The 115,343-nt window shown below is 42.3% G+C and carries 81 protein-coding genes and 3 tRNA genes (2 of these 84 cut by a window edge); 41 read left to right on the forward strand and 43 right to left on the reverse strand.

All coding sequences use genetic code 11. The features are described 5' to 3' along the window. From DCK90_RS07835 to DCK90_RS07860, 6 genes are all read right to left on the reverse strand, one after another. Nucleotides 1–476: the 5' portion of an OmpH family outer membrane protein gene (locus DCK90_RS07835; protein WP_108245628.1), read on the reverse strand. Its footprint begins 31 nt before the window's first position; the window shows 476 of its 507 coding nt (coding positions 1–476); it begins with the start codon at nt 474–476; its stop codon lies beyond the left edge, outside the window. A gap of 240 nt (nt 477–716) precedes the next feature. Beyond that, complete coding sequence (locus DCK90_RS07840; protein WP_108245629.1) at nt 717–1,547, reverse strand: class I SAM-dependent methyltransferase; 831 nt, start codon at nt 1,545–1,547, stop codon at nt 717–719. Beyond that, nucleotides 1,525–2,070: a hypothetical protein gene (locus DCK90_RS07845; protein WP_108245630.1), complete on the reverse strand. Its 546-nt coding sequence runs from the start codon at nt 2,068–2,070 to the stop codon at nt 1,525–1,527. The genes DCK90_RS07840 and DCK90_RS07845 overlap by 23 nt, the downstream gene beginning before the upstream one ends. A gap of 99 nt (nt 2,071–2,169) precedes the next feature. Further along, nucleotides 2,170–4,038, reverse strand: coding sequence for a tRNA uridine-5-carboxymethylaminomethyl(34) synthesis enzyme MnmG (gene mnmG, locus DCK90_RS07850; RefSeq protein WP_108245631.1), 1,869 nt, complete (start codon nt 4,036–4,038; stop codon nt 2,170–2,172). Between the two features lie 2 nt (nt 4,039–4,040). Continuing rightward, nucleotides 4,041–4,460, reverse strand: a complete 420-nt coding sequence (ybeY, locus tag DCK90_RS07855; RefSeq protein ID WP_108245632.1) for an rRNA maturation RNase YbeY — start codon at nt 4,458–4,460, stop codon at nt 4,041–4,043. Then, nucleotides 4,453–7,872 carry a hypothetical protein gene (locus tag DCK90_RS07860; protein WP_108245633.1) on the reverse strand — a complete coding sequence of 1,140 codons (3,420 nt, stop codon included), beginning with the start codon at nt 7,870–7,872 and terminating at the stop codon, nt 4,453–4,455. Before DCK90_RS07860 ends, ybeY begins: the two co-directional genes overlap by 8 nt. Nucleotides 7,873–8,036: 164 nt before the next feature. Here DCK90_RS07860 and gltX point away from each other — a divergent pair, with 164 nt between their 5' ends. Further along, complete coding sequence (gene gltX / locus DCK90_RS07865; RefSeq protein ID WP_108245634.1) at nt 8,037–9,533, forward strand: glutamate--tRNA ligase; 1,497 nt, start codon at nt 8,037–8,039, stop codon at nt 9,531–9,533. 93 nt (nt 9,534–9,626) lie between these two features. Further along, nucleotides 9,627–10,562, forward strand: a complete 936-nt coding sequence (locus tag DCK90_RS07870) for an SPFH domain-containing protein (RefSeq protein WP_108245635.1) — start codon at nt 9,627–9,629, stop codon at nt 10,560–10,562. Nucleotides 10,563–10,630: 68 nt separating this feature from the next. On the opposite strand, the gene DCK90_RS07875 is transcribed toward DCK90_RS07870, so the two are convergent. The 4 genes from DCK90_RS07875 to DCK90_RS07890 form a co-directional block, all read right to left on the reverse strand. After that, nucleotides 10,631–10,846 carry a DUF6327 family protein gene (locus tag DCK90_RS07875; RefSeq protein WP_108245636.1) on the reverse strand — a complete coding sequence of 72 codons (216 nt, stop codon included), beginning with the start codon at nt 10,844–10,846 and terminating at the stop codon, nt 10,631–10,633. After that, nucleotides 10,843–11,193 (reverse strand): phage holin family protein, encoded by a 351-nt coding sequence (locus DCK90_RS07880; RefSeq protein ID WP_108245637.1) that lies wholly within the window; start codon nt 11,191–11,193, stop codon nt 10,843–10,845. The genes DCK90_RS07875 and DCK90_RS07880 overlap by 4 nt, the downstream gene beginning before the upstream one ends. Before the next feature lie 3 nt (nt 11,194–11,196). Continuing rightward, complete coding sequence (locus DCK90_RS07885; RefSeq protein ID WP_108245638.1) at nt 11,197–11,526, reverse strand: YtxH domain-containing protein; 330 nt, start codon at nt 11,524–11,526, stop codon at nt 11,197–11,199. Between the two features lie 297 nt (nt 11,527–11,823). Continuing rightward, nucleotides 11,824–13,509, reverse strand: coding sequence for a glutamine--tRNA ligase/YqeY domain fusion protein (locus DCK90_RS07890; RefSeq protein ID WP_108245639.1), 1,686 nt, complete (start codon nt 13,507–13,509; stop codon nt 11,824–11,826). A gap of 267 nt (nt 13,510–13,776) precedes the next feature. On the opposite strand from DCK90_RS07890, the gene DCK90_RS07895 reads away from it, so the two are divergent. From DCK90_RS07895 to DCK90_RS07920, 7 genes are all read left to right on the forward strand, one after another. Next, nucleotides 13,777–16,035: a T9SS type B sorting domain-containing protein gene (locus DCK90_RS07895; RefSeq protein ID WP_108245640.1), complete on the forward strand. Its 2,259-nt coding sequence runs from the start codon at nt 13,777–13,779 to the stop codon at nt 16,033–16,035. A gap of 6 nt (nt 16,036–16,041) precedes the next feature. Next, nucleotides 16,042–18,114: a PorP/SprF family type IX secretion system membrane protein gene (locus DCK90_RS07900; RefSeq protein WP_108245641.1), complete on the forward strand. Its 2,073-nt coding sequence runs from the start codon at nt 16,042–16,044 to the stop codon at nt 18,112–18,114. A gap of 15 nt (nt 18,115–18,129) precedes the next feature. Then, on the forward strand, nt 18,130–32,406 hold the full coding sequence (locus tag DCK90_RS07905; protein WP_108245642.1) for a T9SS type B sorting domain-containing protein: 14,277 nt from the start codon (nt 18,130–18,132) through the stop codon (nt 32,404–32,406). Nucleotides 32,407–32,427: 21 nt separating this feature from the next. Beyond that, on the forward strand, nt 32,428–33,387 hold the full coding sequence (locus DCK90_RS07910) for a PorP/SprF family type IX secretion system membrane protein (protein ID WP_108245643.1): 960 nt from the start codon (nt 32,428–32,430) through the stop codon (nt 33,385–33,387). Between the two features lie 47 nt (nt 33,388–33,434). After that, nucleotides 33,435–33,791: a dihydroneopterin aldolase gene (folB, locus tag DCK90_RS07915; RefSeq protein ID WP_108245644.1), complete on the forward strand. Its 357-nt coding sequence runs from the start codon at nt 33,435–33,437 to the stop codon at nt 33,789–33,791. 64 nt (nt 33,792–33,855) lie between these two features. Beyond that, nucleotides 33,856–33,927, forward strand: a tRNA-Cys gene (locus DCK90_RS16975). 76 nt (nt 33,928–34,003) lie between these two features. Beyond that, nucleotides 34,004–34,074: transfer RNA gene (locus tag DCK90_RS07920), tRNA-Cys, on the forward strand. Between the two features lie 33 nt (nt 34,075–34,107). Here the strand turns inward: DCK90_RS07920 and DCK90_RS07925 are convergent. Genes DCK90_RS07925 through rnr form a run of 3 tightly spaced genes read right to left on the reverse strand, consistent with a single transcriptional unit; the run spans nt 34,108 to nt 37,689 of the window. Further along, nucleotides 34,108–34,770 carry a LysE family translocator gene (locus tag DCK90_RS07925; RefSeq protein ID WP_108245645.1) on the reverse strand — a complete coding sequence of 221 codons (663 nt, stop codon included), beginning with the start codon at nt 34,768–34,770 and terminating at the stop codon, nt 34,108–34,110. Nucleotides 34,771–34,772: 2 nt separating this feature from the next. Further along, nucleotides 34,773–35,453, reverse strand: coding sequence for a head GIN domain-containing protein (locus DCK90_RS07930; protein WP_108245646.1), 681 nt, complete (start codon nt 35,451–35,453; stop codon nt 34,773–34,775). A 52-nt stretch (nt 35,454–35,505) separates the two neighbouring features. Further along, the gene (gene rnr / locus DCK90_RS07935) at nt 35,506–37,689 is read right to left on the reverse strand and encodes a ribonuclease R (RefSeq protein ID WP_108245647.1); all 2,184 of its coding nucleotides are present in this window, start codon (nt 37,687–37,689) and stop codon (nt 35,506–35,508) included. A gap of 594 nt (nt 37,690–38,283) precedes the next feature. Here rnr and rpiB point away from each other — a divergent pair. From rpiB to DCK90_RS07950, 3 genes are read left to right on the forward strand one after another with little or no spacing between them, the layout of a single operon-like run. Then, complete coding sequence (gene rpiB / locus DCK90_RS07940; protein WP_108245648.1) at nt 38,284–38,715, forward strand: ribose 5-phosphate isomerase B; 432 nt, start codon at nt 38,284–38,286, stop codon at nt 38,713–38,715. 5 nt (nt 38,716–38,720) lie between these two features. Beyond that, a complete protein-coding gene (locus DCK90_RS07945) occupies nt 38,721–39,644 on the forward strand; it encodes a cation diffusion facilitator family transporter (protein WP_108245649.1) in 924 nt (307 codons plus the stop codon). After that, nucleotides 39,644–40,084 carry a GNAT family N-acetyltransferase gene (locus DCK90_RS07950; RefSeq protein WP_108245650.1) on the forward strand — a complete coding sequence of 147 codons (441 nt, stop codon included), beginning with the start codon at nt 39,644–39,646 and terminating at the stop codon, nt 40,082–40,084. The genes DCK90_RS07945 and DCK90_RS07950 overlap by 1 nt, the downstream gene beginning before the upstream one ends. Here the strand turns inward: DCK90_RS07950 and DCK90_RS07955 are convergent. Then, a complete protein-coding gene (locus DCK90_RS07955) occupies nt 40,081–40,689 on the reverse strand; it encodes a hypothetical protein (RefSeq protein ID WP_108245651.1) in 609 nt (202 codons plus the stop codon). The genes DCK90_RS07950 and DCK90_RS07955 overlap by 4 nt on opposite strands. Beyond that, complete coding sequence (gene dcm, locus DCK90_RS07960) at nt 40,667–41,914, reverse strand: DNA (cytosine-5-)-methyltransferase (RefSeq protein ID WP_108245652.1); 1,248 nt, start codon at nt 41,912–41,914, stop codon at nt 40,667–40,669. The genes DCK90_RS07955 and dcm overlap by 23 nt, the downstream gene beginning before the upstream one ends. A 233-nt stretch (nt 41,915–42,147) precedes the next feature. On the opposite strand from dcm, the gene DCK90_RS07965 reads away from it, so the two are divergent. Beyond that, nucleotides 42,148–42,729, forward strand: a complete 582-nt coding sequence (locus DCK90_RS07965) for a hypothetical protein (RefSeq protein WP_108245653.1) — start codon at nt 42,148–42,150, stop codon at nt 42,727–42,729. A 17-nt stretch (nt 42,730–42,746) separates the two neighbouring features. Here DCK90_RS07965 and DCK90_RS07970 read toward each other — a convergent pair whose 3' ends face one another. From DCK90_RS07970 to DCK90_RS07995, 6 genes are all read right to left on the reverse strand, one after another. Then, a complete protein-coding gene (locus DCK90_RS07970; RefSeq protein WP_108245654.1) occupies nt 42,747–43,703 on the reverse strand; it encodes a hypothetical protein in 957 nt (318 codons plus the stop codon). A 112-nt stretch (nt 43,704–43,815) separates the two neighbouring features. Continuing rightward, nucleotides 43,816–45,441 (reverse strand): S41 family peptidase, encoded by a 1,626-nt coding sequence (locus DCK90_RS07975; RefSeq protein ID WP_108245655.1) that lies wholly within the window; start codon nt 45,439–45,441, stop codon nt 43,816–43,818. Then, a complete protein-coding gene (locus DCK90_RS07980; RefSeq protein ID WP_108245656.1) occupies nt 45,425–45,868 on the reverse strand; it encodes a ribonuclease P protein component in 444 nt (147 codons plus the stop codon). Before DCK90_RS07980 ends, DCK90_RS07975 begins: the two co-directional genes overlap by 17 nt. Nucleotides 45,869–45,980: 112 nt before the next feature. Then, nucleotides 45,981–47,831 (reverse strand): M1 family metallopeptidase, encoded by a 1,851-nt coding sequence (locus DCK90_RS07985; protein ID WP_108245657.1) that lies wholly within the window; start codon nt 47,829–47,831, stop codon nt 45,981–45,983. A 3-nt stretch (nt 47,832–47,834) separates the two neighbouring features. Continuing rightward, nucleotides 47,835–49,484, reverse strand: coding sequence for a S8 family peptidase (locus DCK90_RS07990; protein WP_108245658.1), 1,650 nt, complete (start codon nt 49,482–49,484; stop codon nt 47,835–47,837). A 39-nt stretch (nt 49,485–49,523) separates the two neighbouring features. After that, nucleotides 49,524–50,381, reverse strand: coding sequence for an MBL fold metallo-hydrolase (locus DCK90_RS07995; RefSeq protein WP_108245659.1), 858 nt, complete (start codon nt 50,379–50,381; stop codon nt 49,524–49,526). A gap of 210 nt (nt 50,382–50,591) precedes the next feature. Here DCK90_RS07995 and DCK90_RS08000 point away from each other — a divergent pair, with 210 nt between their 5' ends. From DCK90_RS08000 to DCK90_RS08010, 3 genes are all read left to right on the forward strand, one after another. Further along, nucleotides 50,592–52,445: a cation:proton antiporter gene (locus tag DCK90_RS08000; protein ID WP_108245660.1), complete on the forward strand. Its 1,854-nt coding sequence runs from the start codon at nt 50,592–50,594 to the stop codon at nt 52,443–52,445. 122 nt (nt 52,446–52,567) lie between these two features. Further along, nucleotides 52,568–54,337, forward strand: a complete 1,770-nt coding sequence (locus DCK90_RS08005) for an SLC13 family permease (protein WP_108245661.1) — start codon at nt 52,568–52,570, stop codon at nt 54,335–54,337. A 182-nt stretch (nt 54,338–54,519) separates the two neighbouring features. Beyond that, on the forward strand, nt 54,520–54,960 hold the full coding sequence (locus DCK90_RS08010) for a DIP1984 family protein (RefSeq protein ID WP_108245662.1): 441 nt from the start codon (nt 54,520–54,522) through the stop codon (nt 54,958–54,960). A 220-nt stretch (nt 54,961–55,180) separates the two neighbouring features. Here DCK90_RS08010 and lepA read toward each other — a convergent pair whose 3' ends face one another. After that, a complete protein-coding gene (gene lepA, locus DCK90_RS08015; protein WP_108245663.1) occupies nt 55,181–56,977 on the reverse strand; it encodes a translation elongation factor 4 in 1,797 nt (598 codons plus the stop codon). Between the two features lie 150 nt (nt 56,978–57,127). Between lepA and DCK90_RS08020 the strand changes: the two genes are divergently transcribed. Together DCK90_RS08020 and dusB are read left to right on the forward strand one after the other, a co-directional pair. Beyond that, nucleotides 57,128–59,548, forward strand: coding sequence for an outer membrane beta-barrel protein (locus DCK90_RS08020; RefSeq protein ID WP_108245664.1), 2,421 nt, complete (start codon nt 57,128–57,130; stop codon nt 59,546–59,548). A 52-nt stretch (nt 59,549–59,600) separates the two neighbouring features. Then, nucleotides 59,601–60,593 carry a tRNA dihydrouridine synthase DusB gene (dusB, locus tag DCK90_RS08025; RefSeq protein ID WP_108245937.1) on the forward strand — a complete coding sequence of 331 codons (993 nt, stop codon included), beginning with the start codon at nt 59,601–59,603 and terminating at the stop codon, nt 60,591–60,593. On the opposite strand, the gene DCK90_RS08030 is transcribed toward dusB, so the two are convergent. Next, nucleotides 60,590–61,792: an ABC transporter permease gene (locus DCK90_RS08030; RefSeq protein ID WP_108245665.1), complete on the reverse strand. Its 1,203-nt coding sequence runs from the start codon at nt 61,790–61,792 to the stop codon at nt 60,590–60,592. The genes dusB and DCK90_RS08030 overlap by 4 nt on opposite strands. A gap of 2 nt (nt 61,793–61,794) precedes the next feature. Further along, a complete protein-coding gene (gene rbfA, locus DCK90_RS08035; RefSeq protein WP_108245666.1) occupies nt 61,795–62,190 on the reverse strand; it encodes a 30S ribosome-binding factor RbfA in 396 nt (131 codons plus the stop codon). Nucleotides 62,191–62,292: 102 nt separating this feature from the next. Between rbfA and mce the strand changes: the two genes are divergently transcribed. From mce to DCK90_RS08075, 8 genes are all read left to right on the forward strand, one after another. After that, nucleotides 62,293–62,700 (forward strand): methylmalonyl-CoA epimerase, encoded by a 408-nt coding sequence (gene mce / locus DCK90_RS08040; RefSeq protein WP_108245667.1) that lies wholly within the window; start codon nt 62,293–62,295, stop codon nt 62,698–62,700. 59 nt (nt 62,701–62,759) lie between these two features. Beyond that, nucleotides 62,760–62,833 (forward strand) — tRNA-Ile (locus tag DCK90_RS08045). Nucleotides 62,834–63,196: 363 nt separating this feature from the next. Next, nucleotides 63,197–64,408, forward strand: coding sequence for an esterase (locus DCK90_RS08050; RefSeq protein ID WP_108245938.1), 1,212 nt, complete (start codon nt 63,197–63,199; stop codon nt 64,406–64,408). A 141-nt stretch (nt 64,409–64,549) separates the two neighbouring features. Next, nucleotides 64,550–65,641 carry a sensor histidine kinase gene (locus DCK90_RS08055; RefSeq protein WP_108245668.1) on the forward strand — a complete coding sequence of 364 codons (1,092 nt, stop codon included), beginning with the start codon at nt 64,550–64,552 and terminating at the stop codon, nt 65,639–65,641. 5 nt (nt 65,642–65,646) lie between these two features. Next, complete coding sequence (locus DCK90_RS08060; RefSeq protein ID WP_108245669.1) at nt 65,647–66,972, forward strand: sigma-54-dependent transcriptional regulator; 1,326 nt, start codon at nt 65,647–65,649, stop codon at nt 66,970–66,972. 205 nt (nt 66,973–67,177) lie between these two features. After that, a complete protein-coding gene (locus DCK90_RS08065; protein WP_159075793.1) occupies nt 67,178–67,594 on the forward strand; it encodes a GreA/GreB family elongation factor in 417 nt (138 codons plus the stop codon). 43 nt (nt 67,595–67,637) lie between these two features. Beyond that, complete coding sequence (locus DCK90_RS08070; protein ID WP_108245671.1) at nt 67,638–67,997, forward strand: hypothetical protein; 360 nt, start codon at nt 67,638–67,640, stop codon at nt 67,995–67,997. Between the two features lie 151 nt (nt 67,998–68,148). Continuing rightward, on the forward strand, nt 68,149–68,766 hold the full coding sequence (locus DCK90_RS08075; protein WP_108245672.1) for an MCP four helix bundle domain-containing protein: 618 nt from the start codon (nt 68,149–68,151) through the stop codon (nt 68,764–68,766). On the opposite strand, the gene DCK90_RS08080 is transcribed toward DCK90_RS08075, so the two are convergent. The 3 genes from DCK90_RS08080 to DCK90_RS08090 are packed head-to-tail and all read right to left on the reverse strand — an operon-like array spanning nt 68,763 to nt 71,928. Then, nucleotides 68,763–69,206 carry a 3-oxoacyl-ACP synthase gene (locus DCK90_RS08080; RefSeq protein WP_108245673.1) on the reverse strand — a complete coding sequence of 148 codons (444 nt, stop codon included), beginning with the start codon at nt 69,204–69,206 and terminating at the stop codon, nt 68,763–68,765. The two genes, DCK90_RS08075 and DCK90_RS08080, sit on opposite strands and share 4 nt — an antisense overlap. A gap of 7 nt (nt 69,207–69,213) precedes the next feature. After that, nucleotides 69,214–70,566 (reverse strand): sensor histidine kinase, encoded by a 1,353-nt coding sequence (locus DCK90_RS08085; RefSeq protein ID WP_108245674.1) that lies wholly within the window; start codon nt 70,564–70,566, stop codon nt 69,214–69,216. Between the two features lie 3 nt (nt 70,567–70,569). Continuing rightward, nucleotides 70,570–71,928 carry a sigma-54-dependent transcriptional regulator gene (locus DCK90_RS08090; protein ID WP_108245675.1) on the reverse strand — a complete coding sequence of 453 codons (1,359 nt, stop codon included), beginning with the start codon at nt 71,926–71,928 and terminating at the stop codon, nt 70,570–70,572. A 204-nt stretch (nt 71,929–72,132) separates the two neighbouring features. Between DCK90_RS08090 and DCK90_RS08095 the strand changes: the two genes are divergently transcribed. The 11 genes from DCK90_RS08095 to DCK90_RS08145 all read left to right on the forward strand — a co-directional run bounded on the left by DCK90_RS08095 (nt 72,133) and on the right by DCK90_RS08145 (nt 93,190). After that, nucleotides 72,133–73,467, forward strand: coding sequence for a TolC family protein (locus tag DCK90_RS08095; protein ID WP_108245676.1), 1,335 nt, complete (start codon nt 72,133–72,135; stop codon nt 73,465–73,467). A gap of 8 nt (nt 73,468–73,475) precedes the next feature. Beyond that, on the forward strand, nt 73,476–74,726 hold the full coding sequence (locus tag DCK90_RS08100; RefSeq protein WP_108245677.1) for an efflux RND transporter periplasmic adaptor subunit: 1,251 nt from the start codon (nt 73,476–73,478) through the stop codon (nt 74,724–74,726). Between the two features lie 65 nt (nt 74,727–74,791). Next, entirely contained in the window at nt 74,792–75,487 is a 696-nt protein-coding gene (locus DCK90_RS08105) for an ABC transporter ATP-binding protein (RefSeq protein ID WP_108245939.1), read from the forward strand. A 30-nt stretch (nt 75,488–75,517) separates the two neighbouring features. Then, on the forward strand, nt 75,518–77,899 hold the full coding sequence (locus DCK90_RS08110) for an ABC transporter permease (protein ID WP_108245678.1): 2,382 nt from the start codon (nt 75,518–75,520) through the stop codon (nt 77,897–77,899). A 24-nt stretch (nt 77,900–77,923) separates the two neighbouring features. Continuing rightward, nucleotides 77,924–80,341, forward strand: coding sequence for an ABC transporter permease (locus DCK90_RS08115; protein WP_108245679.1), 2,418 nt, complete (start codon nt 77,924–77,926; stop codon nt 80,339–80,341). A 24-nt stretch (nt 80,342–80,365) separates the two neighbouring features. Then, on the forward strand, nt 80,366–82,765 hold the full coding sequence (locus tag DCK90_RS08120; protein ID WP_108245680.1) for an ABC transporter permease: 2,400 nt from the start codon (nt 80,366–80,368) through the stop codon (nt 82,763–82,765). A gap of 10 nt (nt 82,766–82,775) precedes the next feature. Beyond that, nucleotides 82,776–85,142, forward strand: a complete 2,367-nt coding sequence (locus DCK90_RS08125; protein ID WP_108245681.1) for an ABC transporter permease — start codon at nt 82,776–82,778, stop codon at nt 85,140–85,142. 21 nt (nt 85,143–85,163) lie between these two features. Beyond that, nucleotides 85,164–87,596, forward strand: a complete 2,433-nt coding sequence (locus DCK90_RS08130; RefSeq protein ID WP_108245682.1) for an ABC transporter permease — start codon at nt 85,164–85,166, stop codon at nt 87,594–87,596. A gap of 22 nt (nt 87,597–87,618) precedes the next feature. Beyond that, nucleotides 87,619–90,057 carry an ABC transporter permease gene (locus tag DCK90_RS08135; protein ID WP_108245683.1) on the forward strand — a complete coding sequence of 813 codons (2,439 nt, stop codon included), beginning with the start codon at nt 87,619–87,621 and terminating at the stop codon, nt 90,055–90,057. A 47-nt stretch (nt 90,058–90,104) separates the two neighbouring features. Then, nucleotides 90,105–92,516: an ABC transporter permease gene (locus DCK90_RS08140; protein WP_108245684.1), complete on the forward strand. Its 2,412-nt coding sequence runs from the start codon at nt 90,105–90,107 to the stop codon at nt 92,514–92,516. Nucleotides 92,517–92,527: 11 nt separating this feature from the next. Further along, the gene (locus DCK90_RS08145) at nt 92,528–93,190 is read left to right on the forward strand and encodes an ABC transporter ATP-binding protein (RefSeq protein ID WP_108245685.1); all 663 of its coding nucleotides are present in this window, start codon (nt 92,528–92,530) and stop codon (nt 93,188–93,190) included. On the opposite strand, the gene DCK90_RS08150 is transcribed toward DCK90_RS08145, so the two are convergent. The 7 genes from DCK90_RS08150 to pdxA all read right to left on the reverse strand — a co-directional run bounded on the left by DCK90_RS08150 (nt 93,187) and on the right by pdxA (nt 99,379). Continuing rightward, nucleotides 93,187–94,305, reverse strand: a complete 1,119-nt coding sequence (locus tag DCK90_RS08150) for an NAD(P)/FAD-dependent oxidoreductase (protein WP_108245686.1) — start codon at nt 94,303–94,305, stop codon at nt 93,187–93,189. The genes DCK90_RS08145 and DCK90_RS08150 overlap by 4 nt on opposite strands. A 33-nt stretch (nt 94,306–94,338) precedes the next feature. Continuing rightward, nucleotides 94,339–95,697, reverse strand: coding sequence for an acetyl-CoA carboxylase biotin carboxylase subunit (gene accC, locus DCK90_RS08155; protein ID WP_108245687.1), 1,359 nt, complete (start codon nt 95,695–95,697; stop codon nt 94,339–94,341). 87 nt (nt 95,698–95,784) lie between these two features. Beyond that, complete coding sequence (gene accB / locus DCK90_RS08160; RefSeq protein WP_108245688.1) at nt 95,785–96,279, reverse strand: acetyl-CoA carboxylase biotin carboxyl carrier protein; 495 nt, start codon at nt 96,277–96,279, stop codon at nt 95,785–95,787. Nucleotides 96,280–96,304: 25 nt separating this feature from the next. Continuing rightward, nucleotides 96,305–97,300, reverse strand: a complete 996-nt coding sequence (locus DCK90_RS08165; RefSeq protein WP_108245689.1) for a beta-ketoacyl-ACP synthase III — start codon at nt 97,298–97,300, stop codon at nt 96,305–96,307. A 174-nt stretch (nt 97,301–97,474) separates the two neighbouring features. Continuing rightward, a complete protein-coding gene (gene rpmF / locus DCK90_RS08170) occupies nt 97,475–97,675 on the reverse strand; it encodes a 50S ribosomal protein L32 (protein WP_108245690.1) in 201 nt (66 codons plus the stop codon). 7 nt (nt 97,676–97,682) lie between these two features. After that, nucleotides 97,683–98,216 (reverse strand): YceD family protein, encoded by a 534-nt coding sequence (locus tag DCK90_RS08175; RefSeq protein WP_108245940.1) that lies wholly within the window; start codon nt 98,214–98,216, stop codon nt 97,683–97,685. Between the two features lie 110 nt (nt 98,217–98,326). Next, complete coding sequence (pdxA, locus tag DCK90_RS08180) at nt 98,327–99,379, reverse strand: 4-hydroxythreonine-4-phosphate dehydrogenase PdxA (RefSeq protein WP_108245691.1); 1,053 nt, start codon at nt 99,377–99,379, stop codon at nt 98,327–98,329. Between the two features lie 59 nt (nt 99,380–99,438). Here pdxA and DCK90_RS08185 point away from each other — a divergent pair, with 59 nt between their 5' ends. Then, nucleotides 99,439–100,029 (forward strand): riboflavin synthase, encoded by a 591-nt coding sequence (locus DCK90_RS08185; RefSeq protein ID WP_108245692.1) that lies wholly within the window; start codon nt 99,439–99,441, stop codon nt 100,027–100,029. Nucleotides 100,030–100,033: 4 nt separating this feature from the next. On the opposite strand, the gene DCK90_RS08190 is transcribed toward DCK90_RS08185, so the two are convergent. Further along, nucleotides 100,034–101,842, reverse strand: coding sequence for a sodium:solute symporter family protein (locus tag DCK90_RS08190; RefSeq protein WP_108245693.1), 1,809 nt, complete (start codon nt 101,840–101,842; stop codon nt 100,034–100,036). 70 nt (nt 101,843–101,912) lie between these two features. On the opposite strand from DCK90_RS08190, the gene DCK90_RS08195 reads away from it, so the two are divergent. Next, on the forward strand, nt 101,913–102,668 hold the full coding sequence (locus DCK90_RS08195) for a sulfite exporter TauE/SafE family protein (RefSeq protein ID WP_108245694.1): 756 nt from the start codon (nt 101,913–101,915) through the stop codon (nt 102,666–102,668). Nucleotides 102,669–102,947: 279 nt separating this feature from the next. Then, nucleotides 102,948–104,612: a SulP family inorganic anion transporter gene (locus DCK90_RS08200; protein ID WP_234414677.1), complete on the forward strand. Its 1,665-nt coding sequence runs from the start codon at nt 102,948–102,950 to the stop codon at nt 104,610–104,612. Nucleotides 104,613–104,692: 80 nt separating this feature from the next. Here the strand turns inward: DCK90_RS08200 and DCK90_RS08205 are convergent, their stop codons facing one another. The 8 genes from DCK90_RS08205 to DCK90_RS08240 all read right to left on the reverse strand — a co-directional run bounded on the left by DCK90_RS08205 (nt 104,693) and on the right by DCK90_RS08240 (nt 114,599). Next, a complete protein-coding gene (locus tag DCK90_RS08205; RefSeq protein ID WP_108245696.1) occupies nt 104,693–107,308 on the reverse strand; it encodes a M14 family metallopeptidase in 2,616 nt (871 codons plus the stop codon). 135 nt (nt 107,309–107,443) lie between these two features. Beyond that, complete coding sequence (gene arfB, locus DCK90_RS08210) at nt 107,444–107,851, reverse strand: alternative ribosome rescue aminoacyl-tRNA hydrolase ArfB (protein WP_108245697.1); 408 nt, start codon at nt 107,849–107,851, stop codon at nt 107,444–107,446. Continuing rightward, nucleotides 107,829–108,824, reverse strand: a complete 996-nt coding sequence (locus DCK90_RS08215; RefSeq protein ID WP_108245698.1) for an ABC transporter ATP-binding protein — start codon at nt 108,822–108,824, stop codon at nt 107,829–107,831. Before DCK90_RS08215 ends, arfB begins: the two co-directional genes overlap by 23 nt. A gap of 134 nt (nt 108,825–108,958) precedes the next feature. Next, complete coding sequence (locus DCK90_RS08220) at nt 108,959–111,115, reverse strand: prolyl oligopeptidase family serine peptidase (RefSeq protein WP_108245699.1); 2,157 nt, start codon at nt 111,113–111,115, stop codon at nt 108,959–108,961. A 76-nt stretch (nt 111,116–111,191) separates the two neighbouring features. Then, nucleotides 111,192–112,205 carry an aspartate-semialdehyde dehydrogenase gene (locus tag DCK90_RS08225; protein ID WP_108245700.1) on the reverse strand — a complete coding sequence of 338 codons (1,014 nt, stop codon included), beginning with the start codon at nt 112,203–112,205 and terminating at the stop codon, nt 111,192–111,194. Between the two features lie 184 nt (nt 112,206–112,389). Continuing rightward, nucleotides 112,390–112,800, reverse strand: a complete 411-nt coding sequence (gene mscL / locus DCK90_RS08230; protein ID WP_108245701.1) for a large-conductance mechanosensitive channel protein MscL — start codon at nt 112,798–112,800, stop codon at nt 112,390–112,392. 52 nt (nt 112,801–112,852) lie between these two features. Then, entirely contained in the window at nt 112,853–113,962 is a 1,110-nt protein-coding gene (alr, locus tag DCK90_RS08235) for an alanine racemase (protein ID WP_108245702.1), read from the reverse strand. Further along, nucleotides 113,955–114,599 carry a thymidine kinase gene (locus DCK90_RS08240; RefSeq protein ID WP_108245703.1) on the reverse strand — a complete coding sequence of 215 codons (645 nt, stop codon included), beginning with the start codon at nt 114,597–114,599 and terminating at the stop codon, nt 113,955–113,957. The genes alr and DCK90_RS08240 overlap by 8 nt, the downstream gene beginning before the upstream one ends. A gap of 155 nt (nt 114,600–114,754) precedes the next feature. Here DCK90_RS08240 and DCK90_RS08245 point away from each other — a divergent pair, with 155 nt between their 5' ends. Then, a protein-coding gene (locus DCK90_RS08245) for a hypothetical protein (RefSeq protein WP_108245704.1) crosses the window boundary here: on the forward strand, nt 114,755–115,343 show its 5' portion. It continues 104 nt past the right edge of the window; the window shows 589 of its 693 coding nt (coding positions 1–589); it begins with the start codon at nt 114,755–114,757; its stop codon lies beyond the right edge, outside the window.

The raw sequence follows: 115,343 nt of genomic DNA on the forward strand, positions 1-115,343 counted from the left end.
AAGATGGCATCCGTAACATCTTTTGTTTCGTCACCATAGATCACAGAACCGCCTTCGCCTCCACCAAGAATGTAGGTGTAGCCATTATCTTTTCCGTAAGCTCTGATTTCTTTTTTCACCTTCTTAACCAAAGAGTCCATTTGTTCTTGGCTGGTCAATTGCAATTGTTGCTCTTCTTGCTGTAATTGTTGGCCAATACGCTGTCCTCGTTGTTGCAATTCTGAATATTGCTCTTGTGCGTTTTGCTGGGACAGGCTTTGTGCCTTGCCTTGGAATTCCTGCAATTCCATTTGGAACGCTTGTGAGATGCTGTCACGTTTTCTACCCATGGTTTCGGCCTTTTTTTGGAACTTGGCCTCGACATCAACTTTCTCTTGATACTCGTCCATGATTTTTACGCTGTCCACATATCCAATTTTGTTTTGCTGACACGACATTGCCGTGATGGCAATTGCAAGCACTACTAATTTTTTCATCTTTTACTTTTTATAGATGCGCAAAAATAGAAAAGCTTTTGGAATGCGCCCATTAAGTTTTTGTGATGTAAAAATCAGGCCTAACCAAACCATAAATGTTTTCTATGGAAATACGACCACGGTATTTGTTATGTTTATTTTTTCGACAGTCAGAAACAAGCCGATTTGAGCGGTTCTCTTTGGTTTGATATGATTGTACATCCGAAAACGGATTCGTTCGGCAGCGGCCCTGAAAATCGCTTATTTCTTCTTTTTTAGAATGTAGATCAGCGAAGAATGCTCTTTGGTCAAGATGGCTTTGAGATTGGACCACAATCCTACAAAAAATGCGCTTACAAGGTACAGTTTGTTTCCTCGATACTTTTCGGACAGCATTGATACATAAAAAGCATCGAACCACATCGGTTCAATTTTTACCACTTCCATTTGATGTGGGACAAAAAGTTTGGAAATCGATGTTCTTGAAAAATGCCAAAGGTGTCTTGGAACGTCAAAAGCCGCCCAATGGGATGAATAGTATTTGGCATCATAGGATTTAAAGTTGGGGACAGCAATCACCAAGACACCGTCCTCTTCCAATAGTTGGACCAAGGTTTCTATCTGCTCTTTTAAATTGGGCAGATGTTCCAGAACGTGCCAAAGTGTGATTGCCTGGAATTTTTGTTCGGTCACATCCTCTACACTTGAAAATAGTCGGACTCCTTTTTGCTCAGCAAGTTTTCTTGCTTTGTCATTTGGCTCCACTCCTGTTGCTTGAAAACCTGAATTTTGAGCCGCAATCAAAAAATCACCGGTTCCCGCACCCAAATCGAGTAGATTTCTTGTCTCATCTAATTGATTTTCAACGGTTTGAATCTTATTTTTAAGATTTTTAGCTTTTACTGATTGATATAGCCTGTCCGTGAAGGAAGATTTGGAGTCTGTATGGGAAATATAGTCTTCGCTTTCGTAGTAAGGAGTCAAATTCTGGGGTTGCGGTTGGGTCACCAGCATATCCAATTCTTCATCCCAATGCAATTCGAACTGTTCTCCTGAAACAGAAAAGTCTTTAGTTTTTAAAAACAACTTCATTATAGTTATCGGTTGCCAAATATTCGTTTTTCAATTCCCGAAGATAGGACAAAACCATTTCTCTTGAAATTGAATCTTCAGATAAACAATCCTCTTCTGTATCACTAAAAACTTCCACGGCAATGTACCAGTTTCCAACTCGTGTGGCATAAGCATCTTCAAGAATCGGGTCCATATCTGCCGATTTGGTTAACGCCACATCTAAGGCCACGGGAATTAAATTTATGGTCTTCGTCGGAATCTCAACCTCGTAAAACGAAAAGTAAAATGTATTGTCATTGACCGAAAAGGGAACCTGTACATCTACATAATAATCGTCGAGTTGAAACTTTGTATTGATATATTCGTAAAATTCGTTCGCATCTTTCGGGTCTTCAAAAACGAAGACACTCTTCTTTGGAAGTCCCTTTTTAAAACGTTTGCCTTGGGTCAATTTATAGTCCTTTGTGTTTGGAGCAATCCGTAACGGAATACAAGAACTCAAAAGGACCAAAACAAAAATGGATGGTAAAAATCGTTTCATCTGGCGTAGTGTTAAGCCAAAAATGAAATCAAAAACTGAGCCATTTACATATAAGAGGAAAAACAAAAAATTGTGTTCCACGTGGAACAAGTCTTTGGATTATCTCCCCAAATACACCAAAAGAACGCTTATATCAGCTGGAGAAACTCCGCTAATGCGTGATGCCTGCGATATGGTAACCGGTCGAATGGCTTCCATTTTCTCCCTAGCTTCGTAGGACAGTGATTTTAGCTTTGAATAATCAAAGTTGTCAGGAATTCGAACATTCTCCAATCGCTGAAGTTTATCCGCATTTGTCTTTTCCTTTTCGATATAACCGGAATATTTCACTTGTATCTCCGCCTGTTCCAACACCTCTGTGTCCAAATCATTTTCTCTTACAAATTCAGAAACAGACTCCAATTGAAGCATGTGGTCCATGGTAACTTTTGGCCTTGAAAACACCTTGAACAATTTATCGGATTGCTTTACCAAAGACGAATCCAACGACTCCAAAATAGGATTTATCTCATCGGTTGTGAAGCTGGTTCTTTTGAAAAAATCGACAAAATTATCGGACTTGCTCATCTTCTCCTCCATTCGTTTAAGGCGCTCTTCTTTTGCCAAGCCTATTTCATATCCCTTTGGCGTCAATCTTAAATCGGCATTATCCTGTCGCAATAAGGTACGGTACTCTGCTCTGGAGGTAAACATTCGATAAGGTTCTTCTGTCCCTTTTGTAATCAAATCATCGACCAGAACTCCTATATAGGCCTCATCTCTTTTTAGGATAAATGGTTCCCTTTCATTAATTTTTAAGTGTGCATTTATACCGGCCATCAAACCTTGCGAAGCTGCTTCTTCATATCCGGTAGTGCCATTAATCTGACCGGCGAAATAGAGGTTATTGACCAACTTGGTTTCGAGCGTATGCTTCAATTGTGTAGGCGGAAAATAATCATATTCGATTGCATATCCCGGTCTAAAAAACTTGACATGCTCAAATCCTTTTACAGACTTCAAGGCCCTATATTGTACATCCTCTGGCAAGGAGGTTGAAAATCCATTTACGTATACTTCAACCGTATTCCAGCCTTCTGGCTCCACAAATATTTGATGGGAATCCTTATCGGCAAAGCGATTTATCTTATCCTCTATTGACGGACAATATCGTGGGCCTAAACTTTGAATTCTACCGTTGAACATAGGTGACCTATCGAATCCTTCTCGTAATAAATCGTGCACCAATTTACTGGTATGGGTCATATGACAATCACGTTGTGTTTGAAGAATAGGTGTATTTAAATAGGAAAACTTTTCTGGGTGGTCATCCCCTGGTTGAGGAATCATTTTGGAATAATCCAAAGACCTCCCATCCACCCGTGGAGGGGTTCCCGTTTTCATCCGTCCGCTATCAAAACCAAGTTCAACCAATTGCTCGGTTATTCCTGTTGCAGCTTTTTCACCAGCTCTACCTCCACCCAATTGCTTTTCACCAATATGAATCAATCCGTTCAAAAAAGTGCCATTGGTAAGCACTACCGCCTTGGCACGGATCTTTAATCCTAAACTGGTTCTTACCCCTACTACTTTGTCCCCTTCAATTAACAGACCGTTGACCATCTCTTGGTAAAAATCTGCATTTGGGGTATTCTCCAAAGCCATTCGCCATTCCTCAGCAAAACGCATACGGTCATTCTGTGCGCGTGGGCTCCACATTGCCGGCCCCTTGGATTTGTTCAACATCTTGAACTGTATGGCAGACTTGTCCGTAACAATTCCACTATATCCGCCAAGGGCATCTATCTCCCGAACAATTTGCCCTTTGGCTATACCACCCATAGCAGGGTTACAGGACATTTGCCCAATAGTTTGAAGGTTCATTGTAACCAACAAAGTACTAGAACCCATATTGGCCGCGGCGGCTGTTGCCTCGGCTCCGGCGTGTCCTCCTCCTACTACAATAACATCATACTCCTTTTCAAACATATCTATGGTTCCACGTGGAACATTTTAATCTTTTCATCTTCTTTATCACGCATCAACTTGGACTCTTCTATACTCTTGTCTCCATATCCCGCGAGATGCAAAATACCATGGCTCATCACCCGGCGGAGTTCGTTTAAAACATCTTCTTCAAACTCCTTGGCATTCTCTTTAACTCTATCAGTTGAAATAAAAATATCACCTGAAATGGTACTCCCATCTGTATAGTCAAAAGTAATAATGTCCGTGAAGGTATCGTGTTTTAAATACTCCTGATTCAGCTCCAACAAATATTCATCTGTGCAAAAAATATAATCCACTTGACCGACAGAAAATCCTTCGGATTGTATAACCCTATTTACCCAATCGGCATACTTGGATTTGTCCTCGATCAGCAAATCACTTTTAAAATGAAACTCAATCATTATCGAAATAAACCTTTACCTTCCTTTCAAAATTTTGCCGCAAAGGTAATGCTTGTCTATTTAATATTTCAATGCTATTCCTGTAATCTTGAAGTAGTTCTGGTTTGGTAGTAACGGGATTTACATATTGTTCTACGTTTGTGTTGCTTTCACGTTCCTTCTTTTGGCCTTGCTCCATGGAAGCGTTCTCCAGCTTCATCAATTGATGTTGAATATTGTTTGCCTTGCTCCGGGTTCGGTCTGTGATGCCATTCTCCAACAAATCGTTTTCAAAATCCTCCATTTGTTGGATTAATTTTTTAGCAAGATTCTTGTCGGACTGTTGCATCATATCTTCCAACTGCCGTTCCAAGTTTTCTCTTAGGAACTGCTGTTCCTTATAAATCTCATACACCTCATTAAGATTCATTTCATCAAGTCCATTTCCAGTTGATTGTCCTTCCTCACCCTGACCAGAGCCTTGACCTCTTTCTCCTTTATCACCTTCCTGTCCGTTCTCACCTTTACCTTGATTGCCTTGTTGACCTTCTTGTTGGCCCCCTTCATTTTCACCACTTTGTTGGCCTTGCCCTTCCGAGGGTTTACCCTGCTGGCCAGACCCATTCATTTTTTCCTGAATGCCTTGCTGACCTTTTATAATGTCTGGTAACTGAAAGTCTTGACCCTCTCCTCCACTTCCTTGACTAGGGTTCATATTCTGTTGCATGTTGTCCAAAATATTGGCCAGAAAATCTGCTAGTGCATTGGTGGCATTGATTACATATTGTTGATATGAAGCTCCCTGATAAATTTGATTCTCGGCAATACTTTCTAGTGATTTATCAATGTTATAATAAACTTCGGTAATCTGCTCGTTTACGAATTCAGACAACTCTGCCCTGCGTAGAGAAAGTGCGAAAAGACTATCATCCACATGTTCAAATAACCTCCTTAAGTTTTGCTGGTCCTTTACTGTGTGTGAAAACTGTGAAATGTCAACATCGGCAGTTTGTATTTTGTCAAAAAGGTTCTCTTGTTTAAAAGAAAATGTGACCAGATTATCCAAAATTTGACGGAGCATTTCAGCATCCTCAGCATCACTTTCTCCTCCACCCATGGAGCTAGACTTCATGGACTGGCTCATCTCACGCATTTTCTGTGCAGCAGATTTTTGCTTTTTGGTTGCATTGTTCTCCGCTTTTCTCTTATCATCGGACTGGGAGGATTGTTCCATTCCTTGGTGCTTATTGATTTCTTCCAAAGCATCCTTTAGATCCTCCTTTACTGCATCGGTCTTGTTCTTATCCGCATCTAATTCCAAAGGCTTTTGCAGTTGTTCGTTGTCCTTCTCCAATTCACGTATTTCCTTTTCCAGATCATTGAAATCCTCATTTAGCTTTTGCTGATCTTTATCTCTAAATTCTTGACCTATTTTTAACTCTGAAAGTGTTTCCTGTTTCTTGGCCAATTCATCCAGTTCTTTGGAAATTTGGGAAGCTTTCTCAGTAACATAATAGCGTTTTGTCAACTCTAAAATTTGCTCTAAGTTACGGGTGTTCTTGCCTTGATTGTTACCCAACTCTTCCAAGCGTCTTTGCAAATCTTCTTTATCGATTTTTTCAGCAATTTTTTCAAGCTCTTCGAGTAGGGCGGCATTCTTTTTTGCTTCCGCTTCTTGACGTTCCAAACGTTCTTGAAGCATCTTCTTCATTTCAGTGTCCTCAGAATTTTTATCAATGCTTTTGTTCAGATCTTGACTAAACTTCTGCATCAACTCTTCTTGCCTCTTCTGTTGTTGCAAGAAATTTTTAATCTGGCTTTTATCCTCAAAACTCAAAGACTTTTCTTCTTTCTGAAGATTGTTAAGCTCCGATAACTTTTCCTCTTGCTCTTTAAAAGATTTCAAAGACTCGCCCATTTTGTTCAAAGTGGTGTTCTGAAACTCTAATTCTTTGTTATTCAATTCGTTAACGTTATAAAGGGTAGCATCAAAGACAGCACTTTTAGTAACCTTTCCTCCCCTAACCCCATCATTATCAACAATTTCAAAGTACAACTTGTACCTTTTTCCAGGCTCAAGGGATAAGCCAGATGGAAATGTATAGTAGAACTGATAGACATTTGTATTTGGATGTTCTAGAGATAACCGTTGAATCGCATTGGCATCTTCGGATGGATAACAGACCAATCGAATCTCACTTAAACCATAATCATCGGCAGCTTGACCCGTATAGTATGATTCATTCGGGTTCAAAGAATCGAGAACCTGATCTACCTGGACGGTCGCCTTGGCATCCTTGACAACATTCAATCGATAAGCTAACCTCTCAAAATCCTGAACCCTTTTGTTCGAAGTGGTCAACTCATACTCAAAATCAGCATACAATCGTTTTGTATTGGAAAATAGATTATTCTCCTTTGTGAAAGAAAGCGTAGTATCCACCGAAATCATTTTAATATCTTCAACATAGTCCCCAAGGATCTTCCAAGTAACTTTGGTCCCTTCAGGAACTTCAGCATTACCCGTTCCAGTAATTGTTTCGGACATAAGGTTAAGATACTTCGGGTACTCCAATTCCAGTGTAAAGTCCACTAAAGTGGGCGTCCTAAAACTGCTTACATTATAGCTTCTGGAATTCCAACCGTTGGCCGACAAATAAAAACTCGTTTTAGGAACAGGTGGTTGAAAAGTATATTCATAATACGACCCTCTATTCTGCATTAAAAGTGCTTCTCCGTTCACCACAATATCAATATTGTCCGGACGCACATCCCCAACTGTCTTCACTTGTATCGTCAAAGCCTCATTGTCCATCACTTCCAATTTGGAGTTCAAAACCTGAAAGACAAATGGCGCTGGTCTTTCATAGGCCATATCGTAGTGCATTACCCTTTGATGGGAATTAAAAAAAGAAACGATGTCGCCTCCTATCCAAATCAAGGCAAAAATAAATATGGGAATTATGATGTATTTGGCATAGGCATAGCTTTCCTTGAAATTAACCGCCTCTGCAAACGGCACCGGCCCCAAACTGGATGCTCGCTGTTCGATACTGGCCAAAAGCAAATCGGACTTTTGTGGGTTTTCGGACAACTCTAATAAATTCAACAATTTGTCATCAACATCAGGAAAGTGCTTTCCTATCAACTTGGACGCGGCTTTATTATCAATCCCCTTTCTCATTCTGAAGAGGTACATCAACGGTACAACTACATATCGAAATAACAAATAGACTTCAACAATTACAAAAAGGACGAACAACATCAATCTCCAAGAATTATCCAACCAAAGGAGATATTCAAAAGAGGTAATGGCAATCCAAAACATGGTGCCCAAGGTTAAGAACAAGAAAATCCCCTTTATCAATTGCTTGGTATAAAACCTTTTGATAAAGCTTTCCAGCTTAGTCAATATGTTCTGATATGCACTCAAAATGATGAATTTGAATTACCAAATTACCCGATCCGTTGGAAAAGAGCAGAAAAAATTTGTTAAACCTCCTTTTACCAAACCTTTGGAAATATTGAAACACGCTGCTACAACCCTTTTCAATTCATCGGCATCAATGTATCTTTGCGTTCCAATACAGCCCTATTATGAATCAAAAAGTACGAGTTCGATTTGCACCAAGCCCAACAGGACCCTTACATATCGGTGGTCTTCGCACTGCTTTGTTCAACTATTTGTTCGCTAAAAAAAATGATGGTGACTTTGTACTTCGCATTGAAGATACAGACCAAAACCGCTTTGTTGAAGGGGCGGAAGATTATATTATAGAGGCATTGAACTGGTGCGGTATTCCTTTTGATGAAGGGCCTGGAAAAGAAGGCGACTTTGGACCGTATAGACAGAGCGAGCGCAAACAATTGTACAAATCATACGCTCTGGAGCTTATTCAAAAGGGTAAAGCCTATTATGCTTTTGATACCGCAGATGCTTTGGACCAACATAGGAAAGACCATGAGGCCAAAGGGAAAACATTTATCTATAATTGGCATAATCGTTTAAAACTGACCAACTCTCTTTCATTGACCAATGAGGAGGTCAAGGCTAAGATTGCTGCAGGTGAGGATTACGTAATCAGGTTTAAGTCTCCTGAGAATAAAGAATTACTCCTTAAAGATATTATCCGCGGAGAAATAAAAATAGATTCAAATATCCTTGATGACAAGGTGCTGTTCAAAAGTGATGGAATGCCCACCTATCATTTGGCCAACATTGTTGATGACCACTTAATGCAAATTACCCATGTTATCCGGGGAGAAGAATGGTTACCGTCCTTAGCGTTGCATTCCCTATTGTATGATGCTTTTGGTTGGGATGCTCCGGAATTTGCCCATCTTCCCTTGATCATGAAACCTGTGGGCAAAGGAAAATTGAGTAAGCGTGATGGAGAAAAAGGAGGCTTCCCTGTTTTTCCGCTCACGTGGAACCAATCCGAAGGATATCGTGAGGCCGGTTTCTTCCCTGAAGCCGTGGTGAACTTTTTGGCTTTGTTGGGATGGAATCCTGGAACAGAGCAAGAGATATTCACTCTAAAAGAATTGATAGACTCCTTTACTTTGGAACGGGTAAACAAATCAGGAGCGCGTTTCGACCCAGAAAAGAATAATTGGTATAATCAGCAATGGTTACAAATTAAGACAGATGAAGAGCTTACCGAACTGTTTTCAACTGAACTGAACGCAAAAGGGGTTTCAGTAGAGCAAAGCTATATCAAACAAGTAGTGTCGTCTATAAAGGAACGCGCAACCTTCGTGAAAGACTTTTGGGAGCTGTCAGATTATTTCTTCCAGGCCCCTACCTCCTACAACGAAAAAGCTGTCAAAAAACAATGGAAAGAAGATACTCCAGAAATTATGCAGCAGGTTGTAGAGGTTTTGGAAAACATCGAAGACTTTGAATCATCCAGAATTGAAGATACCGTTAAGGCCTGGATTGGAGAAAAAGAACTTTCCTTCGGAAAAGTGATGCCACCACTCCGTTTGGTGATTGTTGGTGACATGAAAGGCCCTCATCTTTTTGACATAATGGCCTTGATCGGCAAAACAGAAAGTATAGGCCGTATCAAAGCTGCCATAGAGCTACTTTAGAATTCAAAAGAAATGTAACATTATTTAACAATTGGCTACTAATACTTTAGTCAAGTTTCGTAATTTCCATTTCTAACATAAATTCTAAACACTATGGGCAACTATTTAATAATACCGATTGCGTTTGTAGCGCTTATTATCCTATTTAAATTTTTCTTTATTGTAAAACAACAAACGGCCGTTGCTATCGAACGTTTTGGTAAATTTCACAGCATTAGAAGTTCCGGGCTTCAAATGAAAATTCCGATCGTAGACCGTATAGCGGGCCGGTTGAGCCTTAAAATTCAACAATTGGACGTTATCGTTGAAACAAAAACCTTGGACGATGTTTTTGTCAAACTCAAGGTTTCCGTTCAATATGTAGTGATTCGAGATAAAGTATACGAAGCCTTTTACCAATTGGAATATCCGCACGATCAGATTACATCCTACGTGTTTGATGTAGTGCGCGCCGAGGTTCCCAAAATGAAACTGGATGATGTCTTCGTAAAAAAAGATGATATCGCCATTGCTGTTAAATCTGAATTACAAGATGCCATGTTGGATTATGGGTTCGATATTATAAAGACATTGGTAACCGATATTGACCCGGATGCACAGGTAAAAGCTGCCATGAACCGCATCAACGCTTCGGAACGAGAAAAAATAGCTGCCCAATTTGAAGGTGATGCCCAGCGCATCCTTATTGTAGAAAAGGCAAAGGCCGAAGCGGAAAGTAAAAGACTTCAAGGTCAAGGTATAGCCGACCAACGTAGGGAAATCGCCAGAGGTCTGGAAGAATCCGTAGAAGTGCTTAACAAGGTGGGAATCAATTCACAGGAAGCATCAGCGCTTATAGTGGTAACGCAACATTATGATACCCTACAAGCAATCGGTGAGGAAACTGACACCAACCTGATTCTATTGCCCAACTCACCACAGGCGGGCAGTGATATGCTGAACAATATGGTAGCTTCCTTTACTGCAAGCAATCAAATTGGTGAGGCTATGAAACGTAAACAGAACCAAAAAGATGCCGGAGATGCATAGATGGCTCTAAAAACCATAAAAAAGGCCGCTCTACTAAGCGGCCTTTTTGTTTTATGACAGATTCATAATCAACTGAATTTGTTCATCAGCTTTTTTGCTACAATGGTAAGTGCCAATTTTTGGAGCAATGGCGCCATGCCAGCTAATATATTGGTCGGGTACAGTTCCTCCTTGGTTTTTTGTAAGGACAACTTCACCTGTTCCTCATCTATCTGTCTTTGTAATTTTAAGATTTTAAGGTCCCTATCAATGTCTTCGAATGATGTGTATTGTGCTTTGATCATAATTCATCAAAATAAAATTTAGAAAACTTTTTTAGGAGTGGGCTTTCAAACTTCTTCCTTAACAAAAATAGAAGCAAACCAATCAGTACATAAAAACCTCCGACTATTAAAAAACCTTGCGAAGTACTTTCCAACAGTGTTCCCAGCCAAAATGCAGCACTCAATGAAAGAAACAGTAGGGCCAAAGAGGCCACACAACCAATTATTAGCACCTTGGTCGCCATGGTAACTCCTCTCATCATGGACTTAAAGCTTTGAAGCCTGTAAAAATCAAAACTGTTTTTTACATAGGACCTCACTCCTTCTTCTACATGGTCTATCTGTTCTTTAATTTCTTCGAAGGCCATATATTACTTCTGTAGTTGGGCATTCTTTTTTCTTAGATCTTCCAATTTCTTCTCAAGGGCCACCAAAATGTCATCTGCTTTATAGCTCATGCTAGAAAGCGTGTCTTCCAACTTTTCCTCGAATTCCACTTTTTTGGCATCGGCAGATTTGCTGAATTCCTCTTTGGCGTGTGTAAGACTTTGTGAAATATCATCTTTTGCCTTAACAGCACTTTTCTTAATTTTTTTTCTGGTTCTTTTTCCCTTATCTGGTGCGTAAAGAATTCCAACACCTGCTCCTACAAGAGCTCCTGTTAATAGTGCGGTTAGAACATTTCCTGTGTTATTTGACATAATATTGATTCTTTAAATTAAACTTGATTTTTAAATCGGGGGCCAGTGTGTTGCCCGAATCGATTTACTCAAAATTATATCACAACATACACAACGATCGATTCAATCGAACGAATGATTGACGCTTTAGCTATTTTTTGATGAAATAAGGCAAATAAAGGTCCGTAAGTCGCTTTTTTGACTTCCAATAAGGAAATTGTAAGGCCTTAAAATATTGGCAAATAAAACCCGCCTAATGAAGTCATTTTCCATAACAAACCTCAATGGCGGGTTTAAGTTCTATAAGAAAATATTATGCTACTCTTTTTGTTCCAATTTGGCCCAGGTATCCCTTAAAGTGACTGTTCGATTGAACACCAAATGTTCCGATGTTGAATCTTTGTCTACATTAAAATAACCCATACGTTGAAATTGAACCCGATCACCGATTTTGGCGTCTTTCAAACTTGGTTCCAAATAACCGGTTACTTTTTCCAACGATTCGGGATTAACAAAATCCATAAAATCCTTTTCCTTATGGCTATCCGGTGTCGCATCGGTGAACAAACGGTCGTACAATCTCACTTCAGCCGTTATGGCATGTGGTATGGAAACCCAGTGAAGGGTTCCTTTTACCTTTCGCAGACTTTCCTCTGTACCGGAACCACTTTTACTTTTGGGGTCATAAGTACATTGTACTTCCACAATGTTGCCGTTATCGTCCTTCGTGCAACTTTCCGCTTTAATGATGTATCCATTTTTTAAACGGACCTCACCTCCAAGCTTTAGCCTAAAGAATTTTCGATTGGCTTCCTCCCTGAAATCTTCCTGTTCAATATAAATCTCTCGGGAAAAAGGGACTTTTCTACTTCCAGCTGATTCGTCCTCGGGATTGTTCTCGGCATCCAACCATTCTTCCTTGCCTTCTTCATAATTGGTGATAACAACTTTTAAAGGGTTTAAAACAGCCATAACGCGCGGCGCTATCTTATTCAAATGCTCCCTAACATGAAAATCCAACAGGGAAACATCAACAACATTATCTCGCTTGGCTATTCCAATGGTATCGGCAAAATTCCTGATGGATTCTGGGGTAAATCCTCTTCTTCTCAATCCAGAAATTGTGGGCATCCGAGGATCGTCCCAACCCTCAACAACACCTTTCTCCACCAATTGAAGCAATTTACGTTTACTGACCACGGTGTGACTTAAATTTCTTCTAGCGAACTCACGCTGTTTAGGTCGTAATTTATCAGAAGATACCACTTGGTCCAAAAACCAGTCGTAGAGCTCTCTGTGTGGTAAAAATTCCAGTGTACACAAGGAATGTGAGACTTGTTCTATGTAATCGCTTTCACCGTGTGTCCAATCGTACATAGGATAAATACACCAATCGGTATTTGTTCGGTGGTGCGGTTTATGAAGAATCCTGTACATCACTGGATCACGCATTAACATATTGGAAGATGCCATGTTTATTTTGGCCCGAAGTACATGCGCACCATCGCTGAATTCACCGTTCTTCATTCCTTCAAAAAGTTCTAAATTCTCCTCAACAGAACGATTTCTATATGGACTTTCTTTGCCTGGTTCTGTTGGAGTTCCCTTTTGATTGGCTATATCTTCGGAAGACTGACTATCGACATAGGCTTTGCCATTCTTAATCAAAATAACGGCCCAATCGTAGAGCTGTTGAAAGTAATCGGATGCATAGCATTCTGTGTCCCATTCAAACCCCAACCAACTGACATCCTTTTTGATAGCCTCTACATACTCCTTCTCTTCTTTGGCCGGATTGGTGTCATCAAACCGAAGGTTTACAGGGGCATCGTACCGTAAGCCTAAACCAAAATTCAAGCAGATGGAGCTTGCATGCCCTATGTGTAAATAGCCATTCGGTTCTGGAGGAAAACGGAATCTTAACTCCTCCTTTTTGTAATCATTCTTTAAGTCGTCCTCAACAATATGTTCTATAAAATTGAGCGATCTAGCTTCTTCTGACATACCCATAATTTGATGCGCAAATGTAGTAAAATCCCTAGTTCATAGCTATTTTTCATGCTCTTGTGTATACAAACTAGGCGATTTCACAACAGTTTTGGTATCACCTACAACAATATCTTTCCTTTCGACGAAATTAGAGACATATTTGTTATTGGAATACTATATGATGAAAAGGCGCCTGAACACCGTCTTTTTGAATGAATTACAATTAAGGGGCACAAACTAACAGGGCTATTAAGCCCATAACCCTCTTAAAATCTAACGGTGATGAAAAAAAGTAATTCAACGTATAGCATTCTGGTCTTGGCCTTTGCCTTTATGCTGCTGGGCACTTTTGGAGTACAAGCCCAAGTGTTGTATAAACCAGAACCAGCTGCCAACCCCAACCTTGGGGGAAATGTTGCATGGGATGCCATCTGTGCTTCCAGTGAATTTAATCAATACTACGTCGGCTTTAACTGGGACCCGCCCTTGGTGGCCAGCAACAATAAGTTTATACTGGAGCTTTCGGATGCCAATGGCTACTTTTCCAACCCTACTGAACTTGCCAGTGTAAGTGACAAGAACCAGATTTTCGACTTTGTCTTTCAGTTTTCTCTTCCTTCGGATATAAGGGGAGATAATTATAAAATGAGGGTTCGGAGTACTTCTCCTGCCAAAACAAGTCCCGCTTCGGATGCCTTCACCATGTATTATATCGATTATAAAGCTCCTTTGCTCATCAGTGAAAACGGAAGCGGAAATATTCCTTCAGAAGGTAAAATACAAATTTGCGGAGGAGGCTCAGTAACTCTTAAGCCTCATAATATCCCCAATGCAGGAACATATATCTACAATTGGTACCGCAGTGGTACCCCACTTGCCGAAAAAACAGAAAGCATCACCGTTTCTGACCCCGGCATGTACTATGTAGAATTGGACTATGGGGATTGCTCAGGTTCTGCAAACACGATGTCCAATTATATTGAAATATCTACTGGTAACAGTGCTGGACTGGCCATTAATGGTGCAAGCAGTATTTCTCTTTGCCCAGGTGAATCCCATTTGTTGCAAGCTAACATCAGCGGCCAAGGGTTGACCTATAAGTGGTATAAAGATGGAGCGGTTATTAGTGGGCCCACTGTTGACGCCAGCAGTTTTACCGTAGATGCGGGAACCAGTGGTTTTGAAGGGTCTTATAAAGTTGAAATATCGGGTTCTGGTGTTTGTACCGAGTTGTCAGCTCCGGTTACTGTATCCAACTCAAGCTCATTCGAAATTACCTTGGACAACGAAGAGAATATTGTACTCCTTCCTGCCCAGACCAAAACATTATCAGTAAATACTACAGCATCCAATGCAACATATCAATGGTATAAAAACGGCGTTGCTATCACCGATGCCACCAATAGTACTTTAAATGTTGATACCATTGGGGAATATTACGTAACCGTTACCGACAATGGCGGGTCGTGTACCCCAGCACCAATAGCCTCGGCCACAACAAAAGTAGTATCGCCAGAATCGTTTGAGTTTGTAGTGGACTATATAGGAACTTACGGCTCTTGCGAAAGTGTTGATGCCACCTTGAGCCTTACCACTATCAATGCTGTTAGCGGCAACGGTTCCAAAACGGATGTAACCACAGACCTTCAAAACTCTTTTGATTATCAATGGAAACTGAACGGTAGTAATATTGCTGCGGAGACCGCCAAAACTATTACCGTTTCAAACCAAGAAGAAAATGGGGCGTATGTCCTGATCGGAACCCTGAACGCTTTCCAGGCCGCTTCCAACTCACTACAGGTAAAATTGGCTTCCAACGAAACACTTCAAATTACGGCAAACGGTACTGTATTCTGTGAAGGCGGAGAACCTATCGTGTTGGAGAGTACAACGGATTTGACCGACGAATCATTTGAATGGAAAAAAGACGGAACCGTAGTCAATACCTCATCACAAAACTTAACTATTAGCGGACCAGGTGTTTATCAACTTGTTATCACTTCCAACGATTGTCCATTAGTGTCAAATCAGGTAACCATTACCGCATTTGATGAATCATTATTGGTATTGGACAAATCAAAAGACCTCATCATTATTGAGGGTGAAACAGAAACGCTGACAGCAAGCGGAGCAGATTCATACGAATGGTACGATGCCGGTAACAACCTAATTTCTTCCAACAGTTATTACGACTTTACCGAAGAAGGTGAGTACCTGCTGGTCGCAACCTTTGGAACCTGTACCGTAAGCAAGGTCGTTACAATTACCTACAGGGATATGTTTGCCATACCGAACGTTATAACCGCCAATGGAGACGGTATCAACGACCTTTGGGTATTGCCAAACACCTATTCCCGTGACCCAAATGTTCTCGTCACCATATTTAATGAGCGAGGAGAACAAGTATTTAGCCAAGCGGGCTATGAAAATAATTGGCCACAATCCACCACTTCTTTCAACAAACAGAACATGATCTTCTATTACAAGGTCACACGTGGTGGCAAAAGCCTAAAACAAGGAACCATCACTGTTATTAAATAAGCAGCAATGCAGACCAAAAAACCTCTACTATTACTTGCCCTATTTCTACTTGTCTTTTCTGGAATGAGAGGACAGGAAGAAGGCGCATATGTACCTTATAACGTACCCTCCCAAAACCTTTTAAAGTTTAATAGGTTCTTGCTGAACCCAACTTTTTCCACAGTAAGGGAGGACAAGTCATACATCAACCTTTTTCATAGAAACCAGTCGGTATCTTTTGATGATAATAATCAGGTGTATTTCTTGAGTTATAGTGGTAGAGTAAGCGATAGGAGCGGTGTTGGTTTAAGCTTATTTACCAACCGTGAAGGGTTGTTCAACAATTTTGGAGTGCATGCCAACTATGCATATGGCGTGCGTCTGAGCCCAAAAAGCACCTTTACCTTTGGGGCAAACGTCAGTTACTATCAAAGTGCATTCAATCAAGATAGGGCCAATTCCGTCGATTTTGACCCACTGTTGGGTACTTTGGAAAGCAGTTCCTTGGTGAGCTTTCAACCAGGTTTCAACTTTTCCATTGGAAAGTTTGACATTGGTGGTTTTGCCGAAAACCTTTTTGATTACAACTTAAAAACAAGTGAGTCGGTAACCGACTTCAACGAAAAAACCTACTCCGGACACTTACAATATACCCATCAGTTTGAAAATGGTTCAGGTATAATGGAACAAGCAAGGCTGATGCCTTTGGCACGGGTTCGCAAGGTTGGAGAAGAAACCATAACCCTTGGAGGTAACCTGATTCTTGACCTTCCCAAATTGGGTTGGGTACAAGCTGGTTACGATGATTTTTATGGTGCTTCCGCTGGACTTGGTTTTAACCTCACCAAAAATATCTCACTCGGATATACCGTAGAAAAAGGCCTTTCCAACGAGTTTGAAAACTTTGGCGTTACCCACGAAATTTCATTGGCCTATTCGTTCACACCTAACCTGACCGAAGATCGTGTGATGCTGGAAAAAGAAGGTGAAGAATTAGTTTCCAATGATGAGAATGTTCCTCAAGATAGTTTGAACATCACCGATAAAGACCTTGAAATAGCCCGTTTGCAGGAAAAACTTGCCGAAAACGACGCTATTTTGGATGAGTTGCTGATGCGTCAGGATTCCATTGAGTCCACTCGTAAAAAGGACTTGGAAAGACGTTTTGAAACTGTTATGAAAATGGTACAGCGGGAAACCCGTGGCCAAAACCCCACATTGGAAGAAAAAGCCAAAGCGGTATATTTTGCCAATATGGATAGCGCAGATATCGTCACTCGAAGAAAGCAACCTGTTGCCAATCACGGGCTAACCAATGACACATCCACAAAAAAGGTTATAAAAATCAATGAGGCTAAGGATAATACCAAAGTCACATATGCCTCAAATACCGCTTCTGAAAAAGATAATACATACAGACCTACAAAAAGCAAAAAAACAACCGGGTTCAAATCCCACGTGGTTCCAAATGTGGAAAGCGGACACTACCTCATCGCCAATGTATTTAGGGACACAGATAACCTTAATGCGTTCATTGAAAAACTTAGGGCCCAAGGTATAGATGCCGACTATTTCCAGAACCCAAAGAACGGACTTAACTATGTTTACATTGGTGACTTCGGAAGCAAAACCGATGCCTTGGAAGCCTATCATAATAAGATGAACGGTACTTACCAAGGGGATGCCTGGGTGATGAACGTAAATGGCAATGATTCACAAATTGCCGGATACTCGGGTCAAGTGAATAATAGCGGCTCCAAGTACGGAACTGGACAATTGTCCAAAAATGTAACAGGTGTTTCCAACGGGAAAAACCATGTGGTCATTAGAACACAATCCGGAGATGGATTACCAGAAGGATATTACATAATCGCTAATGTTTTTGATAACTCATCAAGTGCAAAGCAATTTGTTAAAGAATTGAATGCTAAAGGGTTGCACGCGAGCTACTTTGTCAGCCCTGCTGACAAGAACAGGTACGTGTATTTAAAAAGACACGAGACCTGGAACAACGCCCTAACATCTTACTACTCCAAACTTAACGCTTCGTATGACGATGATATGTGGATCATGCGAATCAAACCAAACACTACCATTTAATATTACCACCAGCTTATGAAAAAATCACTACTCAGGTGGGGCACAATAACCTGTATGTTGCTGTTTGCTTATACAGGATTTTCACAAATAAAGAATAATCTAGATGTTCGCTATGAAAACCAACTTAAGGGAGACCTTACTTTTATAGCGAACAACATTGTGAACAGGGACAACAGTGGCGGTGACCCTGAAGACCCTTACAATGTTACTGGGTCGAGCTCATCCTACAACGATGATCTCAACATGCAGTACATTGATATTGACGGAGACCCTTCTACCTTTAGCTCCAGTAGTGCAACGTTGGCGGTTCCGGACCCCAGCTGTTCCAGAATTAGATATGCTGGTTTGTATTGGTCCGCAGTTTATCTAGACACCAATAGAAGTAGCGATTTCAACCAAGTTAAATTTCGGGTGCCAGGGGGGACTTATCAAGATATTACCGCAGATGAAATTTTATTTGATGGTGATGGTGATTCCGACTTTGGAAACTATGCCCCTTATGCCTGCTATAAAGATGTAACCGATATTGTTACTGCGCTCGGAAATCCCGATGGTGAATACTTTGTCGGAAATGTTCGTGCAAGTTCGGGAGACGCAGTACAAGGGGGTGTTTCTGGAGGGTGGACCATGGTGGTAGTTTATGAAAACCCTACCTACCCAGGTAAATATATTACCACTTTTGATGGTTATGCCGGTATCAAGGCCGGAGAAACCGTTGATATTCCCATAGATGGATTTACCACATTGCCGGCTCCATTCCCGGTAAGGGCAAAATTAGGGGTAGCTACTTTAGAGGGGGATAATAGGATTACAGGCGATCAACTATCCATTAAAGCGGATAGCAATGGTGGCTTTACTACTTTATCGAACAGTGCAAATCCTTCAACAAACTTTTTTAACAGTAATATTACTAATGAAGGTACAATAGTTACCTCCAGAAACCCCAATAGTATCAACACTTTGGGGTGGGATGTAGATCTTTTCACCATTCCAAACCCCAGCAATTCCGTAATTCCCAATGATGAAACGGGAGCTACACTAAGGGCTTCGTCCACAGGAGATAAATACGACATCTTTTTCACCTCGTTGGATGTGGAAATTATTGAACCTCAAATAAATCTTGGTAAAACCGTAGAGGATATTGCCGGAAATGATATTACAGGGCAAGGCGTGCACCTTGGCCAATATTTAGATTATGTGCTCACTTTTGAAAACGTAGGCAACGACGATGCCGTGGGATATACCATTAGGGACGTACTGCCCATTAATGTTACTTTAGATGAGTCCAGCATAAGCACGCCCACCGATGTAACTTACACATATGACCCAGCTACACGAACCATAATTTTCTCCATACCCGATCGCTATGTTGAAGAAAATGATCCAGCCGCAATAATCCGCATGCGGGTACAAGTGGCCGAAAATTGCTTTGATTTTATAGATGCCTGTACCGATATTATCGAAAACCTTGCCTATTCCACATATTCGGGAGCAATCAATCAAGCACCAATAACGGACGACCCCAGTGTATACGACTTTGATGGCTGTGGCTTTCCATATCCCGGAGCTACCAACTTTTTATTGGATGACCTTGAAGCCTGCGATTTTACGCGAACCGTACAACTCTGTGGGGACAACGTGCTCTTGGATGCAGGAGATAATTTTGACAATTATATATGGTATCGCGACGAAAACGGAAACGGTCAAATAGACGTTGGTATCGATACCGTTATTACGGACAGCGATTCCGACAGTGACCCAAGCACCATGTTGGTGAACGCTATTGGAACTTATATTGTTGACAAACAGGTTGCTGACCCTTGTAAGGACTTTCAGGAAATTATAACTGTGGAACTGTTCGGTTCCGTTCAATCCAACCCTATTACGGCATTGATCAATGACACTTCCAACACCATTGATGGAGCCATTGATATTTGCCCCAATGACGGTAGCGAACTTCCTGAAATTTTCCTTTGTGGATTAAACGATAGCGAACTCATCCAAATAAATATCCCAGATGCAACCAGCATTGTTTGGGAACAATTGGACGAGAGCAGTTGTACTGCATCGGTTGATGGTTGTGCAAACACCAACTCCGGTTGTACTTGGAACACTGTTGACACAGGAAACGACTTTTTGGCCCAAAACACGGGACAGTATCGATTGGTGATCAACTACCAAAATGGATGTTTTAGCAGGTTCTACTTCAATATATACAAGAACCCGCTCAATCCACAATATATCTCCGAAGATATTATCTGCACAAACCCTGGTAGTATAGAGGTGATCAATATGCCGGATACCTACGAGTTTCAATTAGTAGACCAAACCACTGGGAACGTTCTTGTTCCCTATGGTCCCGATAAAACTTTCGAAATTACCAATAATGGGGCCTACATGGTAGAAATGAGACAGCAAGGTGTAACCGATGGCTGTGTCTTCGTTTTGGACAACATAGGTATTTTGGACCGTGACTTCCAAGTCGATGTCTCTACCGTAAACACAAGCTGCAACGATTTAGGTGAGATTTCTATATCTGTTTTAAATGTAGAACCTCAATATTACTATGAAATTTCCCAAGGAGGCACCGTAGTGGACGACTATGGGCCTTCTGATGATAACAACTACACCTTTGAAAACTTAAACAGCGGTGTGTACGATGTCACCGTTTCTACAGACGACGGTTGTATTTATACCGAACAGGTGACCATACTTGACGAAGCTGATTTAGAGCTTGAAGCAAGGGTTTCACAGCACATTACATGTAGGGAAGGAAATATACAAATGTCTTCAACAGGGGGTAGAACCCCACACTTGTATGCTATCTGGTCCTTTGTGGACAGGAATGGGGTAACACAGATTTCATACCCCAGTGTAGCGGATATCCCGCCTTCCGAATACCAGACCAGTCAGATTTTTGATGTTGTAGGGGCTGCGGGAGCAGGTACATATACCTACGTGGTTATGGACCGAAATAACTGTCATGCCTTTTCAAATCCGGTCGATATTGAGTTCAGACCTGCCGCCGAATACAATGCAACATCGGTAATGGATGTATTGTGCTACGGGGAATCAACAGGTACAATCACTTTCAATTTGGTGGATGACAATGGGTATCAGCTTACCTACTACCTATTTGACGCAACTGGTTTTGACGAGGACAACTATGACTTTGCCAATGCGTTGGCCACTAATACCTCTGGTAATTTCCCTGGTTTGGGAACTGGTGATTATGTAGTGGTCATCAACCAAAGAAAAGGTAGTGCCTCTTGTGACTATTACGAATACCATTCCATATCCGCACCAACCAATGCCTTGGATGCCGAGGTTGAAATTGTACAGGACTATACCTGTGCACAACTCGGAGAAGTAAGGATATTCAATGTTCAAGGAGGCAATGGACCATATGAATATAGCATTGACGGCGTAAATTTTGTTTCCGATTCCGGTACCTTATTGGAAGAATCCTTTGGCAACTTAACAGATGGCACTTATACTTTGACGGTCAGGGATGCCAATGGTTGTACATTTGATGACTCATTGACGATTGCTCCTTTGAATCCTCCAACGGATATCGATTTCGCCGCAACCGATCCATTATGTCCGAGTTTTGTTTCAGATGTGTCCCTAACAGTTACAGGGGGTAGTCCAAACTTGGTCTATGAAATAATTTCGCCCTCTGGCAGTGCGGTCAACAACGGTAACAACAGTACATTTGCAGGCTTGGCTCCAGGAACCTATATGTTCAGGGTAACCGATAACGATGGATGTAGTTACGATGAAAGTTTCACCATTGACCCGGTAACTGAAATTTCCGTGACCGGACAATTGATTAACAATATCAGTTGTTTGGGTGAAGAGGATGGTGAAATCCAGTTTACCGTCACCAATTTCAATACAGATTTTGATTATACGGTAACAGGTCCCGACAACTTCTCTGGTTCAGCACAGACCAATGGCACTATACAATTGACCAACTTGGCTGCCGGAACCTACACCATCACGGTTACGGATAACCTTACCAACTGTACCGATACAGCAAACATTACGATCAACGCACCGCCTTCAGCAGTAACAGCACCATTTACAGTAACCCAACCAACCTGTTTGGCAGATGGTTCCGTAAATATTACCGCCAGTGGAGGATGGGGCAGTTTTACCTATGAAATCACTGCTGGGCCTGAAACTTTTGGTCCGCAATCAAGCGGCTTCTTTGCCGGGCTTGACCAAGGAGGAACCTATACCTATACGGTAACCGATGCAAACGGATGTATATTCACCGATGATTTTGTAATCAATGAAGCCATAGCTCCCGAATTGGACATTGTTCCAAACGACATTTGTTATGATGATGCCACGGGATTAACACTTACCGCAAATATAGTTTCCGGTGGTGATGGAAATTATGAATACAGCTTAAATGGAGGGCCATATGTTACCAACAATGTGTTTACGGGTTTGGGCCCAGGAACCTATACCATTACGGTAAGGGATGGAAATGATTGTATCGATACAGAATCCATTACCATTGACCCTGAACTCAGTGTGGTCGCTTCAGCACCAAATATTACCGCTTGTGAAACCGATACCGATGTGACCATTTCTGCTGCCGGTGGAGACGGAAACTATGTGTATGCCGTGGTTGCCAACGGAACAACGCCTGGCGCAAGTGACTTTTCAACCACCAATCCGGTTACCGTAACCGGTGCCGGCGACTATGTTGTCTATGTAAGGGATAATGGTGGGGCATCCGGATATTGCGAAACTACCTATGATATCTCCATTACCCAAGATGATCCCTTGGCCATTGCCATATCTAACACGGATATTCTATGTAGTGGTGAATCTCAAGCAGAAATAACCATTTCCGCAACAGGAGGTGAAGCACCATATACCTACAGTATAAACAATGGGTCGACCTACCAAACATCGAATATCTTTTACAACCAGCCCGCAGGCAGCTACAACATTCGTGTTAGGGACGCCAATAATTGTGAGGTAACCGAAATTTACACTATTACCGAACCATTGACCCTTTCTGCCTCTGCAGCAGTTACAGCCTTGGCCGAATGTAATCCAGGAATGGGTGCGGAAGTACGAATTACCAATGCCATTGGTGGTACAGCTCCCTATCAATATAGTTTTGATGGAGGATCAACTTATGGAGCAAGTTCCATTGGCTATTTGATGCCAGGAACCCATACCGTTTACATTAGGGATGCAAACCTTTGTACCTTCCCTATGACGGTTACCATAGAACCGGAACCGACACCCCCGAATGCTACGGCAACTGTAGATTATGAGTGTGATGGCGAGGGTACAATAACTGTAACCCCAGATAGCGCAGATTTCGACTATACCTACGAAATCAATGGCACATTAAATACACCTAACGACTCCAATGTATTTAGCGATGTACCTGTTGGGAATCATACCATTACCGTAAACTACACCAGTAATTCGGCACCCACACCAAGCATTCTGCTTTCAGAGAATTTTGGAACAGGACCAAACACCAGTATTTCGGAAATTGACCCAGTGTATTGCTACGAGCCACAGAATGGTACTCCTAACTCATGTGGGTGGGCTATAAACACAGAAGTCCAAGATGGAGAATACTCTGTAACACAGGTGATTGCAAATCCATACGGAAGTTGGCTAAGTCCAAATGACCATACCGGTGTAGCGAATGGAAGGTTCTTGGCCATCAATGTTGGCGGAGTGGCCGGAGTTGGCGGTATCGTTTATCAAAAAACTGATGTTGAGGTCGTTCCAAACCGTGATATCACCGTATCACTTTGGGCATTTAACCTTTTGAGAACAGGAACAAGCGGTGGTGATCCATCTATTGAAATACAATTGGTAGATGGTTCCGGCACCGTTATCCAAAGTACCACAACGGGAAACATTCCTAAAAACAATGGAGCTTCCGACTGGCACGATTATAATGTAACCCTAAACCCTGGGGCCAACTCCAATCTGGATATTGTAATCCGTACCAACTCTTCCGTAACAGATGGAAACGACATCGCCATCGATGATATTGAGGCCTATCAAATTCCAGAAGTATGTGGTGGGTCCATCACATTGAATGTTACCGTTGAAGATGGCAATGCTTTCGACGGTGCCGTAACTGCTTTCACAGATCTTACCTGTAATGGTGCAGCTGACGGTACGATCACGTTTGAAGTTGAAAATTTTGATCCAACAACTGGATTTACCTATCAGGTGGACGGAGGTGCAATTTCTGGCACCCAGCTTTCAAGCCCAATTACCATAACCGGCCTTGATGCAGGACCTCATACCATCGAAATTATAGATTTAAGGGATCCCACATGTTCCGTAGTTCTAAACCAGACATTGGCTCAACCCGATGTTTTGGATGTAACTGCTACCATTGTCAACGAACTAACATGTACCAATGGTGGGGCTACCATTTCCGCCACTGCAACAGACGGAACACCTACATATGAGTATCAATTGGAAAACACCAGTGGCACATTATTAGCAGCCTACCAACCCACAGGTACGTTCTCTGGTTTAGCAGCAGGAGACTATGTTGTAAGGGCAAGAGATGCCAATATGTGCGAGGATACCGTAACTATCACAGTTGACCCGGCCGAAATTATTGCGTTTGATTTAACTCCAACGTTATGTTATAGCGGAAACAATGATGGAAGCATTCAGGTAGATGTAACAAGTGGTAACGGAAACTATCAATTTAGGATAAACAATGGAGCTTGGATGACACCAACTCCGACCACCGAACCAACGTATACCTTTATAAACTTAGGTGCTGGAACCTATACCATTGAGGTTCGTGATGACTTTGGTTGTTCAGCTACCGATACGGCAACGATCAATCCTGCTTTGACCGCATCGGCATTCCTAAACAATGATTTGACTTGTTTGGACGATGCCAGCATTCTTATTAATGCAACGGGCGGTTCGGGGATTTACACCTACGAATGGTCCAACGATGCCGGGGCATCATACAATTCAACCGGATTTACTGGAAACGAATTCAATACCAACGTAGATGGAACTTACATGTTCCGAGTTACCGATAGCGCCGGTTGTACAGTTACAACGAACAGTATTATTATTACTCCGGCAACTCAACCCGTAATCAGCAGCGTTACCCCAACGGATATTTTGTGTAATGGGGAAAATACAGGAGCGTTGGATATTGTAATCGATACTTCTGTGGGAGTTCCTCCATACACTATCAATGTGGTTGAAATCAATGGCCCCACCAATTACGGCAGCCAAACTACAGGACTCCCTGCTGGTGACTACGAAGTTACGGTGACAGATTCCAAAGGTTGTGTTTCCGACCCGTTTCCCGTGGTTATATCGGAACCAGACCCTATTACTTATATTACAACGGATGTGCCCATTACCTGTGATTCCAGTTCTGGGGTAACAAACCCAGGTTCTATCACTATTTCAGGTGTTTCTGGCGGAACCGCTGAATATACCTATATACTTACTGCAAATAACGGTATTGCACCTCAAACCTATACAACTACATCTGGAGCCAGAGATCATACTTTTACGGTATTGGAATTTGGAATCTATCAAATAGATGTTGTTGATGCCAACGGATGTGCTTCTTATACCACAGAAATTATTGCATCCCCACCCAATGATCTTGATATTGATGTGAGTACAACTACCGCAGATTGTGTATCTGGAGGTACTGCAATAGTTACCGTAGGATCTGCTGTTGGAAGTGGAAATTATGAGTTTGCCATCTTGGAAAATTATAACGCTCCTTACGTGGATGATCCTGCAAACGATTATATTTCTCCCGATACACCGGGGGGAGATACTGCAACTTTCACAGGCCTTACCCCAGGTATCACCTATACCTTTGTGGTTTTTGACCTCACTACCAACTGTTATTATTTTGAAGAAGCTGCGGCCCCTATCAATACACCTTCTTTAATGACATCAAATCTAGATGTTGTAAACAATGTGAGTTGTACCGGTTCCTCAGATGGAAACATATCCTTTACTTTCACTGGGTTTGATGCTTTGGCAACCTCGGTAAACTATGAAATTTTTAATAGGCAATCCAATGTATCAACTGGCTATAGCGGAACAGCACCAGTTAACGCTCCAACAACGGTAACCATTAACAATTTTGGCACACTTCCTCCAGGAGAATACTATCTGTTGTTATCAGAGGTTGGAGGACCAAACAATGGTTGTTCTGTAGACGGTGGAGAATTTACGATTCGTGAATCTGCCAATGCGCTGGATTTAGATGTGACAAGCCCACAAAACGACAATTGTAACCCTAATGCAGGAGTAATTGCTGCCACAGGAAGATATGGTACCGCTCCTTATACATACCAATATTTGTTGGATACCGACCCAGCACCAACTGCTGTAAGTGCCGGATGGACCAGTAGCAGCACTGCTAATGTAGAGGCCGGGGATTATATAGTATATGTAATGGATGCCTACGGATGTATCCAGAGCGAGCCAATAACCGTACTTGAAGATCCAAGTCCGGAAATATCCCTAGTTGTGGTAGACGAATGTGTGGACGAAGGACAGTTCCAAGTGACCATAACCTTGGACAATGCTGCGGTGGCAATGGCTCCGTTCCAAATAAGCGTGAACGGTTCGGCCTACCAGACGTTCACTTTTGATGGCAGCGACCAATATACAATTTCAGGACTAAGTTCCGGCACAAATCAATCCGTATCGGTTAGAGATTTAAATGGTTGCTCTGATTCCGAAACATTTGATATATATCCTCCATTGGAATTCAATGTAATACAAACTGTTGCATTGGATTGTGAACCAGGTAATCTGGCCTACGGAGAATTACAAATAGAAGTGCTTTCCGGATCAGGAAACTACGAGTTCGAAATTGACGGTCCGGACCCATATGATGAACCAAGAGGAGCATTGACCCTCGATGCCTCCAACCAATTTACTTGGGCAGGAGCAGGGGCGGCAGGTAGTTATGTAGTGTTGGTGTACGATATTGGCACAACAGCTCCTTACTGTTCCCAATCCATTACCGTTGATGTTCCCGATGCTCCTTTACCATCATTTACCTCAACGTATACCGATGTTACCTGTAATGGTGCCGATGACGGTACAATTTCTGTAAGCGCAGTAGATAATGGAATTGGTCCATATACCTTTGAAATTATTTCGGCTACCGATGGATCTATATCCGTACCGATCGCACCTACATCTAATACCAACTTTACAGCAAACTTTACTGGTCTTGCTGGTTCTGTAACCGGTATAACATATACTATTGAAGTTACAGCGGCTAACAACTGTACCCATATTGAAACTGTTACCATTAGTGAACCAGAAGCAATAATAGTTCCCGCACCGACAGTTGATCAATTTGCCTGTACAGCCGGCAACAACATGAACAATGCCATGATCACTGTTGATGGCTCTTCCATCACCGGCGGAAGCGGCTCTTACGTTCGTTACGAATTCATCAATGATGCAGGCTCCGTAGTGGTTCAAACCGGCAGTAACCCTGTTTACATTGAAACTGATGTGAACGGGGGAAGCTATACCATCAATGTGTATGACGACAATGGTTGTGTGGGAACCACCACCGCCACTATCGACCCATTTGATGAAATCACCAATGCGACGGCTGCCATAACCAATCCAATAAGCTGTAATCCAGGGACCGATGGTGAAATCACCATTACCGTAAGCTCTACGGCAGGAGATCCAAGTCGTTTCGAGTACAGTATTGATAATGGAGCTACTTGGCAAGCATCCAACGTATTCGGTGGTTTGAGCGCTGGAACACATAATTTTGTAGTGAGGCACCTAGATACCGGTTGTACAGTCACTACTTCGGAAACAATTGCAGACCCCAACACCTTTACCATTGATGTAAATGTAGTGAGCGATGTAATTTGTTATGGAACAGATAGTGGTCAAGTAACCTTTGAACTTTTGGATGCCACATATTCCGGTGGGTTCAATTGGACCATTTACAATACCAACGGAACACCGGTAGATCCGTCCGATGATACCGTAGTTGCCAATGGAAACTCCACTACAACAGGACCTACTGCAGCAATAAACATAGCGGCAGGCAGCTATATTGTGGAAATTGCACAAGATGCCTTCCCCGAATGTACAAATATTGAAGCCTTTACCATTGCCGGTCCTTCATCCACAATAACCGGTGACACTGAAATGACACCGATAACCTGTGATCCGGGCAACGATGGAATTATAGAGGTTGTTGACGTTCAAGGTGGATGGGGAGGATATACCTACTATGTAGATACAACTCCGAACCCAGATCCGAACAACCCGGCAAACTACGTGGCCAATGCAAGATTTGATGGTCTTTCCGCTGGAACTTACGAAGTTTGGGTAATGGACCAAGAAGGGTGTTCAGTTCAACTTACAGATGTTGAACTTACCGTTCCCGACCCTATTCTGGCCGATTTAAGAATCAATCAAGCCAATTGTACCAACCTTCAAGGAGAAATTGAAGTTGTGGGCATACCAGCAACCGATCCTGTTAGTGGTGGCCAAGGAAGCAATTATACCTATCAATTGATTCGAAATGGAGCCAACGTAGGTTCACCACACACCAATACCATATTCTCTGGATTAGGCGCCGGTACCTACCAAGTTTATATTGAAGACCAATGGGGTTGTTTTATCACCGTAGGACCAGTGGTATTGACCAACGCTATGACTGCCACTGCCGCCGTTGTTAAACCCATCGATTGTACCATCAATCCGGGAGGGGAAATAACCGTAACGGTGACCGGTGGTTCTTCCAACCTACAATACAGTACAGTGAGTCCGGTTACATCGACCATTATCACTAATACTGATGGTATTTTTACCAACCTTACGGAACCAGGCAACTATGTATTTACCATAACAGATCTGGATACTGCTGAACCTTGTACCTATGTGGTTTCACAAGTGTTGGATGATAAGGTAGATCCAGAACTATTGGATGCTACCATACAAAATGTTAGCTGTTTTGGTGGAAGTGATGGAAGTATTTTAGCAGTCCTTAATCCGTCTACCGCAACCAATCCAATTTATCAATATGAATTGATTGGACTTAGTGCCGGTGCACCAAGCAGACCATTACAAAATAATCCTTTGTTCGAAAATCTGCCCGCAGGAAACTACGAAGTTCGTGTGGTTTCCTCCAGATCATGTGAAGACGTTAAGGCAGAGAGCGTTATTGAACCCGCTGTTCTGGACGCAACAGCTACGGCAACACCGTTCATTTGTACCCCGAGCAATTCCGTGGATGAATCAACAATATCTGTTACGGCCACGGGAGGAACCGCTCCATATTTCTACAGTTTTAATGGAAATGGTTTCGATTCGAGCGCTACTTTTGATGTGGTTGACAATGGAACCGTTCAAACCATCAACTATGTGGTTAGGGATGCCAATGGTTGTGAATTCCCGGATAGTATTACAGTTCAACCTTTGAACACGTTCACATTGGATGCCTCTCAAGATATAGCTATAACTTGTCTGAATCCAGAAAGCGTAATCCTGACCGTTACGGAATCTACCCCTGGCGATACCTACACATTCGAATTATTGCCCGTTGGAAATCCTTATGGAAGTGTGGTACCCAGTTCGGTTACAGCAACTACGGCAACTTTTGAGTTGACCCAACCCGGTAGTTATACATTCAGGGCGACCAATGATGTTACCGGTTGTTATGCACAGACAATTTACACTGTAGCTCCATACGATACCATAGATGTAGTGGCAACGGCGACCGCTGCGGCAGTGTGCTTTGACGATGCTGGTGAAATTACGATAGATGTTACCGGATATGCGGGAGCTTATGATTATGAAGTATACAGAACGGATGGAACACTGATCGTATCCGGAAATGAAAATACGTCGTCAGGCTCATTTGCTATAACACACCTAGATTTGATAGGTGGCAACTATTATGTTGAAGTCACTGCAACAGGTACTCCTTTTTGTGGTGCCACCTCAGGTACGGTGACCATAGTTTCACCAAGCGCTGAGCTGGATTTTACACCACAAGAAGTGGCAAACGTTACCTGTACCAATGATCTAGGGGAAATAATGATTAATCCAACGGGAGGTTATGCACCTTACGACATTGTATTGACCAATACCACAACGACACAGGTCTACACCATTAATGATGTACAAAGCTATGTGTTCACAGGATTGTCCGAGGGCAACTATACAGTACGAGTAACCGATGACGGCGGCTGTTTTGAGGATAGAACCTTGACCTTGCTACCACCTGCGCCAATAGTAGCAGATATAGATGCTGCTCCAATAGATCTATTGTGCTATGGTGATCAAAGTGCATCCGTGTGGGCACATTCAGTGACCGGAGGAAGTGGTTCCTATGATTACCAACTGAACTATTATGATGAAACGGGAACGACCATTGTATTCACCACAGGTCCCCAAAGAAGCAACATGTTCAATAATCTAGGTGCAGGAACCTACAGTATTACGGTTACCGATAATTGGAGTTGTAGTGATACCACAGATACCGTTACCATTTCGGAACCGACCGAAGTAAGCGCTTCTCTGATCAAACTTGCAGACCTTACCTGTTTGACCGACGGAAGCATGCGTTTATCCGCTACAGGTGGTACAGCACCTTACCAGTATTTTGATGAAAATACGTCAACTTGGGAAGATTTTGACAATCCTACGTATCATGATTTCTTGAACATGGGGCCAGGTCAATATCAATTTGAAGTGAGGGATGCCAATCAATGTACTGCCATGATTTCCAATCAGGTCAGTTTAAGAGAACCACCTGAATTAATATTGGAAATAAATGACAGGGCCGCTTTCATCAATTGTGCTGGAGAAGCCACTGCTACCATAATTGCGAGTGCCACTGGCGGTCTTGGTAACTATAGCTACGAATTGTTCAGCGATGCAGGTTTCACCAATTTGGTAGATGGACCAAATACCACAGGAAGGTTTGATGACCTTATGGCCGGTGAGTATTATGTTAGGGTAACCAGCGAAGATTGTATTGAAGAATCTCCAATGATTCCAATCATAGACCCAGCTCCTTTGCAAGTTGATAGGGAAGAATTTACGGATATTACCTGTGCCGGAATGGAAGATGGTACCATTTCCGTTGAGGTCTCCGGTGGAACTGGTGAGATTCTATACGCCATTTCACCTAACCTTAATAGATTCGATACCGAAAACACCTTTACCGATTTAGCCCCAGGCATTTACGATGTTATTGCCCAGGATGTAAACGGATGTTTCATTACGTTCCAGTTTGAACTTGAACAACCAGAACCTATTGTTGCCGAGGCCATCAACATTATGGATGAGGTTTGTTTTGAAAGTGGCGATGGTTCGTTCGAAATTCAAATTTCAGGTGGTACAGCACCGTATGAAACTAGTTTGAACAGTAGTGTCGATGCAAATTTTGTCCAAGGTCAAACCTTGTTCCAAAACCTAACTGCAGGAGCACATGTGGTATTCATTAGAGATGCACAAGGTTGTGAAACGAATGTTATTGTAGAAATAGACCCAGGAGTAATCCTTGCTGCCACTGTAACCCCAATGTACGAGTGTACCGGAAATATACCCAACAACTATTTGGACATTGTTTTGGAAGATGAATCCGTAGCCGGCGACCTAATGTACGCTCTGGATTCTACCGACCCAGCAGATATGCAACTATCCGCTGACTTCACCAATATGACGCCAGGTGAGCATTACCTCACCATAGCACATGCCAATGGTTGTATGGTAACCTATGAATTTACCATTGATACTTTTGAACCTTTGGTATTGACATTGGAGAACAGAACCATCAATCAAATTACGGCAATTGCAGAAGGTGGTGTAGAGGATTATACCTTCTACTTCAATGATGTGGACAATGGAACGGACAACACTTTCTTTATTAACAGAACAGGAACTTATACGGTAACAGTGATCGATCAGAACGGTTGTGAGGCCACAGCAGAAATATTTATGGAGTTCATAGATATTGAATTCCCGAACTTTTTCACCCCAGATGGCGACGGTCGCAACGACTTTTGGATACCTGACAACATTGAAGGGTTCCCAGACGTACTAATCAAGATTTATGACCGTTATGGTAGAGTAGTGGAAGAGATGACCCGCAACGTTGCAGGTTGGGATGGTAACTACGACGGTAAACCATTACCTACCGGAGATTACTGGTATGTTGTCCGACTTGAGGGAGAACAAGATAACAGAGAGTTTGTAGGTCACTTTACATTATACAGAGAATAAACACTTAACCTGCTTAACCCCATGCAAAAAAGAATATACGTAACCATCTTATTGTTTTCCTTGGCATTTATTGCCAAGGGACAAGAGTTGACCGTACCCCAATTATCCCAATACATTGCCGATAATCCATTTTTAATGTCCCCTACCTATGCAGGTATCGGTGACCATATAAAAGTCCGTTTAAACGGTCTTACGCAATGGGTAGGAATAGAAGATGCACCAGATACACAGACCTTGGCCGCAGACGCCAGAATAGGGAATAGATCAGGGGTTGGTATGATGCTCTATAACGATAGCAATGGATATACCAGACAAAGAGGTGCCAGGGTATCATTTGCCCACCATTTGACATTGGATAGGTACGATGATATTTTTCTATCCTTCGGTATCTCCTACAACTTTAACCAGTTTAGGGTAGATGTAGAGCAATTCAGGGAAAACAATGGACAATTGCCAGCTGATGATAAGGCCACGACCAATCATAATTTTGATCTGGGGGTGCTTTATCGTTATGATAAATTCTTCTTTAGTGCAAATGCAGGTAATGTACTGAACAAGGATCTCTCCAATTTCAATACCGATATTATTACCATAGAGCCCAATAAGCTCAGAAACTATTATGTTTATTCCGGTTACAGCTTTTCCAAGAGCAAGAACAGTAAATTGGAAATTGAACCCTCTGTATTCTTTCAGTGGTTCGAAAGCGATGGCCGTTCCGTTACCGATTTGAACGCCAAGTTCCGCTTCCGTGATTTTGAAGATTACTACTACGTAGGTCTCACTTATCGTTTTTTGAACGATCAGTTAGGAAAACCATTGTACATAGCACCTATAGCCGGTCTTAAAAAAAGTAATTTCTATTTTGGATATTCCTATCAGGTAATCACTAATGAAATTTTGGGATATAGCACAGGTACACATGTTGTTACGGTGGGAATGGATCTTTTCCAAGGAATAAGTAACTGTAGATGTATGTATTAATTTAATGTGTTTTAACGTATTTTTGCCCTTTCTTATAATTCACAGTTTTGGGTAAAATCAGGTTAAAAAATATTAGGATACACTCCAATCATGGATGTTTAAAGGAGGAAATGCTCATTGGGAGCGATTACAGGGTTGATCTTGAGATTTCCGCAGATCTTTCCCGACCTGCAATCTCCGATCAGTTAAGTGAAACTGTGGATTACGTTCATCTGAACAATATTATAAAAGAAGAAATGAAGGTACGTTCCAATTTATTGGAACATGTGGCCAAGCGTATTATTGATCGTATTTTTAAAGAAATACAAGAAGTAACCGAAGTGGAAGTAGAAGTTTCCAAGATTAATCCACCCATTGGGGGCGATGTGGAAAGTGTTTCGGTGAAACTCGGAATTACTCGATAAACCGCTGATAATTAAGCGCTGAATAAAATTATGTTTTTTTATTTTTGCTTTTAGCATTTTAAACGGCATTGTGGTCGAATTGGATAGACAAAGTCCCGCAAGGATTTTTATGGTGGTTCGAGTCCACCCGATGCCTCAAAATCATTGCATGAATATTTAGATTATTTTCAATCCAGATATTCATAAAATATTTTTAGCTTTGCGATCCCTTTGGCATCGTGGCCGAGTGGCTAGGCAGAGCTCTGCAAAAGCTTGTACAGCGGTTCGAATCCGCTCGATGCCTCAAAACCCAGTACTTAGTGCTGGGTTTTTTTGTTTATAGGTCCTCTATTCTTTCTATCCGCTCTTGGAGATCGAATCTGTCATTCGGTAAAAATCCCTTGCTTATCAATACAATACCGCAAATAATCAATACAATTCCCAATCCCTTTTTAATCAAAACAATGCGTTCTTGGGTCAAGTACCTTTTTAACTGTTTCGCCAAAATAATTTTAATCAGGTCAGTTGCAAAGTAGACTATCAGTACGGTGCCGAAAAAGACCACCATTCTATTGGGATTGTTTTCCAAACTGGGCCCTACAACGATAATGAGCCCCAACCAAAAGGCCAATACCCCAATATTTATAAAATTCAAAAGAAAACCCTTTGCCAACAGTCCAACGTAAGTACCTTTGGAAGCCTTTACATTGGCCTTCTTTTTGGCCTTCTTCACAAAAAGAAAAATTCCATATACCAATAAAATCATTCCCCCAAAGACAAATAATCCAGGTTCGTTGCTCAAATTTTCCAGTAATTGGAAACTACTGAAATAAGCTATGAGCAAAAAAACAATATCGGCCAAAATGACCCCTATATCCAAACTTACTCCCGCCCTGAAACCTTTTGTGGCACTCGTTTCCAACAATACAAAGAAAACAGGTCCAATCATAAAGCTCAATAAAAATCCCAATGGGATAGCAGCTTGGATATCATCAATCATTTTTAATTCACTCTTTTTATTTTTCCACCGAAAAGGGTCTGCTCGTCCATTTTCTTCGGATCACCATATACCAGAACTTCGCCCCCGGCCTTTACATTGGCCTTTACATAGTCTGTTGCATAAATTTCGGCATTGCCGCCCGCATTTACACTAATGGTGGTAAATTTTGTTTTAAAGTTTCTACCGCTGTATTCACCGCCAGTATTGATTATTACATCTTGATTATTGGAAAAGCCACCTGCAAAAACTTTACCTCCGGAAACCGCTTTGATCAATAATTGGTCTACTTCACAGTTTATTTCCAATTCTCCGCCTTCTTGTGATTTAAGTTCCAAAACCTTTTGCACATACGTATCGTCGGAAGATATTCTGGCATCCTCGTTCACATCTATCACTACCAGTTCCTCGGAGTGATACAAATCTACGTAAGTTCTATATCCACTGAATATTTTAACGATTTCCATCCGGATTTTCAAGACACCTTCGTTGTTAACAATCGCCACATTTGATGTATTTGCACCGGTGATTACCGCCTTGTTTTCGTTTGATCGTATCAAATTGATGGAAATGCCATCAAACCCTTTTACTTCGGTATACTTTTGAAGCTTTTTGGTTATGGTAGCATCCTGGGCTTCAATATATTGAAGGGATAGGAACAAAATAACAATCGTAATAATTCTCATGTTATAAAAATTTGGTTCTCAATAGGATAACAAATTTTATTCCAAAATAGTATTATTTCTTTTTACCGATCAACGAAAAGTCAAGATGGCGTTTTACCAGATCTGTGTTCTTCACCATCACATAAACTTCGTCACCCAGCTGGTACATCCGTTTGGTACGTTCCCCTATTATGGCATACTGGCGTTCATCAAAAACATAATAATCATCTTTGATATCACGGATACGGATCATGCCCTCACATTTGTTCTCCACAATTTCCACATAGATGCCCCATTCGGTAACACCAGAAATTACACCTAAAAATTCCTGATCCTTGTGATCCTCCATGAATTTTATCTGCATGTACTTGATGGAATCCCGTTCCGCATTGGCGGCCAAGAGTTCCATGTCCGAGGAATGCTTGCACTTTTCTTCATAAATGGTTGCTTTTGGCGCCTTTTCCTTGTCAAGATAGTGCTGCAGCAAACGGTGGACCATTACATCTGGATAACGACGTATGGGCGAAGTAAAATGGGTATAATATTCAAAGCCAAGTCCATAGTGACCAATATTCTCGGTGGTATAGATCGCCTTGCTCATACTACGGATAGCCAAAGTATCCACCAAGTTCTGTTCTTTTTTGCCTTTTACGTCCTCCAATAATTTATTTAGGGACTGGTTAATGGTCTTACTGTCCTTTAGGTTGATACTATGTCCAAATCTGGAAATAACTCCGTTCAGCGCCATTAATTTGTCCTCATCCGGCTTATCGTGCACTCGGTACACAAACGTTTTCTTCTGTTTACCTATATATTCGGCAACCTTTCTGTTGGCCAAGAGCATAAATTCCTCGATCAACTTGTTGGCATCCTTTGCTTCTTTAAAGTAAACGCCAACAGGTTCGTTATCTTCAGATAGATGGAACTTCACCTCTATTTTATCAAAAGAAATGGCGCCGGCATCCATGCGGGCCTGTCTCATGATCTTTGCCAATCTATCAAAAGTGAGAACGGCATCCACAATATCATTAGATACGGAATAAGCGTTTTCACGAATGGATATCTCTTTAGGAATGTTGTTTTGCTCTGTTTCTATGATATGCTGGGCCTCTTCGTAGGCAAAACGTTCGTTGGAATTAATGGCGGTTCTACCAAACCATTGGTTTATCAATTTAGCATTGTCGTCCATTTCGAAAACCGCAGAGAAGGTATATTTTTCCTCGTTGGGCCGAAGGGAACAGGCCATATTGGACAACACCTCGGGCAACATGGGAACTACCCTGTCCACCAAATAAACCGATGTGGCCCTGTCGTAAGCCTCATCTTCCAAAATAGTGTCCGGCTGGACATAATGCGAAACATCGGCGATATGGATACCAATTTCGTAATTGCCATTTTCCAATTTTTGAAAAGAAAGTGCATCATCAAAATCCTTGGCATCCTTTGGGTCGATGGTAAAGGTTAGCACATCGCGCATATCCCTTCGCTTGGCAATTTCGGATTCTTTTATACTCGTATCCAATGTTTTGGCAAACTGTTCCACTTCATACGGAAACTCATGCGGCAAACCGTATTCGGCCAAAATAGAGTGTATCTCGGTATTGTGTTCCCCCGGTCTTCCTAAGACTTCCACGATTTCTCCATAAGGCGAATCGGTATCATCCGGCCAATCACCAAGATTCACCAAAACCTTATCACCATCATTGGCCTTCTTCATTTTTTCCGCAGGGATAAAAATATCCGTATACATCCTAGAATCGGTAGGGCGTACAAAAGCAAAGCTTTTTTGCTTATCAACAATACCTACATACGATGATTTTTTACGTTCGAGCACTTTGGAAATCTCACCTTCCATCTTCTTGCTCTTTCGTCTTGGCTTTATAAAAACTTCGACCGTATCACCATGGAAAGCCCGGTTCAGATTATTGTTATGTATAAAGATGTCATCCTCTAGTTCATCAACAATAATATAAGCATTGCCACTTGTGGTTAAATCTACCCTACCAGTGTAATACGTGTGAAGTGATTGCTTCTTTTGATACTTGCCCCGTTCGGGCTCCAGAATACGGTCACTGGCCCTCAACTGTCCCAAACGTTTGATTAAAAGGTTTCTATCTTGGGTATCGATTATTCCAAGTTTAGAGGCTATTTGCTTGTAATTAAAGGTTTTAGATGGTTCTTTTTCCAGTATGGTGAAAATGCCCTTAGTAATTTCATTCTTTCGCTGACTCCCAGCTCTCTTCTTTTTCTTTGACATTAACGTCCTTATTTTTTTGAAAAATACGAATTATAATCCTTGACCAACAAGGAAAGGAAGAGTAATCTCAAACAAAGTCAACTTTATCAACAATAATCAATATTATATATTTTCTTCTTTTTTAAATTTAATTAAAATGATGATTATGATTGATCGTTGAAATGTGGAATAAAATTTTTTCAAAAAAGTTGCTTTGAACGATCAAAACTTTTTGTTCACAATTTGTAAGAACACAAGAATTTTAAAAATCAATCGATTAGATTTTTTGTACACAGTTTTTAATAACCGTTATCAACATCAATTTATTGAAAAGTTAATGTGTTTTTAATGTTAATTACCGCAATAAAGTTCTTGATATTGGTTGATTAATTTTTAATCGAATATCAGACCAACATTAAATAATTATTTATACTGATCGATTTTCTGGAATTGCAAAATTTCATTGCAATTAGTTTTCTTCAAATAGTTAACAAAAGAGTGTTATTGTTAATGGGTTGTTTTTTAAACCAATGCAAAATTTCCATCATTTTTATAAACAACGCAACATGAAAAGATGTTGTACCTTTGCTATGTACCCATTTTAATACTATACCCATGAAAATTGCCATAGGAAACGACCACGCCGGAACCGATTACAAACTTGCTATTATCGGTCTATTGAAATCTAAAGGAATAGAAGTTATCAATTACGGAACCGATGGAACCGATAGTGTGGACTATCCAGATTTTACCCATCCCGTGGCCACTGATGTGGAAGAAGGTAAAGTAGATTTTGGTATTGTAATTTGCGGTAGTGGCAATGGAGCTACCATGACCATTAATAAACACCAAGGTGTTAGGGGGGCTCTTTGTTGGAACAAGGAGATTACGCAATTGGCCAGAGAGCACAACGATGCCAATATTTTGAGCCTGCCCGCTCGTTTTATAGCACTACCGCAAGCTTTGGATATGGTGGAAACCTTTTTAAAGACAGAGTTTCAAGGCGGTCGGCACGAACGTAGAATAGAAAAAATTCCTTGTAGATAAACCTTATGGGGCACCATCATCATCACGGACATTCACATTCGCATGCACATCCCGATCTAAAAGGAAGAAATCTTCTTATCTCTATTTTTCTGAACATTGGCATTACACTGGCACAGATTGTTGGTGGGTTGCTTTCTGGGAGCTTGGCACTATTGTCCGATGCGCTTCATAATTTCAGCGATGTACTCAGCTTGGTCATAAGTTATGTTGCAAGGCGGTTGGGCAAGAAGAAGGCATCCAATCTTAAAACTTTTGGGTATAAACGTGCGGAAATTTTGGCGGCCTTCATTAACGCGGCTACGTTGGTGGTCGTGGCTATAATTTTAATGAAGGAAGCTGTTGAACGGTTATTGGAACCGCAAGTAATAGAATCCAACTTGGTAATTTGGCTTGCCTTGATTGCCATTGCGGGCAACGGTTTTAGTGTATTGTTGTTGAAAAAGGACTCAGAGGAGAATATGAACATGAAGTCCGCCTATTTGCATTTACTCACCGATATGATGGCATCCGTAGCGGTATTAATAGGTGGTATTTTAATGAAATATTTCCAGATTTATTGGGTAGATGCCATTCTTACCATGATCATAGGGGTGTATTTGATCTATATGGGATATGACCTATTGAAGGAATCCACCAAGGTATTAATGCTTTTTACACCAAAATCCGTGGTCATTCAGGATATAGTGGAATCTATCTGTACCATAGAACCCGTGAAAAATGTACACCATGTACATATTTGGCAACTTAATGAAGATGAAGTACATATGGAAGCCCATATCGATTTCAAAAATGATATCCGACTTTCAGAATTTGATGAAATCCTAGAGAAAATAGAGGAACATGTGTACCATAAACATGGTATAAACCATGTAAACATTCAGCCCGAGTTTGATAAATGTGACTCCAAAAGCATAATAGTCCAAGATTAATGCAAGTATCCGTTAAAAGTTTTAATGAGCTCTCGACTGAAGAATTATATCAAATTCTACGACTCCGTAGCGAGGTTTTTGTAGTTGAACAAGATTGTGTGTACCAAGATGTGGACAACAAGGATCAAAAAGCACTTCATGTAATAGGAGTTAAAGAAGGCGAAGTAGTAGCGTATACCAGAGTTTTTAAACCTGGTGATTATTTTGATAATGTAAGTATTGGCAGGGTAGTGGTAAGCCAAGACCAACGCAAATATGGATTGGGCAAACAGATTATGCAGGCATCCTTATCGGCAATTGATGAAAAATTTCCGAACAAGCCCATCGAGATTTCTGCACAATCCTATTTATTAAAATTCTATTCGGATTTGGGCTTTTCCGCTTTCGGCGAGGAATACTTGGAGGATGGAATTCCGCATACAAGAATGTTAAAAGCTTAGACCAATCTTCTCGACACACCAAGTCGTTCCAAAAAATCCAATTTTAAAATAAGATTCACGGGTTTTTCCGCTTTATTTTGATGGGAAAAGAACAAATAGCCCTGATTTCTAGGGTCAAGTTGCTCCAGTATAAGTTTTCCATGGCTTTCTGTATGATGGAGGCAAACCCGTTTCAAACTATTTTGGTTCAGGCCCAATTCGTGTAAGCGAAGAATCAATTTTTCACGGTTAACCCAAGTAATATTGCAACTGGTGAACACGTTTTCTTCATCCGAATAAATACTGGTCACCAAGGCATAAAAATGGGTCTTTTTGGCAACATCGAACAACCAACCTTGCTTTTGTATTTCATTTTTGTGATAAAAAAGTTCAAACGCAAAAGTGGGCAAACTTTCGTTTATGTAATCCAACTGTGCTTTTTCATCAACAAAGAATTCATTTTCCGAGGACTTTTCCTTTAGGATAAGATCTATGCCCTGCAATTGTTTTTTACGATGTTGAACACGTTCAAAACTGTAGTGTTTCAAGTGTTTTTGATAGTAGGAATCCAGTAAAGGCGCCAGTTGTTTTTCTTTGGATAGGTCAGCTTTGAAGTTGCTTTTCAAGTTCGGCTATTTTCTGGAACAGGGAATCACCTATTTTTTCCACAATGCCCACAACCAATGCGTTGCCCATAAAAAAGGCACGTTTGGCATCCGAAATGCCCTCCAATTGGGTATGATTATCTGGAAACATGTTCAACCGTTCCAATTCAACAGGTAAGAGTCTTCGCAGTCCCTTGGAGGTTTGGACCACGTGTTTAAACCGGGATGGGGACTTGCCGCCCTCACCAGTTATAATAGTTCTAGAAGGTTGATTAAGGGCATCGGGAAAAACCATGCTGCCCTCACTGTAATTGTATTCAAAACCAGTGCTGGTCTTGCGTATTTCTTTTTTTGCCCCTTTTAAATATTCCCATTTGGGCAAATCGTTACCATCAATGTAATATTCAGAAGGAACAGGACCTTTTTTCAAAACATTGGAGAGAACGGTTCTTTTGCCACTGTAAGCAGGGACGGTTTTTAGGGTAGATACTTTTCCATCAATACACATTCCCGTATTCAAAAATGGGGAAAGATTTTGTTCTTTGTTGAAGTTTTTGGATAGTTTGACCAAATCCTCTTCCAAATCAAATTCTACCAAATTTTGTGTGGATTCATCAACAGGAAACGCATTGCAAAAAGTGCTTTTCTTTAAAATCCAGTCGAGAGGAAGGGTCTCTGTAAGTTTTTGGTAAACAGGAGTATCCTTTGAATAGGCCAGAAAAAAAATGCGCCTTCGGCGCTGGGGCATTCCATACTCGGCGGCATTGATTACCCGCCATTCTATGGCATAACCCAAATCTGATAGACTGCGGAGCATTACGGCAAAATCCCTACCTCGTTGGCTGGAGGGCGATTTTAAAAGACGGTCCACATTTTCCAGGAACAAGTATTTGGGCTTAATTTTTTTTTCCGAAAGAATGCGGTGAATGGACCACCAAAGCACGCCTTTTTTTCCGATGAGTCCCTTGGAATTTTTTAACGAAGTCGCAACAGAGTAGTCTTGGCAAGGAAAACCTCCCACAAGAATATCATGGTCGGGAATTTCCTCGGTTTTTACGTTTTCAATGTTGGCGTTGGAATGATTTTCGGCACCAAAACGTGCTTCATAAACTAAGGAAGCATGCTGCATTTTTGTAGAAGGCTCCCATTGGTTGCTCCACACCACTTGGTAATACCCCGTGCTCTCCAATCCCAGGCGAAAGCCGCCAACACCCGCAAAAAGTTCACAGACCTTAAGTTGTTGCATGCCCAAAAATAGAATTAATTCCTTTTTTACGAAGTATCGTCATACAAATTTGTGATGATGGGCTTTAACTCCAAATGTGAATAAAAGTTAACCGAATTTTGGGTATTACGAACAGACGAATAGGTCCTGAAGGGCCATTCGTAAATTCAAATATAGTATCCGTCAATTGGTTGGGCTATCTATGGAGAGGATTAGCTATTTTGGATTTATAATTTCTAAAAACAGCTTCACTTATGAAAGCGACAATTATCTCTGGCATTTTAATTTTTGCCGTTATGGCATGCAAGGATTCAAAAAAAGAGCAAACCAAGAATCAAGACATAGCCACAATAGACTCCATAGAACAAATAGATGTTGATAAGAAGGAATCCAAAATAACACAGAGCAAGGCAAAAAGGTATGTGGTGGATTCGGAAGTTGACATCTATAATCCATATGACTTTGCGTTACAAATTGACACGCTAAAAGCGATATTGGGCAAAGAGATGACAATAGAAATTGATTATTCTGAAGGAGAATCAATGGAAGACAGAGAAGCTTTCGTAAAAATAACATGTAAGGATACTGAAATCAAATTTTATGAAAACAGAGAAGGCCTTCATTTTTCCAATATTACAACCCCTAAATTATCAGTTTTGGATGGAATTAAAATCGGGACACCAAAACAAGCGTTTTTAGAGGCCATGAAAATTGAAGACCCTCAGGCACTGTTAGCTTCAATAATTGTTTTTACCGATGATTATGGAGCCATGGAGTTCTTTTTTGAGAACGACATTCTAACTTTAATAAAGATATATTATGAAGAAGGTGACTGACTATTTTAAATCATGCCTCAAAAAACAGTTTTGTAAAAGGAAAACACAAAAACAACAGAAAAGATAAAGACCGCGATCATAAACAAGCGGTTGAGAAAATGGACAAAATCCTGGGATTCTAAATTTTCTTTGATACGCGATACTTCCGGATTATTGGGAAGATACATAATATCCAATAGGTCGGATTCTAACAGAGAATCAACATCTACACCATCAATAATTTTTTTGTCAAACCCTTCGAATCGCTTTCCCAAAGAGGTTTTAAATGCATACGAAAACTGAATGGTCTTATCATTTTTTATAAATGGTTCTGTGTTTTTGTAATCTATAATATTGGCCGTCGTACCCACGCCGTAATATAGAAGGTTCCAATTTTGCTCGTTGGTTTTTCCATTTACCAAAACACCAATTCTTTGCAAGAGTAAGTATAACAGAACGCTTACACCTATTAAAATAAGCCCAATTTGCCAAGTTTGCGATGTTCTTAGGACAAACTCATATTTTTCAGGGGAAGAAAATATTTTTTCCAAAGCTACACTTATCAGAATGTAGCTTCCGATAACATACAGTAAAATTTTCAGTATACAGATGAGAACAAATACAAAGGAGAACCTACAGACTTCTTGCGACAAAAAGATGGGGTCTTTGGGCTTACGAGCAATATTGAGTCCAACAGGAATACTTTTATCCTGTTCAAAACGGTGCAAATGGGGCTTGCTGTCCCACACCCTAATTTTTCTATGAATATGGCTCCCGGAAAAGTTTTCGAACAATACCAAGAGCTCCAAAAGCGGTTTTTTTCCCTTTTTGATGGTTTTTACGGAGATAATCGAGGCCTCCTTAGTCTCTATAGATTTCCTTTTTCGGTTTTTAAGTATACAGAAGGAACGAGAAAAACAATTCTTGATCAGATTGTTTAGCCAAAACAAAAGCACAATACCAATTATAGTGAGCGTTAGGATGGTGTAGGTCATAAACAAGTTTTAAGTTAAAATACCATCTTATAAGATGATTTAACCACTACACTTGACGGTTACACGTTTTGAATTGATAGATGCCCTGTTTGAATTGGTACAGGTGGTTTTATTATTTTAAAATAGAGGAATATTTGTTGTTGTCCGCGAGTAATCCGGTGGCTGTTAGAATGGCATCATCATGTTTAAGATAATATTTGTAAAGACCTTCCCTGTAAAAGTATCTGGTAATGATCTCGTCTTCCAAATTTTTCTGGATTTCATCTTTATAAGTATCCAAGGCATTGATTTTTCCACGATTTACTGCCAAAAGCAAATCCTTGTATTTTTCTTGCACCTCGGCGCCCAATAAAGTGTCGTCTCCATTGATGGTTTCTTCCAAGACTTTTTCTGTTTTGGTCTGATAAGAGAAGTTTTGTTGCGAGGCATAGGCCTTGAAGGCGCTATAATCAGAGTCGGAAAAGCTAAAGTTGTCGACAGAATCAAAATTATGGTCGTAGAAATATTGTGTTGCAAAATCAAAAACGATGTTGCCGTTTTCCAGAGCATCGATTAAAGAATTGGTTTTTAACGATTCTATGGTGATATCCGGCATTACGCCACCACCGTCCCAGACCTTTCGCCCGTTCTTGGTGGTAAACTCGTTAAAATTGGTGTTTCTTACCGCATTTCCTTGCTCATCCCTGTTCCAATAATCCAAGGATTGTATGCATCTTCCCGAAGGCGTGTAATACCGGGAGATGGTTACTTTTAACTGCGTACCATAAGTCAGTTTGAGCGGTCGTTGCACCAGGCCTTTTCCAAAACTCCGTGCGCCGACAATTACGGCACGATCCAAATCTTGAAGACCACCGGAAACAATCTCGCTGGCAGATGCGCTTTTTCCGTTTACAAGTACCACCAACGGAATTTCTTCATCTTCCGGCTGATTCCGGGTCCTATATTCCTGATTGAATTTTTTGACTTTGGATTTGGTGGTAACGATAAGCTCGCCCTTTGGAACAAACAGATTGGTTACGTTTATCGCCTCGGACAACAGCCCGCCAGGGTTTCCCCTAAGGTCAAGAATCAACCTTTCAGCTCCGCGGCCTTTAAGGTCCTGCAAAGCAGATTGAGTTTGTTTGGATGCTTTTTGGTTAAAACGGGACAGTACGATATAGCCAGTTTTATCATCGATCATATCATAAAATGGGACCGCATCAACCTCTACACCACCTCGGGTAATGGTGGTGGTTTTGGTTTCCCCCTGTCGTAAAAAAGTAACCTCGACGGTGGAGTTATTTGCCCCTTTGAGCAATTCTCCTGCGTTATCGTCAAAATCAGCGACCAAGGTCTCACCGATTTTGATAATCTCATCACCGGCCTTTAACCCCGCCTTATCTGCCGCATAGCCTTGATACGGCTCTACGATTAACAATTTGTTTTTATAAGAACGGACCAAGGCGCCAATACCGGAGTATTCCCCAGCATTGTTTATTTTGAAGGATTCAACATCTTGCTCGTTCAAAAATTGGGTATAGGGATCTAGCTCCCCCAACATGTTTTTTATGGCCGAATCCATCAGCTCGGCGGGATTGGTCTCGTCCACATAGTTCATGTTGAGTTCCTTGAAGAGGGTGGTAAAAATTTCTATCTGTTTGGCAATTTCAAAAAAGTCACTTTTAAAACTACTGGCCCCTACCAAGACCACAATTGCCAACACGGGAATAAAGACCTGCTTTCTAATCAATCTTTTCATGGGATTCTTTATTTACAAAGGCATCTAATAGCTTTTTCATAGCCGTTTCTACTTCATCAAAACTTGGAGCCTTCTTGCCAAGGTATAAAAATATGAACGCAAAATTCCTTTCAATGTTGTTAAAAATGAGGGGCTTGTTGAGCCGGTACGCCTCTCTCATCAGTCGTTTGATGTTGTTACGGTCCACTGCGGTTTTAAACCTTCTTTTTGGGGCGACCACTGCAACTTTTGCGTTGGGGCCATCATTGGAATCTACAGGTAAATAAATAAGCTTAATGGGAAACACACTAAGGGACCTGCCTTCCGTAAAAAGGGCTTCGAACATTTTTTTGTTGGTAAGCTTTTCTTTTTTCGGAAAGGAAATGTCCCCTCGAGGGGACCTTAGGGGTGTATTTATATCGCTTGAATCCGTGTTTTCTTCAGACATTTTGATGGTTACTAGTTCCTTGGAAAAGTCAAATTACTTAAATAATTCTGAGATTAAATATAAAAGGGCGGCACAAACGGCCGCCCTTCTTGTTCTGTTAAAGGAAAGCTGCTTATTCTTCTGCCTGGTACACGTTGTTCTCTCCATTCACATCGGCCATCAATTGAGACGGGTCGATCATTATGGCCTGTACGTTTTCCAAAGGCATGTCCAAGGTAAACTCGTAGGTCGGGAAGGCCCATGGCCAATCTTCCAACACGGTACGGTTTAGGTTTGGATATGGATTTTCTTTTTCGCCGTACATCATGCGCAATGGCACGTAATATGTTTGTTGGGTCCCATCTTTGCCCACAACCAAAATATCCAAAGGCATTGGCATTTCACCAATGCGCTCCAAAGTTACTTTGGCAATTTCGCCATCGGCATCAACACTTTTAATGCCATAATCTATGGTGTTTGTGGTCTGTGTCCAATCGGTTAAGTACCAATTTAGCTCGATACCGGAAACTTTTTCGGCAGTCCTTTTAATGTCATTCGGAACAGGATGCTTGAACTTGAAGTCTTCGAAATATTTTTGAATGGTCTCCATCAACTTGTCCTGTCCAATCACATAGCCCAATTGGGAAAGGAAAATAGAACCTTTACTGTAGGCAGAAACTCCATAGGCAAAATTCGTCGTATATCTGTCCGCATGGGTGGACTGGGGCATTTCAAGACCTGAGTTTACCAGAGCGTAATATCCCCGATACGACCCCTCAAAAGGGTTTTGTTTGTTCTGTTCCATAATCTGGTTCATGCACAAGCTGCTGATGAACGAAGTGAAGCCCTCATCCATCCACTCATGTTCTGATTCGTTGGTCGCAAGCACGTGCTGGAACCAAGAATGGGCCATTTCGTGAACCATTACGCCGACCAAGCTCCCGAATTCACGTTCGCCAGTGATCAAGGTACTCATGGCATATTCCATTCCACCATCGCCTCCCTGAACCACGGAGTATTGTTCATATGGATATTTACCAACATTGTTGCTGAAGAATTTCATTGCTTCCGCCGTTTTAGGCTGGAGGTTTTTCCAGTTTTCATTGAATTCTGGATTGTCCTTATAGAAAAAATGAAGGGTAGGACCACCTTCCATTTCATACACATCGTGAATGTACTCTGGGTCGGCCGCCCACATAAAATCGTGTACGTTGGGAGCTTTAAAATGCCATGTCAAAGTTTTGCCCTTGGTTTTGATTTTTGTGCCGGGCGCTTCATATCCGTGTCCGATTTCGTCCGGGTTTTGAAGATATCCAGAGCCTCCAACGGTATAATCTTTGTCCAAGGTGATTTTTACATCAAAATCCCCCCAAACACCATGAAACTCTCTTGCGATGTACGGGTTCGGATGCCAGCCTTCAAAATCATATTCTGAAAGTTTTGGATACCACTGGCTCATGGAAAGTGCAACGCCTTCACTACTATTTCTTCCAGAGCGTCTAATTTGAAGGGGAACCTGTCCTTTGAAGGTCATTTCCAAAGTTGTTTTTCCTCCTGAAGGTATCGGCTTGGCCAAATCCACCACTAGAATGGTCCCTTCTTCTGTAAAGGAAACCGGTTGACCGTCTTGGGTAAGCGATTCAGCATGGAGATAACCCATTTCAGTTTCCGAAAGGGATGCAATCCTACTTTTTCCATCGACCATCATTCTTTTGTCCGGGTCTTTGATATTTTGTAGCCTAATGTCCATTTCACTGCCGGGCTGAAAGGCATTGTAGTATAAATGGTAAAAAACGCGGCTCAATTCATCCGGGGAATTGTTGGTGTAGATCAATTTTTGGGTGCCGGTGTACTGATAGGTCTTTACATCCATTTGTACATCCATGGTATAATCCACGTGCTGTTGCCAGTTACTTGATTGTGCACTTAAAAAAAGGGTAGCTCCAAAAAAGGCCGAGAAAAAGAGGGATTGTAAATGCTTCATATATTATTTTGAATTGCTTTCTAAGGTCATTTTACCGTTTGAGATGTTGTCCGCTAAAATTAAGGCATTATAGGCATTAACCATCTTGCCGGACTTGGAAATTTTGTCGAATGTGGTTGCTTTGGTCTCATCTCCGGCAACTATAACGGATGTCTTGGTCCTAAGCCCAGACTGCATGATGATGTTTTTTATCTGAGAGGCAGATAAATCTGGATAGTAAGAAAGAATCAGGGCAGCAACACCGGCAACTGCGGGTGCAGCCATGGAAGTTCCTCCTTGAAATTCGTATTCGCTATTGGGCATCGTGGAATATATGGCGTCTCCGGGGGCAAACACATCTACACGTTGTTTCCCATAGTTGGAGAAAGAGGCGACCATTTCGGAACCATAACTGCTGGAGAGAGCTCCAACGGTAATCACGTTGTCCACAAATTCCGTTTCACTGTCCATATCGTCGTTGGGATAGTTTCTATTCTCTGGAAGCTCTAGGTCCTCGCCATCGTTGCCTGCGGCATGTACTATCAGCACATTCTTGGATGCGGCATATTTTATCGCCTCATACACCCATTCTGCTTTCGGTGAAAAGGACTTTCCGAAACTACAGTTGATTATGGATGCGCCATTGTCAACAGCATAGCGGATACCCAGCGCGATGTCCTTGTCGTATTCATCTCCGTTGGGAACGGCTCTAATGCTCATAATCTCAACATTGTTGGCAACACCTTTCATGCCAATACCGTTGTTTCTTTGGGCAGCGATGATTCCGGCTACGTGAGTTCCATGACTTTCGGTATCTACCATGTTCTTTGGGTTTCCGTTACCATATGGAACGTCGGTAATATCGTAAGGGTCGTCGCCCACAGGCTCCCTACCGTTAAAATCTTTGTTGAGGTTATAATTGGCTTGATCGGTAAAATAGGTAATGCCCTCTTTAAGCTCCTCCAATACTTCTGGAATAGTGTCGCCATAAGTGAACATTTGTGTCAATACCGCAACGCTTTGCTCCATTTGTGCCGTTGTTGCCTTTATGGAGAGCAAATCTTTTTTAGTGTAGGTTTCTTTGCCAAGCTCACTTTTTACAAGTTCATCGGCACCTTTTACCACCTGAAATATTTGTTCGTACTGTTGTTTGTTCTGAACGGCTTCCGGATATTCCTTGTCGAGCAAAAGTCTTGCTTCTGCCCTTTCGGATGCATCTCCAATGTTCAAACGAAGCATTCGAACATATTCCAATTGCTCATTATAAGATGTGCCTAAAAAGTTATATCCGTGGATATCGTCCACATAACCATTGCCGTCATCGTCCTTGCCGTTATTGGGTATTTCGCCGGAATTGGTCCACAGTACGCCCTTTAAATCTTCGTGCTCCAAATCCATGCCGGAATCCAAAACGGCCACTACAATCGTTTTTCCTTTTTTGTTTTTGATGATTTCGTCGTAAGCCTTGTCAACGCTCATCCCGGGAATAGTGTCCTTGATCAGGTCCAAATGGCCCCAGTTTTTCTTTTCCGTATCGGTAAGTTCGGCAACTTTCAGGGGTACGGAATCAATATTCTCAACAGGAGTCGACACCAATGCGGTAGACCCACAGCCCATCAAAAAAATAGAGGCGGACAGGGATAGGAGCGATAGTTTGTTATATGTGCGATTCATAGAATGTATTTGTAAAAGAGTGAAGTTGATTTATTGTACTTAAAATAGTTCGTCGTAAGAAAACAGTTGCTTCAAACGGGCTCCTTTTTCGGTCTGCTTCAGTGAGCAGATTTGATTATGTGCATCGTGCTCGAACAAGAGTAGCCAATCGTTTTCTGCAGCTTTATGTAAAAATGATTCTTTTTCTTTTAAGGTCAACAAAGGTCGGGTGTCGTATCCCATAACATAAGGTAACGGAATATGTCCAACCGTTGGTAGGAGGTCTGCCACAAAAACCAAGGTTTTACCTTTATATTTTAAATGTGGCAGCATTTGCTTATCGGTATGCCCGTCCACAAAGTGAATGCCGAATCCCAGTTCCGAACTTTCGACAAACGGGGATTCTTTTCTGTCCACAAAATGTAACTGACCACTTTCTTGAATGGGCAACAGATTTTCTTTTAAAAAAGAGGCCTTTTCCCTTGCATTGGGTTGGGTGGCCCATTCCCAATGGTCTTTATTTGTCCAGAACTTGGCATTTTTGAAGGCGGGCTCATAACCGGTCCGGTCTTTGTTCCATTGAATGCTGCCACCGCAATGGTCAAAATGTAAGTGGGTCAAAAAAACGTCAGTTACATCATCCCGATGGAAGCCGGCATTTTTTAATGACCTGTCCAATGAATGATCGCCCCAGAGATAATAGTAGCTAAAGAATTTTTCGGATTGTTTGTTGCCAAGTCCGTTATCGATCAAAATGAGCCTGTCGCCATCTTCTATCAAAAGGCAGCGGGCGGCAAGGTCGATCATATTGTTGGAATCCGCAGGGTTGGTCCTGTTCCAAATAGATTTGGGAACCACACCGAACATGGCTCCACCATCCAACTTAAAATTACCTGTCTCTATGGGATAAATTGTCATTCCGAAAGTAAAATGGGGTGCAAAATAAGAAAAGCACGACCCAAATGGCGAAAAAATAAAGATATATTGGCCGTATTTTAACAAAAAGGAGACGAGTTTCGTTAAATCCCAGGAATGTTTGGGCAAATATGAACTTTCGTATTGCGTTGCCCATACATTGAAGAATGATTATCTAAAAGAAAAACAGTAAATTTCCACAAAACTTAGACGATGCTCGAACTTGCTGGAATCATAATTCTTGGCATTATTGCACAATGGGTGGCTTGGCGCTTTAAGCTTCCTGCAATCTTACCCCTTATTTTGATAGGATTACTGGTGGGTCCCATAGCTACTTTATATACGGAAGATGGATCAAAACTGATAGAGCCGATCTGGAATGGTGAAAAAGGACTGTTTCCTGGAGAAGGGCTTTATTATTTTGTGTCCTTGGCCATTAGCGTTATCCTTTTTGAAGGGGGATTGACCCTAAAAAGGGCCGAGATATCCAATGTGGGGCCGGTAATCACCAAATTAATCACCATTGGCACCATAGTCACTTTTTTTGGTGCAGGGGTTGCCGCACACTATATTTTTGGCCTTTCTTGGCAAATTTCATTTTTGTTCTCCGGTCTTATCATTGTAACCGGACCCACCGTAATTACGCCTATCCTTAGAAACATTCCTTTGAAAAAGGACGTTTCAGCTGTACTGAAATGGGAGGGAATCCTTATCGACCCCATCGGGGCTCTGGTTGCCGTTTTGGTGTTCGAGTTCATTAGTGTTGGAGAAGGGCAGGCCTTTACCCAAACGGCACTTATCGAGTTCGGTAAAATCATCCTGTTCGGAACGACTTTTGGTTTCACCTTTGCACATGCACTGGCATTTGCCATCAAAAGGAACTTTATCCCACACTATCTGCTCAATGTAGTTTCCCTGTCTACCGTGCTACTGGTGTATGTGGAATCGGACTTGTTTGCACATGAATCTGGGCTATTGGCCGTAGTGGTCATGGGTATGGTGATGGGAAATATGAATCTGCCCAACCTTAAGGAACTTCTATACTTTAAGGAGTCCTTGAGCGTACTGTTGATTTCCATTCTTTTCATCCTGTTGGCGGCCAATATCAACATCAGCGATCTGGAGCTTATTTATAATTGGAACACCGTGGCACTTTTCGCAGTAATTGTGTTTATCATACGGCCCATTGGGGTCTTTCTGAGCTCACAGGGGTCCAATTTAAAGTTCAACGAAAAACTTTTTATAGGATGGGTGGGCCCGCGCGGTATCGTTGCAGCAGGTATTGCTTCGCTTTTTGGTTCCAAACTGGTGTTAAGGGGAGAGGCAGGTGCCGAATATATTACACCCTTGGTATTTATGATCGTACTGGGAACGGTACTGTTGAACGCGACCACGGCCCGTTTTTTCGCAAAATTGGTCGGCGTTTTCCTGAAGAAGTCCGAGGGTATTTTGATTATTGGCGCGTCCAAACTTTCCAGACTCATTGGAAACTATCTTAGAAAGAACAATAGGCACGTGGTCTTGATAGACAACAACCAAAACAATGTGGAAAAGGCGAAAAAACTGGGACTTGAAGCCATTACCGCCAATATTTTCTCAGATACGCTTACTGACAATATCGAGCTGAACGATATGGGTTATTTAATGGCCTTGACCGGAAACTCGGATATCAACAAGTTCGCAATCAACAAGTTTCAAAGACAATTTGGGGAGAACGGGGCCTTCAGGCTTGTAAACACCGAAGAGGTGAACGACCCGGACAATAATCCAAAAGAGGGTCTTTTTTCGCACACCGATGACTTTATCCAATTAATGGACACTGTCCGTAAGCACCCTACCATCCATGAAATTAATCTGGATGACAAGGAGCACTATGATGAGCTGATTGACATTACCTATGAAGAGAGGGACATTGTTCCTTTGTTCACCAAATCCCCGGATGGCAGTATTGAGATAATTCCCGCCAATAGTAAAGATTTTAATCCAAAAGGCGAGGGCTATAAGTTGGTTTATTTGGGGAAAGAAATCGAAGTGACAAAAGAGGAAAAGAATCCTGAGAATGAGTAAAATTGTTTTCTGAAGAAGAATCGAAAATGGTTTAGAGACTATTCTATTCACTTACCATTAATAGAGCCGGCACAGAAAAGATAGGTGGCCAAAAAAGAATGGAACTCTAAATTACGCGCAATATGGGCAGCGATTTGATTATTACCATTGTGATCATTTGTATAGGGATCGTCCTGTTCATAAAGGACTATTTCTCCATAGATACTACCTCCATCATCATTATGGCACTGTTTATAGTGGCAGGCGTTCTTAGTCCCAAAGAAGGTTTTTCGGGATTCAATCATCCGGCCACCATAACCCTTGGGTGTATGTTCGTGGTAAGTGCCGCGGTATTTAACTCTGGTATTTTAGGAGGTCTTAGCGACCGGATCATAAAACTGGCCAAAATACATTATAGCATTGCCCTCATCACCTTTTGTCTTATTGCGGGCATGTTTTCCGCATTTGTGAACGATTCTGCCGTAGTGGCACTGCTTTTGCCCATTGCATTGACCGTGTGCAGGGAAACCAAAATAGCCCCGGGCATGTTGTTGATTCCCATCTCTTTTTCGGCGTTATTTGGAGGCACCTGCACCTTGATAGGCACTTCCACCAACATTTTGGTGAGCAGCTACGCCCAAGAATATGGATTGGAAGGTTTTGGTATGTTCGAATTCAGTTTGGCAGCACTTTGTTTGGCAACTATTGGCTTTGCCTATATCTTTTTTGTGGCACCGCTTCTACTGCCAAAACAAAAAAAGGAGCAAGACGTACTTACCAAAGAAGCCCAAAAGTATATTACCGAGTTATTAGTTGAAAAAGATTGCCTTGATAGTAATAAACCGTTGCACATGTCCAAATTGGTCAATGACTATAACGTGCAGATATTGGATATTTCCAGAGATAGATTTAACAAGAAAAGTATCGGCCCGGAAACATTCATTTTGGAAGGAGATGTAATGAAAGTCCTTGTGCCACCAAAAACACTGAATGCTATTCGGGACATAAAAGGATATAGGGTGACAGGGGACAAACGTTTTGACAAATCAGAACTGGAGAAAAACATTTATGAAGTTATTGTTCCCTTTGGTTCTAGGCTTACCGAGGGCTCTCTCCGCTCACTTAATTTTAGGAGGCAGTACAATGGGTCGGTTTTGGCCATTCGGCAACGAGGGGAGATTTTGTATGAAAAATTGGCCGACGTAAACTTGATGGAGGGGGATATGCTACTGATTTTGGGCACTGAAGCCGATGTTGATGCACTGGTTGAACAGGGCTTGGTGGTGGCTCTTTCCGAATACAAGCATGCAAAGGTAAATTATAAAAAAGCCATCCCTGCCATTGTTATTGCAGTAGGGGTGGTGCTTGCGGCATCGCTCAACCTTACCTCTATTTTGATAAGCAGTATGGTAGGAGCATTGTTGTTGGTGGCCACATCCACTTTGAAGCCAAAAGAGGCATACGAGGCCGTGGAATGGAAGGTCATTTTTATGATGGCTGGAGTGCTTTCTATGGGAACGGCCCTTGAAAAGACTGGCGGGGCCGAAAAAATCGCCCAATTTATAGAACAGACGCTGGGAAATTACCACGCCCAAGTGACCCTGAGCATATTGTATTTAGTTACTTTTTTGAGCACCAATGTGCTCTCAAGCAAGGCCACGGCTGCATTGATGACGCCGATAGTCATCAGTTTGGCTTCTGCAATGGAGATAAGCGAAAGACCGTTTTTGGTGGCAGTCATGTTCGCCTGCTCCCTAACGTTTATGACGCCTGTAAGCTATCCGACCAACACCATGGTCTATGCTCCGGGAAATTACAAATTCAACGATTTTTTAAAGGTGGGGACCCCACTTAATATCATTATGTGGATTGCAGCCACTTTTGTGATACCGTATTTTTTCCCTTTTAAATAAATCAAGAATCCTCTTTTTTGGCGATTCGTCAATTGATATGGGGCATCCGTCAATTGACAGGCGCCTCTTTTCAAAATCATATATATCTTTTGCATGAGTTGCGGCTAAATCAAAACCAAGCCATAGTATAAATTAATATGGTTTCTGTTGGTCATGCAAGATTGAGATAAAATTTAAACCATATGACAATAGTAGAAGCTTTAAAAGAAAAGAACAGACTTATCAGAAATATTCTGGAACTGCAAAAAAGGATTTCGACCTATAATTGTGTTATTGAAGGAAACCCAAGGGCATACGACCCCAAGAAAGTTTTGGAAGAACTCAATGATACAATAGATAGGCTGGTCAGTATAAAAACGAGGATTACGAAAGCCAATCAAGCTGTACAAGAGAAAATATATCGATTGTCCGAACTCAAGACACTGGCTAAATTTTTAAAGACCATTCCTACTACGGAGGGAAAAGCCCCCGCAGGAAAAACTTATTATTCCCAACCGGAGACATATGTTTGGGAATCATCCATCAAAACAAAAGAAAGAGATGCCCATATTATTGACTTGGAGGAGGAGATTGATAAAATCCAACAAGAATTGGACACCCATAACCATAATACAACTATATAGTAAAAAAGTGTGGTGCAGAAATGCAATTACTGTTTGTTGATACCGAAGTTCAACTTGAAAAAGTTATTGGGGGTACAGCTTTATTTGATTTAGCCATTACAATTCAAACGTCAAGAAAGTTGTAATCAAGCTTCAAAACATAGGACTCAATATTCATGATACCTTAACAGCTTCAGTCTGACAACATTGATTCAGAGTATGCACTGCACCCTTTTATGCATTAATCGTTCAATTTTAGAACGGCCATAAACGCCTGCTGTGGAATTTCCACGTTACCCACTTGTCGCATACGCTTTTTCCCTTTTTTCTGCTTTTCCAACAATTTACGCTTACGGGAAATATCACCACCGTAACATTTGGCCGTAACATCTTTTCGCAATGCTTTTATGGTTTCCCTGGAAATAATCTTGGATCCGATAGCGGCTTGAATCGGAATATCGAACTGTTGCCTTGGTATAAGCTCCTTTAATTTCTCGCACATCTTTTTACCGATGGTATGTGCATTATCAAAATGGACCAATGCGGATAGCGCATCCACCGGTTGGGCGTTCAAAAGTATATCTACGCGAACCAGCTTCGATACACGCATCCCTATCGGTGAATAATCAAAGGAAGCGTAGCCTTTTGAAACGGTCTTTAACCGGTCGTAAAAATCAAAAACGATTTCCGCCAATGGCATATCAAAAATGAGCTCTACCCTTTCTGTGGTCAAATACGTCTGGTTGACGATCTGTCCCCGTTTCTCAATACAAAGTGACATTACGTTCCCAACAAAATCCGACTTGGTGATAATAGTGGCCTTTATGTAAGGCTCCTCAACACGGTCTACGGTCGATGGGTCGGGAAGGTCGGACGGGTTGTTTACGATAACGGCCGTTTCTTTGTCTTTTGTGGTGTACGCGTGGTAGCTAACGTTAGGTACCGTAGTGATTACGGTCATATCAAATTCCCGCTCCAAACGCTCTTGGATGATCTCCATGTGCAGCATGCCCAAAAACCCGCAACGGAAACCAAAGCCCAATGCCGCACTACTTTCAGGAGTAAACACTAAGGAAGCATCGTTAAGCTGGAGCTTCTCCATGGAAGAGCGGAGGTCTTCAAAATCTTCGGTGTCCACAGGGTAGATTCCAGCGAAAACCATGGGTTTTACGTCCTCAAAACCTCCAATGGGATTTTTGGTCGGATTGGCCGAATCGGTGATTGTATCACCCACTTTTACCTCTCGGGCATCTTTGATACCGGTAATCAAATAGCCCACATCCCCGGTTGAAATCTTCTGTTTGGGGTGTTGTGTAAGTTTCAAGGTTCCAATCTCATCGGCCTCATACGACCTACCAGTAGCTACAAATTTTATTTTCTGTCCTTTAGTGATTTCACCGTTAACCACCCTAAAATAGGTCTCAACGCCTCTAAATGGGTTGTATACGGAATCAAAGACCAAGGCCTGTAACGGTTCGTCGCGATTTCCCTTTGGTGCAGGTATGCGGTCGATGATCGCGGTCAAAATTTCTTCTATTCCAATTCCAGTTTTTGCGCTGGCAGGAATTACTTCTTCCGGTTTGCACCCCAAAAGGTCAACGATGTCGTCGGTAACCTCTTCTGGATTTGCACTGGGAAGGTCAACTTTGTTGAGGACAGGAATAATCTCCAAATCGTTTTCCAACGCCAGGTACAGGTTGGATATGGTCTGTGCCTGGATACTTTGTGCAGCATCGACTACTAAAAGTGCACCTTCACACGCAGCAATGGAACGGGAAACTTCATAGGAAAAATCCACGTGACCGGGAGTATCAATCAAATTAAGCACATATTTTTCACCATTGTGCATGTAATCCATTTGAATGGCGTGGCTCTTGATGGTGATTCCCCTTTCGCGTTCCAAGTCCATGTTGTCCAACAATTGGTCTTGTTTTTCGCGTTCGGTCACCGAGCCTGTAAAATCCAACAAACGGTCTGCCAAGGTACTTTTACCGTGGTCTATGTGCGCAATGATGCAAAAATTCCTGATCTTCTCCATATCAACAATAACATACCCTAAAAAGGGATATAATCAACTGCAAATATAATTGTTTTAAATACCTGTAAACGGTTTTTTCTCAATAAGAAAATTCCTTCGTATTTCGCTCAGAAATAATTTCTTAGATTTGAAGCTCAACCCTAACCTCTAATGAAGAACCTCACCTCTATTGTTTTATTGGTGTCCTTTACAATTTGTGGCGCGTACGGCCAAACCTTTACCATAACCGGAAAGGTTGTCGACGAACAAAATCAAGTGGTTCCTTATGCGAATATTCTTTTGCTCGAAGCGGCCGATTCGACTTTTGTTCAAGGGAGTTCTGCCAATGAAGAAGGGTTTTTTAAACTGACAGGGGTAGAGGCCAATCTATATTTGTTGCAGGCGAGCTATGTGGGAAGCGGCTCTGAGCCAAGGGCACTGGACATTACAAAAGACGTTTCGTTAGGGGCTTTGATCATTCCAATGGAAAGCAACGAGTTGGACGAAGTGGTCGTCACCGCGCAACGTCCAAAGCTTCAAAGATTACCGGACAGACTGGTCTTTACAGTCGAAAACACCGTGGTTTCACAAGGCACGTCGTGGGATATCCTTAAAAATACGCCAGGGGTCATTGTCAATCAAGATAATTTAATGATCCGTGGCCAAAATGCTACCGTCTATCTCAACGATAGAAAAGTACAGCTCTCAGGTCAAGAGGTTCAGGATCTGTTGCAAGGGCTTTCGGGCACCAACATAAAATCAGTGGAGGTGATTGCCAACCCACCCGCTAGGTATGATGCCGAAGGAGGCCCCATATTGAACATCGTTACCAGCAAGAACATTGTGCCGGGCTACAAGGGGAGCGTCAACGGAACCTTCACACAGGCGGTTTTTCCAAAATACAGTATCGGAACCAGTCATTATTACAAAACGGACAGGCTCAACCTGTTTGCGAACTACACCATCAACCCCAAGAAGGAAATCAACAAGACCAAAAAGGGCATCAATTTTATGGACGATGCCAATAACGTATTCTCTACATGGGACACCAATTACAACCAAACGGATAGATCGCAATCACAGAATGCCAGTTTTATTCTGGATTATGATTTTGATGATAAAAACAGCATAAACCTCACATCCAATCTTTTGTTCAATTTGGACCAAGAGCAGGAAACTTTGCTGAATACCGAAATGCGGAACGCACAGGCACAATTGGATTCCACATTTACAACGCGGAACAATGCCAACATGGACAACACCAACTTGGCATTCGACCTAACCTATGTGCACAAGCTGAAAAAAGAAGGAGCGCAAATCAGGGCCAATGGACACTATACCTATTTTAATGGTGAAATGTTCCAAAGGCTCTCTTCCAACTATTTTGATGCGAGCGGTACTTTTTTAAGGGACTTTGGGTTTGATAGTGATTCCGACCAAGAAATAAAAATTTTCACCGGACAACTGGACTATTTTACCCCCGTGGGAAATGCATCCATCGAATCGGGAGCAAAGATATCAACGATTACGTCGGAAAATACGATGAACTTTTTCAACTTTAATGGTAGTAGCAACACTGTCGATGCATCGCAATCGGATAGATATATTTATGATGAAAAGGTGTACGCGGCCTACATGAGCTTTATAAAAAACTGGGAAAAATGGTCCATGAAGTTGGGTGTTCGAGGTGAGCTCACTAAAGCGGAAGGAAACTCGATTACGTTGGGAGAGACCAATACGCAAGACTTTTTTGAACCGTTTCCATCCGTATACGTACTCTACTCACCATCGGACAAGCATAGTTTTTCTTTTGATTATGGAAGGAACATCGACAGGCCCAAGTACAATGATTTGAATCCTTTCCGTTTTTTTTATAATGAAAATGATTTTGAAGAGGGAAATCCAAGGTTGCGGCCAAGCTTTAGCAACAATTTCAATTTCAACTATACGCTCAACAGCGAATACTTCTTTGATGTGTACTACCGGGATAACGGTAGGAATATCGCCTATTTGGTATTTCAGGATAATGACAACCAAACTTTGGTGGAACTTAAGCAGAATGTTCTGGAAAGTAAATCCTATGGTTTGGATTTTACCGTGAGCAAATCCATTTTGCCCGCTTGGTTTTTGTATGCCTATACCTCTCTGTTCCATGAAGAAGAGACCTTTTTGGCCGAGGAGAGTGGAAATGTGCCCTTCACTAACGAAGTAAATGGTGTTTACGCCTATTTTGGCAATTATCTGACGCTCTCCAAGGATGGGACCTTTACGGGCGAAGTGGCCGCGACGTATATTTCCAAGTTTTTGTTTGGTTCCTATGTTTCGGACGAGCAGTTCAATTTGACTATAGGCTTGAGGAAGACATTGTTTGATAATAAAATCACCTTATCGCTTGCTGCTGAGGACATTTTGGAGCAATACGTGCCCACGTATCGTTCGCAGTATCTCAACCAAGATAATTTTTACAGAAGACGGCCCGAAACACAGTTTATCCGGTTTGGCTTTACTTATAATTTCGGCAATTTCCGATTGGAAGACAACCAGCGCGGAATCGATAAAAATGAGCGCGATCGACTACAATCCCAGAACTAGCTTTTAGGTTATTGTCTATTTTGTACTTTTGCAGTCCAAAAACCTGAAGGATTTGCCAAAAATTGGAAACATAGAACTCCCTGATTTTCCGCTTCTTCTAGCTCCGATGGAAGATGTTAGCGACCCTCCATTCCGTAAATTGTGCAAGGAGCAGGGCGCCGATGTGGTGTATACCGAATTTATTTCTTCCGAAGGATTGATTCGTGATGCGGCTAAAAGTGTCATCAAATTGGACATTTATGAAAAGGAGCGTCCCGTAGGGATCCAAATTTTTGGTGCCGAACTGGATTCTATGCTACAGGCTGTGGATATTGTGGAAAAATCCAACCCCGATATTATCGACATCAATTTTGGCTGTCCCGTAAAAAAGGTGGTCTGCAAAAATGCCGGAGCCGGTATTCTGCGGGATATTCCCTTGATGGTCAAGTTGACGGAAGAAATCGTTAAGCGCACCAAATTACCAGTGACCGTAAAGACCCGTTTGGGATGGGACAACAATTCCATTAAGATTGTCGAGGTGGCCGAACGATTGCAGGATGTCGGCATTGAGGCCATTTCCATCCATGGTCGTACGCGTGTACAGATGTACAAAGGCGAGGCGGATTGGAAACCTATTGCCGAGGTGAAGAATAACCAGCGCATGCATATTCCTGTTTTTGGAAACGGCGATGTGGACACTCCTGAAGCCGCGGTAAAAATGCGTGATGATTACGGATTGGACGGTGCCATGATCGGTAGGGCAAGCATTGGTTACCCATGGTTTTTTAAGGAGGTGAAACACTACTTTGAAACCGGTGAGCATTTGGCACCCCCGACCATGTTGGAACGCGTGGATGCTGCTCGAAGACATTTGCAGATGGCCATCGATTGGAAGGGTGAAAAACTAGGTGTTTTTGAAACCAGAAGGCACTACACCAACTATTTTAAGGGCATTCCCCACTTTAAGGAATACCGCATGAAAATGGTGACCAGCGATGATGCAGCAGATGTTTTTGCCGCCTTTGATGAGGTTCAGGAAAAGTTCGGTGATTTTCAGTTCGCTTAAGCTGAAATCAGCTTTTCGTTGATTCGACTGCTCGCAATTTTTGAGGAAATAATGCCCAAGACGACAATCGTTCCAAGTACGATTAATATGTTAATAGCGTTGAATTCCACGGGATAGGCCAAAGAAGGGGTAATCTTCAACCAACCGAAGGCCAGTTGGGAGCCAATCAATATGGTTCCTAAAAGCACTCCTATCAACCCACCAAAAGAGGTAACCAATAAGCCTTGGATAAAATAGATACGGCGCAGTTCCTTAATAGTTGTACCCAAACTGAACAACGTTTTGGAATTCTGTTGTTTGTCCAAAATCATCATGATGATGGCTCCGACCACATTAAAAAGGGCAATGATGAGCACTAAGGTAAAAATTAAATAGGTCGCTAAATTTTCGGTGTTCAGCATGCGGTAGAGCGAGGTGTTTTGTTCCCTACGCGTCAAAACGGAAACTTTATCGCCCAAAACCCCAACAATAGAGTTCCTAACATGATCTGGCGAGGCATTTTCCATCAATTTAAAATTGATGCCTGAGACTTCGGTGCTATCTTTCTGCAAAAGCTCTTGTACTAAAGGGAGTCGTGCAAACACATATTTTTTATCCAAAGACTCCTCAACGGCATAAATCCCGCTCACCACCAGGGAAAGATCATTATACGGTTTGGAGTTAAAACCTTGTGAAAGGGAGCCTTCTCCAGGTTTGGGCACCAAAACCTCCAGTGCGGCCCTGTTGCTAACCGGGACACCAAGTAAGTTGTAAATTCCAAAACCGATTACGGTGTTGTATACACCGGAACCCCAGTTTCCAAAGGTTATTGTGCTGTCGACTCCTGTAACGGCACGGTAGTTTTCGTCTACGCCTTTTATATAGGCAATGGTACTTTTTTCCTTAAAGGTAAGGTAGGCGCGTTCTTCCAGTTCCTTGGAATAGTCGGCCAGCCCTTCGATTTGAGCAAGTTGCCCTTCATCGTCGGCAGAAACGGAAAAATGCTTGCCAATGGTCGGTGAAGCTTTTAAATCTGGGTCAAAGGTATTGGAAAAGGAAAGGCTGAAGGTTTTGAGGCCGGCAAAAGCGGAGAGCACGATAAAAAGTGCTGCAGAACCTATCACAATCACCAAAAAAGTAATGAAATTGATGATATTTACCGCATTTTGGCTGCTTTTGGACCGTAAGTAACGTTTTGCGATATAAAGCGGAAAGTTCAAAATCAGGATTTCTTACGTTTGTCGAGCAAGTCCCTGTTCTCGATAGGGTTCTCCTCTCTTTTCAATGATTTTTCAATACCTTCGATGTATTCCAAGGAATCGTCCAGATAAAAATTGAGCTCTGGCACGCGCCTTAGTTGATGTTTTGTGCGTTGGGCGAGTTCGTAACGAATGGCCACTTGGTTCTCTTTAATACCTGCCAAAAGCTCTTTGGCCCCTTTGTTCGGAAAAATACTAACATATACCTTGGCCAAGGATAAATCTACCGTTACCGATACCTTGGATACGGAAATCAAAGTTCCCTTGAGGCCACCATCCGTAGCGGCCCGTTGTAGAATATCGGCTAGGTCTTGCTGAATGATTCCAGCGATTTTTTTCTGTCTTTGTGTTTCCTCCATACTGCAAAAATAAGCGAATAAATGACTATCCTCACGCTATTAACCATTTACACTCCGTAATTTTGGAAAAAGGCGAAGATTTTAACGCTCATATCATCTCATATGGAAAAAATTGAACACATCGGGATTGCGGTAAAGAACCTGGAAGCATCTAATATTTTATTTGAAAAATTGTTGGGTGTGCCCCATTATAAAATCGAGGAAGTGGCCTCGGAAGGGGTAAGGACCTCCTTTTTTAAATCGGGCCCCAATAAGATTGAATTGCTGGAGGCGACCAAGCCCGATAGCCCCATTGCCAAGTATTTGGAAAAAAAGGGAGAGGGCATACACCATATTGCCTTTGCCGTGGAAGATATTGTCTTGGAAATAGAACGGTTGAAGGGAGAAGGCTTTGTGGTTTTGAACGAAATACCCAAAAAGGGAGCGGACAATAAGCTGGTTGCATTTTTGCATCCCAATGGCACGAACGGCGTTCTGGTGGAGCTCTGTCAGGAAATAAAAGAAAGCTAGGGGCATTAAAACCTTGCGATGATGAAAAATAAACACTAATATTGCATCCGCAAATTGCGGGTCCTATAGCTCAGTTGGTTAGAGCACCTGACTCATAATCAGGTGGTCCCTGGTTCGAGCCCAGGTGGGACCACTTAAAATCCGTAACTGTCTGTTACGGATTTTTTGCTTTTTAATAATGTCAATTGTCTAATAATTTTCTCGACCAGTTTTCCAAAATCGTAGAAAGAGAAAAAGAACCAATTACTTTTCTGTAAACCATCATTTTTTAATCACCATTTTTATAACTGATCCCAGACTGGACTCCAGAAATTTCTTATGTCTCAATCTTTATTGTAACAAATTGTTACAATAAAGAAAAATATCATATCTTAGTGATATTATGTTCAGTGATAATTTGATTTTTCCAAGGATGGCTAAAATGTATTTAAGGTTTGCTCTTTTAAAAACCAATCCACTGAAAGCGACACATAAACAACAACTAAACAAAATCAGAATGAAAAAAACAGTAAACAAAGTAAGTAAGTTCCGCATGCAATTAATGCTTGTGGCCTTAATCCTGCCCTTGGCCGTAATTGGCCAAGAAGTAGGTTCCATGGAGCGGCTTGTCTCTCCAGAAATTGCTGACGATAACACGGTAACCTTTAGAATTAAGGCACCAAAAGCAGAAAAGGTAATCTTATCCGGTAATTGGATGCCAATGGTTCCCAATGATGGTATGGGCATGACACGCGAAACAGTGGAACTGACCAAAGGTGAAAATGATGTTTGGTCCACTACGGTGGGGCCTTTGGAACCAGAGCTTTACGGCTACACTTTTATAGTGGATGGCGTCAACACCTTGGACACTGCAAATTTGATGGTCGCACGTGATGGGACTTTTAGAACGGAAAATGTATTGTACATTCCTGGCGAAGCATCCGAACTCTATTGGGCCAAAACAGGGCCCAAAGGCACAGTTCACCAAATTTGGTACGAGTCCCCCACTTTGGATCAAACCCGTAGAATGTATGTGTACACCCCACCAGGGTATGCCGACAGTAACGAAAACTATCCTGTTCTATACCTACTGCACGGCGGAGGTGGAGATGAAGAGGCTTGGCCAACACTTGGGGTTGCCAATCATATATTGGACAATTTAATCAACTCAGGAAAAGCCGAACCTATGATCGTAGTGATGACAAATGGCAATCCAACACAAACAGCAGCGTTGACAGTAAGTCCTAAATTGGGACCTTCAACTCAACCAGCAGGGGGTATGGCCAATATGATGTTCGAAAAAAGTTTGGTCAACGATGTGATTCCTTATATTGAATCACATTTTCAGGTGGAAGCCAACAAAGAAAACCGTGCTTTGACCGGTTTGAGTATGGGCGGCCTACAGACTATGAACACATCTTTTGAAAACCCTGAACTTTTTGATTACATAGGTGTTATGAGTATGGGCTTTGCCGATTTGAGCCGTTTTGGAATCGAGGTAGACCATTCTAAAAGAGGAAAGCAAATAGAAGCCTTAAAAGCCGCTGACCCTGAATTGTATTGGATTGCATGTGGTACGGATGACTTCTTGTACCAAAGTGTGGTCGATATGCGAAATGAACTGGACAAACATGATTTTGACTACACCTATCGCGAAAGTACCGGCGGACATACATGGTCCAACTGGAGAATCTACCTATCGGAATTCGCACCGATGTTGTTTAAATAAACCTATTCATATTGAAAATGAATCCTTTCAAATCATCTCGATTTGGAAGGATTTTTTTGTTGGAAGAATCAATATTGTCGTCCTTTTGACCGAGGGGATTGAGTCCAAAGAATTCACTAATTTGCTAAAAAGGAGAAGAACATGCTCACTGCTGAACAAAAACTCAAGGAACGTATCAAGGAACTCACCTGTTTGTACGAGGTAACTTCCCTCATTGTAAACTGTGATTACGATGATATGGAAACCGCATTGCTCGGTATTGTGCAGTGTTTGCAGCGGGCCTGGCAGTTTAATGAGGAAACGTACGTGCTCCTATCAAACTCTGATTATTTTATCAAAACCGAGGAGAAAGGAGATGAATACGTGTTTTTGGAGTCGTTCATCACCGTGTTCAATAAACCTAGGGGAGAAATCAAAGTAGGGTATCCGTCCCCCAAGTACCAACTCAAGGATTTTTTGGAGGAAGAACAGCAACTGTTGGACAATGTATGCTTAAAAGTGGGCAATCTGTTGGAGCGAAAAGAAATCAAGGAAAAGGAAGAACACATTCGCCGACAGGTGGAACAATCCGATAGGCTACGGATTCTGGGAGAGATTACGGCCGGAATCGCCCATGAGCTCAATACGCCACTTGCCAATATTCTTGGATTCACCGAACTGTTGAAGGAGCGCGTCAGCAATGACCCACAAGCGTCCAAAGATTTGGACAAGATCATTACCAACACCATATTTTCTCGCGAAGTGGTCAAAAAACTGATGTTCTTTGCCTGCGAAATGCCCGAGACACGCGAAGTCATCAATGTGGTAGAGGTAATAGAGGAAGCCATCAACATGTTACGGACCACGTTGCGCCAAAATGAGGTAGCCTGCGAATTTCAACATTCCCAGGACACCATCGAACTTCGTATCGATAAAATTCAGCTGACCCAAGTGGTCTTCAATCTTATTGTGAACGCCATCTATTTTGCGCCGCCTAAAAGCGTTATTTCCGTTTCTTTGATGATGGAAAAAGACAATGTCATTTTAAAAATTGCCGACGAAGGACCTGGCATACCGGAAGAATCCAAAGCACATATTTTTGACCCATTTTTTACTACCAAACCCGTTGGAGAGGGATCCGGGTTGGGGCTTAGTGTAGTGCACGGCATTGTACAGAGCCACCAAGGGAGTATTGCGGTTAGGCCCAATAGCCCAACAGGCACTATCTTTACATTAAAATTCCCAAAAAAGTAAGCGCCTTGTTGAAAAAGGAGAACATATTGCTGGTTGATGACGACATTGATATTCTTGAGCTGTTGCAACGGCACTTAAAATCGATGGACTATCACACGTACAAGGCCATTTCGGTAAAGGAGGCGCTGTACATTTTAAAGGATACTGAAATAGACCTGTTGGTGACCGATATTAATATGCCCGATATTGATGGGCTGCAATTGGTGAAATATGTGGCCGAACATTTTCCAAATATGCCGAAGTTGGTAGTGACCGGTTTTCCTTCCGTTGAAGATGCCTCCAGCGTAATCGAACATGGGGCAACCGATTATCTGACCAAACCCTTTACAAAGGTCGAACTCGAAATGGCCGTAAAAAAAGCCTTAGCGCATAAGGAAGCAAAAGAAACCTTTAAAACACCAGCAGTAAAACCCATCCCCAGCAATGGCTATGCCGATATGATCGGGAATTCCGAAGCATTCCAAAAAGTTACCGAGATTATAGATAGGGTAAGGGACAACCGGGCAACGGTTTTGGTGCGTGGGGAAAGCGGCACGGGAAAAGAACTAGTGGCACGGGCCATCCATTATTCGGGCAAATTCGCACGGGCGCCTTTTATAGCTGTGAACTGTGGGGCCATACCCGAGAATTTGTTGGAAGCTGAACTTTTCGGTTACACCAAAGGTGCTTTTACAGGTGCTAACGAAAACCGTAACGGATTTTTCCAAGCGGCCCATAAGGGTACCATCTTTTTGGATGAGATCGGAAATGCGCCATTGGCTGTTCAAAATAGGTTGTTGAGGGTGCTTCAGGAAAAAGAAGTTACCAAAATCGGTTCTCAAAAACCTGAAAAATTGGATGTTCGGGTGATAGCGGCCACCAATAGTGATCTGGACGAACTGATTCAAAAGAAAACCTTTCGCGAAGACCTGTTCTACCGTCTTTCCGTTGTCACTGTGGAGGTGCCACCACTGCGGGAACGTACTTCGGACATTACCTTGCTGGTCGATAAATTTATGCAGAAATATGGTATTGAGTACAAGGACCGATTTGTGCGTATGGACGATGATGCCCTAGAAGTCTTAAAGCGATATTCTTGGCCCGGCAATATCAGGGAACTTGAGAATGTGGTGCAGCGCGCCGTGATCATGTGCGATGGCAAAATCACTTTGGAGCATCTTCCGGATGAATTAAAATACAAAATCGACTTTCCCGATAAGGATTTTAAAACACTTCAGGAAAAAGAAAAGGAATATATTCAGGAAGTTCTCCTATCCGTTCAGGGCAACAAGACCAAGGCTGCCGAAATTTTGGGCATTAACCGCAAAACACTTCGCGAGAAGCTCAAATAATCGCTGGGGCAGAATACCCCGACTGGGTAAAAATTACCCGCTACCGACCTCCTCTGTTTAACACCAATAAACATGTAATTGACTAATAATCAATTTATTATTATTAAAATTCACTTGTAGCACATCCAAATGGCATAGGCTTTGCCTTTTAATGTCCAAAATGCAGGGATGCCGTTTTTAGTATCCCGTCCGTTAAGAAATGAAAATGAAATACGGAAGCCTGATCATGGAGAAAAAGGATTATCTAACGCTTAAAAGAATACTGAACTTCCATAGGTATTATGAGGATTATGCCCATAAGGATGCCTTGGAACAGTTGGGCGAGAGAATAGACGGGGCTTTGGTAGAGGATGAGTCGGACATGCCGGACGATGTGGTCCGTTTAAATTCAAAGGTCACTGTGGAATTTGCACAGGGGGCCCAGCAAACGTTCCAGCTGGTTCCTTCCACACGGGGAAATCTCAAGAAAAGCATGATTTCCGTGGTGAGCACTTTTGGTGCCAGTTTGGTTGGCCTTGCAGTAGGAGATCAAATTCAGTTTGGTTTTCCATCTGATATACAATCCTTTAAAATAATCGGTGTAGAACAGTCACACCAATTATTGTCCAGTTTTGACTTTTAAGAAAACAATAAAAACAATTATAAACCCTAAATATTAAATAGTTATGAGAATTATAGTTTTAGCAATTCTGTTTGTGGTAGCTACCACAAATATCAATGCACAAAGTGCAAATCCACAAGAAATCAAGGTTGGTGATGTCCTGGAAATTGGTCGTCCAGATGCACCTCAATTTCAACATATTGACTTTCCTAGGGCAAACTTCATCATTAAAAAAGGAGGCATTGCCAACTATAAAACGGTGGTTGGAAACAAAGTTGTAGTGACCGACATTAAAGAGAAAAAAGATGGTACCGTTGTTGTAAAGATCAAAAAAACGGACGGAAAAAGATTTTTTAACAGTCACCCGGTGGTTAAGGCAGATTTAAAAGATGCTCTCGAGTCAGGTGAGCTCAATGTACTGTAGTAGTTGATTGATGATATCCGCCCGCCTCAAGCATTAGGTTTGCTCAATTAGAATGGTTAGCTAATGGCTGGGCGGATTTGCATCCCCGTAAAAATTTTAATATCATTCATTTATATTTTATTTAATACAATTCATGTAAAAAACAGAAAGGATGCCAAAAAGAACGATAAGACAACGAATTCATGCAGGTTTTGTACTCGCGGCAGCATTTTTATTGGTTCTTGCATCCAATCGGTTGAACAACCGAAACTTTTCCACAGTGGAGCATGGAGTGGATTCTGTGTTTGAGGACCGCTTGGTTGTTCAGGAGTATATTTATAGGCTGAACAATCTATTTCACGAAAAAGAAATGTTCTTGGCATATAATTCCTTGGATGAAAAATCGCTTCCACAATATCCTGAGATAAAGACTATTTTGGCCGATTTCGAAAAGACGGATTTGACCCGTGAGGAATCGTTACAGTTCACAAGCTTAAAAGAGAATTACGCAGAACTCAAAACCTTGGAAGAGAAGCACTTGAAGGACCAGGCTTCTGAAGAGGATATCACTGCTGTTTTGAACAGCATCAGTACAAATCTGGATGAACTTGTAGAGGTTCAACTTTCTGAGGGCAGACAGCTAACACAGCAATCCAAAAGGTCTTTAGGAATGAACCAATTACTGTCCCGAATTGAAATTGTATTCTTAGTAATCATAGGGATACTCTTTCTCATAATCGTTTTTTATCGTGATAAACCCAATATGGAATTGGTGGAAGACGAGGCTTAATCTACCTCCAATATGTCCTGTTCTTTACCATTAAAGGTAAATCGCTCCCCTTTTTCTTTTCCCAACAACAATTTGGCAATAGGGGCATTTGTTGAAATACAGTACACAATCGTATTATTTTGATTGAAAGCCCCAGCGGAAATGGCTAAAAAATAATGCGCCATACTGGTTTGTACCAAGGAGCCCAGCCGTATTTTCTCGGAACTGCCGTCAATTTTGATTTTACGGAGAATGCCGCGCGTAGTATCGATTTCCTGTAATTGTTGCCCGAGCTTTTCCTGTTCCAACTGTACCATGGCCCTACCGGTTTCGTGCTTGTCACCTGCCGAGCTTTTGGTTTCGGAGCCTAAGGATTCCTGCAGCTCCTCACTCTGTTTTTTAAGGCGTTCCGAGCGTTCGTTCACATAGTCCCAACAAAATTCCAATAGTGCTTTTTTCATAATTTGGTTATGCAAAGGTAAGTCGGAAAACAGTTTCTGAACCGGGAACTGAACGTACTTGGATGCTCCCGCCATGAAGTTGTATCACTCTTTTGGAAAGACTGAGCCCAATTCCGGTACCTTCACTCTTTGTGGTAAAAAAGGGGACAAATATTTCGTCCATTACCTCAGGAGAAATACCGGGTCCATTATCGCGAATATCTATGAATTTGGAACCATTTTCATCGATTCCCGCTATCATTTGTACCTTTCCTCCGTTTGTGGACTCTACCGCTTGCAAAGCATTTTTTCCCAAATTGATCAGTACTTGGGAAATTTGTTTCTCATCAATGTAGAACTCTAAATCCTCTGGATGGCAAACGGTGGCGAACTCACTTTCCCCATCCACCAATCTGGCCGACATCAACACGTCGATTTTTTCCAGAAGGTCCTTTCCCTTGACCAAAGATTTGTTGGGTTCCGGCACGTGCAGTAGGCTTCTGTACGATTGTACAAAGTCCATCAGGTCACCCCCTTGCTCCTTAATCACTTCCAGGCCCTTTAAGGTGTTTTTAATTTGAACCTCCTCCAACTCCTCCATTGGAGTGATCTTGTCTCCCTTTCGGTAATACTTTATGATGGAATCCGAAATGGAAGCGATCGGGGTAATAGTGTTCATGATCTCGTGGGTCAGCACGCGAATAAGCCTTACCCAAGACTCGGTTTCTTTTTCGTCAAGCTCTTTATGGATATCTTGTACCACTACCAATTGCAAGGACTGTCCGTTCAACATCAACGGCGTGGACTTGAGTGCCAATTGAATTTGTTCCCGTTCATTGGACAATTGGAAGAGCTTGCGTTCAAAAGGATTGAAGTTTTTAAATATCTGGTAGAGGGTTTCATCAACCTGCTTTAATTGTTTAATATGGTTCAAAGGAGTGTAATCCAACAACTTTTCCAAGGTAGGGTTCGCAAACAGGATGTGGCCTTTCTCATTATAGGTCATTATGCCGATGCTCGCCTGCTTTAGGATTTCTTGATAGTATTGTTCCCGTATTTGGAGTTGCATGTGCACCTCTTGGATAAGGCCATTGACACGGTTAAGGCTTCGGTTCAGTTCTTTAAAGGACTCAATGGTAACACCTTCGGGAAACCGAAGGGTGAAATCCTCGTTTTTAATGGCATCAAAAAAATAGGCGATTTTTCGGTTGGTCCGGTTGATAAATGTTATCAATGAAAACACCTGTGCCCCTAAAATAAGGACAAAGAGTCCCAAGGAAAAATACCATTTAAAGGCCACTGAAAATGCCAATACAACAGCAGTAATGGTTATAAAAATGACCCTGAGAATAAGCTGTATGTAAAAATTTCTACTGGCCATGGTCTATTTCTTTTTCAGCTTATTGTAAAGTGTTTGGCGAGAAATACCTAATTGTTCAGCAGCTGCGCTATAGTTTCCTTCGTTCTGCTCCAAGGCCCTGTTGATCATCTGTTGCTCCATTTCATTTAGGGTCATGGGTTCGCTGTCCATGGATTGCATGGGCTTGGCATGTAGCAAAAAATCCGATGGCTTAAGTACGCTCCCATCAGATAATATTACGGCACGTTCCATGGTATGTTGCAGCTCCCTTACATTTCCGGGCCAGGGATATTCCATCAGTTTTTCTTGGGCTGTCTGGTTCATCCGTAGTCCCGATTTATCGTATTTATGGGCAAATTTTTTCAGAAAAAAATCGGCAAGCACCAAAATGTCCCCATCTCGTTCGCGCAGCGGCGGCACCTCAATATGGATGGTGTTGATGCGGTACAATAGATCTTCCCGGAACAGTCCATCGGCAACCATTTGTTCCAAATTGCAGTTGGTGGCGCAGATTAATCTTATATCCACTTCTATAGGTTTGTTGGAACCTACGCGGACGACTGATTTGTTCTGGATGGAGGACAATAATTTGGCCTGCATCTGCAAGGAAAGGTTCCCGATTTCATCCAAGAACAAACTACCTTGATGGGCGGCCTCAAACTTGCCCGCTCGATCTTCCTTGGCATCGGTAAAAGAACCCTTGGTATGGCCAAAAAGCTCGCTTTCGAATAAATTCTCAGCAATGGAGCCCATATCCACACCTATAAAAACTTCATTTTTTCTATTTGAAAGGCGGTGCAGTTCGCGGGCTATCAATTCTTTCCCCGTGCCGTTTTCTCCCGTAATCAGCACATTAACGTCAGTTTTCGCAACCTTGGCCACGAGGTTGAGCACTGAGGTAAGTGCCTTGGACTGGCCGATGATAAAATTGCGGTCCTGATTAATGACCTGTTTTAAATTGTTCTCCTTTTTCTTGAGGTTGTGTATTTCCTGTTTGGATTTTCTGAGCTCGTAGGCAGATTTCACCGTGGTCATCAACCGCTCGTTGTTCCAGGGTTTAAGCACAAAGTCAGAAGCGCCCTGTTTTAAAGCCCTTACCGCCAAATCCACGGCACCGTAGGCAGTCATCATAATTACCGATGTATTGGGCGACCTTTTTTTAATTTGGTTGAGCCAATACAATCCCTCGTTTCCGGTGTTGACACCCGCGGAGAAGTTCATGTCCAACAATACAATGTCCATATCCTCAAGATTTGGAAAGGAAGAAATCTGGTTGGGGTTGAAGATGGTTTGAACGCTTTTATACTCAAACTGCAAAAGAATTTCCAGAGCACTCAGCACACTCTTATTATCATCGACCACTAAGATTTTGGCATCAATCATTGGGTAACAGTATTCAAATGGACAACTAAAACTAGTAATTGCTTCAATATGGACGACCTTACTGTAAAATATTTGGACATTTTTTGTACAAAATTTTTACACCTACTTTATCTTGAGCGCGCTTTATTGAGTGTAACTATCTGATAATCAATTTTAAAATATTTTGGCATAAGAATAGAATACAGTTTGGCACAGTAATACACTATGAATCTAAAAATAAACATAACAACCTTTTTATTATTGGCTTCGTTCATTGGGTTTTCCCAAGAAGTATGGACGTTGGAAGAATGTGTGGATTATGCCATTGAGCACAACCTTCAGGTAAAGAATATTTCGTATAACAATGAATCTAGCAGGGAATCTTATCGGCAGTCCATACGAGACCTGTTGCCATCGGTAAGTGGTTCTACCGACTATACCATAAGATACGGTAGGTCTGCCGACCCCCAGACCAACGATTATGTGAACACGGAATTCTTCAGTAACAACTATTCTCTCAATGCCAGTTTGGACCTGTTCCGTGGTTTTCAAAAAATGAATTCGATAAGAGCATCAAAATTTATTTATAAGGCAACCCAAGAAGATATTTTACAGGAAAAGTTCTTATTGGCCTTTAGGGTGATGAGTGCGTTTTACGATATCAAATTCTTTGAAGGTTTGGTGGCCAATACGTTGGAGCAGCTCGAAATTTCACAGGCCAATTACGATTTAGTGGAAAAACAGGTGGAATTGGGATTGATGGCCGGAGCGGACCTATATGAAGCCGAATCCAACCTTTTGGGAGATAAGTTTCTATTGACCCAGAACCGCAACCAATTAACAAATGCCAAACTGGCGCTTTTACAAGAAATGAACCTGATCGGTGCAACCGACATTACAATTCAGGAAACCCTTGAAGAAGCATCGCTCAACCAAGATGTGACCTTGGATTCGCTCTATCGGTCTGCACGCGGATTTGTGCCTTTGGTAAAAGCGCAGGAGTATCGTGTTTCCGCTGCTAAAAAGCAAATGCAGGCTGTACGCGGAGACCTATTTCCTTCTTTATCCCTGTTTGCAGGTTACGGAACCAGTTATTTTGAGACCAATGTGGACGAGGATGGCAATGTAATCCCATTTAAGACCCAGTTTAACGATAACCAATCCAAGTTTGTCGGTGCCCAGTTGAACATTCCGATTACCAATGGGTGGGCCAATCACTCCAGGGTAAAACAGCAAAAGATAGCCTACATGCAGGCAAAGAACAACCTTGAGATACAAGAGCAGGAATTGTTTAAATTATTGCAACAATTGGTTCAGGACAACAGGGCTCTCATTGCGGAGTACCAACAGAGCATTCAAAAAGTCGATGCACAAGAATTGGCCTTCACCATAGCTCAAAAAAGATATGAAAAGGGATTGATCAATGGATTGGAGCTGTTTCAGGCCAAGAATCTTTACGGTGTGGCACAGAACGAGAATTTACAGGTGGGACTAAGGTTAAAAGTCAATCAAAGCACCATTGATTTTTACAGCGGTCTGCCCATATTTAACATCAACTAACATATACCATGGATATACAATTAGAAAAAAAGAAAGGACTTAAGCTCAAGCATTACGGTTACATCGCCCTGGGCGTATTGCTTCTGTTCGTTGGCTATAAGTTGATTTTTGCCAGCTCCATGTCCACTTTTAGGACAGAGAAGGAACGTTTGTCCATTTCCTCCGTAACCGACGGCAAATTTGACGACTACATAACCATAAATGGAAACGTCGCTCCCATTGCCACCATCTATATGGATGCATATGAAGGAGGGCGGGTATCCGAAAAGTTGATTGAGGAAGGTTCCATGGTGAAGCAAGGGGACATCATTCTTAAATTGGAAAACATGGCCCTGTACGAGCAGATTTTGGCGAGCGAAAGTAACTTGGCTCTTAAACAGAACGACCTGCGCTCCACCAAACTTACTTTTGATTCGAGACAGGTAGAAGGCAGAAAATCCTTGGCAACGGCCCAATATGATGTACAGCGCTTAAAACGGGCCTACGAGCAGAACGAAGAACTGTATAAAGAAGAATTGGTTTCCAAAGAGACCTATCTTAAGTCCAAGGAAGATTATCAATTGGCGAAAAAGCAATTGGAAATCGTTGAACTACAGACCGAACAGGACGACGAACTCAGGGAAACCTCGCTTAAGGGTCTGGATACGGACCTAGATCGTATGCAGAAGACCTTATCCATGGTCTACGAGCGTTTAGACCACCTAAACGTGCGCGCTCCCGCCGATGGACAACTTGGGTTTTTGGATGCCGAAATCGGCCAGAACATTTCACAGGGACAGCGTATCGGCCAGATCAATGTACTGACCGATTTTAAAATCGAAGCGGATATCGATGAGCATTATATAGATCGCGTAAAGAGAGATCTTTCCGCCACTTTGGAACGAAATGGAAACGAATACAAACTGCGCTTGCGCAAGGTGTATCCCGAAGTACGGAACGGTAGGTTTAGGGTCGATTTGGTTTTTGTGGACGAAAAACCCGAAACCATAAGAGCAGGTCAGAGTTATAACATACGATTGCAATTGGGCGAGTCCAACGATGCCATGTTGCTTCCCAAAGGAGGGTTTTTCCAAAGCACGGGAGGACAATGGGTATTCGTGGTAAGTCCAGATGGCAATGAGGCCATTAAGCGCAATGTGCGATTGGGCAAACAAAACTCAAGATATTATGAGGTCCTTGAGGGGCTTCAGCCTGGAGAACAGGTCATTACCAGTAACTACGATAGTTTTGGCGATGCGGAACGGATTGTATTAAAATAATTCGCAGAAATGTAACAATGATCAAGAATGAACAGTCTTTAAAAAGCAATCAAACAACCATTACAATGATAAAAATTACAGATCTTAAAAAAAGTTTCCGAACAGAAGAGGTGGAAACCTTGGCCCTAAATGGCGTAAACCTTAAGGTTGAAGAAGGGGAATTTGTGGCGATCATGGGCCCCTCCGGATGTGGAAAATCAACACTGCTGAACATTATAGGGATGTTGGACAACCCTACGCAGGGAAGCTACAACTTCGCAGGTCACGAAGTCGGCGGATTAAAGGAAAGTCAACGCACCCAATTACGAAAGGGGAATCTGGGCTTTGTGTTCCAGAGCTTTAACCTGATTGATGAGCTCACCGTTTTTGAAAACGTGGAACTTCCTTTGATCTATCTTAAAATGAACAAGGCCGAAAGAAGAGAAAAAGTGCAGAAAGTGCTAGAGCGTATGAAAATCGCCCATAGAGAAAAGCATTTTCCACAGCAATTATCGGGGGGGCAGCAGCAAAGAGTAGCCATAGCTAGAGCCGTGGTTACCAATCCAAAACTGATCTTGGCGGATGAGCCGACCGGTAACCTGGATTCCAAAAACGGCATCGAGGTAATGAACCTGTTGACGGAACTCAACCAAGAAGGGACCACTATTGTAATGGTAACCCACTCCGACCGGGATTCGCATTACGCACACAGGGTGATTAACCTGTTCGACGGTCAAATTGTGACCGAAAGCCAAAACAAGCCCATGAAAAGTATGGTATAGGAGTTTTTCATCAATCAAAAAATCAATCACATGTTCAAGAACCACCTAAAAGTAGCCTGGAGGAACCTAAAGACCAACAAGTTGTTTTCAACAATAAACATTGTTGGACTTTCCATGGGGTTGACCATCGTCATGCTCCTTTTTCTGTTTATCTCCCACGAAAGGAGCTTCGACTCCATGTTCCCAAAAAAGGACCGGATACAACGGGTATTGTTGAAGACCAATGGTGATTTCGGCTTTGAGACCTGGGCTACGGTCCCACCGGTAACCGCCTTGGCCATGAAAGAAGAGGTAACCAATGTGAAAAGTGCTGCAAGGTTATTAAAACATAATTTTGGAAGACCTGCCTCCTTGCGCATAAACGATCAAAATTTTACCGAAGAATTTTTCTATTGGGTGGACAAGGAGCTATTGACCATTTTTGACATCAAATTGGTCGCGGGAGATGCGACCAGTGCTTTGGACAGGCCGGGTACGGTCATTCTTTCGGAAACTGCGGCCAAAACGTATTTCAACAATGAAAATCCGATCGGCCAAACGATTCTGGTCGATAACGACCGTGAGTTAGAGGTAACGGGGATATACGGGGATTTTCCCGAAAACAGCACTTTGGATGCCGAGATCATAGCATCCAGCAATGGGTACTGGTTCTATAATACTACCTCGTGGAGCAATGCCAGTTTTGAAACCTATTGCCTGTTAAAGGAGAACGTTTCGGTGGATGCCACCCAAACACAGATAGACCAAATGTTGGATGCAAACCTCCCAAAGAAGGAACAATGGTATTCTTTCGGTTTACAGCCATTGAGCAAGGTACACTTGTATTCAGCTTCCTATGGGAACGCATATTCTTCCAGGATCGGCGATATCCACGAAGTGCGCAACCTTACCTATCTGGCCATTTTAATCCTATTGATAGCCTGTGTCAATTATATGAACCTTACCACGGCACGTTCCCAAAAACGTTCCAAGGAAGTGGGGATCAGCAAAACCTTGGGGGCATCCTCAGAATCGTTGGTAGGTCGGTTTTATGTGGAAACCGGATTCATTACGGGCATTTCCATGGTTTTGGGAATCGCTTTGACCATGTTATTGTTGCCAAGCTTTAACAGCCTGACGAATCAACACTTGAACATGAACTTGTTGCTCACCCCAACTTTTTTACTGGCAGCGTTGGGAGTTTGGACCATAACGACATTGTTTTCAGGGCTATATCCTTCCATGTACCTGTCCCGGTTTTTACCGAAAGAAATCCTGTCCCCGTCATTAAAGCGCGGAAAGGGCAACGTAATGATAAGAAAAGGCTTGGTGGTGATGCAGTTTGCGGCCTCCACTGCGTTGATTGTAGGAGTAATGGTCATCTATCAACAAACGAAATACATCCAGAACAAAAACCTTGGCTTTACCGCTGACAACGTTATGGCAATTTCTGTGGGTGGATTGCGCGACAACGACAATCGTGATGCCTTGGAACAAGAGTTCAAAAACCTTTCAGAAGTTACAGCAGTATCCATGGCCCAAGGATATCCGGGCAGGGATGTCAGTGGACGAACCCTTAAAAGAAAAGGCTCGGACGAACAGGGCTTGAACATTCAGACCAATGTCACCGATGCAGGTATTGTGGACGCTCTTAAACTGCATCTTTTGGCGGGCAGTAGCTTGCCGATGTACAAAAGCGAAAAAGATACATTGGTGGAAGTCGTGTTGAACAAAAAAGCCATCGATTATTTGGGATTTTCCCCTGAAGAGGCCATTGGAAAAGAAGTTTATATCGGAAAGCCCAATACCATTGTCGGGGTGGTCGATGATTTCAACTACGAATCGCTGCACCAACCCATCGGGGCCTATGCATTCCACAACAATCCAAGTGAAGGCAAATCGTTCATGCTGGTACGTTTTAAATCCGGGAATTTGGCCAATACGGTTGCTGATCTAAAAAGCACTTTCACCAGGGTTGTTCCCAATTTAGATTTCAATTACTCCTTTATGGACCAAAATATCGCTAGGATGTATGCACGCGAAAAACGGGCGGGACAGATCAGTGTCATATTCTGTATACTGGCCATTTTTGTAGCAGCACTGGGCCTCTTTGGACTTGCGGCCTACACGGCGGAACAGCGAAGAAAGGAAATCGGTATTCGAAAAGTATTGGGGGCTTCTGTAGGCAAGATAAGCCAAATGCTTTCAACGGATTTTGCCAAGCTGGTGCTCATTGCCTTGCTCATAGGTTTTCCGGTGGCCTATTTTTCCATGGAAAACTGGTTGCAGGGGTTTGCCTATAGAATCGATATGCAATGGTGGTTGTTCGCTCTTGCAGGAACCATTGCACTGGGCATTGCCCTGTTGACCGTAAGTTTTCAATCCATCAGGGCGGCTTTGACCAACCCGACCAAGAGTCTGAGAGCCGAATAAAATCAATCGAAAATCATCAATCACATGTTCAAAAACCACCTAAATATTGCATGGAGAAGCATTAAAAAAGATAAGCTCTTTACGTTTATAAAGATAGGAGGGTTTGCCGTGGGCATAGCGGCATGCCTTTTAATCACTCTTTTCATCGGTAATGAATCCAGTTATGATACCCATTACCAAAACAAAGACCACATATACCGAGTGGTGTTCCAAGGAGAGATTCAAGGAGAGGTAATGAAGAGCACTCATTTTCAACTGCCTTTTGCCGATGCACTCCAATCTGATTTTGCAGAAATAACCAAGGCTGGAAAAGTGAACACCATTGAAATTTTTGGTGCGGGCAAGCGAGGTTTTAGGATAAACGGTACTCAGGAGAATACTTTTGAGGAGAACTTTATTGTTGCGGATCAAGAGGCTTTTGAAATATTGGAAATCGAGCTGGAACAGGGAGACCCGGCAACAGCATTGACCAACCCTAAAAGTATCGTGATTTCCAAATCCAAAGCGGATAAATATTTTCCCAGCGGCAATGCTTTGGAACAGCTTGTGTTCTTGGACAACGATACCTCAAATCCCTATACCGTTACAGGTATCATGAAAGATATACCGGAGAATTCACATCTTGATTTTGATTTTATGCTTCCCGTGGAGGACACCAATGGAAGCTGGACGAATCAGAACTATTTTACCTATGTATTGGTCAATCCGAACACCAATATTGATGAATTGGAACAAAAAATGTCCTCCATTGTTGAAAAATACATTATTCCGGCGCAAATGGAAAGGGGCCGCTCGGCCAGTTTTATAGATGTGCTGCGGACCGCTGAGTACAAACTGCAACCGGTAACGGATATTTACCTGAAATCGGACCTTAAAATGCAGGATGGATTGAAGCATGGTGATGTCAAGTTTGTATGGCTCTTTGCGGCCATAGCTATTTTTGTATTGCTTTTGGCCATCATCAACTTTATCAACCTTTCTACTGCAAAATCTGCCAATAGGGCCAAAGAGGTGGGTTTAAGAAAGACCATTGGGGCATTTAGAAACAGTCTGGTCAACCAATTTTTGACTGAATCTGTGATGTTCAGTATTATCTCTTTCGTACTGGGAGTGCTTTTGGCTTGGGGACTGCTGCCGTTCTTTAATGAAATTGCTTCAAAAAATATCGAATTGCCATGGACCAATTGGTGGTTTGTACCAACATTGCTTGTCGCAGCCTTATTTGTGGGCGTGCTGGCAGGAATTTATCCGGCATTTTATCTTTCGGCATTTAAACCTGCAAATGTTCTCAAGGGCACTCTGAGTGTGGGCAGCAAAAGTGGAAGGTTACGTAGTGGATTGGTCATTTTTCAATTCACCACCTCGGTAATTTTGATCATTGGCACGTTGATTATTTACCGGCAAATGGATTATATCGTGAGCAAGGAATTGGGGTACGACAAGGAACGTGTGGTAGTACTCGAGGGCACCCATATTCTTGACAACAAAATAGAATCCTTTAAAGAGCAATTATCATCATTATCACAGGTGAAAAGCGTGACATCCACAAACTATTTGCCCATTGATGGAGGGAGCCGAAATGGTAACACCTTTATGGTCGATGGCCAGGATGATGGAGGAAGGGGTGTTCCGGCACAAATATGGCGTGTGGACTATGATTATATCGAAACCTTGGGCATACAAATGGATAAGGGCAGGGCATTTTCAAAGGATTTTGCCTACGATTCTATCAATTCAATAGTCATTAATAACAAAATGGCCGCAGAGCTCGGCCTAAAGGATCCGATCGGTAAAAAATTGGACAATAACAGCCAAGTTTTTGAGATTATAGGGGTGATAGAGGATTTTCATTTTAAATCCTTGAAAGAGGATATCTCCGCATTGTCATTTGTCATCGGAAAGGACAATGGAGCTGTTTCGGTAAAACTCCAAAAAGGAAATCCGACCGATGCCCTGGCCGCCATTGAACAGGTTTGGAACAAAAATGTTCCCAACCAAGCACTCAACTATTCCTTTCTCGAGCAGGAATTTGCCCAAATGCACGAAGATGTACAGCGAATGGGCAAAATATTCAACAGTTTTGCCCTATTTGCCATTTTTGTGGCTTGTCTGGGTCTATTTGCGCTATCAGCATTTATGGTAGAACAACGAAGAAAGGAAATAAGTATTCGAAGAGTACTTGGCGCGCCTTTCCAAAATATTTACAAACTGCTCACTTTTGACTTTCTGAAACTTATCATCATTTCAATTGCGATTGCCACACCTATTGGTTGGTATTTTATGAACAGGTGGTTGGAAGGTTTCGCTTACCGAATCAGTATTGGATGGGAAGTTTTTTTAATGGCAGGGGTCATCGCCCTGTGCATTGCCGTACTAACCATCAGCTATCAGTCCATAGGGGCCGCCTTTTTACAACCGACCAAAGGTCTGCGCAATGAATAAATCAATCAAAAAACACCATCAATCATGCTAAAAAATTATATCAAAATCGCCTGGAGAAACCTTGCCAAGAACAAGGGTTACACCATAATCAACGTTGGAGGCCTTGCGTTGGGCATGGCGGTAACGCTCATTATCGGCTTGTGGGTGCAAGATGAGCTGAGCTATAACGATTATAACACCAATAAGGACAAAATTGCCCAAATATTCCAATCCCAAACGTTCAATGGTGAAACCGGAACCGGGCCCGCTATCCCAAGGCCATTGGAGAAAGCTTTTAGGGATGGTTATATGGATAATTTTAAGTATTTGGTGATGTCTTCTTGGACCACCTCCCAATATTTAAAATATAAGGAAACAAGCATCTCACGTGAAGGCAATTTTATGCAGCGGGAAGCTCCCGAAATCCTTGATATAAAAATTTTGAAGGGAGAAAGGGACGGTGTTCGGGAAATCAACTCCATAATGTTGAACGAGTCCACCGCCAAAGCACTTTTTGGTGATGAGGAACCAATCGGGAAGGTAATCGAGGTCAACAGCCAATACGATATGATGGTTACGGCAGTTTACGAGGATCTTCCTTTCAATGCCTCTTTTAACGACACCGAGTTCATTATGCCATGGGACAAATATGTTTCGGTGAACGAATGGATCAAAAATGCCGAAGATCAGTGGGGAAACAATTCGTTTCAAATGTTTGTCCAAATTGCGGATAATACAACCATGGAATCCGTTACCTCAAAAATTCTGGAAGTAAAACAGAAGCTAAACGAAAACTCAAGGGAATTTAACACTCAATTATTTCTATTTCCAATGAAGGATTGGCACCTCCGTAGCAATTTCGAAAACGGGAAGCAAGCAGGAGGCAGAATCAAATATGTTTGGTTGTTCGGAATTATCGGAGGATTTGTGCTGCTTTTGGCCTGCATCAATTTTATGAACCTGAGCACCGCCCGTTCGGAAAAAAGGGCAAAAGAGGTGGGAATCAGAAAATCCATTGGATCTCAACGTTCCCAATTGATCAACCAGTTTTTGGGCGAATCATTTTTGGTGGTATCGTTTGCCTTTTTAATTGCTGTATTGATTGTTGTGGCCTCGTTGAACGGGTTCAATAATTTGGCAAGAAAGGAGATATCCTTTCCTTGGAGCTCCCTCGCATTTTGGGGAGTTTCTTTGCTCTTCATAACGGTCACAGCCCTTTTGGCAGGTAGCTACCCCGCTCTTTATTTATCCTCGTTCAGACCAGTGGATGTTTTAAAAGGAACCTTTAAAGCAGGCAAGCATTCCGGTTTACCAAGAAAGATATTGGTCGTGGTCCAGTTCACGGTTTCCGTAGCGTTCATCATCGGAACCGTGATTGTAATGCAACAGATCAATTTTGCAAAAAACAGGCCCATTGGGTACGATAAGGAGGGTCTGGTACAGATTCCAACGATGAGTCAGGATTTTACCGGCAAGTTTGAATTGATGAGGGAAGAATTCATCAATTCGGGCGCAATTTTGGAAATGTCCACTTCCAGTGCCCCGACAACTAACATTTGGTCCAACCGGAGTGGATTTGTTTGGGAGGGCAAACCGGAAGGTTTCCAAGAAGACCTGGCATGGACCGAAGTGTCTCCTGAATATGCCAAAAGTCTCAACTTAAAGATTGTGGAGGGGAGAGATTTTTCACGGGAATTCCCCTCGGACTCCAATGCCGTGCTGATAAATGAATCGGCCGTGAAATATATGGGGCTCAAGAACCCAATTGGAAAATTTATTAAAGACGATGATGAGGAAGACCCTTCGCCACCATTAAAGATAATAGGTGTGGTGCAGGACATGATCGCACAATCGCCGTACGAACCAGTAAAGCAAGGTATGTATGTTTTTGATAAATACGGTAATTCTTCCTATTACAATATGAGATTGAATCCGTCACAGAGTGCCAGCCAGAACATTGCAGTAATCGAAAGAGTATTTAAAGAGCATTTCCCGAACATTCCCTTTCAATACGATTTTGTTGACGAGGAATACGCTGAGAAATTTGCATCTGAAGAACGAATAGGAACCCTTTCCGGAATTTTCACCGCACTTGCCATTTTAATAAGCTGTTTGGGCCTCTTTGGTCTTACCTCATTTGTGGCCGAGCAACGTACCAAGGAAATTGGGGTTAGAAAAGTATTGGGAGCATCGGTATTTAATGTGTGGAACATGTTGTCCAAGGACTTTTTAAAATTGGTGATAATCTCATGTTTTATTGCAGTGCCCATAGCTTATTATGTGATGAACGGATGGCTACAAGAATATCCGTACAGAGTGATTTTGAAATGGTGGATTTTTGGCTTGGCCATGCTCGGAGCTCTAGCGGTAACGGTACTCACAGTTAGTTTTCAGGCCATACGTGCGGCAAAATCCAACCCGGTCAAAAGTTTAAGAACAGAATAAGAACAGAATCATGATTAAGAACTATCTAAAAATAGCCTGGCGAGGACTCATTAGGAACAAGGTTTATTCAAGTATAAACATTGTCGGCCTATCCATGGGGCTTGCCGCATGTATGCTGATAGTTCTATATGTTGGACATGAGTTGAGCTATGATAAGTTTCATGGTAATGCAGACAACATTTACCAGGCCGAAACGGAGATGACCTTTGGCAAAGACCCCATCTACATTCCATATTTGGATTATTCTGAAGGTCCGAAAAGTAAAAGAAGTGTAGCAGGAATTGAAGAATACCTAAGGTGCCAAAAGATTTCTGAAAATGTTTTGGTCACCAATACTGAGACCCCTTCATTAAAGTTTTCCGAGGATAATATTTTGTTCGCCGACCCTAACTTTTTTGAGTTTTTCAGCTTTAATCTTACAAATGGCAATAAGAGGGAGGTTTTGATTAACCCAAACAGTATGGTTATTTCCGAAAGGATAGCCACAAAGTATTTTGCAGATGCAGACCCAATTGGGAAGTCGTTACAGCTTTTTGGCAATATGCTTTTTACCATTACGGGCATTGCCGAAAACCCACCTTCTAACTCAAGTATACATTTTGATTTTATCATGCCCATTTCCAGTATGTTGGGAATTGAAAAGTATAAGGAGGATATTGAACAAGGGTACTCTAACTTCACCACACTTTTTCTGTTGGATGAATTGGCCGACCCTAAAATGGTGGAAGCAAGCCTGTTAAATTCCATTGGAAAGAACTCAGGTGATGACCTTCAAAAAAAGTATTTATTGAAGCCATTACGTAGCTTGCACCTAGGTGAGGACTGGGCCAAAAACAAATACATCAGAATATTTCCATTGGTGGCCCTTTTGATTTTGATATTGGCACTGGTAAACTACGCAAGCTTATCCACTGCCCGTTCTACGACACGATCAAAGGAAGTTGGCGTAAGAAAAGTAATGGGAGCGCCCAGAAAGGCCATTGCGCAACAATTCTATTTTGAATCCGCGCTTTATACGGTCATATCGTTCGTTTTCGGTTATTTTTTATGCCTTACCACGCAATCCAAATTCTTTGAGCTTCTAGGTGTAGAAGTGGACAAAGCTTTCATCTACAGTCCCGAAATGTTGCTGTCACTTTTACTGCTGCTGTTACTGACCATATTTTTGGCAGCGGCATACCCCGCTATTCTACTTTCATCGTTTAAACCCATTGTGGTATTACAAGGAAAAATGAGTAAACAGCAAGGAGGAGTAGCCCTAAGAAAGTTCTTTACTGTTTTCCAGTTCAGTATATCCGTAGTACTCATAATCTGTGCATTGGTGATGGATAGGCAACTTGATTTTTTCAGGCATGCCGATACGGGCGTGGACAGGGAAAATATTGTAATGCTGCCTTTTTCCGGAAACCTGGGCAAACACTTCGGAGCTTTTCAAGAAGAGGTGAGTTCCCTTTCGGAAATTGTGGAAACTACCTCTGGTATTTTACCGCTTTACAAGGGCCATAATATGATGAGTGCCCAAAGCGATACTGGTGATGAGATGATTTTCTTGCCAACCCTTACCATTAACAAAGACTTTATTTCGATGATGGGGCTTGATTGGGCCATACCGCCTAAAGATTCTATTGCCCAAATGGGGAACAAGTCTGCAGTAATCATTAATCAAGCTGCTGTTGCCAGATTAAGCTTAAAAGATAATCCTATTCATCAAAAAATTAATGACAGGTATGAAATCCAAGGGGTTTTAAAAGATTTTAATTACTCCTCGTTACACCACAAGATAGGAGCTCTATCCCTGTTTGTAAAAAACGATCCTTCATACGCTTGGCTTGAACAGGGAGGGGTGCTTTATGCCAAAGTAGGTCCTAAAACCAATATTCCAACAATACTAGATGAATTGAAGATCATCTATCAGAAGTATGAAAACGAGCAGCCGTTCGAGTATTACTTTCTCGACGATGTGTTTGACTCACAGTATAAAGCAGAAGACCGGTTGGCAAAGATTTTTGGGGCATTTACGGGCTTTGCCATTTTGATTGCAGTAATGGGACTTTTCGGCTTGGCCACGTTTACGGCCTTGCAGCGAAGAAAAGAAATAGGAATTAGGAAGGTTTTGGGCGCATCGGTGGAAAACGTAGCCACATTATTGTCCAAGGATTTCCTAAAACTGGTGCTTTTGGCCATTTGCATAGCGTCACCCTTCGCCTATTGGTTTATGGACAAATGGATGGAAAATTTTGCATACAAGGCCCCTATATCTTGGTGGATATTTGTTTTGGCAGGAGTAGGAACCTTGGCAGTGGCCTTGGCTACCATTGGTTTTCAATCCATCAAAACGGCAACCACAAACCCGATAAAGAGCCTAAGAACGGAATAACATCATCAAAAAACGAGAACCATGTTCAAAAACAACATAAAAATCGCTTGGAGAAGCCTAAAAAAGCAGCCATTCTTCACCTTCCTCAACATATTTGGATTAGCTATTGGAATGGCTGGTGGGCTTTTGCTCTGCCTTTACATTTGGGACGACCTCAGCCACGATAACATGTTCACGGATGCGGAACACATTTACCGAATAAATGCAGATATGAAATTCGGCGGCACTGTAGAAAACACATCTGAGGTATCGGCACCAATGGCGGAAGCATTGGTGAACGACATTCCCCAAGTGGAAATGGCTACAAGGTTCAGGAGTATTGGGAGTGTTTTTATCCGTGAACAAGAGGCCACGGACAACGTACGGGAATCTTATGTGTCTTATGCGGATTCAACTTTTTTTAAAATGTTCGGAATCCAACTTCTTTATGGAGATGAACGCACCGCTTTGGCAGAGCCGAACACGCTGGTCATTACGCGTACAGCAGCAGAAAAGCATTTTCCAATTGATCAAGCAGTAGGGCAAACTTTGGTTATTAATGATGATGAAGTTTTTACCGTGACCGGAGTATTGGAGGATCTGCCCAAAAACTCCATTTTTAGGGACAAGCCCATTTTCTTATCCATGGCAGGATATGAAGATGCACAACTTGCAGAATGGGGAAACCATAATTATTACACTTTTGTGAAATTGGTGCCCGGAGCCAAGGGCACAGATATACAAAGTGAGATGCAGGCCATGGTCGGCAAGTATCTGATTCCATATGCGCAACGGTTTTTCCCCGGGATAACGGAACAACAGTTCTTGGATTCCGGTAATTATGTGAACTACTCCACCATTCCGTTAATGGACATTCACTTATACTCCAAAAGAAACCCGGAATTCAGCACGGTTAGCGATATCAAAAATGTATATATTTTGGGAGCAATCGCTTTGATTCTTTTGGTGCTGGCAAGCGTCAATTTTATGAACCTTTCCACGGCACATTCCCTTAAACGGTCCAAAGAAGTAGGCATCCGTAAAACATTGGGATCCCAGCGCAGTGGTTTAATAGGTCAATTTTTGACAGAATCTGGACTAATTGCCTTGGGCTCATTAATTTTTGCTTTGATCATCGCATCCTTGGCCATGCCACTGTACAACGACCTAGCGGGCAAAGAGTTGTCCATCCCCTATGCCAGCCCTATATTTTGGTTGATTTTGATCATGGCAGCCTTGGTCCTTGGTCTTTTCTCTGGAAGTTACCCCGCATTCTTTATGTCCCGTTTTGTTGCCGCAAAAGTATTGAAAGGCCAAGGGGACAACTCCATAGGTGGAGGAAGGATAAGAAATGCCCTGGTCATACTCCAATTTAGCATTTCCGTATTCTTGATCATGGGAACGCTTACGGTTTTTCAACAATTACGATTTATACAGGGCAAGGATCTTGGTTATGGAAAAAACCAAGTATTGATAATTGGCGGCGTCAACGGTCTGGAAGGAAAAAGGCAGGCATTTAAAGATGCGGTGGTTCGCCTCAGCCAGGTAAATACCGCCACATTGAGCAGTTATCTGCCCACCCCATCTTCACGAAGCAGCGGAACCTACATGTTGGCAGAAGATCGTAGTCAGGAGAAATCCATCAACATGCAACAATGGACGGTGGATGATGATTATCTATCCACCATCGGACTGTCATTGGTTTCCGGTAGAGCTTTTGATCTGGACAGATTCGCTACGGATTCCTCGGCCGTAATTCTTAATGAAAAAGCAGTGGCCGTCTTGGGAAAAACCCCTGAAAGTGTCATCGGAACCCAATTTGTCAATGATTTTCAGAATGGTTCGTTGAGCACCGTAATAGGGGTTGTAAAGAATTTTCATTACGAAACCCTTAGGGATGAGGTGGGCTCATTGGCCCTTTTCCATGGGGGTGAATTTGCCAGTAACCTGGCCATTAAATTAAATGGCGGAGATGTTTCCCAGACCGTTGCGCAAATTGAAAACATTTGGCGGGATATGGCACCGACTCAGCCATTTGACCATTATTTCATGGACGATTCGTTCAATTCCAGTTACGATGCGGAACAGCGCTTAGGGCGGATTTTTATGATTTTCACAGTGCTTTCCATCATTATAGCATGTTTGGGACTTTTGGGCTTGGCCACTTTCAATGCTCAAAAACGGGTAAAGGAAATCGGGGTGAGAAAAGTATTGGGTGCAGGTGTTGGCCAAATTGTTTACCGATTATCGGTGGACTTTTTAAAGCTCGTTGGCCTTGCCGTGTTTATAGCGTTACCGCTTGGTTGGTATGCCATGAACCGATGGTTGGAGGACTTCTCATACCGAATAGACATCCCTTGGTGGATTTTTGCACTATCGGCCCTGTTGGCCGTGGGAGTAGCCCTATTGACCGTGAGTTATCAAAGTATAAAGGCTGCTATCGTGAACCCGGTAAAGAGCCTTAGGACCGAATAAACACTAACCATAACCAAATGCCATGTTTTTCAACAACTTAAAAGTAGCTTGGAGAAGTATTTTAAAGAACAAATTGTTCTCTTTTATAAATGTAATTGGGCTTTCCATTGGTCTGTGTTCATCTATCGTTATCGGTGCCATAGTTTATTTTGATTTTTCGTTCGACAATTTTCATAAGGACAGGGATAGAATCTATCGGGTAACCACCCTTTTTGAATCAGGGGAGAATGAATTCTCGAACCGAGGTGTCTCCGTACCCTTGATGAAGGAGTTCAGGAACGGTATTTCGGGCGTAGAGGTATCGGCTCCATTTATGAGCACCTATTTCTCCACCATCGAAAATAAGGCACAAGACCTGGTGTTCAGAAATGAGAACAATGGCATATTGGCCGATGGGGACTATTTTGAGATTTTTGATTACAATTGGTTGGCCGGAGATAACCAAACAGCACTCTCCGAACCCGCACAAGTAGTATTGACCAAGATTAAGGCGGAAAAATATTTTCCACATAAGAATGTCAACGAGGTAATTGGGCAAACCTTGGTCTATAACGATTCTGTTAATGTGAAGGTAATGGGCGTAGTGGATGACCTCAAACAGAACAGCGATCTTAAATTTACCGAGTTCATGTCCTTGTCCTCCGCCAAAATGTTCGGAGAAAGTGATTTTACGACCAGTGATGCCTGGAACGGGACAAGTTCGGGAGACCAACTTTTTTTCAAGATAAGTGAAGGAGCCAGTGTTCCGAATATTCAATCTCGGTTGGACGAACTGGCCAAAGAGCATAAAAATAGGGAACCTTGGGCCATTAACGATGAACGGTGGTTTAAAATTCAGGCCTTATCGGAGATTCATTTTGGCGGTGAGCACGGCGACTACCCATTCAACAATTCTAGTCACGTAGCCAACATGAAGGTATTGAAAAGTCTTGCTTTTATAGCACTTTTCCTATTGTTGTTGGGCTGTGCAAATTTCATCAATCTAAACTCTGCACAGGCACTTACGCGAGCTAAGGAAATAGGCATCAGGAAAACACTGGGAAGCTCCAAAAAACAAGTGGTGCGACAATTCTTCGGTGAAACTTTTATATTGACTTTATTGGCGACGGTACTGTCACTTGTGATGGCTCCATTTCTTTTGCGCCAGTTCAAGGATTTTCTTCCAAGCGGGATAGACCTATCGGTATTGTACAGTGCCGAGGGCATATTTGGCATATTACTTTTGATGCTCTTAGTGTGTCTGCTTTCTGGATTTTATCCAGCTTTTGTACTGTCCAAATTTAAGCCTGTTTCGGTGCTTAAAGGGCAGTTCTCAAAAGGGGACAAAGGAGTTCGGTTGCGCAAGACCCTTACTGTTTTCCAGTTTGTGGTGGCCCAGGTATTTGTAATCGCGACCTTCTTGGTCGCAAAACAATTACATTTTTTAATGCAGAAGGACATGGGAATGAAAACAGAGGCGGTCGCATATGTAAACTTGCCTTGGAATGATAGGTCCCAGATTAAGAAGGAAAGGGTATTCAATCAGATAAAGAATATAAAGGGACTTTCCCAAGTAAGCTGGGGCGATAATCCTCCGGCCTCCAACAATATGTCATCAACCATACTTTCCTACTATAAAGATGGCAATGAAACGCATCAAGAAGCGCAAATTTTGACAGGTGACATATCCTATTTAAAAACCTACGGAATCCCGCTGATTGCCGGCAGGGAAAGGTTGAACGATAGTATAGACGAGTACGTGGTGAACGAAACATTTGCACGGGCCATTGGTTTCCAAAACCCGGAAGAAGTGGTTGGAACCTCGGTAAAGTTGGATACCGTAAAAATTGCCATAGTTGGGGTGATGAAAGATTTTAACCAAAGATCATTACGGTCCGAAATAAGGCCTTTGGCCGTTAGAGGGCACTATAGCAGAGGGTTTGACGGTATCCATTTTGATTTGGGCAACAATCCCGAACGGTGGACCCAAATTGTTGATGAGGTGGAGGAAGTTTTAGTTTCCGTTTATCCAGATGAGGAGTTGGAAGTTAGGTTCATGGATGAAACGGTAAAAGGATTTTACAGACAGGAGAAAAGCGCTGTCCAACTTTTAAAATGGGCCACGGGACTGGCCATATTGATCAGTTGTTTGGGACTAATGGGCCTCGTAGTCTATACCACGGAACGCAGAGTAAAGGAAATAGGGGTGCGTAAAGTGTTGGGTGCCAATCTAGCCCAACTGAACATTTTGTTGTGCAAGGAGTTTTTGATTTTGGTAGGTGTTGCCTTCGCCATTGCAGTACCCATATCGTGGTACTTGGTCCAAGAATGGATAGAAAGCTTCGCTTACAAGACAGAGCTAAGTTGGTGGGTTTTCTTGACCAGTGGAATCGGGATGGCCGTGGTGGCCCTTTTGGTTACGGGAGCAAGAACTTACAAAACGGCCAATATAAACCCTATTGAGAGTTTAAGGAACGAGTAGTTAAAAAGAAATCAAAACATAACAGGAACCAACAAACAACGAAAACCATGTTCAAGAACTATCTTAAAATCGCTTGGAGAAATCTGATAAAAAACAAAATATTCAGTATTGCCAACATTGTAGGACTTACCTGCGCTTTTGCCGTGGCCATTCTGTTGAGCATGACAGCTTTGTTTGAACTGTCTTTTGATCAGTTCCACGAGAATAAGGATAGTGCATACCAAATCTACCTGACCAGCCAAACCCCAAGAGGAGCAGAAACGAGCACATCCAACCCAGTCCCTCTGGCGAGCGCCCTTAAGGAAGAAGTTTCGGGAATAAAGCAAATTACCCGAAGCTTGAGCGAGGATGCCTTGGTAAGCTACCAGGACAAAGATTTGGATTTGGATGCCGAATACGTTGATGCCGAATTCTTTTCTATTTTCAGCTTTCCCGTGATTGCGGGTAATACTAACAATCCTTTGCCCTCAAAAAATTCTGTTGCCATAACCGAAGAAACAGCCACAAAAATGTTCGGGAACACGAATGTGGTCGGCGATGTGCTTCAGGTTAAAGTGGGAAGCGATGTTTATCCCTTTACCATTTCGGCCGTTTTGGAAAACACACCGACCAATAGCAGTATAGATTTTGATATTGTGATTCCGTTCGAGAACCATCCCGAATTTGAGGCTAACAAGGATGTTTGGAACTCTCAGTTTTTTCCGATTTATCTGCAATTGGAAGAGGGTATGACGACAGAACAGTTCGAGGTCAATTCAAGGGAATTTGCCAATCTTCATTATAGGGGAAGTATCGAAAGCGATAAAAGGGATGGAGCATCCCCTGATGAAAATGGACAGTTTAAGCAGTTCCATTTGTTGCCTATTACCGACATGCACTTCGTATCCTTTAAGGAAGGAAAGGCCGAAACAGCCCGCACTTTTCCCTATTTGATTCTTGGGGTGGCAATCGTGATTATATTCATTGTTTGCGCAAATTTCATTAACATGAACATTGCCCTGAGTGAAAAAAGATTGAAAGAAATCGGTATGCGCAAAACACTGGGGGCGGTAAAAAAGCAACTGTTCTTCCAGTTTTGGATGGAAAGTGTAGTTGTATTCTTGGTTTCCATCGGACTTGGGCTTCTGCTAAGCAATTTACTCATAGACCCCTTTAAAACCCTATTTGTAACAAAGGCCACTTTTGCCGAGGTGACCAAGCCCACCATTATTCTTCTGTTTGCCGCATCCATTTTTATAATTACCCTGATTGCTGGGGGCTATCCGGCATTGATCATGAGCAAACTGGGCACCCTTAGAGCACTGAAAGGTAAGTTGGACTTTGGTAAAAACCGGTTAAGAAACGGTTTGATCGTGCTTCAGTTTGCAATCGCCATTATTTTGATCAGTGGGACATTGGTTTTGCACGGACAAATAGAGTTTTTGCGGAACAAGGACTTGGGCTATAACAAGGAACAGGTGGTATCCATCCCCTTGAACGGCAGAAAGGATAGTTATGCCGTTATAGAACTTTTGCGGGATGAACTTACCCAAAACCCTGATATTTTGAGCGTATCCGGCTCTGATAGCAATTTGGGCCTAGGGAAGGACGGCAGTATTACCAGCAGTGCCATGGGATTCGATTATAAAGGCAGGGGATTGATTACAAATGCACTTACCGTAGACTACGACTACGCCAAAACCTTGGATATTGAGCTTTTGGAAGGGCGTATGTTCGATAAAAAATACAGTACCGACAGTCTTAGTTTGGTAATCAACGAAAGCATGGCCAAGCAATTTGGAGAGGACGACCCACTGTCCATCCGTATCAATATGGATGATGCCGTTACCTATTCGGTGGTCGGGGTCATAAAGGATTATTATTTCCAAGACGTAAAAAAGGAAGTACAACCGCTCACCTTATTCCTCAACCGTAATTGGGACCTATATTATGCATACGTGAAAATTTCGCCCAAAAATGCCGCACAATCTTTTGATGCCATAAAAACGGCCTGGGAAAAAATTGAGCCTCAAGCAGAGTTCTTGGGCTCGTTTTTAGATGAAAATGTGGACCGCACCTTTAAAAGAGAGAAAACCTTGGCCACAATCATTACAAGTGGCAGTATTTTAGGAATTATATTAAGTTGCTTGGGGCTATTCGCTATTTCCATTTTAGTGGTGGCGCAAAGAACAAAAGAGATAGGAGTGAGAAAAGTGGTAGGAGCAAGCGTGTCTTCCGTTGCGCTGTTACTGACCAAGGATTTTTTAAAGTTGGTCGGCCTGGCCTTTTTGGTAGCCACCCCAATTTCTTGGTATTTTTTAAATGAATGGTTGCAGAATTATGCCTCGCACGTAAGTTTAAGTCCGTTGTTCTTTGTTGTTGCAGGACTTACGGCTACATTGATAGCTTTTATTACGGTGGGTTCACGTACTGTAAAAGCTGCATCTGCAAATCCGGTGAAAAGTTTAAGGGACGAATAAATAAACATACTATGCTATTACAACTCAACAATATTTTTAAATGGGTCACCACGGGCGGCCAACGTATATTTTTATTAAAAGATATCAATCTAGAGGTGGAAGAGGGCGAATTTATCTCCATTATGGGACCATCGGGTTCTGGAAAATCCACGTTGCTCAATGTCATTGGCATGCTCGACACTTTTGATGAGGGCGAGTATAATTTCATGGATGAATCCGTACACTCCCTAAAAGAGAAACACCGTTCCAACTTGTACAAACAGTATATTGGCTTTGTCTTCCAATCCTATCATTTGTTGGACGAACTTACGGTAAAGGAGAACTTGGAAATGCCTTTGATCTATAAAAAAATAAAAGGTTCGGAAAGAAAGGCGATGGTGGCGGATATGTTGGACCGTTTCAACATTGTTGGGAAAAAGGACCTTTTTCCTACGCAATTAAGTGGCGGCCAACAGCAATTGGTCGGTGTTGCGAGGGCACTGATCTCCAACCCAAAACTAATATTGGCCGATGAGCCCACGGGAAACCTTAACTCGAAACAAGGGGAGGAAATCATGGAACTTTTCAAGAAATTAAACGGGGAAGGGGTGACCATTATCCAAGTGACACATTCGGAGAAAAATGCCGAATACGGCTCCCGTATCATCAATTTATTGGACGGGCGAATGGTTTAATCGGCCAGTTCGGCCAGTTCTTGGCCAACAAGACTGCCGAGGGCTACACCCATTCCCCCTAGGCGAACGCCGCAGTAAATAGCATTTGAAACCTGTTTTACGATAGGTGATTTTTGTGCGCCCACTCCCATAATACCGCTCCATCTCCGCTCTATTTTAACGGATTGCCGGGGTAAAATCATTGTGTGTAGCAGTTCTTCCAGTTTGTTCTGGATAATCGGGGTCTGTCCGAAAGTTATAGTCTCTTCGGTTTCAAAATCAAGGTTTCTTCCACCACCGAACAGGATTCTATCATCAATGTTGCGGAAGTAATAATAGCCTTCGTCAAAATGGAATGTCCCCTTGATATGCAAGTTTTGGATGGGTTCCGTAATCAAGACCTGTGCCCTTGCAGGTTTTACAGTTTCCAACTTCAATAACCTTGAGGCAAACCCGTTGGTGGCCACGAATACTTTCTTGGACTGAAACTCAAAGTCGGTTGTTTTGATGATTCCAACGCCATTGCATTCTGTCACATCTTGCACCATTACGCCGTTTAAAATGGGTATTTCCATGTACACACATTTTTGAATCAAGGAGCACATCATTTTGCCTGTGTCCAATTGCCCTTCCAGCTGGTGCGTGATGTACTTTTCCTGAATATTGGAGAACCCGAAGAAATTGGAATTGGTTACAAAAGGGTTTTTGGCAAAAATCGGCTCCATCAAACGGTTGAGATAAGGAATGGATTCCAAGCATTTTTCATAAAACGCAGGTTTTTCCAAAGGAAACAGTTCGTGACCTCCGTGGAGCTCGAATCCTATGGCTTTATCTCCCAAAAGATGACGTAGTCTCTGAATGCCGTTCCAGCGTTTTTCGACGAGCTTCACCACTTCTTCTTCAGAATGGTGCTCCAAGTCTGATAGAATTTCCGAGGCGCTCCCAAAACAAGCAAAACCTGCGTTTTTAGTACTTGCCCCCTGTGGTAAACTGCCTTTTTCCAATATCAGGATATTGCTCTTGGGATATTTTTCCTTAAGGCTTATGGCACAATTAATACCAACGATACCGCTGCCGATTACGGTAAAATCAACATTGGAAAACCAACTTTTATGTTCCCAGTAACTTAATTGCATAAAAGAAAAGCCCCGATAAATTCGGGGCTTTGATTAATGTTCTTCTTTATATTTTGAATCCATTTTAAAATCCTCCATGAATTTGGTGGTATAGTTGCCGGCCAAATAATCTGGGTGATCCATCAATTGACGGTGAAATGGAATGGTAGTCTTTACACCTTCAATAACAAACTCGTCCAAGGCCCTTCTCATTTTGTTAATGGCCTCTTCCCTTGTTTGGGCGGTGGTAATCAACTTCGCGATCATGGAATCATAATTCGGAGGAATCATGTAACCACTGTACACATGCGTATCCAAACGGACACCGTGGCCTCCTGGGGTATGAAGCGTTGTGATTTTTCCCGGAGATGGTCTAAAGTCGTTATAAGGGTCTTCCGCGTTAATCCTACATTCGATGGAATGTAATTTTGGATAGTAGTTTTTGCCGGAAATCGGCACACCACCCGCTACCAAAATTTGCTCACGGATCAAGTCATAATCTACAACTTGTTCAGTAATCGGGTGCTCTACCTGAATACGGGTGTTCATTTCCATAAAGTAGAAATTTCGGTGTTTGTCCACCAAAAATTCAATGGTTCCCGCTCCTTCATATTTAATGTACTCAGCAGCTTTAACAGCGGCTTTTCCCATATCTTCACGTAGTTTGTCCGTCATAAAAGGCGAAGGGGTCTCCTCGGTAAGCTTTTGGTGCCTACGTTGCACGGAACAATCCCTTTCGGATAAGTGACAGGCCTTTCCATATTGGTCACCAACAATTTGGATTTCGATATGGCGAGGCTCCTCGATCAACTTTTCCATGTACATTCCACCATTTCCAAAAGCGGCAGTCGCTTCGGTAACGGCACTGTTGAAATTTTTCTCCATTTGGTCTTCGGACCAGATGGCTCTCATTCCCTTTCCACCACCACCTGCGGTAGCTTTGATCATGACCGGGTAGCCCATTTTTTTGGCTTCCTTTTTTGCATGATCAACATCCTTAAGAAGACCTTGGGAACCAGGAACAGTGGGTACCCCGGCTTTTCTCATGGTTTCCTTTGCTGTGGCCTTGTCTCCCATTTTATCAATTTGGTCACCGGATGCACCAATGAATTTGATATCGTGCTCAGCACATATTTTGGAGAACTTGGAGTTTTCGGAAAGGAATCCGTACCCCGGGTGAATGGCATCGGCGTTGGTAATTTCCGCAGCTGCTATAATATTTGGAATCTTCAGATAAGATTCACTACTGGGTGCGGGACCAATACAAACGGCTTCGTCGGCAAAACGAACGTGAAGGCTTTCCTCGTCCGCCTTAGAGTAAACGGCCACCGTTTTAATGCCCATTTCCTTGCAGGTTCTTATAATCCGCAAGGCAATTTCGCCCCTATTTGCAATCAATACTTTTTTAAACATAGAACACAATCTTAAATTAGGAATTCTAAATCTTAAATGGTTCCGGGCGATGGTATTGATGGCCCAGAATCTATCATTTAAAATTCACTACGACGGGTCTACCAAGAATAAGGGTTGGTCGAACTCAACTGGAGAAGAGTCGTCAACCAAAATCTTTACAATTTTACCTGAAACTTCGGATTCGATATCGTTGAAAAGTTTCATTGCCTCTATCACACAAAGAACATCTCCTTTGTTGATGGAAGTTCCAACCTCCACAAATGCTGGTTTGTCAGGCGAAGGTTTTCTATAAAAAGTTCCTATGATAGGAGATTTTATGGTAATATATTTTGAATCGTCATCTGATTTTTTGGCTTCAGATGGTGCAGGTGCAGCGGTTTCTTGGGCTACCGGTGCTTGCGCTGTAGGAGCTGCTGCGGTTTGGGGAACAGGAATCTGTTGAACAATTGTGGTTTCTGGTGAACCTGAACCGGCGCTTCCCGTTCGAATGGTGATTTTGATATCCTCCATCTCCAGCTTCACCTCGCTGGCGCCCGATTTGGCGACAAACTTGATTAAACTTTGAATTTCCTTAATGTCCATGGAATATAATTTGTTAGTTGCGTGATTAAGAATTATAGGCCCATTTTAAATAAATGGAACCCCATGTAAAACCACCTCCAAAGGCGGCAAAAATTATGTTATCTCCCTTTTTTAACTGCTTCTCGAAGTCGTACAACAACAAGGGCAGTGTTGCGGAGGTCGTATTTCCGTAACGGTCGATGTTGATTAGAACTTTTTCTGGTTCTACTCCCATTCGATTTGCTGTGGCATCGATGATACGTTTATTGGCTTGGTGGGGCGCTAACCATTGCACATCATCTTTTGTCAAATTGTTCCGCTCCATGATCAGTGCCGATACATCTGCCATATTGGATACCGCAAATTTAAAAACGGACTTACCGTCTTGGTACACAAAATGTTGTTTGTTTTTTACGGTTGCTTCAGAAGCAGGCAGAATAGAGCCGCCTGCATCAATCTTTAAAAATTGACGACCAATACCATCAGAGCGAAGATATTCGTCTTGAAGTCCCAATCCTTCTTCATTAGGTTCAAAAAGAACCGCTCCGGCTCCATCACCAAAAATAATACATGTAGTTCTATCTGTATAATCTATTATGGAGGACATTTTATCGGCCCCAATGACCAATACCTTTTTATATCTGCCGGATTCTATGTAACTGGCCGCAGTGGACATCCCGTATAAAAAGCTGGAACACGCTGCCTGCAAGTCGTAGGCGAAAGCGTTTACAGCACCAATTTCTGAAGCCACATATGCAGCGGTTGATGCTACGGGCAAGTCGGGGGTTGCGGTTGCTACAAGCACAAAATCTATTTCGGAAGCTTCAATGCCTCTTTTTTGAAGCAGGTCTTCTGCGGCTTTGATGGCCATAAAAGATGTTCCTGCATTCTCTTCTTTTAAGATTCTACGTTCCTTGATTCCGGTTCTGGTAGTTATCCATTCATCGTTGGTATCTACCATAGTTTCCAGTACTTTATTGGAAAGTACAAAATCGGGAACATATCCTCCTACAGCTGTTATTGCTGCTGTTGTTTTCTTCATTTTAGCCTCTCTTTATTGTCAAAAAGAATCAAATTTGACCCAAAAGCGGTGAAAATTAGTCATTTTATATGACTTTATGGGCAAAATTAATCGTTTTTGGGTGTTAACGTGGGCCCATAAAAAAACTCCCGTTAAAAATTGAACGGGAGTTGCTTTATTTTAAGGTGTTTGCGATTAGGCCGCTGTTTCCTCTTCAGTTTTGTCGATCAAAATCTGACCTCTGTAGTACAATTTGCCTTCGTGCCAATGTGCTCTGTGCATCAAGTGCATTTCACCTGTTGTTGAGTCTTTGGCAATTGTAGGCGCAACTGCTTTGTAGTGAGTTCTTCTTTTGTCCCTTCTGGTTTTTGATATTTTTCTCTTAGGATGTGCCATTATAAACCTATTTATCCGTTAGTAACTTTTTTAAATCGTCCCACCTGGGGTCTGTGTCTTCTGATGGTTTTGTATTCTCTTTTGGCTGAAGCTCTTCTAGCTTGTCCAAGATTTCGGATTGCAATGTGCCATCTTCCACTCCGGGATGAACCCTTTTTTGTGGAACGGCCAGCACCAACATTTCGTATACGTACTGCGCAATATTGAATTGGTGTTCCCCATGTGGAATGATAAGGATCTCATCGTCTTCATCATTGTACTCTTCGCCAAACTTGACGACTAGTTTCAATTTGGAATCAATAGGCTGGTCAAAAGGTTCGCCCGTTAAGTCACAATCCACATTTATGGTTCCCTCCGCTTCAATCTGAAGTTCCATCATCGTGCTCATTTTATCCAAAATGGCATCAATTTTTACGGAAGCTCCGTTAAATTCTTGGTAGTCAAAAGATTCAAAGAACGCATCATCAATTTCGTACACAAAGTTATGTTTTCCCAACTTCAGACCTGAAAAAGGGATATTAAACTCTTTCAGCTTCATCATTTCTACACTTAAGGTTTGTGTACCAGCCTTTAAAGGCGGGTGCAAAGATACTACTAATTTACAAAACTGCAATTCTTGCCACAACAAATATCCAAAATGAATACAACTTTTTACCCTCCGCGCTTAATTTTCTGCTTTTTTAGAGGGTTTTCGGTGAGTTCTTGGTATTCGGTCCGGTTCCTAAACACTTGAATGGCAGTAAAAACTGCTTCTTTAAACGAACTGTCGTCCGCCTTGCCCTTGCCTGCAATTTCGTAGGCGGTGCCATGATCGGGTGATGTTCTTACCTTATTTAGACCTGCAGTATAATTGACTCCCTTTCCAAAAGAGAGTGTTTTAAATGGGATTAGCCCTTGATCGTGGTATGCCGCCAGTATGGCATCGAAATTTTTATGGTTGTCAGAACCAAAGAAACTATCGGCCGAATAGGGGCCGTACACCAAAGTGCCCTTGTCGAACAATTCTTTAATGGTAGGTTTTAGGATTTTATCGTCCTCTTCCCCAATGGTTCCGTTGTCCCCACTGTGCGGATTGATCCCCAAAAGTGCAATTTTGGGTTTACGGATGCCAAAATCCATCTTTAGGGATTCCTCCATGGTGGCGACTTTGTTCCGAATAAGTTTTGGGGTGATGGCCTTGGCCACATCCTTTACGGCGATGTGATCGGTAAGCAGACCTACCCGAAGTTCGTTGGTTACCATAAACATAAGACTTTCACCTTTCAGTTCTTGGGCCAAAAAATCGGTATGTCCGGGAAACTTGAAATCTTCGGATTGTATATTGTTTTTGTTGATGGGTGCCGTCACCAAAACATCGATCTTATTTTCTTTTAGGGCATTCACGGCGGCCTTCAATGATGTAATGGCAAATTCACCGGCCTCCTTTGTGGCCTGCCCGTACTGAATACTGGGAACATCCTTGCTCACATTTACGATATTGACTTTTCCTTCCAAGGCCTGGTCGGCATCGCGGACACCGTTGAATTTGATATCCAGCCCAAAATCTTTGAACTGTTGTGAAACAATCTTGTTGGATGCAAATAGTACAGGTGTGCAAAAGTCCAACATTCTTGCATCCTCAAAAGTTTTGAGCGCTACCTCGCACCCAATTCCGTTAATGTCTCCAATGGAGATCCCCAATCGTATTTTTTGATTTTCCTTCATAAAATGAATGCCGTTATGGCTACTTTTGCATTACAAAACTAGTCAATTAATAAGACACAATGTTCACAGGGATCATAGAGACTTTAGGGAAAGTTGAAAAGCTGGAAAAAGAGGGCGGAAATCTTCATATTACAGTTTCCTCCACAATTACAGCTGAATTAAAGATAGACCAAAGTGTTTCGCACAACGGGGTATGCCTAACCGTTGTTTCCATTCATGCCGATCAGTATACCGTGACTGCCATTGAAGAAACCCTGAACAAAACCAATTTAGGTGAATTAAAAGTTGGTGAAGTGGTCAATCTGGAGCGGGCCATGTTGCTCGGCGCACGTTTGGACGGACATATTGTTCAAGGGCACGTGGATCAAACCGCAACTTGTAAATCCATTGAGGAGAAGGATGGCAGTTGGGTCTATACCTTTGCATACGATTCCAGACTCAATAATGTGACCATCGAAAAAGGTTCCATTACGGTGGACGGAGTTAGTTTGACCGTTGTGGATTCCAAAAAAGACAGTTTTAGCGTTGCGATAATTCCTTACACCTACGAGCATACCCGTTTCCACACCTACAAAGTAGGTGGCACCATTAACCTAGAGTTCGATGTGGTTGGAAAATATGTTTCCAGATTATTGGAGTTGCGAGGGTAACCCGCTAAAACACGTTTTTCATTCCTTGCCATACCTTTAATAATACAAAAGCGGAAAGGGCTACTACAACAGTTAGAATGATGGCCAATTGGTATTCTCCATAAATCCAATATCCTGTGGCGAACATAATGGAGTAAATCAAAACAACACCGGATAGCATTGCCTTAATTCCTGATGGAACGCTCCACTTTTCGTTGGTCTTGACTATTTCCACATTGTCTACTTTGGCTTCATCCACAACTTTGGCCCAACCTGGACCTCCTGGCTGAATTTTTAGATAGAAGCTTCGAAGCACCTCTTTACTTTCCGGTTGGGTAACAAATGTGGCTGTTAACCAGATAATGGAAGTTACTATCATTATAAAAGGTAAATCGGCCCATTCAGGAAAAATACCTGTGTCCGGAGCAAACAAATAACCTCGCAAAGGAGTGGTTTCGAGTAAAACCGCTAGTATTCCTGATGAGAACATGGCGGTAATTTCACTCCAAGCGTTGATTCGCCACCAGAACCACCTTAATATGAAAATAAGCCCTGTTCCCGCTCCAAATGATAAAAGCAGGTTGAACACTCCCATGGCATCCTGTAGGGCCAATGCCAAAAACGCACTCAACACCATTAACAGTACGGTAGAAATCCTACCCACATTTACCATTTGTTTTTCTGAGGCCTCTGGATTTATTTGTTGCTTATAAAAATCATACACTATGTAGGATGAGCCCCAGTTCAGCTGGGTCGAAATTGTGGACATGTAGGCTGCAACCAGAGAGGCTAGAACCACACCTAAAAGCCCTGTTGGGAGTTTTGTCATCATGGCGGAATAGGCCAAATCGTGCCCAAGCTTATCCTCCGTTACATTGGGGAAGGCTTCGTGGATACTCGCAACATCCGGATATACTACCAAGGAGGCCAAAGCCACTAGAATCCAAGGCCAAGGTCTTAAAGCATAATGCATAATATTAAAGAAGAAGGTAGCTCCAATAGCGTGATTCTCATTTTTCGCCGCCAACATTCGTTGTGCAATATAACCTCCACCGCCTGGTTCGCCTCCAGGATACCAAGAACTCCACCATTGCACTGCCAAGGGTATGATCAGCGCAGTGATCAAGGCTTTTTTATCACTGAAATCGGGGAGTATGCTTAATTTATCTTTTACATTCTCATTTTCCAAAACCGCTTGCAATCCGCCCACTTCAGGTAAATTAACCAGATAATAAGCAGCTCCTATTGCTCCGGCCATTGCCATAAAAAACAGGAAAAAATCACTGTACACAACACCCTTAAATCCACCTAGGGCACTAAAAATAACAGTGATAAGGCCTGCGCTTACCACAGTTACCCAAGGGTCCAACCCTAGCATTACGCCACCTATCTTTATGGCGGCCAAGGTAACGGAGGCCATGGTGATCACATTGAACAAAACCCCAAGATATATGGCCCTGAACTTTCTTAAAAAGCTTGCTGCCTTTCCCCCGTATCTTAATTCATAAAATTCCAGATCCGTTTTTACGTTAGATTTTCTCCAAAGCTTGGCATAAACAAAAACGGTCAACATCCCTGTTAACAAAAAGCACCACCACCCCCAGTTTCCTGAAACACCATTGGAGCGAACCAAATCGGTCACTAAATTGGGCGTATCCGTGGAAAAAGTCGTAGCGACCATGGACAATCCCAAAAGCCACCAGGGCATACTTCGGCCGGATAAAAAATATTCTGTTGAATTTTGTCCGGATTTTTTTGAAACATAAATCCCTATGAAGAGGACCAAAGCAAAAAATCCAAAAATGATGGTGTAATCTAAAAGCTCTAATTTCATTTGTTCAGTTTGGCTGGAGCTAAAGATAGTTTTTTTGGGTTACTTTTGTGAACCCGCAAAAAAAATCCTCATGTTTCTTTCTGCTTTCTCCGACATTTCTGTTGCCGCTTGGACCATGGCCGCTACCGCTGCTTTTTTGATGGGGGTCTCCAAAGCGGGACTTAAGGGCATGTCCATTTTTAATGTGACCCTTATGGCTTTGGCCTTTGGTTCGAGAGCTTCTACGGGGCTTTTTATTCCGCTGCTGATTGTTGGGGATATTTTTGCGGTGGTCTATTACAACCGACACGCCCAATGGAAATACATTTTTAAGTTTATTCCATGGATGATCCTTGGGATACTCGTCGGAGTATTGGTCGGCAAAGATCTTCCTGAATGGGAATTTAAATGGGGGATGGTAATCGTGATATTTATAAGTTTGGCGATGCTCATTTGGTGGGATAGAAGAAAGTCCCAAACCGTGCCCACCCATTGGTTGTTTTCGGGTTCTATGGGAATTTTGGCCGGAATCTGTACCATGATCGGCAATTTGGCCGGTGCCTTCACCAATATTTTCTTTTTGGCCATGCGATTGCCCAAGAACGAGTTTGTGGGTACGGCAGCTTGGCTGTTCTTTATCACTAATTTGTTCAAACTTCCTTTTCATGTATTTGTTTGGAAAACGGTTACGGTTGAAAGCCTTCTGATTAACTTAAGGCTTTTGCCCGCCATTCTTCTCGGTTTGATTTTGGGCGTTTTCTTGGTGAAGAAAATCAACGAAAAAAACTACAAGCGTTTTATCTTGATTGTAACGGCCATTGGTGCTGTGGCAATTTTGTTTAAATAACTTTTTCTTTTTTTGAAAAGGTATTTCTACCAATATGATTCGTTTATGAAGATTCCGCAGGAGCTGGGCATGAGCCAGAGCAAAGGATTGTCTAGTCGGATGAGAATTTCAAGAACATGGCCGAACCAATTCGTAGACTAGTAGACAAGGCGTATGCCGATAGATATTTATGTAAGAATGAATTTTTCAGACCAAGATAAAACACCAAAGGCTCGAGGGTTAATTTCGAAAGTTGTAAATTTCAAGTAAAATAAAACTCACAATAGAACCTAACCAATTATGGCAAAATTTTACGATACAAAATATTTAAAAGGCGATTTTACTGGCGGACTCGTGGCGGGCATCGTAGCGCTACCGCTGGCATTGGCTTTTGGTGTGCAATCCGGTCTCGGTGCAATCTCAGGGCTGTACGGTGCAATCGCAATTGGAATACTTGCCGCCTTGTTTGGGGGAACAAAAACACAAGCTAGCGGCCCAACCGGACCAATGACCGTGGTTTCGGCAGCTTTGGTGGCCAGTGCCATTGACTTGACAGGAAGTTTGGAAAGTGCAATGGGCATCATTATTCTGAGTTTCTTTGTCGGCGGGGTATTACAGATAATTTTTGGGCTAGTAAACATTGCCGGATATATCAAATACTTTCCCTACCCCGTAATTTCGGGTTTCATGAGCGGTGTGGGACTCATTATCATCATCCTGCAAATATTCCCGTTCGTTGGTTTGGATTCGGCAAAATCCACTATAAAAGTAATGTCGGATTTACCCAGACTTTTTACCGAGTTTAATTGGCAGGCTCTGGTTTTGGGAGCGATGACGGTGATAATTTATTACCTCTTTCCAAAAATCAACAAGACCGTACCCAGCGCTCTAGTGGCCTTGATTGCCGTATCCATCTTTTCCTATTTTATAAATTGGGATGTTCCTATTATTGGAGAAATACCTTCGGGATTACCCTCGCTGCAAATAGACGGCCTTTTCAGCATTGATAGTGAAGCCTATTTTATGGTTCTGGAATATGGACTGGTCTTGGCCGTTTTGGGTTCCATTGACTCGTTGTTGACCTCGGTAATTGCGGATAACATGACCAAAACCAAGCATAATAGCAATCGCGAGCTAATCGGCCAAGGTATTGGCAATATGGTGGCAGCATTGATTGGGGGCATACCTGGTGCAGGAGCAACCAAGGGTACTGTGGTAAACATAAATAATGGTGGTAAAACGAGGCTTTCCGGAGCCTTGCACGGCACATTTCTCTTGGCCGTTTTATTGGGATTAAGTTCGCTCGCAGCATACATCCCCTTGGCTGTGCTTGCAGGAATATTGATTCCGATTGGGTTTAAAATTATCGATACCCGTGGTCTCAAACATATAAAGATAATGCCCAAGGCTGATTCCGTGGTACTGATCATTGTTTTATTATGGACCACATTTGGCAGTCTGATCCAAGCAGTTGGTGTTGGGGTAACGCTGGCGGCATTGTTGTTTATGAAACGCGCCAGTGATATTGGGGAAAAAGGCATGGAAGTTGGTACCCTTGCGGGTTTTGATGGGGAAAGGCCTTGGGTAGATGAGGAGAGTTTCTATGAGAAATACAAGGACCAAGTATTTATCAAACATTTAAATGGTCCGTTGTTTTTTGGTTTTACGTCCTACTTTCAGGATCAGGTAAAAAATATTGATGAACATATAAAAGTACTTGTCATCCGTATGGACCGTGTACCACATATCGATCAGTCGGGTGTCTATGCTCTGGAAACCATCATTTTTGATTTATCCAATAAAAACGTAAAAACCGTTTTAACTGGCTTGCAGGAACAACCCAAACGGCTTATTGAAAGTATAGATATTATTCCCGACTTGGTTCCGGAAGAACAAGTCTTTTCAAAAGTTCAGGACAGTTTTTCTTGGATTGCCAGGGAGTTGGAAACTCAAAACCATTCATAAATTTGTTCAAGAATTATAATAGGAATAGAAAAAGCCACATCAATTTGATGTGGCTTTTCTTTATACACTAATATGTTCCGCTATTCCGAAGCGCCTTCGTAAATCGCGTTAAATATCAACTTATACGTTCCACGTGGCTGTGCCCTAAATTGGGGACGGAATGCAAATAATACTGCCGAACCCTTACCATATTTGGCTTTTACCAGTGCAGGTTTTTTTGCGATATATCTGTCTTCGCCCATGGCCCAACCGCTCATTAATAAATCTTTGGCGGCATAGGTGGCAATTACTTCAACTTCGGGTGCTGGAGCATCTTTGATGTCCTCTGTTCCTCCTTCACCAGATTTTCGTTGTTTGTCAATGGTGAAGGCCCTACTTCTGTTAAAAGAAACTGCAACGGTGTCCTTCATTCCAAATGCCAATGGGTGCGAGGTATCCACACCTGCTTTGATCAATGAACCTGGGATAAAAAAGTCTTTACTGTCAGCTCCTTCCACAGCATCACGCAACGGCAATCCGAATTGTTCTATCACGTAGTCACTCGCTTCATCAAAGGCAATCAAGGTTCCTCCGGCTTCAACATAGTCGCTCAAAGCTAAAGAACCCTTTAGGCCTATCCCGCCCGTGAATTTTTCCGGCATGCTCAAATTGTCATGTCCGTGTAAAATGGAACTCGGTCTTTGAGATGGGATGATGATGGCATCATACTTGGATAAATCCTTTGTTTTGATATCTGCATCGTGCAAGGTATCCATATCAAATTCGTATTTGTCCATAACAAAACGGGTCCATCCTTCATCCATATTGGCCACCCAGGACTTGTACAGCCCCACTTTGGGCAAATGGATTTTTTTCAATTGAACCTCTGGTTTGACCGAAAGGCCTGTAAATTCGAGGCCGTATTCATCTGCCAAGGATTCTATCATTTCTTTTTCTCCGGTAAGAATAAACGATCCAGCAGGGAGCGTTACTTTTCCTGCTTTGAACTCTGACATGCTCTTGTACGCCGTTCCGCCAGCTTTCAGAATTTTGTTTGTGGCCACTACGGAAGCATTACTATTAACGCTTAGCGCATATCCGAAGGAGCCATTTCTGTTAACTTCACCTTCGTAGTATTTTGCCAGACCAGTGACTTTTTCCGTTGGAGCATTGAATGATTCAGAAATCTTATCTACATTGATGCCCATTTGCATAGGCAATGTCCATCCCGCCAAATCATAGGGAGTGTCGGGAGGACCCCCTGGATATTGGAAACGTGTTGGATAGTTCTGTTTCTCCATCAAGTCCAAAAGGTATGGTCTAAATGCCTGAGCGGTGTAGATGACGTAAGAGCCTTCTTCATATTCTTTGCCATTTACTGTAAAATCTTTGGTCGCTTTTTCAATTTCGATACCACCTTGTAGCAATACATTTACCAAGTTTACAGCCTCAAAGGAGTCCCATTGTTCCTTGCTGATAATGTAGGCGAACAAATCTTCAGTTTTACCTTTTTCAACTGCAGACTTACCCATCTTGTAAATGTTGTGTAGGTAATTGCTCTTGCGGTCTGCTGCAAGGTCCAAAGTGGCCCAGGTTGCCGTTAACATATAATCCACGGCATCCCTAAAATGGGATTCGCCACCTTTCCATGGATCTGGGTACATAATATCCGTTCCATCAGTTGGGGTGCCTCCAGCTACAGTTTTGGGTAGTTTCTTGGGGTCATAGAAGCGGGGAGTGGGGGTGGTATGGCCCGTTTCGGTCAAAATACCGATCATGTTGTGATAATAAGGCACGGTACGTCCACCGCCATTCCAGAACATGGTATAAAAGTTATCGGCAATGGCACCGGGCATATTTTCAAGGGAAAAACGCTTGGTCATGGCCGATCCTACCTCACTTACCCCTGCCGTTATTGCCGGGTGTATTCTTGGATTTACAGGGTCGGCGTAGGGAGGTAATGAAATTTTGGTCCATGAAGGGGACGATTGGTGATGATTGTAAACAATCTGAGGGTACCATTCGTTGTACAGGATTTTGGTGACATTATAGGTTTCGGGCATAATGTTCATAAACCAGTCCCTGTTATTATCGTGCCCCATATAGTAGTGGTACAAAATTGGGGGACGGGAAGTTTCATAGGCAGTTCCCATATTCTTGCGATACCAATCAACAACGATGTCCAGTCCATCTGGATTCATTACGGGCATTAAAAGGGTAATTACGTTTTCCCTGATTTTTTGCATTTCGGCGGTTTCCGATGTGGCCAATGTATAAGCTAATTCGGAGGTCATTTGTCCGTGGGCCAATTCCGTGGAGTGCATCCCGCCATCTACCCATACAATTGCCTTGCCTTCCTGCGATAATTTTAGGGCCTCGGCATCATCTACTTGAACCCGGGCAAGTTTGGTACTGATATCTTTCCACTTATCCAGTTGGGCAAGGTTTTCTTCCGTAGAGATAAACATAAGGTACATTTTACGGCCGAGTACCGTTTCACCTATCTCGATTTTTTTGATCCTGTTGGATGCAGCATCCAGCTTGTTTAGATAATCTTCAATTTGTGAATAGTCCGCCAATTTGTAATCGGCCCCTACCCTAAATCCGTACACGTCCTCAGGAGAGGGTACCGTTTGCGCCACGGCAAACATGACACAGGACAAAGCCATTACTGTTGAGATCAGTAATGTTTTGAGGTTTGTAATTTTAGAAGTCATTTTTTTGAATTAGTTATAATTTGACTGAAAATTAAGCAATTGAAGCGAGGATATTAAATCCGATAGATCAGAATTGTTGCAGACTTACTTTTTTTGATGGGTTTATGATCTGAAGGATAGAAAATCATTAAATTCTTATCGGGGCAAATCAGGTTTTTTTCGGCCAGCCTTTTTTTCAGCTGTTACTTTTTTGGATTTTAACCGCTTTTCTTTGGATGTTTTGGTGGGTTTGGTAGGTTTTCTCTTTTTGGGTACCACAAGCGCATTTTTCAGGATTTCGAAAAACCGCTTCACTACGAGGTCTTTATTTCGATGTTGGCTACGTGCTTCATCACATTGAAGAATCAAGGCGCCATCATTCGTCAATCTGGATTTCAATTTGAGTTGAATACGCTCCTTTTCCTTATCAGAAAGACCTTCTGATGTGTCAATAATGAAAGTGAGTTCTACTTTGGAAGAAACCTTGTTCACATTTTGCCCGCCAGCACCACTGCTTCGCATGGCCTTAAAAACCAGTTCCCTATGTATTTGTTTTTTGTCCAACCTGAAGCCTTCTGTTGATGGTATTCAAAGATACATTAAGAAAAATAGTTGCCCCTGCGTCTTGCTTTTTCTCTGAATTAAAAAAGATTGTGGTGCCATCTTCCGCTGCACTTTCATTTAAGTAATGATTGCCTTGAAAAAACGAATTGATTACTTTAACCTGAAGCCCAGAGGAATCCGAAAATTTGAACTCGTGCGGATATACTAATACTGACCTATCTATTTCCGAATAGGACTTTAATAATTTCATGGGTACTTCGTTTACTTGCCCAAATAGTGAGGCGGTGTAGTAATTTGGCGGGTTTTTGTAGAGTTCTTGGGTGTTCTCGTTGGCAATGATTTTGCCCTGTTCCAATATCAATGTTCTTTTTGCAAAGGGCAATACATCACTGGGGTCGTGACTGGCCGTCAATACGGTAATACCTTGCTTTTTTAGATACTGGAAAAGGTTTCTACGGAGTACATTTCGCTTAAAATTATCGATGTGCCCAAAGGGCTCGTCCAATAGTAGGATTTCAGGTTCTTGTGCCAAAACACGGGCCAGCGCTACGCGTTGTTGTTGCCCGCCGCTAAGATACTTCACTTTGGTTTTGGCGTAGGGCTTCATCTCTATCAAGTCTAGAAGCTCATTGATGCGTTCTTCATGTGTTTCTCTTTCGAAAACGGAAAGAAATTGTCCTATGTTCTCTTCCACGGAAATGAAGGGCATCAAATCAAAATCCTGTGCCAGATATTTCATATAGGGTTCTCCGGGGACCAAGTTAAAATTGGGTCCCAATGCTTCGACATCGCCCCAAAAAATAGAGCCATCCTCCACATGGAGCAACCCATAGATGATTTTGAGCAGCGTGCTTTTTCCAGAGCCGCTTTCGCCCATCAATGCCACGTGTTCTCCTGGGGGCACTTCAAATAAAATACCCTTTAATATGGTGTTATTTTGGTAACCAAAAGAATCTATCTGGACTTTAAGCATAAATATATGTGGCTCACCTGTCTAAAACATCTCAGCTTGAACGCAATCGAAACCTCAATGGGTTTACTGGTGTTTTATTCTCGACTGCGCTCGAGCAGACAATGTTATGTTTGATTAGTTTTTGACGGATTTAATCAATCTTTGAATTCTTTTATCACAGCTTGGTTGGGTAGTTCATCGTACCCCATATTATAAAGAGTGAAACCAAAAATATCAGCGTACTGTTCAATGGTTTTGCTCACCGGCGTTCCCGCTCCGTGACCTGCATTGGTCTCAATACGTATCAATGTGGGTTGCTCCCCCGCTTGCTTTTCTTGTAGTTCTGCGGCAAACTTAAAACTGTGTGCGGGTACTACACGGTCATCGTGGTCACCTGTTGTCACCAAGGTGGCCGGATAGTCCGTTCCTTCCTTTACATTATGAACAGGTGAATAGCCCTTAATGTAGTTGAACATTTCCTCATTGTCTTCGGAAGTTCCATAATCATAGGCCCACCCTGCCCCGGCGGTAAAGGTATGGTAACGGAGCATATCCATTACGCCTACTGCGGGCAATGCCACTTGCATCAAATCTGGTCTTTGGGTCATAGTGGCACCAACTAGCAAGCCTCCGTTAGATCCCCCACGAATGGCCAAATATTCTTTTGAGGTGTATTTGTTTTCGATCAAGTATTCGGCAGCCGCGATAAAGTCATCAAATACATTCTGTTTATTGAGCTTTGTTCCGGCAATATGCCATTCTTTACCATATTCGCCACCACCACGAAGGTTGGGAACGGCGTACACACCGCCTTGCTCCATCCAAACGGCGTTCACTATGCTGAAAGAGGGCGTTAAACTCACATTGAAGCCACCATAGCCGTAGAGCATGGTCGGGTTTTTGCCATTAAGTTCCGTTCCTTTTTTATAAGTGATGATCATGGGTACTTTTGTACCATCTTTTGAGTTGTAGAATACTTGTTTTGATTCATAATCGTCTGGATTGAAATCAATTTGAGGCTTCCAATATTGTTCGTACTCACCAGTTTCTACGTCGTATTTGTACAGCGAAGCTGGGGTGTTGTAATTGGTAAAGGAGAAATAGAATTTCTTATCCTCCTTTTTGCCACCAAAACCACCGGCGCTTCCTACGCCTGGCAGTTTTACTTCTCGTACCAGATTGCCATCATAATCGTATTGGAGCACTTTGGAAATAGCATCTACCATATATTCAGCAAAGAAGTAACCTCCTCCCGTTCCAGCCGTCAATACATTTTCTGTTTCGGGGATGAGATCTTTCCAATTGTTGGGCGTTGGGTTGGATGCATCCACCACCACGATTTTTTTGTTCGGCGCATCCCTGTCAGTAACCAAGTAAAGTTTGGAGCCTTCGTTTTCGATGGGGTAGGTGTCGGAATCGGTATCGTCCAAAATTGTTACCAGTTCAGGATTTTCTTTGGATAGGTCCATTAGGAACAATTTATTGCCGGATGTTGAAACAGATGCGGTTATAAAAAGGTACTTCTGGTCTTCTGATACGGAACCGCCTACATAACGGTGTTTTTCTTCTGGTGTTCCGCCAAAGATGATCTTATCTTCGGACTGTGGCGTTCCCAATTTATGATAGTAGAGTTTGTGCTGGTCCGTTTTTGCCGACAGCTCGCTTCCTTCTGGTTTATCATAACTGGAGTAGTAGAAACCTTCGTTTCCTTTCCAGGAAATACCACTGAATTTAATATCTACCAAGGTGTCCTCCACAATTTCTTTGGATTCGGCATCGATCACGATACCCTTGCGCCAATCGCTTCCGCCTTCGGAAATAAGGTATGCGGCCTTGGAACCGTCTTTAGTGAAATTCAATCCCATCAAGGATGTGGTGCCATCTTCTGAGAATGTGTTGGGATCCAAAAAGACTTCTTCTTCGCCACCGTCCTTTTTGCGATAAACCACATACTGATTTTGCAGGCCATTGTTTTTGTAGTAATAGGTGTAGTTTCCCTCTTTAAAGGGAGAGCCCACTTTTTCGTAGTTCCAAAGTTTTTCCAATCGGTTTTTAAGGTCTTCGCGAAATGGAATCTTTTCCAGATACCCGAATGTAGTCGCATTTTGTTTCTTGACCCAGGCCTCGGTCTCCTCGCTTCGGTCATCTTCCAACCACCGATAGGGGTCTGGGACCTCGTTTCCAAAATAATTATCTACGGTGTCAACTTTTTTGGTTGTAGGGTAGTTCACAGTAATAGGTTCTCTAGTTTTAGATTCTTCTTTGCAGGCCGCGAATAAAACCAAAGCAGCCAATAGACTTATGTTTTTCATGTTTTCTCGGATTGATTCCGATAAAAGTACACAAAACACACAAACCTATTGGCTACAGTTGATGCTTTAACGAATTTTATGAAATTGCTTCAGAAGTATTTGAAACCAAGTTGTTCTCCACCAAATACTCCGCGATCTGTACTGCATTGGTAGCGGCCCCTTTTCTTAGGTTGTCCGCCACGATCCACATGTTCAAGGTGTTTGGCTGGGTTTCATCGCGACGGATTCTACCCACAAAAACCTCATCCTTGCCATTTGCAAAAGCGGGCATAGGGTAAGTGTTGGTTGCCGGATTGTCCTGCACCATGATTCCTGGTGTTTCACTAAGGAGCTGTCTTACTTCCGCCAAATCAAAATCGTTGTGGAATTCCACGTTTACGGATTCCGAGTGACCACCTGCGGTAGGAATACGCACAGCAGTTGCAGTGACCGAAAAGGAACGGTCGTCCAATATTTTTTGTGGCTCACGGGCCAATTTCATTTCTTCTTTGGTATATCCGTTTTCCAAGAATACATCGCAATGTGGCAATGCATTTCGGTTAATGGGATAAGGATAGGCCATTTCACCTTCTATTCCTGCTGCTTCGTTTTCCATTTGCTCAATCGCTTTAACACCGGTTCCTGAAACGGACTGGTAGGTGGAAACGACCACGCGTTTCATTTGATATTTTTTGTGCAAAGGGTCCAAGGCCAATACCATTTGAATGGTGGAGCAGTTGGGGTTTGCAATGATTTTATCTTCTGTAGTAAGTTCGCTGGCATTGATTTCGGGCACCACCAACTTTTTGGTCGGGTCCATACGCCAAGCGGAAGAATTATCGATTACGGTAGTGCCAACTTCAGCGAATTTCGGCGCCCACTCCAAAGAGGTGTCCCCACCTGCGGAGAAAATGGCAATGTCTGGTTGAGCGGCTACAGCGTCCGCCAGACCGATTACGGTATATTCCTCATTTTTATAGGTGAGCTTTTTGCCCACGGAGCGCTCGGAAGCAACCAATAATAATTCTGAAATAGGGAAGTTACGCTCTTCCAACACTTTCAACATGACTTCGCCTACCATTCCGGTGGCACCAACAACTGCTACTTTCATTGTAAAATTATTTCTTGTTGCAAAGGTACTTCAGTCAGCGAGTTAAACAAGCTTTTTCGCTATCAATTAATAAAAAATAACAAAATGTTACAAATAAAACAACCATCAACATGTTAGCGAAACACATTGATGGTTTTTAAAGGTTATTGTGATGTAGCGGTCGCACCGAAAATTACCGGTACGCTTATTGTTTTTTCAACAGGTCGCGAATCTCGGCCAACAATTCCTCTTGTGTTGGGCCTTTTGGAGCTTCTGGAGCAGGCTCTTCTTTTTTCTTCATTCGGTTTACAGCCTTTACAATAAGGAACATAACAAATGCTACGATGATGAAATCAATAACATTGGTCAGGAAAGCACCGTAGAGTACGGCAATTTCTCCAACAATTTCTCCAGCCTCATTCGGAGTTCCTTCGGTAATTACATATTTCAAATCGTTAAAATCTGCTTTGAAAAGTAATCCGATCAAGGGGGAAACAATTCCGCCCGTGAATGAAGATACTACTTCTTTGAATGCAGCACCCATAACGAAACCTACGGCGATATCCACCAGGTTTCCTTTCATGGCAAACTCTTTAAATTCTTTTAAAAATCCCATTTTACAGTTGAGTATTGGTTAATCAAAGACAAGTTAAGTAAAAAAAGGAATATCAAGCGCCGGTGACCACTCTTTTTACACGTTGTGATATGGCCGTGAGAATCTCGTATGAAATGGTGCCAGCACCTAATGCGAATTTTTCTGCGGATTTCTCCGTCCCAAATACGGTTGCTTCGTCACCTTCTTTACAATCAATTCCGGTAACATCAACCATGATCATATCCATACAAACATTTCCCAAAATAGGCGCTTTGTGGTTGTTGATGGTTACAAAGCCTTTTCCTTTTCCGTACTGTCTGCCAATACCATCGGCATGCCCGATAGGTAGCGTTGCACTTTTAATAGGTCGCCTGGATTTAAATGCTCTATTGTACCCCACGGATTCGTTGGGTTCTATGTGATGGATTTGAGAAATTATCGTCTTTAAGGTTGCCACAGGTTTCAATTGTGCATCTATTTCAGCGTGATTGCCATAGCCGTACATTCCTATTCCGCTGCGGACCATCTCGAACTGTGCCTCTGGATAATTGATAATGCCGGAAGTGTTCAACATGTGCCTCATAGGGGCATACCCTAAGCTATCCTTAAGTGCACTGCTCAACTTTTTGAAGGATTCGATTTGCTTCAGGCTGAAGTCCCGTTCATTTTTATCTTCGGATGCGGCCAAATGTGAAAACGCGGAAACTATTTTGATACATCCATTTTGCAACGTTTCCTTGGCAATAAATTCCACATCATTTTCGGAAAAGCCCAAACGGTTCAATCCTGTGTTAAATTTAATGTGGATGGGATAGTTTTTTTGTTTCTGGACTTTGGCAGCCTCAAGAAATTGGTTCAGGATATTTCTGGAATAAATGCTGGGTTCCAAACGGTAGGCCATCAAATCATCAAAATTGGAAGCCAAGGGGTGTAGAACCAAAATAGGGGTTTTAATGCCTGCTTTTCGCAACAGAACTCCTTCACTAACATAAGCGACCGCCAAATAATCGGCGCCCAATTGTTCCAGTTTTTGGGCAATGGTAACCATATCGCTGCCATAGGCAAAAGCTTTTACTACCCCTAAAAACTTGGTTTCCGGTTTAATTTTGGCCCGCAAGTAATTGTAATTGTGTTCCAAGGAATCTAGGTCCAGGATCAACGTGGTTTCCCCGACCTTACCCATTGGTTTTGTCTTTTTTAGAGGTGACTTCTTCCGAGTTCACATCAATTCCCTTAATTTTTTCACGTAACATGGCCTTGTAAAATGCGGCACGGCTCAAGGGTTCGTACTCTTCAGTCTCACCGAGCAGCACCAAATTATCGTTGAGGGATTTTCTGAAACTGTAGTTAGCTAAGTTTCCGGTGCGTGTGCACACGGCGTGTACTTTGGTCACGTATTCCGCTGTGGCCATCAAGGCTGGCATGGGGCCAAAAGGATTGCCCTTAAAATCCATGTCGAGTCCCGCAACTACCACGCGAATGCCCCTATTGGCCAAATCGTTGCAAACGGTTACGATCTCATCATCAAAAAACTGGGCTTCGTCAATGCCGATTACATCACAATCGTCCGCCAAAAGGCGAATATTGGCAGCAGCCGGAACGGGAGTGGACCTAATTTCGTTGGAATCGTGTGAGACTACCATCTCTTCATGGTAGCGGGTATCCACAATGGGCTTAAAAATCTCCACTTTTTGCTTGGCGAATTGGGCGCGCTTAAGCCGTCGGATCAGTTCTTCGGTCTTTCCGGAAAACATGGAACCGCAAATCACCTCGATCCATCCAAACTGTTCCTTAGGGTTGACTGTGTTTTCGAGAAACATACCGTATTTTTGAAAGAAATTGTTTGTTTTCCCGTTATATTGGGACGACCACAAAGCTACTAAAAAAATGCACCCCTGTTTTCAATAAGATTTTAACCTTTTGTTGATAGGGTATTTGCAAAATCGTTATATTTTTATAGTAAAGAAGAAAAGCTATGATACGGAAATTGAGGGAAGAGTTGATCAAGTTGTCCACTGAGATAATCACTGCACGTGAGGACACCGATCTTGCGGCATTGTACGAAAAATCCAGAAAGATTTATGAAAAGTTGGCCGTATTAAAATTCATAGATGAAAAACTGAACGATGTTGAGGTAGATGTGTCCCAAAACGTGATAGCCTCAAGGTTCGAGAAAATGGCCAATGCCGTTTTAAGTGGAAACACATCCGTTCCGGAGAGCAATCCGCACCAAGAGGATATTATCAATACACCTTCTATGGACACGATTAAGAATATTGTTTCCGAAATGCCCTCCAATATGGATTTGGAAAAGGTGTTTGCCGAGTTCGTGGCAAAACCCAATTTGATGAAGAACGACAAAGATGAGGTAACGCCCAATGAGAATGTGGGAGTACCTTCAAAATCAATTAAGCCAAAATCATTGAATGATCGGTTAGCCAAAGATTTTCAGGTGGGCCTCAACGATAAGCTTGCATTCGTAAAGCATTTGTTCAACAATAACATGGAAGACTATACAAGGGTACTCTCCCAACTTAACACCATTGATACCGAGGAACGCTCCA

Origin of the sequence: Muricauda brasiliensis, assembly GCF_003057865.1 — a bacterium.
Classification (GTDB): Bacteria; Bacteroidota; Bacteroidia; order Flavobacteriales; family Flavobacteriaceae; genus Flagellimonas; species Flagellimonas chongwuensis.

Excerpts from the sequence above, each read along its gene's own strand:
- DCK90_RS07840 (WP_108245629.1), bottom strand. The coding sequence starts at position 1,547 with ATGAAGTTGTTTTTAAAAACTAAAGACTTTTCTGTTTCAGGAGAACAG.
- DCK90_RS07845 (WP_108245630.1), bottom strand. The coding sequence starts at position 2,070 with ATGAAACGATTTTTACCATCCATTTTTGTTTTGGTCCTTTTGAGTTCT.
- mnmG (WP_108245631.1), bottom strand. The coding sequence starts at position 4,038 with ATGTTTGAAAAGGAGTATGATGTTATTGTAGTAGGAGGAGGACACGCC.
- ybeY (WP_108245632.1), bottom strand. The coding sequence starts at position 4,460 with ATGATTGAGTTTCATTTTAAAAGTGATTTGCTGATCGAGGACAAATCC.
- gltX (WP_108245634.1), top strand. The coding sequence starts at position 8,037 with ATGAATCAAAAAGTACGAGTTCGATTTGCACCAAGCCCAACAGGACCC.
- DCK90_RS07870 (WP_108245635.1), top strand. The coding sequence starts at position 9,627 with ATGGGCAACTATTTAATAATACCGATTGCGTTTGTAGCGCTTATTATC.
- DCK90_RS07875 (WP_108245636.1), bottom strand. The coding sequence starts at position 10,846 with ATGATCAAAGCACAATACACATCATTCGAAGACATTGATAGGGACCTT.
- DCK90_RS07880 (WP_108245637.1), bottom strand. The coding sequence starts at position 11,193 with ATGGCCTTCGAAGAAATTAAAGAACAGATAGACCATGTAGAAGAAGGA.
- DCK90_RS07885 (WP_108245638.1), bottom strand. The coding sequence starts at position 11,526 with ATGTCAAATAACACAGGAAATGTTCTAACCGCACTATTAACAGGAGCT.
- DCK90_RS07890 (WP_108245639.1), bottom strand. The coding sequence starts at position 13,509 with ATGTCAGAAGAAGCTAGATCGCTCAATTTTATAGAACATATTGTTGAG.
- DCK90_RS07895 (WP_108245640.1), top strand. The coding sequence starts at position 13,777 with ATGAAAAAAAGTAATTCAACGTATAGCATTCTGGTCTTGGCCTTTGCC.
- DCK90_RS07900 (WP_108245641.1), top strand. The coding sequence starts at position 16,042 with ATGCAGACCAAAAAACCTCTACTATTACTTGCCCTATTTCTACTTGTC.
- DCK90_RS07905 (WP_108245642.1), top strand. The coding sequence starts at position 18,130 with ATGAAAAAATCACTACTCAGGTGGGGCACAATAACCTGTATGTTGCTG.
- DCK90_RS07910 (WP_108245643.1), top strand. The coding sequence starts at position 32,428 with ATGCAAAAAAGAATATACGTAACCATCTTATTGTTTTCCTTGGCATTT.
- DCK90_RS07925 (WP_108245645.1), bottom strand. The coding sequence starts at position 34,770 with ATGATTGATGATATCCAAGCTGCTATCCCATTGGGATTTTTATTGAGC.
- DCK90_RS07930 (WP_108245646.1), bottom strand. The coding sequence starts at position 35,453 with ATGAGAATTATTACGATTGTTATTTTGTTCCTATCCCTTCAATATATT.
- rnr (WP_108245647.1), bottom strand. The coding sequence starts at position 37,689 with ATGTCAAAGAAAAAGAAGAGAGCTGGGAGTCAGCGAAAGAATGAAATT.
- rpiB (WP_108245648.1), top strand. The coding sequence starts at position 38,284 with ATGAAAATTGCCATAGGAAACGACCACGCCGGAACCGATTACAAACTT.
- DCK90_RS07945 (WP_108245649.1), top strand. The coding sequence starts at position 38,721 with ATGGGGCACCATCATCATCACGGACATTCACATTCGCATGCACATCCC.
- DCK90_RS07950 (WP_108245650.1), top strand. The coding sequence starts at position 39,644 with ATGCAAGTATCCGTTAAAAGTTTTAATGAGCTCTCGACTGAAGAATTA.
- dcm (WP_108245652.1), bottom strand. The coding sequence starts at position 41,914 with ATGCAACAACTTAAGGTCTGTGAACTTTTTGCGGGTGTTGGCGGCTTT.
- DCK90_RS07965 (WP_108245653.1), top strand. The coding sequence starts at position 42,148 with ATGAAAGCGACAATTATCTCTGGCATTTTAATTTTTGCCGTTATGGCA.
- DCK90_RS07970 (WP_108245654.1), bottom strand. The coding sequence starts at position 43,703 with ATGACCTACACCATCCTAACGCTCACTATAATTGGTATTGTGCTTTTG.
- DCK90_RS07975 (WP_108245655.1), bottom strand. The coding sequence starts at position 45,441 with ATGAAAAGATTGATTAGAAAGCAGGTCTTTATTCCCGTGTTGGCAATT.
- DCK90_RS07980 (WP_108245656.1), bottom strand. The coding sequence starts at position 45,868 with ATGTCTGAAGAAAACACGGATTCAAGCGATATAAATACACCCCTAAGG.
- DCK90_RS07985 (WP_108245657.1), bottom strand. The coding sequence starts at position 47,831 with ATGAAGCATTTACAATCCCTCTTTTTCTCGGCCTTTTTTGGAGCTACC.
- DCK90_RS07990 (WP_108245658.1), bottom strand. The coding sequence starts at position 49,484 with ATGAATCGCACATATAACAAACTATCGCTCCTATCCCTGTCCGCCTCT.
- DCK90_RS07995 (WP_108245659.1), bottom strand. The coding sequence starts at position 50,381 with ATGACAATTTATCCCATAGAGACAGGTAATTTTAAGTTGGATGGTGGA.
- DCK90_RS08000 (WP_108245660.1), top strand. The coding sequence starts at position 50,592 with ATGCTCGAACTTGCTGGAATCATAATTCTTGGCATTATTGCACAATGG.
- DCK90_RS08005 (WP_108245661.1), top strand. The coding sequence starts at position 52,568 with ATGGGCAGCGATTTGATTATTACCATTGTGATCATTTGTATAGGGATC.
- DCK90_RS08010 (WP_108245662.1), top strand. The coding sequence starts at position 54,520 with ATGACAATAGTAGAAGCTTTAAAAGAAAAGAACAGACTTATCAGAAAT.
- lepA (WP_108245663.1), bottom strand. The coding sequence starts at position 56,977 with ATGGAGAAGATCAGGAATTTTTGCATCATTGCGCACATAGACCACGGT.
- DCK90_RS08020 (WP_108245664.1), top strand. The coding sequence starts at position 57,128 with ATGAAGAACCTCACCTCTATTGTTTTATTGGTGTCCTTTACAATTTGT.
- rbfA (WP_108245666.1), bottom strand. The coding sequence starts at position 62,190 with ATGGAGGAAACACAAAGACAGAAAAAAATCGCTGGAATCATTCAGCAA.
- mce (WP_108245667.1), top strand. The coding sequence starts at position 62,293 with ATGGAAAAAATTGAACACATCGGGATTGCGGTAAAGAACCTGGAAGCA.
- DCK90_RS08050 (WP_108245938.1), top strand. The coding sequence starts at position 63,197 with ATGAAAAAAACAGTAAACAAAGTAAGTAAGTTCCGCATGCAATTAATG.
- DCK90_RS08055 (WP_108245668.1), top strand. The coding sequence starts at position 64,550 with ATGCTCACTGCTGAACAAAAACTCAAGGAACGTATCAAGGAACTCACC.
- DCK90_RS08065 (WP_159075793.1), top strand. The coding sequence starts at position 67,178 with ATGAAATACGGAAGCCTGATCATGGAGAAAAAGGATTATCTAACGCTT.
- DCK90_RS08070 (WP_108245671.1), top strand. The coding sequence starts at position 67,638 with ATGAGAATTATAGTTTTAGCAATTCTGTTTGTGGTAGCTACCACAAAT.
- DCK90_RS08075 (WP_108245672.1), top strand. The coding sequence starts at position 68,149 with ATGCCAAAAAGAACGATAAGACAACGAATTCATGCAGGTTTTGTACTC.
- DCK90_RS08080 (WP_108245673.1), bottom strand. The coding sequence starts at position 69,206 with ATGAAAAAAGCACTATTGGAATTTTGTTGGGACTATGTGAACGAACGC.
- DCK90_RS08085 (WP_108245674.1), bottom strand. The coding sequence starts at position 70,566 with ATGGCCAGTAGAAATTTTTACATACAGCTTATTCTCAGGGTCATTTTT.
- DCK90_RS08090 (WP_108245675.1), bottom strand. The coding sequence starts at position 71,928 with ATGATTGATGCCAAAATCTTAGTGGTCGATGATAATAAGAGTGTGCTG.
- DCK90_RS08095 (WP_108245676.1), top strand. The coding sequence starts at position 72,133 with ATGAATCTAAAAATAAACATAACAACCTTTTTATTATTGGCTTCGTTC.
- DCK90_RS08100 (WP_108245677.1), top strand. The coding sequence starts at position 73,476 with ATGGATATACAATTAGAAAAAAAGAAAGGACTTAAGCTCAAGCATTAC.
- DCK90_RS08105 (WP_108245939.1), top strand. The coding sequence starts at position 74,792 with ATGATAAAAATTACAGATCTTAAAAAAAGTTTCCGAACAGAAGAGGTG.
- DCK90_RS08110 (WP_108245678.1), top strand. The coding sequence starts at position 75,518 with ATGTTCAAGAACCACCTAAAAGTAGCCTGGAGGAACCTAAAGACCAAC.
- DCK90_RS08115 (WP_108245679.1), top strand. The coding sequence starts at position 77,924 with ATGTTCAAAAACCACCTAAATATTGCATGGAGAAGCATTAAAAAAGAT.
- DCK90_RS08120 (WP_108245680.1), top strand. The coding sequence starts at position 80,366 with ATGCTAAAAAATTATATCAAAATCGCCTGGAGAAACCTTGCCAAGAAC.
- DCK90_RS08125 (WP_108245681.1), top strand. The coding sequence starts at position 82,776 with ATGATTAAGAACTATCTAAAAATAGCCTGGCGAGGACTCATTAGGAAC.
- DCK90_RS08130 (WP_108245682.1), top strand. The coding sequence starts at position 85,164 with ATGTTCAAAAACAACATAAAAATCGCTTGGAGAAGCCTAAAAAAGCAG.
- DCK90_RS08135 (WP_108245683.1), top strand. The coding sequence starts at position 87,619 with ATGTTTTTCAACAACTTAAAAGTAGCTTGGAGAAGTATTTTAAAGAAC.
- DCK90_RS08140 (WP_108245684.1), top strand. The coding sequence starts at position 90,105 with ATGTTCAAGAACTATCTTAAAATCGCTTGGAGAAATCTGATAAAAAAC.
- DCK90_RS08145 (WP_108245685.1), top strand. The coding sequence starts at position 92,528 with ATGCTATTACAACTCAACAATATTTTTAAATGGGTCACCACGGGCGGC.
- DCK90_RS08150 (WP_108245686.1), bottom strand. The coding sequence starts at position 94,305 with ATGCAATTAAGTTACTGGGAACATAAAAGTTGGTTTTCCAATGTTGAT.
- accC (WP_108245687.1), bottom strand. The coding sequence starts at position 95,697 with ATGTTTAAAAAAGTATTGATTGCAAATAGGGGCGAAATTGCCTTGCGG.
- accB (WP_108245688.1), bottom strand. The coding sequence starts at position 96,279 with ATGGACATTAAGGAAATTCAAAGTTTAATCAAGTTTGTCGCCAAATCG.
- DCK90_RS08165 (WP_108245689.1), bottom strand. The coding sequence starts at position 97,300 with ATGAAGAAAACAACAGCAGCAATAACAGCTGTAGGAGGATATGTTCCC.
- rpmF (WP_108245690.1), bottom strand. The coding sequence starts at position 97,675 with ATGGCACATCCTAAGAGAAAAATATCAAAAACCAGAAGGGACAAAAGA.
- DCK90_RS08175 (WP_108245940.1), bottom strand. The coding sequence starts at position 98,216 with ATGATGAAGCTGAAAGAGTTTAATATCCCTTTTTCAGGTCTGAAGTTG.
- pdxA (WP_108245691.1), bottom strand. The coding sequence starts at position 99,379 with ATGAAGGAAAATCAAAAAATACGATTGGGGATCTCCATTGGAGACATT.
- DCK90_RS08185 (WP_108245692.1), top strand. The coding sequence starts at position 99,439 with ATGTTCACAGGGATCATAGAGACTTTAGGGAAAGTTGAAAAGCTGGAA.
- DCK90_RS08190 (WP_108245693.1), bottom strand. The coding sequence starts at position 101,842 with ATGAAATTAGAGCTTTTAGATTACACCATCATTTTTGGATTTTTTGCT.
- DCK90_RS08195 (WP_108245694.1), top strand. The coding sequence starts at position 101,913 with ATGTTTCTTTCTGCTTTCTCCGACATTTCTGTTGCCGCTTGGACCATG.
- DCK90_RS08200 (WP_234414677.1), top strand. The coding sequence starts at position 102,948 with ATGGCAAAATTTTACGATACAAAATATTTAAAAGGCGATTTTACTGGC.
- DCK90_RS08205 (WP_108245696.1), bottom strand. The coding sequence starts at position 107,308 with ATGACTTCTAAAATTACAAACCTCAAAACATTACTGATCTCAACAGTA.
- DCK90_RS08215 (WP_108245698.1), bottom strand. The coding sequence starts at position 108,824 with ATGCTTAAAGTCCAGATAGATTCTTTTGGTTACCAAAATAACACCATA.
- DCK90_RS08220 (WP_108245699.1), bottom strand. The coding sequence starts at position 111,115 with ATGAAAAACATAAGTCTATTGGCTGCTTTGGTTTTATTCGCGGCCTGC.
- DCK90_RS08225 (WP_108245700.1), bottom strand. The coding sequence starts at position 112,205 with ATGAAAGTAGCAGTTGTTGGTGCCACCGGAATGGTAGGCGAAGTCATG.
- mscL (WP_108245701.1), bottom strand. The coding sequence starts at position 112,800 with ATGGGATTTTTAAAAGAATTTAAAGAGTTTGCCATGAAAGGAAACCTG.
- alr (WP_108245702.1), bottom strand. The coding sequence starts at position 113,962 with ATGGGTAAGGTCGGGGAAACCACGTTGATCCTGGACCTAGATTCCTTG.
- DCK90_RS08240 (WP_108245703.1), bottom strand. The coding sequence starts at position 114,599 with ATGTTTCTCGAAAACACAGTCAACCCTAAGGAACAGTTTGGATGGATC.